This window comes from Nocardia sp. Marseille-Q1738 (assembly GCF_965283145.1).
This window is the reverse complement of the sequence record NZ_CBDIMS010000009.1, coordinates 170,473-285,815: the sequence shown is the minus strand read 5'-3', so window position 1 is coordinate 285,815 and position 115,343 is coordinate 170,473. Positions and strand designations below refer to the sequence as shown.

The 115,343-nt window shown below is 69.7% G+C and carries 100 protein-coding genes, 1 pseudogene and 1 riboswitch (2 of these 102 only partly in view); of the genes and pseudogenes, 51 read left to right on the top strand and 50 right to left on the bottom strand.

Annotated elements, in window-relative coordinates; genetic code table 11:
• A protein-coding gene (qcrB, locus tag ACWPXK_RS28005; RefSeq protein WP_454199143.1) for a cytochrome bc1 complex cytochrome b subunit crosses the window boundary here: on the top strand, positions 1–1,277 show its 3' portion. Its footprint begins 343 nt before the window's first position; only the last 1,277 of its 1,620 coding nucleotides appear in the window; its start codon lies beyond the left edge, outside the window; the stop codon is at positions 1,275–1,277.
• Positions 1,278–1,343: 66 nt separating this feature from the next.
• Here the strand turns inward: qcrB and ACWPXK_RS28000 are convergent, their stop codons facing one another.
• A complete protein-coding gene (locus tag ACWPXK_RS28000; protein ID WP_454199164.1) occupies positions 1,344–1,844 on the bottom strand; it encodes a polyadenylate-specific 3'-exoribonuclease AS in 501 nt (166 codons plus the stop codon).
• Between the two features lie 187 nt (positions 1,845–2,031).
• Here ACWPXK_RS28000 and ACWPXK_RS27995 point away from each other — a divergent pair, with 187 nt between their 5' ends.
• The gene (locus ACWPXK_RS27995; RefSeq protein WP_454199142.1) at positions 2,032–3,417 is read left to right on the top strand and encodes a class II 3-deoxy-7-phosphoheptulonate synthase; all 1,386 of its coding nucleotides are present in this window, start codon (positions 2,032–2,034) and stop codon (positions 3,415–3,417) included.
• A gap of 35 nt (positions 3,418–3,452) precedes the next feature.
• Here ACWPXK_RS27995 and pknB read toward each other — a convergent pair whose 3' ends face one another.
• Positions 3,453–5,408, bottom strand: coding sequence for a Stk1 family PASTA domain-containing Ser/Thr kinase (pknB, locus tag ACWPXK_RS27990; RefSeq protein ID WP_454199163.1), 1,956 nt, complete (start codon positions 5,406–5,408; stop codon positions 3,453–3,455).
• Positions 5,409–5,572: 164 nt separating this feature from the next.
• On the opposite strand from pknB, the gene ACWPXK_RS27985 reads away from it, so the two are divergent.
• Positions 5,573–5,941: an Rv2175c family DNA-binding protein gene (locus ACWPXK_RS27985; protein ID WP_454199141.1), complete on the top strand. Its 369-nt coding sequence runs from the start codon at positions 5,573–5,575 to the stop codon at positions 5,939–5,941.
• 369 nt (positions 5,942–6,310) lie between these two features.
• On the opposite strand, the gene ACWPXK_RS27980 is transcribed toward ACWPXK_RS27985, so the two are convergent.
• From ACWPXK_RS27980 to ACWPXK_RS27965, 4 genes and pseudogenes are all read right to left on the bottom strand, one after another.
• The gene (locus ACWPXK_RS27980) at positions 6,311–7,345 is read right to left on the bottom strand and encodes a phytoene/squalene synthase family protein (protein ID WP_454199140.1); all 1,035 of its coding nucleotides are present in this window, start codon (positions 7,343–7,345) and stop codon (positions 6,311–6,313) included.
• A complete protein-coding gene (locus tag ACWPXK_RS27975; protein WP_454199162.1) occupies positions 7,342–8,937 on the bottom strand; it encodes an alpha-(1->6)-mannopyranosyltransferase A in 1,596 nt (531 codons plus the stop codon). The genes ACWPXK_RS27980 and ACWPXK_RS27975 overlap by 4 nt, the downstream gene beginning before the upstream one ends.
• Before the next feature lie 177 nt (positions 8,938–9,114).
• Positions 9,115–10,734, bottom strand: a pseudogene (gene crtI / locus ACWPXK_RS27970) (phytoene desaturase family protein); the annotation flags it as partial.
• A 13-nt stretch (positions 10,735–10,747) separates the two neighbouring features.
• On the bottom strand, positions 10,748–11,881 hold the full coding sequence (locus ACWPXK_RS27965) for a polyprenyl synthetase family protein (protein ID WP_454199139.1): 1,134 nt from the start codon (positions 11,879–11,881) through the stop codon (positions 10,748–10,750).
• A 182-nt stretch (positions 11,882–12,063) separates the two neighbouring features.
• Between ACWPXK_RS27965 and ACWPXK_RS27960 the strand changes: the two genes are divergently transcribed.
• Positions 12,064–13,065, top strand: a complete 1,002-nt coding sequence (locus ACWPXK_RS27960) for a methylenetetrahydrofolate reductase (RefSeq protein WP_454199138.1) — start codon at positions 12,064–12,066, stop codon at positions 13,063–13,065.
• 63 nt (positions 13,066–13,128) lie between these two features.
• Here the strand turns inward: ACWPXK_RS27960 and ACWPXK_RS27955 are convergent, their stop codons facing one another.
• From ACWPXK_RS27955 to ACWPXK_RS27900, 12 genes are all read right to left on the bottom strand, one after another.
• On the bottom strand, positions 13,129–14,280 hold the full coding sequence (locus ACWPXK_RS27955) for an LLM class flavin-dependent oxidoreductase (protein WP_454199161.1): 1,152 nt from the start codon (positions 14,278–14,280) through the stop codon (positions 13,129–13,131).
• 2 nt (positions 14,281–14,282) lie between these two features.
• Complete coding sequence (locus ACWPXK_RS27950) at positions 14,283–15,089, bottom strand: DUF1684 domain-containing protein (RefSeq protein ID WP_454199137.1); 807 nt, start codon at positions 15,087–15,089, stop codon at positions 14,283–14,285.
• Positions 15,090–15,177: 88 nt separating this feature from the next.
• Positions 15,178–15,693 carry a hypothetical protein gene (locus ACWPXK_RS27945; RefSeq protein ID WP_454199136.1) on the bottom strand — a complete coding sequence of 172 codons (516 nt, stop codon included), beginning with the start codon at positions 15,691–15,693 and terminating at the stop codon, positions 15,178–15,180.
• A complete protein-coding gene (locus ACWPXK_RS27940; RefSeq protein WP_454199135.1) occupies positions 15,693–17,342 on the bottom strand; it encodes a dipeptide ABC transporter ATP-binding protein in 1,650 nt (549 codons plus the stop codon). The genes ACWPXK_RS27945 and ACWPXK_RS27940 overlap by 1 nt, the downstream gene beginning before the upstream one ends.
• Before the next feature lie 130 nt (positions 17,343–17,472).
• Positions 17,473–18,309 carry an ABC transporter permease gene (locus ACWPXK_RS27935; protein WP_454199160.1) on the bottom strand — a complete coding sequence of 279 codons (837 nt, stop codon included), beginning with the start codon at positions 18,307–18,309 and terminating at the stop codon, positions 17,473–17,475.
• Positions 18,310–18,398: 89 nt separating this feature from the next.
• Positions 18,399–19,406, bottom strand: coding sequence for an ABC transporter permease (locus ACWPXK_RS27930; protein ID WP_454199134.1), 1,008 nt, complete (start codon positions 19,404–19,406; stop codon positions 18,399–18,401).
• A gap of 3 nt (positions 19,407–19,409) precedes the next feature.
• Positions 19,410–21,026 (bottom strand): ABC transporter substrate-binding protein, encoded by a 1,617-nt coding sequence (locus tag ACWPXK_RS27925; RefSeq protein WP_454199133.1) that lies wholly within the window; start codon positions 21,024–21,026, stop codon positions 19,410–19,412.
• Positions 21,023–22,135, bottom strand: coding sequence for an LLM class flavin-dependent oxidoreductase (locus ACWPXK_RS27920; RefSeq protein ID WP_454199132.1), 1,113 nt, complete (start codon positions 22,133–22,135; stop codon positions 21,023–21,025). Before ACWPXK_RS27920 ends, ACWPXK_RS27925 begins: the two co-directional genes overlap by 4 nt.
• Complete coding sequence (locus ACWPXK_RS27915; RefSeq protein WP_454199131.1) at positions 22,132–22,653, bottom strand: GNAT family N-acetyltransferase; 522 nt, start codon at positions 22,651–22,653, stop codon at positions 22,132–22,134. The genes ACWPXK_RS27920 and ACWPXK_RS27915 overlap by 4 nt, the downstream gene beginning before the upstream one ends.
• Positions 22,654–22,657: 4 nt before the next feature.
• Positions 22,658–23,617 (bottom strand): ABC transporter substrate-binding protein, encoded by a 960-nt coding sequence (locus ACWPXK_RS27910; protein ID WP_454199130.1) that lies wholly within the window; start codon positions 23,615–23,617, stop codon positions 22,658–22,660.
• A gap of 14 nt (positions 23,618–23,631) precedes the next feature.
• Positions 23,632–24,399 (bottom strand): amino acid ABC transporter ATP-binding protein, encoded by a 768-nt coding sequence (locus ACWPXK_RS27905; RefSeq protein ID WP_454199129.1) that lies wholly within the window; start codon positions 24,397–24,399, stop codon positions 23,632–23,634.
• Complete coding sequence (locus ACWPXK_RS27900) at positions 24,396–25,298, bottom strand: amino acid ABC transporter permease (RefSeq protein WP_454199159.1); 903 nt, start codon at positions 25,296–25,298, stop codon at positions 24,396–24,398. The genes ACWPXK_RS27905 and ACWPXK_RS27900 overlap by 4 nt, the downstream gene beginning before the upstream one ends.
• Positions 25,299–25,377: 79 nt before the next feature.
• Positions 25,378–25,471: riboswitch (SAM riboswitch) on the bottom strand.
• A gap of 381 nt (positions 25,472–25,852) precedes the next feature.
• On the opposite strand from ACWPXK_RS27900, the gene ACWPXK_RS27895 reads away from it, so the two are divergent.
• The gene (locus ACWPXK_RS27895) at positions 25,853–26,554 is read left to right on the top strand and encodes a hypothetical protein (protein ID WP_454199158.1); all 702 of its coding nucleotides are present in this window, start codon (positions 25,853–25,855) and stop codon (positions 26,552–26,554) included.
• A 222-nt stretch (positions 26,555–26,776) separates the two neighbouring features.
• On the opposite strand, the gene ACWPXK_RS27890 is transcribed toward ACWPXK_RS27895, so the two are convergent.
• The 5 genes from ACWPXK_RS27890 to ACWPXK_RS27870 form a co-directional block, all read right to left on the bottom strand.
• Entirely contained in the window at positions 26,777–27,943 is a 1,167-nt protein-coding gene (locus tag ACWPXK_RS27890) for a glycosyltransferase (protein ID WP_454199128.1), read from the bottom strand.
• Positions 27,944–27,978: 35 nt separating this feature from the next.
• Positions 27,979–28,758 (bottom strand): LppM family (lipo)protein, encoded by a 780-nt coding sequence (locus ACWPXK_RS27885; protein WP_454199127.1) that lies wholly within the window; start codon positions 28,756–28,758, stop codon positions 27,979–27,981.
• A 187-nt stretch (positions 28,759–28,945) separates the two neighbouring features.
• Complete coding sequence (locus ACWPXK_RS27880) at positions 28,946–29,710, bottom strand: carotenoid biosynthesis protein (RefSeq protein WP_454199157.1); 765 nt, start codon at positions 29,708–29,710, stop codon at positions 28,946–28,948.
• 305 nt (positions 29,711–30,015) lie between these two features.
• On the bottom strand, positions 30,016–31,581 hold the full coding sequence (locus tag ACWPXK_RS27875; protein ID WP_454199126.1) for a phytoene desaturase family protein: 1,566 nt from the start codon (positions 31,579–31,581) through the stop codon (positions 30,016–30,018).
• A gap of 7 nt (positions 31,582–31,588) precedes the next feature.
• Positions 31,589–32,200, bottom strand: a complete 612-nt coding sequence (locus ACWPXK_RS27870) for a GNAT family N-acetyltransferase (protein WP_454199125.1) — start codon at positions 32,198–32,200, stop codon at positions 31,589–31,591.
• A 168-nt stretch (positions 32,201–32,368) separates the two neighbouring features.
• Between ACWPXK_RS27870 and ACWPXK_RS27865 the strand changes: the two genes are divergently transcribed.
• The 17 genes from ACWPXK_RS27865 (at position 32,369) to ACWPXK_RS27785 (ending at position 52,075) form a co-directional block, all read left to right on the top strand.
• Complete coding sequence (locus tag ACWPXK_RS27865) at positions 32,369–32,809, top strand: SAV_6107 family HEPN domain-containing protein (protein ID WP_364336373.1); 441 nt, start codon at positions 32,369–32,371, stop codon at positions 32,807–32,809.
• 149 nt (positions 32,810–32,958) lie between these two features.
• A complete protein-coding gene (locus ACWPXK_RS27860) occupies positions 32,959–33,378 on the top strand; it encodes a DUF3040 domain-containing protein (protein ID WP_454199124.1) in 420 nt (139 codons plus the stop codon).
• 414 nt (positions 33,379–33,792) lie between these two features.
• Complete coding sequence (gene mraZ / locus ACWPXK_RS27855) at positions 33,793–34,224, top strand: division/cell wall cluster transcriptional repressor MraZ (RefSeq protein WP_040776870.1); 432 nt, start codon at positions 33,793–33,795, stop codon at positions 34,222–34,224.
• Between the two features lie 201 nt (positions 34,225–34,425).
• Complete coding sequence (rsmH, locus tag ACWPXK_RS27850; RefSeq protein ID WP_454199123.1) at positions 34,426–35,400, top strand: 16S rRNA (cytosine(1402)-N(4))-methyltransferase RsmH; 975 nt, start codon at positions 34,426–34,428, stop codon at positions 35,398–35,400.
• 28 nt (positions 35,401–35,428) lie between these two features.
• Positions 35,429–36,223 carry a hypothetical protein gene (locus ACWPXK_RS27845; RefSeq protein ID WP_454199122.1) on the top strand — a complete coding sequence of 265 codons (795 nt, stop codon included), beginning with the start codon at positions 35,429–35,431 and terminating at the stop codon, positions 36,221–36,223.
• A gap of 131 nt (positions 36,224–36,354) precedes the next feature.
• Positions 36,355–38,118: a peptidoglycan D,D-transpeptidase FtsI family protein gene (locus ACWPXK_RS27840; RefSeq protein ID WP_454199156.1), complete on the top strand. Its 1,764-nt coding sequence runs from the start codon at positions 36,355–36,357 to the stop codon at positions 38,116–38,118.
• 302 nt (positions 38,119–38,420) lie between these two features.
• Positions 38,421–40,004 carry a UDP-N-acetylmuramoyl-L-alanyl-D-glutamate--2,6-diaminopimelate ligase gene (locus ACWPXK_RS27835; protein WP_454199121.1) on the top strand — a complete coding sequence of 528 codons (1,584 nt, stop codon included), beginning with the start codon at positions 38,421–38,423 and terminating at the stop codon, positions 40,002–40,004.
• Complete coding sequence (locus tag ACWPXK_RS27830; protein ID WP_454199120.1) at positions 40,001–41,539, top strand: UDP-N-acetylmuramoyl-tripeptide--D-alanyl-D-alanine ligase; 1,539 nt, start codon at positions 40,001–40,003, stop codon at positions 41,537–41,539. Before ACWPXK_RS27835 ends, ACWPXK_RS27830 begins: the two co-directional genes overlap by 4 nt.
• Positions 41,536–42,612 (top strand): phospho-N-acetylmuramoyl-pentapeptide-transferase, encoded by a 1,077-nt coding sequence (mraY, locus tag ACWPXK_RS27825; RefSeq protein ID WP_454199119.1) that lies wholly within the window; start codon positions 41,536–41,538, stop codon positions 42,610–42,612. Before ACWPXK_RS27830 ends, mraY begins: the two co-directional genes overlap by 4 nt.
• A 47-nt stretch (positions 42,613–42,659) precedes the next feature.
• Positions 42,660–44,102, top strand: a complete 1,443-nt coding sequence (gene murD, locus ACWPXK_RS27820; RefSeq protein WP_454199118.1) for a UDP-N-acetylmuramoyl-L-alanine--D-glutamate ligase — start codon at positions 42,660–42,662, stop codon at positions 44,100–44,102.
• The gene (gene ftsW, locus ACWPXK_RS27815; RefSeq protein ID WP_454199117.1) at positions 44,099–45,538 is read left to right on the top strand and encodes a putative lipid II flippase FtsW; all 1,440 of its coding nucleotides are present in this window, start codon (positions 44,099–44,101) and stop codon (positions 45,536–45,538) included. The genes murD and ftsW overlap by 4 nt, the downstream gene beginning before the upstream one ends.
• On the top strand, positions 45,484–46,644 hold the full coding sequence (gene murG / locus ACWPXK_RS27810) for an undecaprenyldiphospho-muramoylpentapeptide beta-N-acetylglucosaminyltransferase (protein WP_454199116.1): 1,161 nt from the start codon (positions 45,484–45,486) through the stop codon (positions 46,642–46,644). The genes ftsW and murG overlap by 55 nt, the downstream gene beginning before the upstream one ends.
• A 41-nt stretch (positions 46,645–46,685) precedes the next feature.
• Positions 46,686–48,125 (top strand): UDP-N-acetylmuramate--L-alanine ligase, encoded by a 1,440-nt coding sequence (murC, locus tag ACWPXK_RS27805; protein WP_454199155.1) that lies wholly within the window; start codon positions 46,686–46,688, stop codon positions 48,123–48,125.
• A gap of 6 nt (positions 48,126–48,131) precedes the next feature.
• A complete protein-coding gene (locus tag ACWPXK_RS27800; RefSeq protein WP_454199115.1) occupies positions 48,132–48,854 on the top strand; it encodes a cell division protein FtsQ/DivIB in 723 nt (240 codons plus the stop codon).
• Positions 48,855–49,209: 355 nt separating this feature from the next.
• Positions 49,210–50,454, top strand: a complete 1,245-nt coding sequence (gene ftsZ, locus ACWPXK_RS27795) for a cell division protein FtsZ (protein WP_454199114.1) — start codon at positions 49,210–49,212, stop codon at positions 50,452–50,454.
• A 119-nt stretch (positions 50,455–50,573) separates the two neighbouring features.
• On the top strand, positions 50,574–51,302 hold the full coding sequence (gene pgeF / locus ACWPXK_RS27790) for a peptidoglycan editing factor PgeF (protein WP_454199113.1): 729 nt from the start codon (positions 50,574–50,576) through the stop codon (positions 51,300–51,302).
• Positions 51,299–52,075 carry a YggS family pyridoxal phosphate-dependent enzyme gene (locus ACWPXK_RS27785; protein WP_454199112.1) on the top strand — a complete coding sequence of 259 codons (777 nt, stop codon included), beginning with the start codon at positions 51,299–51,301 and terminating at the stop codon, positions 52,073–52,075. Before pgeF ends, ACWPXK_RS27785 begins: the two co-directional genes overlap by 4 nt.
• Positions 52,076–52,139: 64 nt before the next feature.
• Here the strand turns inward: ACWPXK_RS27785 and ACWPXK_RS27780 are convergent, their stop codons facing one another.
• Positions 52,140–52,316, bottom strand: coding sequence for a hypothetical protein (locus tag ACWPXK_RS27780; RefSeq protein ID WP_454199111.1), 177 nt, complete (start codon positions 52,314–52,316; stop codon positions 52,140–52,142).
• A 30-nt stretch (positions 52,317–52,346) separates the two neighbouring features.
• On the opposite strand from ACWPXK_RS27780, the gene ACWPXK_RS27775 reads away from it, so the two are divergent.
• The 6 genes from ACWPXK_RS27775 (at position 52,347) to ACWPXK_RS27750 (ending at position 59,083) form a co-directional block, all read left to right on the top strand.
• The gene (locus ACWPXK_RS27775; RefSeq protein WP_454199110.1) at positions 52,347–53,129 is read left to right on the top strand and encodes a cell division protein SepF; all 783 of its coding nucleotides are present in this window, start codon (positions 52,347–52,349) and stop codon (positions 53,127–53,129) included.
• An 89-nt stretch (positions 53,130–53,218) separates the two neighbouring features.
• Positions 53,219–53,521, top strand: a complete 303-nt coding sequence (locus ACWPXK_RS27770; RefSeq protein ID WP_039797136.1) for a YggT family protein — start codon at positions 53,219–53,221, stop codon at positions 53,519–53,521.
• A 69-nt stretch (positions 53,522–53,590) separates the two neighbouring features.
• Positions 53,591–54,445 carry a DivIVA-like cell division protein Wag31 gene (gene wag31, locus ACWPXK_RS27765; protein WP_454199109.1) on the top strand — a complete coding sequence of 285 codons (855 nt, stop codon included), beginning with the start codon at positions 53,591–53,593 and terminating at the stop codon, positions 54,443–54,445.
• A gap of 77 nt (positions 54,446–54,522) precedes the next feature.
• Complete coding sequence (locus ACWPXK_RS27760) at positions 54,523–54,723, top strand: hypothetical protein (RefSeq protein ID WP_364336349.1); 201 nt, start codon at positions 54,523–54,525, stop codon at positions 54,721–54,723.
• A gap of 286 nt (positions 54,724–55,009) precedes the next feature.
• Positions 55,010–58,144 (top strand): isoleucine--tRNA ligase, encoded by a 3,135-nt coding sequence (gene ileS, locus ACWPXK_RS27755; protein WP_454199108.1) that lies wholly within the window; start codon positions 55,010–55,012, stop codon positions 58,142–58,144.
• Between the two features lie 411 nt (positions 58,145–58,555).
• Positions 58,556–59,083 (top strand): C40 family peptidase, encoded by a 528-nt coding sequence (locus tag ACWPXK_RS27750; protein ID WP_454199107.1) that lies wholly within the window; start codon positions 58,556–58,558, stop codon positions 59,081–59,083.
• A 147-nt stretch (positions 59,084–59,230) separates the two neighbouring features.
• Here the strand turns inward: ACWPXK_RS27750 and ACWPXK_RS27745 are convergent, their stop codons facing one another.
• The gene (locus ACWPXK_RS27745; RefSeq protein ID WP_454199106.1) at positions 59,231–60,406 is read right to left on the bottom strand and encodes a UTP--glucose-1-phosphate uridylyltransferase; all 1,176 of its coding nucleotides are present in this window, start codon (positions 60,404–60,406) and stop codon (positions 59,231–59,233) included.
• Between the two features lie 294 nt (positions 60,407–60,700).
• Between ACWPXK_RS27745 and ACWPXK_RS27740 the strand changes: the two genes are divergently transcribed.
• Both ACWPXK_RS27740 and ACWPXK_RS27735 read left to right on the top strand, forming a co-directional pair.
• Positions 60,701–62,014: a DNA polymerase IV gene (locus tag ACWPXK_RS27740; protein ID WP_454199154.1), complete on the top strand. Its 1,314-nt coding sequence runs from the start codon at positions 60,701–60,703 to the stop codon at positions 62,012–62,014.
• A 153-nt stretch (positions 62,015–62,167) separates the two neighbouring features.
• On the top strand, positions 62,168–62,710 hold the full coding sequence (locus ACWPXK_RS27735; protein ID WP_454199105.1) for a hypothetical protein: 543 nt from the start codon (positions 62,168–62,170) through the stop codon (positions 62,708–62,710).
• A 118-nt stretch (positions 62,711–62,828) separates the two neighbouring features.
• Here the strand turns inward: ACWPXK_RS27735 and ACWPXK_RS27730 are convergent, their stop codons facing one another.
• Both ACWPXK_RS27730 and rarD read right to left on the bottom strand, forming a co-directional pair.
• Positions 62,829–63,329 (bottom strand): PaaI family thioesterase, encoded by a 501-nt coding sequence (locus ACWPXK_RS27730; RefSeq protein ID WP_454199104.1) that lies wholly within the window; start codon positions 63,327–63,329, stop codon positions 62,829–62,831.
• A gap of 279 nt (positions 63,330–63,608) precedes the next feature.
• Positions 63,609–64,568 carry an EamA family transporter RarD gene (rarD, locus tag ACWPXK_RS27725; RefSeq protein WP_454199103.1) on the bottom strand — a complete coding sequence of 320 codons (960 nt, stop codon included), beginning with the start codon at positions 64,566–64,568 and terminating at the stop codon, positions 63,609–63,611.
• Here rarD and ACWPXK_RS27720 point away from each other — a divergent pair.
• A complete protein-coding gene (locus ACWPXK_RS27720; RefSeq protein WP_454199102.1) occupies positions 64,567–66,963 on the top strand; it encodes a cation-translocating P-type ATPase in 2,397 nt (798 codons plus the stop codon). The two genes, rarD and ACWPXK_RS27720, sit on opposite strands and share 2 nt — an antisense overlap.
• A 332-nt stretch (positions 66,964–67,295) precedes the next feature.
• Positions 67,296–68,114, top strand: a complete 819-nt coding sequence (locus tag ACWPXK_RS27715; protein ID WP_454199101.1) for a PhzF family phenazine biosynthesis protein — start codon at positions 67,296–67,298, stop codon at positions 68,112–68,114.
• A gap of 133 nt (positions 68,115–68,247) precedes the next feature.
• Here the strand turns inward: ACWPXK_RS27715 and ACWPXK_RS27710 are convergent, their stop codons facing one another.
• From ACWPXK_RS27710 to lspA, 3 genes are read right to left on the bottom strand one after another with little or no spacing between them, the layout of a single operon-like run.
• Positions 68,248–68,913, bottom strand: coding sequence for a hypothetical protein (locus ACWPXK_RS27710; RefSeq protein ID WP_454199100.1), 666 nt, complete (start codon positions 68,911–68,913; stop codon positions 68,248–68,250).
• The gene (locus tag ACWPXK_RS27705) at positions 68,906–69,832 is read right to left on the bottom strand and encodes an RluA family pseudouridine synthase (protein ID WP_454199099.1); all 927 of its coding nucleotides are present in this window, start codon (positions 69,830–69,832) and stop codon (positions 68,906–68,908) included. Before ACWPXK_RS27705 ends, ACWPXK_RS27710 begins: the two co-directional genes overlap by 8 nt.
• Positions 69,829–70,362, bottom strand: a complete 534-nt coding sequence (gene lspA / locus ACWPXK_RS27700; RefSeq protein ID WP_454199153.1) for a signal peptidase II — start codon at positions 70,360–70,362, stop codon at positions 69,829–69,831. Before lspA ends, ACWPXK_RS27705 begins: the two co-directional genes overlap by 4 nt.
• Positions 70,363–70,611: 249 nt before the next feature.
• Here lspA and ACWPXK_RS27695 point away from each other — a divergent pair, with 249 nt between their 5' ends.
• From ACWPXK_RS27695 to ACWPXK_RS27685, 3 genes are all read left to right on the top strand, one after another.
• Positions 70,612–71,502, top strand: coding sequence for a hypothetical protein (locus ACWPXK_RS27695; protein ID WP_454199152.1), 891 nt, complete (start codon positions 70,612–70,614; stop codon positions 71,500–71,502).
• The gene (locus ACWPXK_RS27690; protein ID WP_454199098.1) at positions 71,490–72,215 is read left to right on the top strand and encodes a hypothetical protein; all 726 of its coding nucleotides are present in this window, start codon (positions 71,490–71,492) and stop codon (positions 72,213–72,215) included. Before ACWPXK_RS27695 ends, ACWPXK_RS27690 begins: the two co-directional genes overlap by 13 nt.
• Positions 72,216–72,298: 83 nt before the next feature.
• Positions 72,299–72,763 carry a VOC family protein gene (locus tag ACWPXK_RS27685; protein WP_454199097.1) on the top strand — a complete coding sequence of 155 codons (465 nt, stop codon included), beginning with the start codon at positions 72,299–72,301 and terminating at the stop codon, positions 72,761–72,763.
• 18 nt (positions 72,764–72,781) lie between these two features.
• On the opposite strand, the gene ACWPXK_RS27680 is transcribed toward ACWPXK_RS27685, so the two are convergent.
• The 9 genes from ACWPXK_RS27680 to ACWPXK_RS27640 all read right to left on the bottom strand — a co-directional run bounded on the left by ACWPXK_RS27680 (position 72,782) and on the right by ACWPXK_RS27640 (position 82,907).
• The gene (locus ACWPXK_RS27680; protein ID WP_454199096.1) at positions 72,782–73,213 is read right to left on the bottom strand and encodes a QcrA and Rieske domain-containing protein; all 432 of its coding nucleotides are present in this window, start codon (positions 73,211–73,213) and stop codon (positions 72,782–72,784) included.
• Between the two features lie 301 nt (positions 73,214–73,514).
• Positions 73,515–75,467 carry an acetate--CoA ligase gene (gene acs / locus ACWPXK_RS27675; RefSeq protein ID WP_454199095.1) on the bottom strand — a complete coding sequence of 651 codons (1,953 nt, stop codon included), beginning with the start codon at positions 75,465–75,467 and terminating at the stop codon, positions 73,515–73,517.
• 51 nt (positions 75,468–75,518) lie between these two features.
• Positions 75,519–77,156 carry a solute symporter family protein gene (locus tag ACWPXK_RS27670; RefSeq protein ID WP_454199094.1) on the bottom strand — a complete coding sequence of 546 codons (1,638 nt, stop codon included), beginning with the start codon at positions 77,154–77,156 and terminating at the stop codon, positions 75,519–75,521.
• Positions 77,153–77,509: a DUF485 domain-containing protein gene (locus ACWPXK_RS27665; RefSeq protein WP_454199093.1), complete on the bottom strand. Its 357-nt coding sequence runs from the start codon at positions 77,507–77,509 to the stop codon at positions 77,153–77,155. The genes ACWPXK_RS27670 and ACWPXK_RS27665 overlap by 4 nt, the downstream gene beginning before the upstream one ends.
• A 193-nt stretch (positions 77,510–77,702) precedes the next feature.
• Entirely contained in the window at positions 77,703–79,451 is a 1,749-nt protein-coding gene (locus tag ACWPXK_RS27660) for a sodium/solute symporter (RefSeq protein WP_454199092.1), read from the bottom strand.
• A 367-nt stretch (positions 79,452–79,818) separates the two neighbouring features.
• The gene (locus ACWPXK_RS27655; protein ID WP_454199091.1) at positions 79,819–80,184 is read right to left on the bottom strand and encodes a hypothetical protein; all 366 of its coding nucleotides are present in this window, start codon (positions 80,182–80,184) and stop codon (positions 79,819–79,821) included.
• A complete protein-coding gene (locus ACWPXK_RS27650; protein ID WP_454199090.1) occupies positions 80,181–80,969 on the bottom strand; it encodes a LytR/AlgR family response regulator transcription factor in 789 nt (262 codons plus the stop codon). Before ACWPXK_RS27650 ends, ACWPXK_RS27655 begins: the two co-directional genes overlap by 4 nt.
• A gap of 201 nt (positions 80,970–81,170) precedes the next feature.
• Positions 81,171–82,358, bottom strand: a complete 1,188-nt coding sequence (locus ACWPXK_RS27645) for a sensor histidine kinase (protein ID WP_454199089.1) — start codon at positions 82,356–82,358, stop codon at positions 81,171–81,173.
• A gap of 108 nt (positions 82,359–82,466) precedes the next feature.
• Complete coding sequence (locus ACWPXK_RS27640; protein ID WP_454199088.1) at positions 82,467–82,907, bottom strand: hypothetical protein; 441 nt, start codon at positions 82,905–82,907, stop codon at positions 82,467–82,469.
• Between the two features lie 320 nt (positions 82,908–83,227).
• Between ACWPXK_RS27640 and dnaE the strand changes: the two genes are divergently transcribed.
• Entirely contained in the window at positions 83,228–86,776 is a 3,549-nt protein-coding gene (gene dnaE, locus ACWPXK_RS27635) for a DNA polymerase III subunit alpha (protein WP_454199087.1), read from the top strand.
• 126 nt (positions 86,777–86,902) lie between these two features.
• On the opposite strand, the gene ACWPXK_RS27630 is transcribed toward dnaE, so the two are convergent.
• From ACWPXK_RS27630 to ACWPXK_RS27620, 3 genes are all read right to left on the bottom strand, one after another.
• On the bottom strand, positions 86,903–88,102 hold the full coding sequence (locus tag ACWPXK_RS27630) for a Cmx/CmrA family chloramphenicol efflux MFS transporter (RefSeq protein WP_454199086.1): 1,200 nt from the start codon (positions 88,100–88,102) through the stop codon (positions 86,903–86,905).
• Between the two features lie 90 nt (positions 88,103–88,192).
• Positions 88,193–88,765, bottom strand: coding sequence for a TetR/AcrR family transcriptional regulator (locus ACWPXK_RS27625; RefSeq protein WP_454199085.1), 573 nt, complete (start codon positions 88,763–88,765; stop codon positions 88,193–88,195).
• Between the two features lie 62 nt (positions 88,766–88,827).
• Entirely contained in the window at positions 88,828–89,445 is a 618-nt protein-coding gene (locus ACWPXK_RS27620) for a class I SAM-dependent methyltransferase (RefSeq protein WP_454199084.1), read from the bottom strand.
• 209 nt (positions 89,446–89,654) lie between these two features.
• Here ACWPXK_RS27620 and treZ point away from each other — a divergent pair, with 209 nt between their 5' ends.
• Entirely contained in the window at positions 89,655–91,394 is a 1,740-nt protein-coding gene (gene treZ, locus ACWPXK_RS27615; RefSeq protein ID WP_454199083.1) for a malto-oligosyltrehalose trehalohydrolase, read from the top strand.
• A 113-nt stretch (positions 91,395–91,507) separates the two neighbouring features.
• A complete protein-coding gene (locus tag ACWPXK_RS27610) occupies positions 91,508–92,755 on the top strand; it encodes a serine hydrolase domain-containing protein (protein WP_454199082.1) in 1,248 nt (415 codons plus the stop codon).
• 54 nt (positions 92,756–92,809) lie between these two features.
• Here the strand turns inward: ACWPXK_RS27610 and ilvA are convergent, their stop codons facing one another.
• Entirely contained in the window at positions 92,810–94,165 is a 1,356-nt protein-coding gene (gene ilvA, locus ACWPXK_RS27605; RefSeq protein WP_454199081.1) for a threonine ammonia-lyase IlvA, read from the bottom strand.
• 74 nt (positions 94,166–94,239) lie between these two features.
• On the bottom strand, positions 94,240–94,674 hold the full coding sequence (locus ACWPXK_RS27600; RefSeq protein WP_454199080.1) for a nitroreductase family deazaflavin-dependent oxidoreductase: 435 nt from the start codon (positions 94,672–94,674) through the stop codon (positions 94,240–94,242).
• 85 nt (positions 94,675–94,759) lie between these two features.
• Here ACWPXK_RS27600 and ACWPXK_RS27595 point away from each other — a divergent pair, with 85 nt between their 5' ends.
• The 3 genes from ACWPXK_RS27595 to ACWPXK_RS27585 all read left to right on the top strand — a co-directional run bounded on the left by ACWPXK_RS27595 (position 94,760) and on the right by ACWPXK_RS27585 (position 97,094).
• On the top strand, positions 94,760–94,993 hold the full coding sequence (locus ACWPXK_RS27595) for a hypothetical protein (RefSeq protein WP_454199079.1): 234 nt from the start codon (positions 94,760–94,762) through the stop codon (positions 94,991–94,993).
• Between the two features lie 216 nt (positions 94,994–95,209).
• Positions 95,210–95,815, top strand: coding sequence for an MspA family porin (locus ACWPXK_RS27590; protein ID WP_454199078.1), 606 nt, complete (start codon positions 95,210–95,212; stop codon positions 95,813–95,815).
• A gap of 106 nt (positions 95,816–95,921) precedes the next feature.
• Positions 95,922–97,094, top strand: coding sequence for a DUF2235 domain-containing protein (locus ACWPXK_RS27585; RefSeq protein ID WP_454199077.1), 1,173 nt, complete (start codon positions 95,922–95,924; stop codon positions 97,092–97,094).
• Here ACWPXK_RS27585 and treY read toward each other — a convergent pair.
• From treY to ACWPXK_RS27570, 3 genes are read right to left on the bottom strand one after another with little or no spacing between them, the layout of a single operon-like run.
• Positions 97,080–99,488, bottom strand: coding sequence for a malto-oligosyltrehalose synthase (gene treY, locus ACWPXK_RS27580; protein WP_454199151.1), 2,409 nt, complete (start codon positions 99,486–99,488; stop codon positions 97,080–97,082). The two genes, ACWPXK_RS27585 and treY, sit on opposite strands and share 15 nt — an antisense overlap.
• A 34-nt stretch (positions 99,489–99,522) precedes the next feature.
• On the bottom strand, positions 99,523–101,643 hold the full coding sequence (gene glgX / locus ACWPXK_RS27575; protein WP_454199076.1) for a glycogen debranching protein GlgX: 2,121 nt from the start codon (positions 101,641–101,643) through the stop codon (positions 99,523–99,525).
• Positions 101,644–101,702: 59 nt separating this feature from the next.
• Entirely contained in the window at positions 101,703–102,251 is a 549-nt protein-coding gene (locus ACWPXK_RS27570) for a cupin domain-containing protein (protein ID WP_454199075.1), read from the bottom strand.
• 30 nt (positions 102,252–102,281) lie between these two features.
• Between ACWPXK_RS27570 and ACWPXK_RS27565 the strand changes: the two genes are divergently transcribed.
• On the top strand, positions 102,282–102,722 hold the full coding sequence (locus ACWPXK_RS27565; protein ID WP_454199074.1) for a MarR family winged helix-turn-helix transcriptional regulator: 441 nt from the start codon (positions 102,282–102,284) through the stop codon (positions 102,720–102,722).
• Positions 102,723–102,896: 174 nt separating this feature from the next.
• On the opposite strand, the gene ACWPXK_RS27560 is transcribed toward ACWPXK_RS27565, so the two are convergent.
• The gene (locus ACWPXK_RS27560; protein ID WP_454199073.1) at positions 102,897–103,832 is read right to left on the bottom strand and encodes a bifunctional helix-turn-helix transcriptional regulator/GNAT family N-acetyltransferase; all 936 of its coding nucleotides are present in this window, start codon (positions 103,830–103,832) and stop codon (positions 102,897–102,899) included.
• Between the two features lie 132 nt (positions 103,833–103,964).
• On the opposite strand from ACWPXK_RS27560, the gene ACWPXK_RS27555 reads away from it, so the two are divergent.
• The gene (locus ACWPXK_RS27555) at positions 103,965–105,245 is read left to right on the top strand and encodes an adenosylmethionine--8-amino-7-oxononanoate transaminase (RefSeq protein WP_454199072.1); all 1,281 of its coding nucleotides are present in this window, start codon (positions 103,965–103,967) and stop codon (positions 105,243–105,245) included.
• A gap of 16 nt (positions 105,246–105,261) precedes the next feature.
• Here ACWPXK_RS27555 and ACWPXK_RS27550 read toward each other — a convergent pair whose 3' ends face one another.
• A complete protein-coding gene (locus tag ACWPXK_RS27550) occupies positions 105,262–105,591 on the bottom strand; it encodes a hypothetical protein (RefSeq protein WP_454199071.1) in 330 nt (109 codons plus the stop codon).
• A 126-nt stretch (positions 105,592–105,717) separates the two neighbouring features.
• Here ACWPXK_RS27550 and ACWPXK_RS27545 point away from each other — a divergent pair, with 126 nt between their 5' ends.
• From ACWPXK_RS27545 to ACWPXK_RS27510, 8 genes are all read left to right on the top strand, one after another.
• Positions 105,718–106,866 carry an 8-amino-7-oxononanoate synthase gene (locus ACWPXK_RS27545; RefSeq protein ID WP_454199070.1) on the top strand — a complete coding sequence of 383 codons (1,149 nt, stop codon included), beginning with the start codon at positions 105,718–105,720 and terminating at the stop codon, positions 106,864–106,866.
• On the top strand, positions 106,863–107,537 hold the full coding sequence (gene bioD / locus ACWPXK_RS27540) for a dethiobiotin synthase (RefSeq protein ID WP_454199069.1): 675 nt from the start codon (positions 106,863–106,865) through the stop codon (positions 107,535–107,537). Before ACWPXK_RS27545 ends, bioD begins: the two co-directional genes overlap by 4 nt.
• Before the next feature lie 268 nt (positions 107,538–107,805).
• On the top strand, positions 107,806–108,969 hold the full coding sequence (locus ACWPXK_RS27535; protein WP_454199068.1) for an esterase/lipase family protein: 1,164 nt from the start codon (positions 107,806–107,808) through the stop codon (positions 108,967–108,969).
• Positions 108,970–109,034: 65 nt separating this feature from the next.
• Entirely contained in the window at positions 109,035–110,126 is a 1,092-nt protein-coding gene (locus tag ACWPXK_RS27530; protein ID WP_454199067.1) for an ABC transporter substrate-binding protein, read from the top strand.
• Complete coding sequence (locus tag ACWPXK_RS27525) at positions 110,126–110,989, top strand: ABC transporter permease (protein ID WP_454199066.1); 864 nt, start codon at positions 110,126–110,128, stop codon at positions 110,987–110,989. Before ACWPXK_RS27530 ends, ACWPXK_RS27525 begins: the two co-directional genes overlap by 1 nt.
• Positions 110,965–111,720: an ABC transporter ATP-binding protein gene (locus ACWPXK_RS27520; RefSeq protein WP_454199065.1), complete on the top strand. Its 756-nt coding sequence runs from the start codon at positions 110,965–110,967 to the stop codon at positions 111,718–111,720. Before ACWPXK_RS27525 ends, ACWPXK_RS27520 begins: the two co-directional genes overlap by 25 nt.
• Positions 111,717–113,066, top strand: coding sequence for an LLM class flavin-dependent oxidoreductase (locus tag ACWPXK_RS27515; RefSeq protein WP_454199064.1), 1,350 nt, complete (start codon positions 111,717–111,719; stop codon positions 113,064–113,066). The genes ACWPXK_RS27520 and ACWPXK_RS27515 overlap by 4 nt, the downstream gene beginning before the upstream one ends.
• A 401-nt stretch (positions 113,067–113,467) precedes the next feature.
• Positions 113,468–114,700, top strand: a complete 1,233-nt coding sequence (locus ACWPXK_RS27510; RefSeq protein WP_454199063.1) for an MFS transporter — start codon at positions 113,468–113,470, stop codon at positions 114,698–114,700.
• A gap of 246 nt (positions 114,701–114,946) precedes the next feature.
• On the opposite strand, the gene ACWPXK_RS27505 is transcribed toward ACWPXK_RS27510, so the two are convergent.
• Positions 114,947–115,343, bottom strand: the 3' portion of a protein-coding gene (locus ACWPXK_RS27505) for a TetR/AcrR family transcriptional regulator C-terminal domain-containing protein (RefSeq protein WP_454199062.1). The gene runs 188 nt beyond the window's last position; 397 of the gene's 585 nt are visible here — the last part of the coding sequence; its start codon lies off the right edge, out of view; it ends in the stop codon at positions 114,947–114,949.

Genomic DNA, 115,343 nt, shown 5'->3' with positions numbered 1-115,343 from the left:
CGATCATCATCCATTTGTTCCGGATCTTCTTCACCGGCGCGTTCCGCAAGCCGCGTGAGGCGAACTGGGTGATCGGTTCGCTGCTGCTGATCCTGGCGATGTTCGAGGGGTTCTTCGGCTACTCGCTGCCGGACGACCTGCTCTCGGGCACCGGTCTGCGGGCCGCTTTCTCCGGCATCACCATCTCGATCCCGATCATCGGCACCTGGCTGCACTGGTTGATGTTCGGCGGCGACTTCCCCGGTGACATCATCATCCCGCGCCTGTACATCGCGCACGTGCTGCTGTTCCCGGGCATCATCCTGGCGCTGATCGCCGCGCACGTGGCGTTGGTGTGGTACCAGAAGCACACCCAGTTCCCCGGCCCCGGCCGCACCGAGAACAATGTGGTCGGCGCCCGGATCGTGCCGGTGTTCGCCGCGGATCAGGGCGCGTTCTTCGCCTTCACCCTCGGCATCGTCGGCATCATGGGCGGCGTCTTCCAGATCAACCCGATCTGGAACCTGGGGCCGTACAACCCCTCACAGGTGTCGGCGGGCTCGCAGCCGGACTTCTACATGATGTGGACCGACGGCATGGCGCGGTTGATGCCGCCGTGGGAGCTGTACATCGGCAACTACACCGTGCCCGCGGTGTTCTGGGTCGCGCTGATCATGGGCCTCGTATTCACCGTGCTCATCGCCTACCCGTGGATCGAGAAGCGGCTCACCGGCGACAGGGCCGCGCACCACAACCTGCTGCAGCGTCCGCGTGACGTGCCGGTCCGCACCGCGATCGGCGCGATGGCCATCGCCTTCTACGTGGTGCTGACGCTGTCCTGCGTCAACGACATCATCGCGCTGAAGTTCGACATCTCGCTGAACGCGACGACGTGGATCGGCCGCATCGGCCTGCTCGTCGCACCGCCGATCGCGTACTTCCTCACATACCGGTTCTGCCTGGGCCTGCAGCGCAGTGACCGTGCGGTGCTGGAGCACGGCATCGAGACCGGTGTGATCAAGCGTCTGCCGCACGGTGAGTACATCGAGGTGCATCAGCCGCTGGGCCCGGTGGACGAGCACGGTCACCCGATTCCGCTGGAGTACCAGGGCGCACCGGTCCCGAAGAGGATGAACCAGCTGGGTTCGGCCGGTCAGCCGGGCACCGGTAGCTTCCTGCGGCCGGACCCGCAGGAGGAGAGCGACCGGCACTTCGAGATCGAGCACGAGGAAGAGCACAAGCAGTTGAAGGTGCTGCAGAGGGCTCAGGAGGCGTCGAACGGCAAGCACGGCCACTGACCGACCCCCTTCACGCGGCGGCCCCGAGTCGAATCCGACTCGGGGCCGTCGTGCGTCATGCCGCGGTTACCGGTGCGGCGCCGCGCGGCGGGCGGCTTCGATTGCTTCGAATTTGGCCAGGTTGTGCCGGGCGTCGGCGAGCGCGTCGTGGGCGTCGGGTGGGATCGGCGGCAGCTCGGGACGGCCATGCGCCTCCCAGTGCTGGCGCAGTTCGTTGGTGTAGCGGGGCAGCGCGTTGGGGAGGTCGACCATGGACCCCCAGAGCTGGCACAGCGCCACATGGTCGTAGGCGGCGACCCAGGCCCACAGCTCCGGCTGCACGCTGGGCCGCGGCACCAGGAAGGCATACAGCTCGTCGCGGATCCGCGCACGGCTGCGCCACAGCGGTGAGGACGGCGGCGGCAGCTGCGGCAACACGAATTTGCGCACCCACGGTCCCGCACGGTCGGGATCGAATTCGGTGGACACCGCGTAGTACTCCCTGCCGTCCTCGCAGACGACGCCAATCGAGACCAAATCGATGGTCACGCCGTCTTCGATGAATTCGCAGTCGTAAAAATATCTCAGCGAGATCGGTCTCTCCTCGGCTTCCAGGTGCCGTTGCGGCAGGTGACGGGTTCCCAGCAAACCCTATGGTGACGGCTGACGGCCGCGCGCAAGGGCCCATACGGGGGAGATTTCCGACACCTTGGTGCGACCTTCCACCACTGGCACCGGGTATCCCCGGAGGGCGAACGGTCCGTATTCTGAACTGGTGAACTGGACCGTCGACGTACCCATCGATCGCCTGCCGGAACTGCCGCCGCTGCCCGCCGAGCTGCGCAGACGGCTGGACGACGCGCTGGCGCGCCCCGCGCTGCAGCAACCGTCCTGGGATCCGGAACAGGCGGCCATGATGCGCACCGTACTGGAGAGCGTGCCGCCGATCTGCGTGCCCGCCGAAGTGGAGGAGCTCCGGTCCCAGCTGGCCGAGGTCGCCCGCGGCGAGGCTTTCCTCATGCAGGGCGGCGACTGCGCGGAAACCTTCGCCGACAACACCGAGCCGCACATTCGTGGCAACATCCGCACCTTGCTGCAGATGGCGGTCGTGCTCACCTACGGCGCGAGCCTGCCGGTGGTCAAGGTGGCGCGGATCGCGGGGCAGTACGCCAAACCGCGCTCCTCGGATCTCGATTCGCTCGGCCTCAAGTCCTACCGCGGCGACATGGTGAACGCGCTGGCCGCCGACGCGGCGCTGCGCGAGCACGACCCGTCGCGCCTGGTCCGCGCCTACGCCAACGCCAGCGCCGCGATGAATCTCGTGCGGGCGCTCACCGGCGCGGGCATGGCCGATCTGCACAAGGTGCACGACTGGAACCGCGACTTCGTCGCCCAGTCGCCCGCAGGCGCCCGGTACGAGGCGCTGGCCGAGGAGATCGACCGCGGCCTCGCGTTCATGACGGCGTGCCGGGTGAACGATCCCAGCCTGAAATCGGCGCGCATCTACGCCAGCCACGAGGCGCTGGTGCTGGACTACGAGCGCGCCATGCTGCGACTGAGCGAGAACGCGATCGGCGAGCCGGTGCTCTACGACCTGTCCGCGCACTTCCTCTGGATCGGCGAGCGCACCCGCCAGCTCGACGGCGCGCACATCGCGTTCGCGGAGCTGATCGCCAACCCGATCGGCCTGAAGATCGGCCCCTCCACCACGCCCGAGCAGGCCGTGGAATACGTCGAGCGGCTGGACCCGAACAACGAGCCGGGCAGGCTGACCATCGTGTCCAGGATGGGCCACGGCAAGGTCCGCGACGTGCTGCCGCCCATCATCGAAAAGGTGCAGGCCACCGGCCACCAAGTGATCTGGCAGTGCGACCCGATGCACGGCAACACGCACGAGGCGTCCACCGGGTTCAAGACCCGCCACTTCGACCGCATCGTCGACGAGGTGCAGGGCTTCTTCGAGGTGCACCACGCGCTCGGCACCCACCCCGGCGGCATGCACATCGAACTGACCGGCGAGGACGTCACCGAATGCCTCGGCGGCGCCCAGGACATCTCCGATCTGGATCTGTCCGGCCGTTACGAGACCGCCTGCGATCCCCGGCTGAACACCCAGCAGTCGCTGGAGCTGGCCTTCCTGGTCGCGGAGATGCTGCGCTGAGTTCCGGCGCACCGTCGGCATGCGGTGCGCCGAGATCACGGGAGCGCGACCAGTGACACGGTGCTACCGGGCTCGACGTTGGCGCCGATGGCGGGTGTCTGCGAAATGATCACCGACGAATCCGACCGGGTGAGTTGGCTGACCTGGACCTGCAAACCCAGGCTCGCCAGCCGCGTCCGGGCGTCACCGACGGTGGCGCCGAGCAGACTCGGCATCTTCAACGCGTTGGAGACCAGCAACACGACGCCATCACCGGACTGAATGGTCGCTCCCGCACCGGGTTCGGTGCCGATGGCATGGTCGGCCTCGACACCGCGATCGAACTGACTCCGGTTCTCCCGCACCGTGATCCCGGCCGCGGTGAGGATCTTCACCGCCTCCGCGGCGGGACGGCCACGCACGTCGGGCACCCGCACGGGTTGAGATCCCTTGCTGCGGAAGACCTTCACCTGCGCTCCGAGCGGCAGCACGGTCCCGGGCCTCGGTTCCACCCTGGCGACGGTGCCTTTGGGTGCGGTGCTGGATTCCTCCCCGGCGTCGACCGGCTGCAACCCGCCATCCCGGATCAACTGATTGACCTTCGACACCTGGTCACCGGGTTTGACGTCGGGCACCTTGGGTTTGCCGTTGGAGACCAGCACGGCGACCGTCGACCCTTTGGTGACCTTGGACCCGGCCGACGGGTCGCTGCCGACCACACCGCCCACCGGGATCGTGTCCGACGCCTTCTGCCGGACCTCGGTCGCGAACCCGGCCTCCTGGAGCGTGGCGATCGCCTTGTCGGTGCTCAACCCTGCGATCGGCGGGACCGGCGTATAGCGGCCGAAGCCGAGCCACCAACCGCCGATGCCGACCAACAGGGTAAGGACCGCGACGATGGCCACCCACATCCACACGGTGCGCCGGGACCGGTTGAGTTCGTCGGCGTAGGGCGAATATGGCGGCGCGGGGTGGGCCTGGCGAACCGGCGGTTGGTCGTAGCCGCCCGTGGGACCGTAGTCGACGCGGGGGCGCTGTGCGGTCACCACTTTGGTGTGCTGCACCGGTTGTGGTGGGTGCGGCTCACGCACCGACGCACCGGCGAGACCCTGGCGGCCATCGTGCTCCGGCGTGACGGCCCGGTAGCTGGCGCTGAGATGTTCGGCGGACTCCTGGGGCGCGGGCACCCGGTAGGCGGGCAGTTGCAGCGCCGCGGCGATCTGCCGCAGCGCGCCGGCCATCTCGTTCGCGTCCGCGAACCGGTGCGCGGGCTCGCGCGCGGTGGCCTTCGCGACCAACTCGTCGAATTCCGGCGGCACCCCGGAGATGAAACCGCTCGGGCTCGGCACGTCGTTCTCGATGCGCTGGTAGGCCACCGACAGCGACGTGTCGCCGGTGAACGGCACCCGACCGGTGAGCATTTCGAAGATCAGCAGGCCGAAGGAGTACACGTCGCTGCGCGAGTCGGCGGTGCCGCTGGTGACCTGCTCGGGAGAGAGGTAGGCGGCGGTGCCGAGAATGACGCTCGCCGAGGTGGTGTTCGCCGCGGCGACCGCGCGGACCAGGCCGAAATCGGCGATCTTCACCTCGCCCGCATCGGAGATCAGCACGTTCTCCGGCTTGATGTCGCGGTGCACCAGCCCCGCCGCGTGCGCGACGCCGATCGCCGCGAGCACCGGCTCGGCAACCGCGCGCACCGCGTGCGGCGGCATCGGGCCGCGCTCGCGCAGCAGTTCGCGCAGGGTGCCGCCCTCGACCAGCTCCATGATCAGGAACGGGTGGTCGCCGTCGACGCCTTGGTCGTACACCGCGACCAGCGACGGATGCTTGAGCTTGGCGACCGCGCGCGCCTCGAACTCGAACCGGGACAGGAACTGCGGGTCACCGGCGAACTTCGGATCCATCACCTTGATGGCGACCGGCCGGTCCAGGCGGGTGTCGACCCCCCGGAAGACCATCGACATGCCGCCGCGGGCGATCGGCGCATCGATCCGATAGCGCCCTTCCAGCATCTGGCCGATCAAGTGACGTCCTCCGGCTTTCACAAAGCTCTCACCCCTCGCGCGATACCTGCGCCAAGTGATCAGCCGCTCCTTGCGGCCCTCACGATGGTATCGACTCCGACCACACCGGGTGTCTCACGACCTGCGAGGCCGGACGGTCTACCGTTGTGCGGGTGAGTGCATTTCCCTGCAGTGAGGACGTCCTTTCCCAGTCGGTGACCCTGGTGCCGCTGCCGGAGGTGGCCGACCGACTCGGGCTGGTGGTGACCCGGGTGCATCAGATGCTGCGCGATCACCAACTGATCGCCGTGCGCAGAAACGGCGTGGCGGGCATCCCCGAGCGCTTCTTCGACGACACCGGTGCGGTGGTGAAGCCGCTGCCCGGCCTGATCACGGTGATGCGCGACGCCAAGTACACCGACGAAGAGATCCTGGAATGGATCTTCACCGAGGACGACAGCCTGCCCGGCAAACCGATCGACGCCCTGCACGGCCCGCTCGCCCGTGAGGTACTGCGCCGGGCCGCGGCGGATCCGTTTTGATTTGCAGCGCCTGCGGCTGTGTTGTGTTTGTTTTGCCAGCGCCTGCGGCGCTGGGTGTTCGCGGCCCCTTTGTGGCTCGCGTCCGAGCGACCGCCGCTTGCGACTTCGTCGCTTGCGCGTCGGCCGCTCGGACGCGAGCCGGGCCGCGAACGGGGAATGCTCGTTCTCGCTGCGCTCGAAAGCGGTGGTTGGGCCATGTGGTTGCGTTGGGGAAGTAGCGGGGGATTTGGGTGTTCGCTGCTTGATGGTGGTGTTCGGTGGTCGTTTGGGGCGAGTTCGTCTGCGGACGTGTTTGCCACTTGGATGTGAGTCGGGCCGCGAACGGGTCGTGCCCGGTCTCGCTTCGCGCGAAAGCGGTGGTTGGGCCGGTCAGCGCCCGAATCGGGCGCGGAGGGTGGCGGTGGTGAATTCGGTGGCGGCGACGCGGAGGCGGTGGTGGCGGGGGACGACGGCGCGGTGATCGAAGACGGCGTAATCGCCGCGTTCGATGTGGCGCAGGATGTCGGCGTAGAGGGTGGTCGCGGTGTTGATGGCGGGGCGGACGCGCGGCTCGAGCAGGGCTATGCCGGGCTCGGCGCGGCGGTAGAGATCGCGGTTGACCGCGATGAGGTGGGCCAGGGCGCGGCGGACGCGCGGGTCGGTGCGTCCGGTGCGGCGGCACTCGAAGAGCAGGCCGTCATCCACGCCGAATGCGGCCAGCGCGTCGGCGGGCAGGTAGACGCGGTCGCGATCGAGGTCCTCGGCGACATCGCGCAGAAAGTTGGTGAGCTGGAACGCCTCGCCGAGCGCGGCCGCGGCCGGTTCGGCCTCGGCTACCGGGGCGATCGTGCCGAGTACCGGGAGCAGTTGCAATCCGATCGCGGCCGCGGAGCCGCGCATGTACTCGTGTAGTTCGGCCATGGTGGCGTACCGGTTCCGGAAGGCCGGGGTGCCGGGCACATCCATCCGCATGGACTCCAGGAACGTCCAGAAGTGCTGCGGGGCAATGTCGTAGCGCCGGATGGTGTCGGTGACGGCGGCCAGGATGAGCGTGCGTGGCCGCGCACCGGCCTGCCAGATGCGCGTGGATACCGGGTTCGGGGTCCGCGGGACCGAGGCCGGATCATTGATCGGCGGCAGGCCCGGTTCGAGCGCGCCGCTCAGCTCCCGCTCGATCAGGTCGAGCGCATCGGCCGGTCCGTGACCGAGCGCTCCTCCGTCTGCTCCGTCTGGCTGACCGGCGCGGTCGACGATGTCGTCCACCATTCGCGCGAACGCGTACAGTGCGTGCACCGCGGGCCGTCGCTCGGCCGACAACAGTCGGGTGGCCAGGAAATAGGTGCGGCCGTGGGTGGCGGCGATCTGTCGGCATTCCCGGTAGGCGAGTGCGAGCAGGGCGTCAGCGGGTAGGTGATCGTCGGTCATGGAGCGGAGGGCGAGGCGGTGACGCTGGTTCGTGCGGTGCTCGGCGGGCTGGCGCGCAAGCGCAGCGGGTCCACGGTGCGCAGCGACAGGGCCGCCACCACGGCGGCGAAGGTGGCGGCGGCGACATGCCAGAAGTTGTACAGGCCGATCGAACCGTCCGGCTGGAAGACCAGCATGAGCCAGGTACACACGCCCACCAGCGCCATCAGCGTCGTGGTGGACAGCGCGAACCCGGCGGCCAGCGCCAGCGGCCACGAGTAGTACCAGGGCAGTGCGGCGGGCGAGAGGATGACGATCGCGACGAACGCGATCAGGATGCCGAGCACCGCCTCCCGCTCGCTGTGCCGGAACCGCCACCACGTCCAGGCCAGCACCGCGACCAGGGTCAGCGCGCACATCGCGCGGGTCACCTCGAGCACCGACTCCAGCCGCAGCGGGGTCACCCAGGTGACGGCGTGCGCCATGACGGTGGGCAACGAAAGCCAGTTGATGATCTTCTTCGAGCCGGACAGTGCGGTCAGCCAGCCGATGCCGACACCGGCGATGGCCGAGGCGGCGACGAACACGACCGCGAACACGCTGAGGCCGAGACCCGCGATCTTCGCGAACATCAGCGCGGGATGCGGCATGTCCTCGGTGCGCTCGGCGGCGTCGCCGGGTTGCTCGCTGGCGGGCAGGTGCGCCGGGTCGCGCCCGACGCGCTGCGCCGCGCGGCGCTCGCGTTCGTGCAGCATCCAGATCCACACCAGGAACGGCAGCGCCACGCCCGCGGTCGCCTTGATGGCCACGCCGATCGCGACCACCACGATGCCCGCCACATGGTGGCGCTCCAGCACCAGCGCGATGCCCGCGCACATCAGCCCGACCATCAGCATCTCGTTGTGCACGCCGCCGATGAGGTGGATCAGCACCAGCGGGTTGAGCACCGCCAGCCACAACGCCACGGTGGGCTTGCCGCCGAGATGCTTGGTCAGATATGGCACCGCCCACATCATCAGCGCCAGGCCGGGCAGCATGACCAATCGCATCGCGATGGTGCCCGCCACCACGTTGTCGCCGGTGACGGCGGTGATCGCGCGTCCGAGCAGCAGGAACACCGGGCCGTAGGGTGCGGTGGTCGTGGTCCAGACCGGGCTCACGTTGTCCAGCAGCACACCGGGATTGGCCACCGGGCCGACCTGGTAGGGGTCGAAGCCGTCGCGCAGCAGCGCGCCCTGCGCCAGGTAGGAGTAGGCGTCGCGGCTGAACATCGGCACGGCGAACAGCAGCGGGGCGATCCAGATGCCGACGATCGCCCGCAGCTCGTTCAGCGTCACCCCGGCGCCGACCCGGTCGGCGGTGCCGATCGTGGCGCGCCCGAGCCGGACCCAGGCGGTGACCATCAGCAGCACGCCGATCCAGATGCAGATGGTGGACAGCGCGTAACCGTGCCCGAACCGCAGCCAGGACAGGTGCATGGCCTCCAGCAGCGGGTCGCGCTTGCGGACGCTGCCCGCCCCGAACCCGCCGAAGGTGATCATGATGGCGCCGAAGAATCCGAGCAGGGCGGCGTGGCCCTCGGGGCTTCTGGCGAAGTCGGCGTAGGCGCGCATCCACCACAGGAAACCACGGGGGGCGGCCGATTCGCGACGGGCGGAGGTGGGTGGTGCGTGGTCGGTGATGCCGGGAGAGGCGGCCTCTGCGGTGCGCGTTTCGGGGGATGCCATCTGGTGTCGGTCCCCCCGAATGGTCGGCGGTCGCAACCGCGAGCGAATAGGTCGGCGCTTAGTTTACGGCGTCGCCTCGAACACTATCCGGCTGGTGCGCGGGGTTCCACGCCGATCGTGCCGGATATGTCCGGAAATGCGGGTTGCCGCCAGTTTTCCGGAAAGCAGTGCGGTCGGCACGCCGACACCGGGGGTCGTGCCGCAACCCGCGATAACCACGTTGTCGCTGGAGCGGGGGAAATTGCTCGGTCGAAACGGACCGGTTTGCCGGAAAAGGTGCGCCGCGGAGAATGGTGTGCCCGCCAGCATTCCGGCGTCGAGCCATGTTTGCGGCGTGTCGAGCCGATCGACGGCGAAGTGCTCGGCGATGCCGCGGTACCCGCGCGCTTCCAGAACCGTGAGCAGCTCGCGCAGGTAAGCGGGTCCCAGCCGTTGCCAGTTCAGCGGCGCCGCCACCAGATTCGGGCACGGCGCGAGCACGGAGAACGGTTCGTACCGTCCGTCGCGCCGGTCGATGAACAGGCTCGGGTCGGTGAGCGCGGGCCGGGTCAGCAGCAGCGAGGGGTCGCTCATCAGCGCGCCACGGCCGGGGCGCGCGGTGATCTCGGCGAACGTGGCGTCCCAGGCGTGCCCGAACTCGATGGTGTGGTGTGCCTGCACCGGCCAGCTCGCCGCGATCGCGGCGGGGACGGTGCCGTGCGCGACGACCGCAGAAGGTGAGGCGCGCAGTCCGCGCCTGGGCCGCACGCCGAAACGGTCGAGCGACCCGAGGTCGGCGGTGAGCACGAGCGCGTCGCAGTCGAATGAGCGTCCGTCGGCGGTGCGGGCGCTGCGGGCCCTGCGGCCCGCGTAGTCGATCCCGATCACCTCGGCGCCGAGTTCCAGCCTGCCGCCCGCGTCGGTGAACGCCTGCGCCAGCGCCACGGCGATCGCGCGCATGCCGCCCTCGGGGAAGTAGACGCCCAACGAGGTGTCCATATGCGGGATCGCGCCGTACACGGCGAGCGCCCGGGCGGGCGGCATGCCCGCGTAGAGGGCCTGGAAGGTGAACAGGCGGGCCAGGCGCGGATCGCGCAGGAACCGGCGCACCCGGGGCCCGAGTCGTCCGAAGCCGCCGAGCCGCACCAATTCGACCAGCGCGCGGCGCTTTTCGGCGATCCGCACCATATCCAGCGGCGAGTCGAAGTTGGTGTCCATGAACTCGGTGAACTCGGCCGCGTAGACGCGGGACAGCCAGTCACGCAGGCGCCGGTATCCACGCGCCTCAGCGGGGCCACAGGTCCGCTCGACCTCCGCTTCCATCGCGTCCGCGTCGGCGAATACCCTGATCTCGGCGCCGTCGGCGAACCGAGCGTGATAGCCGGGCGCCAGCCGGTGGATGCGCAGCGGGGGCACGCAGGTTTCCGGGGAGCTGCCGACGGCGGCGAGCGCGTCGGTGATCAGCTCGGGCAGCGTCAGCACGGTGGCGCCGGAATCGATGTCGTAGTCCGCGCCCCGATAGCGCCCGACCCGGCCGCCGGGGTGGTCGGCGCGCTCGAGCAGCGTGACCGTGTGGCCCGCGCCGGTCAGGTACAGCGCGGCCGACAGCCCGGCCAGGCCCGCGCCGACGACGACCACGCGATCGGTCGGTCCCGCAACGGTTCTCACCTGGTCCGCCTCCTCGCCGGGCCGTGCGTAGTCGAAGCCGCCGGGGCGATCACGCGGCGCGCTTGGTCGCGGCCAGCGCCATCGCGCGCAGCCGTTCCTTCGCGACGGGCGTCGCCGAACTGGCTTCGATGGCGGCCAAGCCGCTGTCGGTGAGTTCGGTGATCCGGCGTTCCACCTCGTCGACCGCGCCGAGCTCGACGAGCAGCGCGCGGAGCCGTTGCACCGCGTCCGCGCTCAGATCGGTGCCGATACTGCTGCGCAGCAGGGCGCCCGCGGCGGGGTCGCTCGCGTCGGCGCGGCGCAGCGCCTCGGCCAGCAGCACGGTGCGCTTGCCTTCGCGCAGGTCGTCGCCGGAGGGCTTGCCGGTCACCGCCGGATCGCCGAACACGCCGAGCAGGTCGTCGCGCAGTTGGAAGGCGATGCCGATGGCGGTGCCGAACGTGCGGTACGCCTCGATCAGCCTCGGTTCGGCTTCGGCGATGGCCGCGCCCAGGTGCAGCGGGCGTTCGACGGTGTAGGCGGCGGTCTTGTACCGGTTGATCCGCAGCGCGGCCTCCACCGATTCGTCGGCGCCCGCCTCACCGTTGATGTCGAGCAGTTGGCCGCCGAGCACCTCGGTGCGCATATCGGCCCACACCGGCGCGAACCTGGCGATCGCCGCTGGTGCGAGACCGGACGTGTGCACCATGTCATCGGCCCAGGACAGCGCCAGATCACCGATCAGGATGGCCACGCTGGTGCCGAAGTGGACCGCGTCACCCGGCCAGCCGCGGTCGCGGTGGCGCTGCTCGAAGTCGACGTGCACGGTGGGGAAGCGGCGGCGGGTGCGGGAGGAATCGATGATGTCGTCGTGGATCAGCGCGCAGGCCTGGACCAGTTCCAGCGCCGAGCAGGCGGTGAGCACCGCGGCGGCCTCCGGTCCACGCGGATCGCCGCCCGCGCCGAGCCACCCGGTCCACGCGAACGCGGGCCTGGTGCGTTTTCCGCCGCGCAGCACGAACTGCTCCAGTGCGTCCGCGGCCTCGACGAAGACCGGGCCGAGGCGCTCCACGGTGCCGCGGCGGGTGGCGAAGAAGCTGGTCAGCGCGTCTTCCACGGCGGTGACGAAGGCGGGGGTGCCCGGCCGCGGCACTGCGGTCTGCGGCGTCTGAGTACCGGTTCCGGCGGACAGGGGAGCCTCCAAGGTCGTGCGGATGGTGGACGCACTCCGTGCGGGGTGCCCGAGCGCTGCGGGTGATTCGCGGCCGAGCGAGATCGGTCGCGCGTGTCATCCGGCGTGGCGAACATGCCACCTCGGTCCGAAGAATACGCGGGCCGTCCGAGCGACTCGACGGCGCTGCCACCGGTCACCTTTACACTGAACCGGTGACTTTCGACAACGTGCGGGGAAGCTCGACCCCTGGCCGGCCCTCCCGGACGCAACCGAACGTCTCTGCCACACCCTCGGTCGTCCAGAGCCTGCGGGCCCACGCGGGGCGCGCGGTGCCGTTCTCCGTGGAGTTCAATCCGCCCCGGGACGCCGCCGCCGAGGCGCGGCTGTGGCGCGCCGTGCGGCAGTTCGAGCGCATGCACCCGGCGTTCGTGTCGATGACCTACGGTGCGGGCGGTTCCACCCGCGACCGCACCGTGCGCGTCACCGGCCAGCTCGCGCAGGAGACCACGCTGCTGCCGGTGGCGCACCTGACCGCGGTGGAGCACAGCGTCGGCGAGCTGCGCTCGCTGGTCGGCGCCTACGCCGACTCCGGCATCCGCAATATCCTGGTGCTGCGCGGCGACCCGCCGGGCGATCCGCTCGGCGAGTGGCACAAGCACCCCGAGGGCGTCTCCTACGCCGAGGAACTGGTGCGCATCGTGCGCGATCTCGGCGATTTCCATGTCGGCGTGGCCTCGTTCCCGCAGGGGCACCACCGCTCGCCGGACCTGGCGACCGACACCGCGTTCCTGGCCGCGAAACTGCGCGCGGGCGCGGAGTATTCGATCACCCAGATGTTCTTCGACGTCGAGCACTATCTGCGCCTGCGCGATCGCCTCGCGGCGTTCGACCCGATCGAGGCCGCCAAGCCGATCATCCCGGAGCTGATGCCGATCACCTCGCTGCGCACCGTCCAGCGCGCCGAGGAACTGTGCGGCAGGCCGCTGCCCGCCGCCGTGATGGACCGGCTACGGACGGCGGCGGGCGACGGCCCCGAGGAGAACGCGGCCGCGGTGCGTGCGGCGGGCATCGAGATCGCCACCGAGATGGCCCAGCGTCTGATCGACGAGGGCGCGCCCTGCCTGCACTTCATCACGCTCAACTTCGCCAAGGCGACCAGCGAGGTGCTCACCAACCTCGGCTACGGCGTCACCGCCGCACCGATCAGCGCCTGAACGCCGCCCGGATCATGTGACGAAACGCTCTGTGGCGCAGTGTGTGGGACAGGGCGGCGGCGTTCAGGCCGCGCGCGCCGCGCGCAACCCCCACGCCTCGGCGAGCAGCCGGTGTGATTCGAGCCGGTCGGCGTGCCGATGGGTGACGCTGGTGACCAGCAGTTCGTCAGCCCCGCCGACCTGTTGCAGCGCGGCGAGCCGCTCCACGACGGTGCTCGGTGAGCCCACGAACTGGGTGGCCAGGCGGTCGTCGACCAGCCGTCGCTGCTCCGCGGTGAGTGGTGCGATGGTCGCCGGGTCCAGGTAGGGGGCCGCGCCCGCGCCGCTGCGGATGCTGTGGACCCAGTGGCCGTAGCTGGCGGCCAGCTGCTGGGCGGTCGCGTCGTCGTTCGCCACGACGACGTCCGCGGAGATCACCGCGTACGGCTCGGCCAGGATCGCCGAGGGGCGGAATGCCGCACGGTAGGCCTCGATCGCGTCCAGGGCGGTTCCGGGTGAGACGTGATACGCCGCGGCGAACGGAAGACCCAGTCGGCCGGCCAGTTCCGCGCTCTCGCCCGCACTGCTGCCGAACACCCACAGCTGCACCTGCGCGCCCTCGCCGGGAACCGCGTGCAGCGCAACGCCTTCGGGGCTGACGAAGGTGCCGTCCAGCAGCGCCCGTACCTCGTCGACCTGCTCGGCGAAGTCCAGTGGCTGCGCGCCGCGCTGCTGTAGCGCGCTCAGCGAGGCGATGAACCTCGACCGGTCCACGATGCGCCCCGGATCGAACGGCGGTGGAACCACGACACCATCGCGGATCGCGGTGCGTCCGGTCACGGAATCGCCCACGGGTTTGCCGCCCTTGGGCCGCGCGGCTTCCGCACCGAACTGGCTGCGCCGATGCCCCGAGCGTCCGAGCCCGAGGTCGAGCCGGCCCGGGTGCAGCGCGTCGATCGTGCCGAACGCCTCCACGATCGACGCCGACGTGTGGTGGCCGACCTGCACGGCCGCCGAACCCACCCGGATGCGCGTCGTCGCCGCCGCGACCAGCCCGATGAGCGTGATCGATGACGAGCTCGCCACCGAGACGAAATGGTGTTCGGCCAGCCAATACCGGTGGTAGCCCCACTGTTCGGCGTGCTGGGCCAGATCGATGGTGTTGCGCAACGCCTGCTGCGGGGTCGAGCCCGCGCTGATCGGGGAGAGGTCGAGGATCGAGAGTGGAATGGGAATGCTCACGCCGCCCGCCCCTGCCGGGGATCCTGTTCGCCCGCCTCGATGGCCACGCGCAGCCGGTTCTGTGCGGGCGCCACCGGGCAGGTCGCGAAATCGGTGAAGGCGCAGGGCAGGTTGGCGGCCCGGTTGAAGTCCAGCACCACGGTGCCGTCCGCGCCGGGTGCGCCGACCGCGAGCGAGCGCGCCGCGGGATAGGTCGTGACACCGCTGGTCGCGTCGGTGAACAGCACGCGCAGGTGGTCCGGATCGCCGAACGCGACGACGCGTTCGGTCACCTCGCCGATGTGGAATTCGATGGTGCCGGAGGCGTTGTGGTGGTGCTCGAGGCCGTCGACCACCGCGCCGGTGGTCACGGTCCGCTGGTTGTCGAATGGCGTGAACCGGCCGTGCACGACCCACCGTGGGTCCGGCGCGTAGGCCGGGATTCCGTCGAAGTTCAGCAGGCCGGGTGCGGCCGGATCGTGTACCCGGACGGCGTAGCGGCCGGTGCGGCGGATCACCTCGAGGACCCGGTTCTCCTGCCGCACCCGGAGTCCAGGGGCGCCTTCGGCGGGCGTGACGATCTGCACGCCCGCGATGCCGAGGCCGTCGTACTCCAGCCGGTCGCCGGGCTGCGCGGTGATGAACACCTTGTCGTCGGTGACCCACCAGGTGCCCGGCACGTCCGGCAGCCGCTCGGGGCGGTCGGTGAGCCAGTGCAGCGCGGTCAGGCCGAGGAAGCCGAGCGGGTCGCGCAACTGGTCTTCGCGCGCGTGGTGCCAGCGTGCCCACTCGGTCTCGAAAACGCTGGTGATGCTGGTGGTCATGAGGCTGTCGCTCCTTCGGGGGCGGTGCTGTGGTGGTGGAGATCGCGCAGGCCGAGATGGTCACGCGGGCTGATTGCGAGGCGCGGCATCAGGCTGTGCCGTCGGCGTCGATCTGCCGGTGCAGTGCCGGGTGGACGCCCGCACCGGCCACGTCGGGAGCCAGGAACAGCGCCTGCTGCCACAGTTCGGCGCGCCGCCGGTGCGCTGGCCGGCCGACGCGGCGATCCCGTTCGGCGCGCAGCGGCGCGGTGGGGTGCACGCGCCCACCGTCGGGCGTCTCGGTGACGCGCGGCGCGCGCAGGTGGGTGCGCCACCACCGTGCCGGGCCGGTATCGGACTCGGCACGGTCGGCGGGAACGTTCGGCCCAGGGCGCGGCTCGATGCCGGAGTCGGCCGGTTTCCGATGGGAGAAGGCGGAATACACCATCAGCGCGATCCTTTTCGGTGAGTGCCACCACGTGCTCGGCTCGTGGCCGGTGGTGGGCTCCGGTGTGCGGATACGGGTGGTCGGGGCGGGCGCGGCCGGTTCGGGTCGGCTGCGGCATGGCGCCCGGCGTTCGTGCCGGTTCAGCACCCGGCTGTGGCGGTAGGTCGGATTCGGCATCAGCAAGCGCCTTTCGCGACGGGTGCGGGAATGGCCGACAGCAGCTCGCGCGTGTATGCGTGCCGCGGGTTGCCGAAAATGTCGGCGGTGCGGCCGCTTTCGACGACGCGGCCGTTCCGCAGCACCGCGACGTGATCGCTGATGCGGCGGACCACCGCCAGATCGTGCGAGATGAACAGGTAGCTCAGCGACAGCTCGGCCTGCAGGCGGTCCAGCAGCTCGAGGATCTGCGCCTGCACCGACGCGTCCAGCGCCGAGACCGGTTCGTCGAGCACGAGCAGCTCGGGATGCAGGGCCAGGGCCCGGGCGATGGCGACGCGCTGGCGTTGTCCGCCGGACAGTTCGGCGGGACGGCGCTGCGCGAACTCCGCGGGCAACGCGACCTGCTCGAGCAATTCGGCCACCCGTTCCCGGCGCGCCGCGCGAGCACCGATTCCGAACGCGCGCAAAGGTTCCTCGATGATCGAGCCCACCCGCCAGCGCGGGTCCAAGGAGGCGTACGGGTTCTGGTACACCACCTGGAAGCGCTTGCGCAGCGCACGCAGTCGCGCGCCGCGCACCGTCGACAACTCCTGGCCGTCGAAGATGACCTCGCCGCGATCGGGTTCGGTGAGCCGCAACGCGATTCGCGCCGTGGTGGACTTGCCCGAGCCGGACTCGCCGACCAGTGACAGGGTTTCCCCGCGGCCGAGCTCGAATCCGACTCCGGCCACTGCGGTCACCGTATCGCCGCCCCGCGCCCGGAAGGTCTTGTGCACCTCGCGCAGGACCAGCAGCGGCTCGCCGTCCCGGGGTTCGGCGGCGCGGTAGGCACCCGGCGGAGCGAGGCTCGGCGAGGCGGCGAGCAGCCGCTTGGTGTACGGGTGGCGCGGCGCGGCCAGCAGCTCGGCGGTCGGGCCGCTCTCCACCACCTCGCCGCCGCTGAGCACGACGAGCCGGTCCGCGCGTTCGGCGGCCACGGCCAGATCGTGGGTGATCAGCAGTACCGCCGTGCCGCGTGCCGCGATCTGCTCCGCGAGCCGGTCCAGTACCCGGCGGGCGACGGTGGCGTCCAGCGCGCTGGTCGGCTCGTCGGCGATGACCAGGTCCGGTGCGCAGGCCAGGGCGGCCGCGATCAGCACCCGTTGGCGCTGCCCGCCGGATAGCTCGTGCGGGTACTGCGCCGCGCGCAGCTGCGGCCGGTCCAGCCCGGCGTCGGCGAGCAGCTCGATCGCTCGAGCTCGCGCTGATCTGCGGTCGGCCGGCCCGTGCACGAGCAGCGCTTCGGCCACTTGGTCGCCGACGCGCCGCACGGGGTTCAGCGACAACCCCGGGTCCTGCGGGACGAAACCGATCCGGGCTCCGCGTAGCCGCCGCAGCGCACGTTCGGAGCCGATATCGACCACCGAGCCGTCGAACGTGATGGTGCCACCGGTGATCTCGGCGTTGACCCCGTGCAGCCCGATCACGGCTCGGGCGAGTGTGGACTTGCCGGACCCGGACTCGCCGACCAGCGCAACCACCTCGCCGCGGGCCACGGTGAGCGAGACACCGGCCAGCGCGATGACCGGTCCCATGTCAGACCGATAGCGAACCCGCAGGTCGTCGACGCGGAGCAGCGGGGCTGCCTCCTGCGCTCGGTTCTCCGCCGGAGAAGTAGTGGCGCTCATGCTGTGTCCTCCTCGGCATTCGCGTGCTCCACGCGGTCGAACAGGCTGCCGCTTCCAGGCCGGACGCTCATGTCCGCGCCTCGCCGGCGTCCGGCGCCGTCCCGAGCGAGGGGTCGGTTGTATCGCTCGCTCACGCGTGTTCCCCCTTCGCGATGGCGCGCCCGAGGCGCTGAGCGGCGAGGACGACGGCGATGATGACGAATCCGGGCAGGGTGGTCATCCACCAGGCGGTCGCGAGATAGTTACGGCCTTCGGAGATCAGGGTGCCCCACTCGGGGGTGGGTGGTTTCGCGCCGTAGCCGAGGAAGCTCAGCGCCGACACCGACAGCACCGCCATGCCGAACTCGACCGCGGCCAGCGCGAGGACCGGCTGGTAGGCGTTGGGCAGCACGTGCCCGGCCAGCACCGTGTACCAGCGGACGCCCGCGGCGTGGGCGGCCTCCACATAGACCGCCTGACGCACCCGCAGCACCTCCGAACGCATCACGCGCGCGAAATTGGCCACCAGCGAAATACCCACCGCGACGGCCACATTGCCGGTGCCGAAGCCGAGCGCGGTCACCAGCGCGAGAGAAAGCAGCAGCGAAGGGATGGACAGCAACACGTCGACCAACCGCATGACGATCGCGTCGATCACACCGCCGATCGCACCCGACAGCAGGCCGAGAACCGACCCGGCGACGAGCGCGATGCCGACCGCGGCGAGGGTGGCGGTCAGCGAGAGCCCCGCGCCGTGCACCATCCGGGTATAGAGGTCGCGCCCGAGATTGTCGGTGCCGAACCAGTGTTCGGCGCTGGGTGCCTGGAACTTCTGCGCGGGGACCCCGGTCAGCGGGTCGCCGCTCGCGAAGACCGACGGCGCAAGCGCCCACCCTACGGCGAGCAGCGCGACGGCGCCCGCCACCAGCAGTCCGGCGTTGTCCCGCAACCACTTCCAGCTTCCGGCCGGTCGCCGCAGGCCGGGCAGGACCGCACCGCGGCGTTCCTCGGTCGCGTCAACCACGAGTCGTCACCTCCTCGGCACGCGGCGCCGCCAGGACGAACGACGGGCAAGTGTCAGGCACGGATGATCGCCTCCTCGGCGGCGTCGACGGCGGTGGGCTCGGACTCGAGGTCGGCGCCGCCGCGCGACCGCGTCGCGATGCGAGGGTCGAGCAGCGGATAGATCAGGTCCACGGCGAGGTTCACGCTGACGAACACCACCGAGGTGAGCAGCACGATGCCCTGCACCACCGGGATGTCCTGGGCCAGCACGGCGGTCTGGGTCAGCCGCCCGACGCCCTGACGGGCGAAGACCGTCTCCACCACCACCGACCCGGCCAGCATGTTGCCGACCAGGACGCCCGCGATGGTGAACGCGGGCACACTCGCCGGGCGCAGCACATGGGTGCGCTGCACCCACCAGCGCGACCCGCCCTTGGCCAGCGCCACGTCGACGAACGGCTGACGCCACGTGGTTTCCAGCCCGGCGGTGAGCACCTGCGCGATCACCGCGCCGATCGGCAGGGCAAGGGTGAGCGCGGGCAGCACCGTGCCTGCGACGCCGTGCCCGCCGAACGCGGGCGCCAGCCGCCAATGGAACGAGAACAGTTGCAGCAACAGCAGTCCGGTCCAGAAGGTCGGCACCGACACCCCGAGCGACGGCAGCGCGGCCAGGGCGTTGCGCAGCCACGGACGGCGGGTGTAGGTGGCCGCGAACGCGACCGAGACGCCGCCGAGGACGGCGAAGAGCAAGGCTGTGCCGGTCAGTGCGAGGGTGGCGGGCAGCGCGTCACCGATCGCGTCGGTGACGGGCTGCCCCGTGGCGATGGAGCGCCCGAGATCGCCGCGGACGGCGTGCCCGAGCGCGCCCAGATACTGGTCCCACAGCGGCCGATCCAGCCCGTAGCGCGCTTGCAGCTCGGCGATGGCGGCCTTGTCCACCGGCGTGCCCGCGCCGCCACCGTCGGCCGCGATCGAGACCGGGTCGGCGGGCAGCAGGTACAACACCACGAACGACAGCGTGAACGCCGCCCACAGCACCCAGATCGCCTGCAGCGCCCGCAGGACCAGATAGCGCGCCATGGGCTACCGCCCGCTCAGCCAGGTGTCGAAGAACTGCAGCCGCGCCGAGGCTTCGAACTTCAGATCGTGCGTGTTCGCCCCGGCCCCGATCGCCTGGGACAGCTCGACGGTCGGGATCCACAAGCCCGCGTCGAGTATCTGCTGTTGCGCGGTGCGGATCAGCGCGTTGCGCGCCGCGGTGTCCACGGTGCTCAGTTGCCCGGTCAGCGCGTCGTCCAGCGCGGGAATCGGCTCGCGGGCATTGAGGTTGCGGCCGTCGACCGCGAACGAGGTGCGCAGGATGTCGCCGTCGGCGCGGGTGCTGTTGTAATAGGCGGTGTCGAAGTTCTTGGCGTTCTGCCGCGCCGTGGTCTCCGCGGCCGACACCAGATCCAGCTTCAGCTCGACGCCGACCTGCCGCAGCTGCTGCTGCACCAGCTCGATGATCGCCTGGTTGCCGGCGAAGACCTGGCTGAAGAGCACCGAGAACGACAGGCGCTCACCGTTCTTCGCCCGGATGCCGTCCGCGCCGGGTACCCAACCCGCTTGGTCGAGGATGCCGCGCGCCTTGCCCGGATCGTAGGCCAGGCGCGCCGAGAGATCGGTATAGCCGGGGGTCTTACTGGCCAGCGTGCTGGTCGCGGGCTTGAACTGGGGACCGAGCACGGTGTCCACCAGTTGTTTGCGGTCGATGGCGGGCAGCAGCGCCTGGCGCACCGCCGGATCGCGCAGCGGTCCGCGAGTGACGTTGGGCTGGAACCCGAACGGCACGCCGGGATTGGCGGTGCTGAGCACCCGTCCGCCCCCGGCTTCGATCTGTGGCGCGTCCTGCGGCAGCGCGTCGCTGATCGCGTCCAGCTGCCCGGAGGCGAGACTGCCGGTGCGCACGCCGGATTCCGGCACCACGGTGAACTCGATCTTGTCGAGGTAGGCCTCGCCGCGGTGCGCGAACACCGCCGATCCCCAGCCGTAGCCGGTGCGCTTGGCCAGCGTCACCGCCGCGTCCTGGCGGTAGGACGCATAGGTGAACGGACCGCTGCCCACGTTGTCGCCGAGGCAGCGCTGCTCGGCGGGCTTGGCCGTGGTGACATCGGCCAGGATGCCGAGCTGCGTGGTCGAGGACGCCTGCAGGAACTGCGCGTTGGGCTTACTGAACTCCACCCGCGCGGTGCGCCGGTCGACGGCGGTGGTACCGACGTAGTTGGTGAGGTAGCTGCTGCCCAGCGGTGCTTTGCCGGAACCGAGCTCGATGATCGAGTCGAACGTATTGCGCACCGAGTCCGCGGTGAGCGGCGTGCCGTCGCTGAAAGTGACGCCGTCGGCCAGGTGGAAGGTGAACACCTTCGCGTCCGGGCTCACCTCCCAGCGTTGTGCCAGCCACGGCTTCAGCTCGCCGGTGGCCGGATCCTGGTCGGTCAGCGAATCGACGATCTGCCGGGCCACGTAGATGGTCTGGTTGGTACCAGCCTGCGCCGGGTCCGAGCAGGTCGGCGCCTGGGACAAGCCGTAGCGCATGGTGCCGCCGGGCTGGGGCGGGCCCGCGTCGCCGGGCGCGGCCGAATCACTGCCGCAGGCGGCCACCGTGGTGGCCGCGGCGAGCGCGCCTGCCAGCGCGAGGATTCGGTGACGGGATCGGTTCACGGGGCAACTCCAGATACTTCGGTGTGGGCGAGCTCCTCGCCCGGTTCGGGATCGGCGTCGGCGATGCCGGTCGCCAACGGCCGGCTGGGAATGCGGCGGCGCAGTTCGGGCGCCACCTCGGCCTGGAACAGCTCCAGGCCGTCCAGGTACTGCCGTTCGGGGCGCCCGTCGCGTTCGGCGGACAGATGGATCACCTCGTGGCCGAGCCGCTCGTGCTGGCGGCCGACCTTGTCGATCACCTGCTCGGGGCTGCCGATCAACGCCGAGCTGCGCGTCACGAAGTCGTCCAGGGTCTCGAACACGACGGGCAGCCCGAGCTTGCGCGCCAAGGCCAGTCGCGCCTGGAAGATCGGCGCGAAAGCCGTCCGCGCCTCCTGCGAGGTGCGGGCCACCTGGAATCCGGCGGTGCCCGCTCCGACGAGCGCGTCGGCTGGGTCGTTGCCGTAGAACGCCCAGCGCTCCCGGTAGTGGCGCACCAGCTCGGCGTAGGGCTCGATCGGATTGGTGACGTTCGCCGAGAACAGCGGATCACCGTGGCGCGCGGCCAGTTCCACCGACTCGCGGCTGGTCGCGCTGCCGTGCCAGATCCGGATCTTCGGCTGCAACGGCCGCGGCAGCGCCTTGGCCTCGCGTAGCGGCGGACGGAACCGACCGGACCAGGTGACGCTGTCGCTGTCCCACAGTGCCCGCAGCAGCTCGTAGCCTTCGCGATTGCGATCCCACTGGTCGTCGGGGGTGACGTGGAACAGCTGCGCCTGCGCGGCGCCGTTGCCCTTGCCGATGATCAGCTCCAGCCGGCCGCCGGCGAGGTTGTCCAGCGTCGAGTAGTCCTCGAAGGCGCGCACCGGGTCGAGCAGGCTCAGCGTGGTCACCGCGGTGAACAGCGTGATCCGCGAGGTCACGGCGGCCAGATGGGCGAGGAGCACCGGCGGCGCGGCGGACAGGAACGGGTCCTCGTGCCGCTCGCCGACGGCGAACCCGTCGTAGCCCAGCTCTTCGGCCAGTCGCGCCTGGCCGACGACATCACGCAGGCGCTCGCGGGTACCGGGCAGGCGGCCGGTCCGTGGGTCCGGTACCCGGGTGACGAGGGTGAACAGCAGGAACTTCATGCGGTCGCTCCGAAACTGGCGGCGGGCAGGTGTTTTTCGAACGGGTGCGGCCCGATCTGTTCCGCGGGCAGGTCCGGGTCGTAGAGCGGGAGGTAGCCCGCCGCGAGGTAGAGACCGACGGCTTCGGGCTGGCGCGGTCCGGTGGTCAGGTAGACGCGCCGGTAGCCGCGGCGGGTGATCTCGGCCTCCAGCTGGTCGAGCACGAACCGCCCGAGCCCCTGCCTGCGGTGCTCGCGGGAGGTCCAGATCCGTTTCAGCTCCGCGGTCCGCGCGTCGAAGCGCTGAAACGCGCCGCCCGCCACCGCCTCCCCGTCCCGGGTGACGACCAGCAGGGCGCCGTGCGGCGGCGCGAACGCCGTGGCCGGGTGCTCGCGCAGCGAGGCGTGCACTTCGCCGGGCGTACCGCCGTAGCGGCTGCTGTATTCGAGCGCGAGTTCGGCCAGCAGGGGTGCGGCCAGCGGGTCGTCCTGGGCCACCCGGTGTACGCGCAGTGTCGCGGTCGAAAGCTGCTTGGTCACCGGCTCACCGCTTCTTCGGCAGGCCGGGCGGGTTGATCCGCGACTCGGCGACCGTCTCGCTGTGCAACCCCCAGCGGTCGATCACCTGCTGGTAGGTGCCGTGCTCGATGGCGTGGGCCAGCGCGTGCTGCACCGCCCTGATCAGGCCGTTGTCCTTCTTGGTGAGCACCGCGATCTCGCCTTGCAGCGCCTCGCCCGCGCCGGAGAAGGTGCCCACGATCTTGGTCTGCTTCGCGGTGGCCGCGTGGTAGATCGCGGTCGGGTTGGGGCCGAGATAGCCGTCCAACCGCTGCGAGGCCAGCGCCAGGTAGTAGTCGGTGGTCTGCTGGAAGTAGGCGATGTCGATCGGCGGAAGGCCCTCGGCCCGGTTCTGCTCGTTCCACTTGACCAGCAACTGTTCCTGGTTGGTGCCGCTGCCCACGCCGATCCGCTTGCCCGCCAAGCTGGTACGGCCGGAGTACTCCAGCGTGCTCTGGATCGGCACCTCCAGAGCGACGTTGTCCTTGCGGTAGGTCGCGAAGTCGTACTTCTCCTTGCGCTCCTCCGTGACGGTCACGTTGGAGACGAACGCGTCCACCTCGCCCGAGTCCACCCGCACGAAGTTCTGCGACCAATCCGCCACCTGCGCGTCGAGTCGCAGGCCGAGGATGTCGGCGATCAGCGAGGCGAAGTCGACTTCGGAGCCGACCACGGTCTTGTCGTCGGTGGCGTAGAACCGCAGCGGCGGCGCGGCGCCGGCCGCGCCGGTCACGATCAGCGTGCCGCGATCGCGGATCGCCTGCGGCACTTCCGCGGCGATGGCGTCGACCTTCGCGGCCCGGACGCGACCGGGCTGGGCGGGGGACAGATCGAAGGTGATCGACCCTGCGGGCTGCGCGGCGGAATCCGCCTCGGGTTCGGTGCAGCCGGTCGCCAGCAGCACGACCGCGGTCGCGGCGGCGGTGACCAGGGTGGAAAGCTTCATCGGATACCTGTTCATCAGCGGACTCGGGAAAGGAAGGCGCGGGTGCGCGGGTGTTCGGGCTGGACGAGGACCACCGAGGGCGGGCCCTGCTCGACGATGACGCCCTCGTCGAGGAACACCACGGTGTCGGCGACTTCACGAGCGAAACCGATTTCGTGCGTGACGATCACGAGGGCGGTGCCGCCGTGCGCGAGGTCGCGGATCACGTCGAGCACCTCGCCGACCAGCTCCGGGTCCAGCGCGGAGGTCGGCTCGTCGAACAGGATCACGCGCGGCCGCAGCGCCAGCGCCCTGGCGATGGCCACGCGTTGCTGCTGCCCGCCGGACAGCCTTCGTGGATAGGCATCGGCGAGCTGTCCGATGCCGACGCGCTCGAGCAGGTCCATGGCCTCCCGCTCGACTTCGGCGCGGTCACGTCGCTGCGCGGAAAGCGGCGCGAGCGTCACGTTGCCGAGCACCGTCAGGTGCGGGAACAGATTGAACTGCTGGAAGACGAATCCGATCCGGGAGCGCTGCTCGCGCACCTCCCGATCCGGCAGCGCGTGCAGCCGGTTGCGGCGCAGGCGGTATCCGATCAGCTCGCCGTCGATACGCACGGTGCCCGCGTCCAGCGATTCCAGGTGATTCACCACGCGCAGCAGGGTCGACTTACCGGAGCCGGACGGGCCGATCACCGCGACGACCTCGCCGGAGCGCACGGTCAGATCGATGCCGCGCAGAACCTGATGCATGCCATAGGATTTCCGGACGCCGCGAACCTCGACGGCGGGCGTGACGGTCATCGGGTCGCTCCGCGCGGTGCGGCGGAGCCGATCTCGGCGACTTCCCGCAGCTTCCGCCACGTGCGCTGGAGCGGCGTCGGCGGCGGGGTGCGGTGCGCGCCTTTGGCGTAGTGGCGCTCGATGTAGTACTGCGCCACCGAGAGCACGGTGGTGAGCACGATGTACCAGACCGTCGCGACCATCAGCAGCGGCACCACTCGCCCGTTGCGCCCGTAGATCACCTGGACCTGGTAGAACAGCTCCGCGATCGCCATCACCGACACGATCGAGGTGCCCTTGAACAGGCTGATCACCTCGTTGGTCGCGTTCGGCAGGATCGAGCGCATCGCCTGCGGGACCACCACGGTGCGGAACTGCCGCAGCCGGGGGATCCCCAGCGCGGCGGCGGCTTCCAGCTGGCCCGCGTCTACCGAGATGAATCCGGCGCGAATGATTTCGGCGGAATACGCCGCCTGGTGCAGAGCCAGGCCGATCACGGCGGCGGTGAAGCCGCTGATCACGCCGTTCACCTCGAAGGTGAACAGCGCCGGGCCGAACGGGATGCCCACCGAGAGCGTCTGGTACAGGTAGGCGATGTTGAACCAGAACAGCAGCTGCACGATCAACGGGATGGAACGGAACGCCCAGATGTAGACCCACGAGATCACCCGCAGCACCGGATTGTTCGACAGCCGGGCGACCGCGAGCGCGGTACCGAGCAGGAACCCCAGCGCGGTGCCCCACACGGTGAGCTCCAAGGTCACCCGCAATGCCGCCAGCACCGATTTCGCCGTGATGTACCGCGCGAACGTCGGCCAGTCCCAGCCGGGATTGGTGGCGAGGCCGTGCGCGAACTGGGCCAGCAGGATCAGGGCGACAGCACTGACCACCCATCGCCAGGGATGGCGGGTCTTGGCCACGGTGGGCGTTTCACCCCCGCGAGCGAGGGCGGGTGTGCTGCGCTCACGCCATGGCGGGTCGTCGATGATCACTTCGGTTCCTCCATCGGTCCCGGCGGAAGCACCCGCACCCGGTGACCGGGGGGTTGCTGCGACGTCGACGAGCCAGGTCTCTCGGTCGCTCTGGATGGTTGGTGCCGGCCCCCGTCAGCCGATGTCGGGGTCGAGCCGAATCATGATGCCCAGCAAGCGAACCCCTGGACAAGAGAAGTAATCACCGTGAGCGGAGATCTTGTAGCGCCCGGATTCATCGGATATTTGTAGTAGCCAGGCGTGCGCTGCCGGATCGATCCGGCAGCGGTTGGCGTCGCGTCATCGCCGGACGGGTGCGTGGCGCCGAACAGTGGCGGCCCGGTGCAGCATACGGCTCGCCCGCCGGGTCGAATCAGCGCCGTCGATCCGATCCGGGCAAACTGGACTGCTCCGAAATTGCTGTTCGCAATATCGGCTGTTGACTGCGTTTGCCGGAGTACTGTGCCCCTCGATCGTTCCGCCGATGAGGAGGTTTCGTGATCATGTTGCGCCGTCTGACCATGTTGTCCGTTGTCGCGACCGGCTCGGTCGCTCTCGCGCTCGCGGGACCGGGCGCCGCGCTCGCGGCCCCGGACGTCCCGGCTCCCGCATTCTCCGACCACACCACGCAGACCGCCGCGCCCGGTGACCTGTGGGGCATCTACAATTCCGCGGTCAACGCGCTCCGCACGCTCGGCATCGAGCCGTTCCTGTATCCGGCCGCGGCGGCGTTGTGCCTCGACAACACGACCCTCGGCCTTGCGCCCGCGGTGGCCGGCTCCATTCCGGGTCCGTGGCCGAAGAACACCGTGCAGATTCCCGGCCTCGACCTCAACGCCGTCAAGGCGGGGCAGGCCATGTTCACCTTCGTGCCCTACGGGCTCGGGGCGGACGGTTCGAACACCGCGGGCATGCAGGTCGCCTGGGTCAACCTGAACACCGGGCGCAGCGGCACGGCCAGCATGGGGCCGCTGTCGGAGGTCGCCCGCGCGATGATCCCCGCCGCCGTTCCGCCGGAGCTGCGGCCCGCCGCGGAGCAGGCGATCCGGGACTTCCTCTTCGCGTCGCTTCCGATGGGCGGCGTGCGCGCGGTCCCGGTGGACACCGGCCGTGGCACCGTGCTCGCCGCGGTGTTCGGCACGGTCCAGAACGGCGCCAAGTCCTGCCACTTCCTGCCGACGGTCGGAATAACCACCGTGCCATGACATTCGGTCGGCAACCCTCGCGCTGACCATGGCGTCGGTCGCCGGGGCACGGTCGTCAGGGAGCGTCAGCGAGCGAACAGATGGATACAGCCGAGCTCTCGCTCGTGCCGGAGCTGAGCGTCAGGGAGGCGCGGCATGAGCGAGCGTCGGCGAGTGAGCCGATAACATAGCGTGCACTCGCGCACGACGGAGTCGAGCGCCAGTAAGACGCAGTCGTGAGCGCTATTCCAGAGGGCGACCTTTCCAGCGCACCGTGCCCCGGCGGCGGGCACGGTGCGAACGCGCCCACAGCAGCAGGTACGCGCCCACCGACAGCGGATGTGTCAGGGCGGCAAGGACATCCGTGTACCGGAGCGGTCCCCCGGTTTCCGTCGAGCGGGCCAGCAGCCGGCCCGCGACGGCGGCGAGATAGCCGAGCAGGCCGCTCCGCCGGACCGGGCCGCTGCCGAGCACGGCGGCGGCGGGCGGCAGCCAATAGACAAGGGCAGCAAGCGCTCCCACCGCGGCCCCGCCCGTTATCGTGCCGTCGTAGGCCGACCAGAGCCAGCGGGTGTAGCCCGCGTCCAGCTCGCTCGCGCCGCGGTACATCCTGGTTCGCGCGAGCGGCCCCGCCGCCGCCAAAGCCGTGAAGTGACCGGCCCGGCGCAGCGTGCGTGCGATCTCGAGGTCCTCGGTGACGCTCCCGGCCACCGCGGCGTGGCCACCCACCGCGCGGTACGCGGCGTTGTCGAACACGAGGAATTGGCCGCAGGCCACCGCCGTGGACGGGCGCAGGCTCCGATCGGCGGCGTTGATCGGCAGCGTCGAGGCCCACGACCAGCACAGCAGGGGCTGCACCACTGCCTCGGCCGCCGACCCGGCCAGCTGGTGCGGCCACGGCGAGACCAACGCGACGCCACCTGTGCGCAGAGCGCCCACCGCCGCCGCGAGAGCCGTCGGGGCCAAGCGCACATCGGCGTCCAGGAAGACCAGCACCGGCGTCGCCACACCCTCGGCCAGCCGCACGCAGGCCGCCGCCTTGCCGGTCCAGCCGGGGTCGGGGTCGGACTCGGTGCGCAGCAAGCTGAATCGGGGATCGCCATCGATCGCCGCGCGTGCGGCGGCGGAGGTGTCGTCGGTGGACCCGTCGTCGAGGATGCGCACCGCCAACCGCGGAACGCCCAGCTGGGCGCGCAGATCGGCGATCAGATCAGGTAGCCGGTCCGCCTCGTCGCGCGCCGGGACGCAGACGGTGACCGGTTCGATCACCGTGGTCGGCGTGTTCGCCAGCCGCGGCACGGTGAACCGGTTGTATAGCGCGACACCGGCGCCCAGCACCGCAAGCGCCGTGGCGCAGGTGGGCAGGATGGAGTTCGCGCGCAACGTTTTCGGCCTATCGGCACTCACCATGGGCGCCACGCTATCCCGGCGCACCGACCGTCCGCTCAGCGATTCTGCGTTACCGAGCGCCACCAGCGGTTCAGGGAGAACCCTTCCGGCGCGCCGGGCGGGGCGGGGTTGCGGTCCAGGTACGCCAAGGCGGCGATGATGGCGGCCACCGCGAGGGTGATGCCGCCGACGATGCCGGCCCAGCCCGCGAACGAGCGTGTATTCGGGTCGGCGTAGCTGACCTCGGCCCGGAGCGTGGAGACGTCGCCGGGCGGCAGCTTCCAGGAGACGACGTTGTCGCCCTCGCGGCTGCCATTGGTCTTCGCGACCCGGGCCGGGAACGCGATGGTGAACTGCACGTCGGAGCCGTGCGGCGGAACGGATTTCAGGTCGACCCGGCCGGTCAGGCTGACCAGGTCGCCGGTGCGCTGGAACTGCAACTGGAACATGCCCTGGGTCTGCTCGGACAGCTGCCCCAGCTGTTGCACCTCGCCGAACGACAAGTCCTCGAAGAACACCTGGCTGCCCGAGTATCCGTCTTGCGCGTACGGCTCCACCCGCACCTTCGCCGCCAGCGATTCGGGCGCCTTGAGCTGCGGACCCTTGTCGTCGGAGCCGGTGGGCACCACGGCGGCGACGATCCGTCCGGACACCCGGTCGTTGGACGACAGGCCCATCGACACCTGCACCCGCAGGCAACTCGCGAGCACCGGGACCAGCAACGCCGCCAGCAGGACGGCCGCCGCGACCCGCACGCCGCGGCGTGGGCGGCCGCGTTGCGGGCGATCCGGGGCATCGGGCATCGTGGTGACGGGACTCGGCTGCACGGGTGACATCGTGCCAGGCCATCGGTCCGGAATGAAACGCGCCAGTCGGGACGCGCGTCGGCCGGACAGTGGCCCGAGGACGGGCGTGTGTCGCCGCAAGCCGTGCTCCGTCCGGCCCGGCGTTCTGCTTGCTCGCTCGGCGGCGCTGCGGTCATGGGCGGGGATCCACCTGCCGCAGCGAGCGGGCCGGGCCTGGTCAGCGCCGCGCGCGAGTCGAGACGGCCAGCAGGGGCACGCCGAGCACACCCATCCCGACCAGGCCGTAACCCGCGGACGACGGCAGGCCGAGGAACGCGGCATGGGCCAGCGCCGACCCCAGCCAGGTCCACAGGAACAGCGCGACCGGCACGGCGAGCTCGCCCGCGCGGCCGCTGGGCCGCCGCGACGGAACAGGATCGGGCGCCGCGTGTTCCCAGACCGCCAGCAATGCCGCCATCACGAGCGCGACACCGAACCAACCCAGATAGTTCGTGTACGGAATCTGCGTCAGCCCGGGCAGGCCGGAGCCGGTGTCGCACCAGGTCCACTGCCCGTCGGCGACCATCTGCGGATCCAGGAACAGATCCCAGCCCACCGCGCCGATCGCGGTCAGCGCGATCCGCGACGACGTGCGTCGCGACACCATCCCGGCCACCACCCACACCGGATACATCCCGCCGGTCCAGGCCAGCGCGACGATCAACGGCACGTCCAGCAGCGCGGGACCGAGCCGATCGGCCGCGTAGGCGTAGCAGCCGAACGGCACGCCCGTCGCCGTGCCGATCACCTCGGCCAGCAGCCCGATGCCGGAGACGAGCGCCAGAAAGCCGAGGGCATACCGGATTCCCCTGGTCGCGGTCGCATGCGCCAGCGCGGCACCGGCGGAAAGCAGCACGACCACGGCGGTGATCCGGTCGCGCGCGCCGCCCACGGTGAGCGGATAACCGATCTGGGCGACAACCGTCAGCGCGACTAGGAACACCGGTAGGAGAAACCGCCCGGAGCGGAACCAGCCTGCGGGATGCTCGGCGGTTTGTGCGGGGCGTTCGTGTGTCGGTTCGGTCCGGCCTGCCGCTGCGTGCGGTGGGTCATCCTGGTGCGTCGCCCGAACCGTGGACGTCGGCAGCGATGGTGTGAGGTGTTCGTGTGTCGGTTCGGTCCGGCCTGCCGCTGCGTGCGGTGGGTCATCCTGGTGCGTCATCGCCGAACCACCGCGGACGTCGGCGTCGATGGTGCGGGGGTGTTCGCGCGTCGCTGCGGTGTGGTGCGGCGAGTCGCCCGAGCCGGTCATCGCCCGAACCACCGCGGACGCCGGTGCCGGCGCAGGTCGCGCAGCGCGAGCCGGGCGGCGGTGCGGCCGCTCGCCCCGGAGACGCCGCCACCGGGATGAGTGGACGCGCCGGTCAGATACAGTCCCGGCGCGCCGGGCACCCGCTGCCGGGACAGTTCCGGCAGCGGACGCCACAGCATCATCTGGTCCAGTGACATCTCCACGTGCATGACGTTGCCGCCGACGAGCCCGAGTTCGCGCTCCAGGTCCACCGGCGTCTGCACGTGCCTGCGCAGCACCGCGTCGGCGAAACCGGGTGCGTAGGAATCGACTTCGGCGATGATCCGATCGCCCTCCCGCTCCGCGAGCGCGGCCCAGTCGCGGCCGTCCGCCAGCCGGTACGGATGCCACTGCGCCCACAGCGACAGCTGGTGCTCGCCCGGCGGCGCGATGGTCGGATCCAGCGCGGTGAAGCTCATCGCCAGCACCACCGGCCGTGGTGGCAGCTCCCCCGCCAGCGCCGCGCCATGCGCGCGGCGCAGGTGCGCTCGATCGGACACCAGGAATTGCAGGCCGTGAGCGGAGTCCTCGATCGGGCTGCCCGGGTAGCGCGGCAGCGCCTCGGCGGCGACCCGCACCACCATCCCGATACCGGGACCGACCCGGATGCGCCGCCGCCAGTCGTCCAGCCGGGCTGCGTCGAACCCGCCGTCGCGCAGCAGATCCAGCGTGGTGAGCACGTGGGTGCCCGCGATCACGATGTCGGCGCGCAGTTCTCGGCCCGACGCGGTGCGCACGCGCCAGCCGTCGTCTACGCGCTGCAGAGCGGTCACCGCGTCGTTCGCGTGCACCACCCCGCCGTCGGATCGCAGCCGCGCGACCAGGGCCTCGGTCAGTGCACCACTGCCGCCAACGGCGCGGCCCGGTGGCAGCGTGTGCAGAAGCGCGGCGAAGCCGACCATCGGCGCCGTGCCCGGCTCCGACATCGGCGGACCGGATTGCGCGCCGAACCAGGCCAGCGACGCTTTCAGCCGTTCGTCCTCGAAGAAGGTGTCCAGCAACGCGTCTCCGGATTGCAGGAACTCACGCGACAGCGCGCTCCCGCCGCCTTTCGCGTCCAGCCCCCAGAACGACCGCACCAGCCTGCCCGGCGTGGGCCCGCCACCGAACGCACGCATGACGCGGGCGCTGCGCGGACCCCATACCTGGACGAACCGGCGATACGCCGCCGCGTCCCGCGGGCCGCAGGCCGCCGCGATCGACGCGCACGTCGCGTCCAGGTCACGGTGGAACACGATGGCCGGGTGGCCTGCCCACGCGGGTGTGAATCCCCATGGGTCGCAGTCGATGTAGCGCAGCCCGAAGCGGTCGAGCTCCAGCTCCTCGATGATGCCGGTGTGGCGGATCATGATGTGCGCCGAGGAGCCGCGATCGACCCGATGGCCGGGGAACCGCTCGACCGTCGACACCGCGCCGCCGAGCACGTCGTCGCGTTCGAGCACGTCGACCGCGTGCCCGGCGCGGGCCAGGTAGCACGCGGCGACCAGAGCGTTGTGCCCCGAGCCGACGACGACTACCGACACGTCACCCTCATAGCGGCAGCCGCCGGCCGAGGATCGCGAACGGCCGGTTGTCGCCGGCGAACACGAAGTTGCGGACCACGTCGGTGAATCCTTCCCTGCGGTACAGCCGCCAGGCGCGGTTGTCCTCGCCGTCGACCTCGGGGGTCGACAGCAGCACGGCGCGCTCGGTCCGGTCGCGCAGCAATCGTTCCAGCAGCGTGGCGCCGATGCCGCGGCCCTGCGCGGTGGGATGCACATGCAGTTCGGTCAGCTCGAAATAGTCCGAGAGCAGTTCGCGCGCGGAGTGCTCCGGCCAGCCCGAGCGTCGCATTCCGCTGTGCACCTGCTGGTGCCACCACTGGTGGGCGGCGCCGCGGTAGCCGTAGGCGATTGCCACGATGGGCGCGCTGCGCAGATCGATCCGGCCCGAGTCGTCGGGCACCATCGCGGCGACGGCCTGCCAGCCGGGCCGGGTGGTGTGCTCGGTCCACATCGGAGCGCGATGGTGCTCGGTGCCGCGCGGATAGTCCATCGCCGCGACGTAGACCGCCAGCGCGTCGTGCAGCCGGGAGCGCAGCGCCGCCACCGAGAGGTCGACGACGGCGGGTGCGGGAGTGTGATTGGGCTTGACGGCGGTCATGGCTCTCGTCGGTCGCGCGGACGCGGAAGTTTGTCGGTGGGCGTCTCTATATTCAAGCTCAATTCAAACGTTCGAATACCTGTTCGGTCCGAGCGGTGCTGGAATGCGGTGTGGCACGCCGTCTCCAGTGCGAACGCGGACCAGGGTGCGCGAAGTGGAGGGACGGCGATGTCTGGTCGAGTGGAACACCCGGGGCAGCCCGGCCGGGCCGGCAAGCTGCTGGAGCGGGCGGACGGTTTGCTCATGCAAGCGGCGGGGGAACGAGATCCGCGGGAGCGGTTCCGCACCGCCTACCTGGCCGCGCTGCGTGGTGCGGGCGCGGTGCTCGCGCTCACGGGCGCCGACGCGGCGCCCCGGGCGCGCTCGCGCAACGCGTGGGTACTCCTGCAGCGCGCCGCGCCCGAGTTCGTGATGTGGGCCGACTACTTCAGCGCGCGCTCGGAGATCCGGGCCGCGCTGGAGGCGGGTCTGGACCGGAATGTCGACGATCACGAGGCCGACGAGTTCGCTTCCCGGGTGGGGGCATTCCTCCATGACGTGGAAGATCTCCTCTCGGCGTCGGCCCGGCTGCGACCCGCGCCGGGCTGGACCGGCGGCATGACCGCTTGAGTTATCGTCGACGGACTACGTCCGACTGCGCCCATAAGGTGGTCTGGCCCTGATCGAACTCGTATCATTGGTGTCAGATAGCCGCCAAGGTCGGCTATCTGTCGCCTACCCGGAGGCGACAGCCACGTCCTAGTGCCGGGGGAGGTACCGTGCCACTCTCCGAGCACGAGCAGCGCATGCTCGAACAGATCGAGAGCGCTCTCTATGCTGAGGATCCCAAATTCGCCTCGTCCGTCCGCGGCGGACGGCTACGTTCGACCTCGAGTCGTCGCAGACTCCAGGCCGCGGCGTTGTTCGTCCTCGGCCTCTTTCTCCTCGTCGCGGGAATCGCAGCGCCCGTGAAGCCCGGCGGCTTCCCGATCATCAGCCTGATCGGGTTCATCGTCATGTTCGGTGCGGGCGTGCTCCTGCTACTGGGCACTTCCAAGAATGCCGCCAAGAACGACCGGTCCGGCGGTGGCGACACCTCCTCGGGCGGCGGCTCGGGCGGACGTGGACGCCAGCGCAAGTCCGGTGGCTTCTCCGAGCGCATGGAAGACCGCTTCCGGCGACGGTTCGAGCAAGAATAGCTCGCCCGTAGCCTGACAACTTCAGCACAGACGGCGACGCCGCACCGCGATGGTGCGGCGTCGCCGTCTCATGCGTGTGGAAACCGGCCGCGCGGATGATCTTCGGGCGGGACTTCCCGCTTCCCCACACCTCCCCACAAACTTCCCCCACCAGGCCGCCCGTAGCGGTCCGCGCCCGGCGGATCAGGGCGTTTGCTGGGTGTTTTCGGGCGTTTGTCCCAGGGGGCGGCGCGTGTCGGCAGAACTCGTGAAAAGTTCTCCACGGCGGTGATAGCTGGGATGACCTGGGGAATCGTCTGGGTCGGGAGCCAGATCACCGCCTGTTTCGATTGAAAGTGGGGGAAAGTGGGGTAATGTGGAGCGCGCAGTACGGAAGGGCCGACCAGCGAGGTGATCGACTAGGGAGGTATCGAGATGTTTCTCGGTACCTACACACCTCGCTTGGACGACAAAGGGCGACTCACGTTGCCTGCGAAGTTTCGAGACGATCTGGCGGGAGGGTTGATGGTCACGAAGGGTCAGGACCACAGCCTTGCCGTGTACCCGAAGGAAGAGTTCACCGCGCTCGCCCGGCGGGCCGCGGCCGCGTCTCGAAGCAACCCGCAGGCTCGGGCGTTCGTCCGGGCACTCGCGGCCGGAACGGACGAACAGCGTCCGGACGCGCAGGGCCGGATCGTGTTGTCGGCCGACCACCGTCGCTACGCCAACCTGAAACGGGATTGCGTGGTGATCGGCTCGGTCGACTTCCTGGAGATATGGGATAAGCAGGCGTGGGAGTCCTACCTCGCCGAGCACGAGGAGGACTTCTCGCAAGCCAGAGACGAGTCGCTGGGCGGAATCTTCTAGCCGCGGGCGAACGAGTGCCGCGCGGTCTCTGCCCGGACGCGGACCCTGACGTACTTCCCCGACGCCAGGTGCCGAAGTTCGGTCAGAGACCACGGGGCATTCGTATCCGTATCGAAAGCCGTATCCGTATCGAAAGCACTGTGTATCAAGGCGACCCGTGTGCGGTGCGCGACGACGCGAGGCAGACTCCGGGAGGTCGAGGTGAACCGTGAACAGCGCGGCCCCCGCCATGTTCCGGTTCTGCTCGAACGGGCCGACGCGTTGCTCGGTCCGGCTCTGTCCGAGCCCGGCGCGGTCTACGTCGACGCCACTCTCGGCCTCGGCGGTCACGCCGAGCACTTCCTGCGCACCTACCCGCACATCCGTCTGGTCGGGCTGGACCGCGACACCACCGCGTTGAAACTGGCCGGCGAACGGCTCGAGCCATTCGCGGACCGTATCACGTTGGTGCACACCCGCTATGACGGCATCGCCGACGCGCTGACCGAAGCGGGACTGCCCGCCACCGGATCGGTCTCGGCGATCCTCATGGACTTGGGTGTCTCGTCGATGCAGTTGGACGAGGCCGACCGCGGCTTCGCCTACTCGGTCGACGCCCCGCTGGACATGCGGATGGATCCGACCAGCGGACCCACCGCCGCCGACGTGCTCAACACCTACAGCCACGGCGATCTGGCCCGGGTGCTGAAGACCTACGGCGAGGAGCGTTTCGCGAGCCGGATCGCCGCCGAGGTGGTCCGGCGTCGCCAGATCAAGCCGTTCACCACCAGCGCCGAACTGGTGGAACTGCTGTACGCCACGATCCCCGCGGCCACCCGCCGCACCGGTGGGCATCCGGCCAAGCGCACCTTCCAGGCGCTGCGGGTGGAGGTCAACCGAGAACTCGATTCGCTGCGGGCCGCGCTGCCCGCGGCGCTCGACGCGCTGCGTGTCGGCGGACGCATCGTCGTGATGTCCTACCAATCGCTGGAGGACAAAGTGGTCAAGCAGGAGTTCGCCGCGCGCACCACGTCCAGGACTCCGATCGACCTGCCGGTCGAACTGCCCGGCATGGGACCGGAGTTCCGGCTGCTGACCCGCGGCGCCGAGAAGGCGACCGAACAGGAGATCGAGGAGAACCCGCGGGCGACGCCGGTCCGGATGCGTGCCGCGGAGCGGATCCAGGAGGCGCGATGACGAATCATCGCGCAGAGGAGGGGAACCGATGAGCGTGCGGACACGGACCGTCGAAGCGCCGGGCCGGGTCGCCCGGCGGGTCCAGGATGCCGAGCGGGTGAAATCCGGTGCGGCGCAGCGTGCCTACGCGCGGCGGCGGATGCGCGCCGAGAACGGCTCGGAAAGCGCCTTTCTGCCTGCCGTGCGGCGCTCGGCGATGGCGGCGCGCATCCCCTTCGTCACCGCGCTCATCGCGCTGCTCGGCTGCGGTCTGGCGCTCACCCTGCTGCTGACCACCCGCGCCGCCGAGGACAGCTACCAGCTCGGCGACGCACGGGCCACCAACCGGCGACTGGCCGACGAGCGCGCCGCGCTGCAGCGCGAGGTGGAGGCCGCCGATTCGGCGCCCGAGCTGGCCGCGCGAGCGCGGGAACTCGGCATGATCCCGGCCAAGGACCCGGCCCGCCTGCTCGTCGGCCCGGACGGCTCGGTCACGGTGATCGGCAAGCCGACCCCGGCCCAGGGCGCCCCGGTGCCGCCGCTGAACGCGTCGCCTACGCCGTCGCGCGCGGCCACGGGCGAACGGGTGATCCCGGTGACCACCACGCCCGGCGCCCCGGCGCAGGGACGACCGAACACCGGGCCGCAGAACAGCGCTCAGGCGAACGCGGCGCCCGTACCGGGGAACCCGGCACCGGCATCTCCTTCGGCGGTCAACCCGCCGCAGGCCGGTCCGTCCGCCGAACCGGCGGCGCCACCGGCCGGCGCATCGCAGCCACAGACGGACGCGGCTGTGCCGCAGGCGTCACAGCCGCAGGACGTACCCGGCGGAGTGCCGCGGTGACGCACCCGAGGCAAGCGCAGCGCAGGCGCCGCGGACCCTCCGCACCCAGGGCCGCGGGCAGGCCCCGCCAGGTCCCGGTGTCCGTCCCGGACGGTCCGCTCCGGCTGCGCCTCGGCGTCGGACGGGTGGTCATGCTGGTCGCGCTCGCCGTGGTCGCGCTGCAACTGCTGTGGGTGCAGAGCGTCGCGGCGCCGGGACTGTCGGCGCAGGCCGCCAGCCAGCGCACCACCCATCAACCGGACCCGGCGATCCGCGGACCGATCACCGACCGCAATGGCAAGTCGCTGGCGTTCACCATCTCCGCGAAAGCCTTGACCTTCCAACCGGTCCGGGTGCGCCAGGAGCTGGCGGACGCCAAGGCAAAGAACGACAAGGCGCCGGACCCGGACGAACGGCTGCGCGCCATCGCGCGCACCATCCACGAAAAGGTGGGCAAGGACGCGCCCGGGGAGGCGGACCTGCTGGCGAAGCTGCGCAGCGACGAGCCGTTCGTGTACTTGGCGCGCAATGTCGATCCGCGAATCGCGGGTGAGATCACCGAGCAGTTCTCCCAAGTCGGCTCGGAGCAGCAGAGCATCCGGGTGTATCCCGGCGGCTCGCTGGCGGCGAACGTTGTCGGCGCCACCGGCTGGGACGGCCACGGACAGGTCGGGATGGAATCGTCGCTGGACTCGGTGCTGGCCGGTACCGACGGGTCGCACACCTACGATCGCGGTTCCGACGGCGCGGTCATCCCGGGCAGCTGGCGGGACGAACAGCCCGCGGTCAACGGGTCCGCCGTCGAACTCACCTTGGATTCGGACCTGCAGTACTACGTGCAACAACAGGTCCAGCAGGCCAAGGACGTCTCCGGTGCGGGCTCCGCTTCGGCCGTCGTCCTGGACGCCAAGACCGGACAGGTCCTGGCGATGGCCAACGACAACACCTTCAACCCCGCGCTGGGACCGCAGAAGTGGGCGGGCGCCGATCTGAGCAATCCGTCCGTCACGGACGTGTTCGAGCCGGGTTCGGTGAACAAGATCGTCACGGCGGCCGCGGCCATCGAGTACGGCTTGACCGACCCCGACGAGGTCGTGCAGGTTCCCAGCGCGATCCAGATGTCGGGCGTGACCGTGCACGACGCGTGGTCCCACGACGTCGAGCCGTACACCACCACAGGGATCTTCGGCCGATCCTCGAACGTGGGCACACTCCTGCTGGCACAGCGGGTGGGGGAGAATCGCTTCGCCGACATGGCGCACCGGTTCGGGCTCGGCCAGCGCACGGGCATCGGCCTGCCGGGGGAGAGCGCGGGACTGATGCCCGACCGCGATCAATGGTCCGGCGGTACGTTCGCGAATCTCCCCATTGGGCAAGGACTTTCGATGACCACCTTGCAGATGGCCAGTATGTACCAGGCGATCGCCAATGACGGTGTCCGTATCCCGCCCCGTATCGTCCGCGCCGAGGTCGCGCCGGACGGCACCCGTACCGAGGAGACCCAGCCGGACGGGGTGCGGGTGGTGAGCCCGCAGACCGCGGCCACGTTGCGGACGATGTTCCAGGCGGTCGTGCAGCGCGACCCGATGAACGCGAACCAGAACGGCACCGGATGGCCCGCGGCCATCACGGGCTACCAGGTGGCGGGCAAGACCGGTACCGCGCAGAAGGTGGATCCGAACTGCCGGTGCTATTCCACGTCGTCGTTCTGGATCACGTTCGCCGGCATGGTTCCCGCGGACAATCCGCGTTACGTGATCGGGCTCATGCTGGATGCCCCGATCCGCAGTTCGGACGGCAGCGGTGGCGGGTCGGTGGCTCCGCTGTTCCACAACATCGCCTCCTGGGCGCTGCAGCGGGACCGCGTTCCGCCGTCGGCGCAGCCGTCCCGGCGATTCGTGCTGCAGGCAGGGTGATCCGACCGCTGCCGCGGTGTGAGACCTGCGTGATCGGGTAGGAAGGCATCAGCACTGTGCACAGGAAACCGCAGGTGGGCGACGTGTTCGAGCAGCGGAGGGGATCGGCGATCCGCCGTACCCGGCGCGGTCTCGCGCGGCGGCGTCCGACCGGCGCGTGGCGTGCTCCGGACCGGGCGAGTGAACCCGTAGGGTGCGGTGGGCGAGGTACCCGACTTTGCGGTGGGGCGCATGGTCCCGCTGTGACCGGTCGCCGGTAACCTGACACGTCGATCGATGCCCCCGAAAGGAGCCTGGTTTCTGTGCAGTCCGGTCAACCGCGCGCATTGCGGCCAGAGCATTCGCCGTCGACGCCGCTGGCGTCGCTGGCCGCCGCCATCAGGGCGGCGACGAGCCCCGCGACGGCTGCGCACGGCGTCTCGGTTACCGGCATCGAGCAGCGTTCCCATGCCGTGCTGCCCGGCGATCTGTTCGCCGCGCTGCCCGGCGCCCGCTCGCACGGCGCGCGTTTCGCGGCGGACGCCGTGGCGCGGGGCGCGGTCGCGGTGCTGACCGACGCGGCGGGTGCGGAGCTGGCGGGCCCCCTCGAGGTGCCGGTCCTGATCCGGGAGAACCCGAGGGCGGTACTCGGCGAGCTGTCCGCGGCGATCTACGGCAACCCGTCCGAGCGGCTGCGCATCGTCGGGATCACCGGAACCTCCGGCAAGACGACGACCTCCTATCTGGTCGAGGCCGGACTGGCCGCCGCGGGGCTGTCCACCGCGCTGATCGGCACCATCGAGACCAGGATCGGCGGCAGGCGGGTGCCGAGCGCGCTGACCACCCCGGAGGCGCCACAGCTGCACGCGATGTTCGCGCTCATGGTCGAGCAGGGCGTGGACGCGGTGGTGATGGAGGTTTCCAGCCACGCGCTGGCGCTGGGCCGGGTGGACGGGGTGCGGTTCGCGGTCGGCGCGTTCACCAATCTGTCGCAGGACCATCTGGATTTCCACGCCGACTTCGAGGACTACTTCGCCGCCAAACGCAAACTGTTCGAGCCGGATTCGCCTGTGGCGGCGCGCACCGCAGTGATCTGCGTGGACGACGAGTGGGGACGACGGCTGGCCGCCGGGCTCGCACGCCCGGTCACCGTGTCGACCACCCGTTCCGCCGCGTGGAGCGTCACCGGCGCGGTGTCGGCGCACGGCGGCGAACAGGACTTCATCGCGTCCGGTCCGCAGGGGGATGTCGCTGTGCGACTGCGACTTCCCGGCCACTACAACATCGCCAACGGCTTGCTCGCCGTCGCCGTGTGCGCCGCAGCGGGAGTCGAGCCGTCGGTCGCCGCGCCCGCGCTGGCGACCGTGGACGTGCCCGGCCGGATGCAGCGGGTGGAACGCGGACAGGACTTCCTGGCGATCGTCGACTACGCGCACAAGCCGGCCGCGCTGGAATCCGTGATCGCCACGCTGCGTGGGCATCTCGCGGCGGACACCGGGGGACGGCTCGCGGTGGTCGTCGGCGCGGGCGGCGACCGCGACGCGGCCAAGCGGCCGCTGATGGGCGCGGCGGGCGCACGGGGGGCCGATCTGCTGATCATCACCGATGACAACCCGCGCACCGAGGACCCGGCGGCCATCCGCGCCGCCGTGCGCTGGGGTGCGCTCGAGGTGCCCGAGGCCGAGCGCGGCGAAGTGCGCGAGATCGGCGATCGGGCGGAAGCGATCGCGGCCGCGGTGGACTGGGCGCGCCCCGGTGACGTGGTGCTGGTCGCGGGCAAGGGACATGAGGCAGGGCAGGAGATCCAGGGCGTGAAGCATCCGTTCGACGACCGCGACGTCCTCGCGGCCGCATTGGAAAGACGCAGTCCGCAAGGTAACCACGCGGAGGACTTGACGGTTTCATGATCGAGATGACACTGCGGGAGATCGCGGACGTCGTCGGCGGCACGCTGCACGACGTCGCCGACCCGGAGGTGCGAGTGACCGGCGCGGCCGAATTCGATTCGCGCCGCATCGATTCCGGCGATCTGTTCCTGGCGTTGCCGGGCGAGCGCGCCGACGGGCACGACTACGCCGGCGCGGCCGTCGCCGCGGGCGCGGTGGCGGTACTGGCGGCGCGGCCGGTGGGCGTTCCCGCCATCGTGGTCACGCCGGACCGTGCCGCCATGCCGTCGACTTCGGTTGCCCTGACGCACGATTCGGACGGTTCCGGCGCCGCCGTGCTCACCGCGCTGGCGGCGCTGGCGCGCGAGAGCGTGTCGCGCCTGGCCGACGGTGGGCTGACCGTCGTCGGCGTCACCGGCTCGTCCGGCAAGACCTCGACCAAGGATCTGCTGGCCGCCGTGCTGGCTCCGCTGGGCCCGGTGGTGGCGCCGCCGGGTTCGTTCAACAACGAACTCGGTCATCCGTGGACCGCGCTGCGCGCCGACGCGAGCACCCGTTTCCTCGTGCTCGAGCTGTCCGCGCGCGGGCCGGGTCATATCGCCGCCCTGGCCGAGGTCGCGCCACCGAGCATCGGCGTGGTGCTCAATGTCGGCACCGCGCATCTGGGCGAGTTCGGTAGCCGCGAGGCCATCGCGAAAACCAAAGGCGAACTGGTCGAGGCGCTGCCGCCGACCGGGCTCGCCGTGCTCAATGCCGACGATCTCCAGGTCGCCGCCATGGCCGCGCGCACGTCCGCGCGCGTGGTGACGGTCGGGCAGTCCACTACCGCCGACATCCGTGCCACCGACATCCGCCTCGACGATCAGGCCCGCGCCGCGTTCACCGTGCACACGCCCGCGGGCAGCGCGCCGGTGCGTCTGGCCGTCCACGGCGAGCACCAGGTGGGCAACGCGCTGTCGGCGATCGCGGTCGCGCTGGAATGCGGCGCGGATCTCGACGCCACGGTGACGGCGTTGTCCGGTGCGCGCGCGGCTTCGGCCCGCCGGATGGACGTGCGCACCACCGCCGACGGGATCACCGTCGTCAACGACTCCTACAACGCCAACCCGGATTCGGTCCGCGCCGCGCTCAAGGCATTGGTGAGCATGGCACGCGCGGGCGAGACGCCGCGGCGCAGCTGGGCGGTGCTGGGCGAGATGGCCGAACTCGGCGAGGAATCGGTCATCGAGCACGACGCCATCGGCCGGCTCGCCGTGCGGCTGGACGTCAGCCGGGTGGTCGTCGTCGGAACCGGAAGGCCCTCCCGCGCGCTGCACCAGGGAGCGGTGATGGAAGGGTCATGGGGCGAGGAATCGGTCCTCGTACCGGACATCGAGGCGGCGATCGCACTGCTCGACGAGGAAGTCGCGGCGGGCGACGTGGTGCTGGTCAAGGCATCGAAGTCGGTCGGCCTGTGGGAGGTCGCCGAGCATCTGACCGACCCGGGCGCCGTGGCCGCACGCCGTGGCGCCCCGGCGAACAGCGGGGCGGGACAGAACACGGAGGCAGCAGGATGAGACAGATTCTCTTTGCCGCGGCGATTGCGCTGACGGTCTCGATCCTGCTCACGCCGCTGTTGATCCGGTTGTTCGCCAAGCAGGGTTTCGGGCAGGAGATCCGGGTCGACGGTCCCGCCAGCCACCAGGCCAAGCGCGGCACCCCGACCATGGGCGGCGTGGCGATCCTGGTGGGCATGTGGGCCGGGTATCTGGGATCCCATCTGATCGGCATCGGCTACAACGCCGACGGGCCGTCGGCGTCGGCCATGCTGGTGCTCGGACTGGCCACGGCGCTCGGCGCGGTGGGCTTCATCGACGACTTCATCAAGATCCGCAAGCAGCGCAACCTGGGCCTGACCGCGGCGGGCAAGTACCTCGGCCAGCTGTCCGCGGCGGTGCTGTTCGGCGTGCTCGCGTTGCAGTTCAAGGGCGCAAGCGGGCTCACACCGGCCAGCAGGCATCTGTCCTACGTGCGCGACATCAGCACGGTGACCATGGGCGTGGTCGTCTTCCTGGTGTTCGTGTGCTTCGTGGTGGTCGCCTGGTCGAACGCGGTGAACCTCACCGACGGCCTGGACGGTCTCGCCGCCGGATCGATGAGCCTGGTGCTCGGCGGATACGTGATCATCACCTTCTGGCAGTACTACCACGCCTGCGAGACCAAGCCGGAGACCGGTTGTTACAACGTGCGCGATCCGCTGGACCTCGCCCTGGTCTGCGCCGCGGGCGCCGCGGCGTGCGTCGGGTTCCTCTGGTGGAACGCCGCCCCGGCCAAGATCTTCATGGGTGACACCGGTTCGCTGGCACTCGGCGGCCTGTTGGCCGGCCTGTCCATCACCACCAGGACCGAGCTGCTGATGATCGTCATCGGCGCGCTGTTCGTCGCCGAGACGGCGTCGGTGGTGCTGCAGGTCGCGGTCTTCCGCACGACGCGCAACCGGCTGTTCAAGATGGCGCCGTTCCACCATCACTTCGAGCTCAGCAAATGGGCCGAGACGACGGTGATCATCAGATTCTGGCTGCTGGCCGCGATGGCCTCCGCCGTCGGGCTCGGTCTGTTCTACAGCGAATACCTCTCCGCGGTCGGGTGAACGAGATGGTCGAACATTCTCCGCGGGCCCTGCGTACACCGGGGCCCATGCTGGAATTCCTGCGCGGCCGGGACGTCCTGGTCGCCGGCTGGGGCGTGTCCGGGCGCTCGCTGGTCGAGCCGCTGCGCGATATCGGCGCGCGTCCGGTGGTCACCGATGCCGGCGCGGCCGCGCTGGCCGAGGCCGCCGGGCTCGGCTTGGACGTGGCCACCTGTACCGAGCTGGAGTCGGCGGACTGGAGCCGGTTCGCGCTGGTGATCACCAGCCCGGGCTGGCGACCGGACTCGCCGGTGCTCGCGTCCGCGGTGGCCGAGGGCACGCCGGTGTGGGGTGACGTCGAGTTCGCCTGGTGGGTCGATCAGGCCAGGATCTACGGGCCGGTCCGCAAGTGGCTGGTCATCACCGGCACCAATGGCAAAACCACGACCACGCAGATGACCCACTCGATCCTGCGCGCCGCGGGTGTCGCCAGCGTGGCCTGCGGCAACATCGGCCTTCCGATCCTGGACGCGTTGCGGCGCAATCCCGGTCCGCAGGTGCTCGCGGTCGAGCTCTCGTCGTTCCAGCTGCACTGGGCGCCGTCGGTGCGACCGGAGGCGGGCGTGGTGCTCAACGTGGCCGAGGATCACCTGGATTGGCACGGCGGCTTGGACGCCTACGCCGCGGCGAAGGCGCGAGCGCTGGTCGGCCGGGTCGGCGTGGTGGGTTTGGACGATCCCGTCGCTGCGTCGCTTGCGCGCAAGTCCAAGGCCCGCCGGACCGTGGGTTTCCGGGTCGGGGTGCCCGCGGACGGCGAACTCGGCGTGGTCGACGGAAAGCTGCTCGACCGTGCGTTCACCAAGGCCGCGATCCTGGCCGAGGTCGCCGACATCAGCCCGCCCGGCCCCGCAGGTGTCGCCGACGCGCTCGCCGCCTCGGCGCTGACCAGGGCGATCGACGTCGCGCCGCAGTTCGTCCGGGAGGGGTTGATCGAGCACAAGGTCGGCCCGCACCGCTCCGCCTTCGTGCGCGAGCTGGCCGGGGTCGAGTTCGTCGACGACTCCAAGGCCACCAACCCGCATGCTGCGCGCTCGTCGATCCTCGCGCATCCGCAGGTGATCTGGATGGCCGGTGGCCAGCTCAAGGGCGCGCACGTCGAGGACCTGATCGAGGAGGTCGCCGACCGCTTGGTCGCGGCCGTGCTGATCGGCGCCGACGCGCCGGTGATCGCGGCCGCGCTGGCGCGACACGCGCCCGAGGTCCCGGTCGTCGAGCTGGTCACGGGAGACGATGCAGGGATGGGTGACGAAGCGTCGCGGAACGCCGCGGCCGACGCCGTGATGGCGCGTGCCGTGCGCGCGGCGGCCGGATTCGCCCGGCCCGGCGACACCGTGCTGCTGGCTCCCGCCGCCGCCTCGCTGGACATGTTCGCCGATTACACGCACCGGGGCCGCAGCTTCGCCGCGGCGGTGCACGCCCTGGAAGACGGTGACATCGGAAGGCGGCTATGACCGAAGCGGCGCGGCGCAAGCGCGAGTCGGTCCCACGATTCTGGGCCTGGCTGGCGCGGCCGCTCGCGTCGTTCCACCTGGTGGTCACCATCGCCACCCTGCTCACCGTGCTCGGGCTGGTGATGGTGCTGTCGGCCTCCAGCGTCGAGGCCTACGCCGACGGCGGATCGGCCTACTCGCTGTTCATCCAGCAGGCCATGTTCGCCGCGGTCGGTACGGTGCTGTTCTATCTGGCGCTGCGCATCCCGCTGCGCAGGTTGCGGCAGTGGTCGTTCCCGTTGTTCGCGCTCTCGGTGCTCGCGCTGCTGCTGGTGCTCATTCCCGGCATCGGCTCACAGGTGCAGGGCGCGCGCCGCTGGCTGGTGCTCGGGCCGGTCTCGGTGCAGCCGTCGGAGGTCGTGAAGGTGACGCTGGTGGTATGGGGCGCGCACCTGCTGGCCTCACGCCGCGCCGAGCACGCGAGCCTCAAGGACGTCCTGGTTCCGCTGGTGCCAGCCGGTCTGCTGGTGTGCCTGCTCGTCGTGCTGCAACCGAACCTGTCCACCACGATCGCGCTGGGTGTGGTGCTCGGGGCGCTGCTGTGGTTCGGCGGTCTGCCGGTGCGCCTGTTCGTGACGATCGCGCTGTCCGGTGTGATCGCCGCCGGTGTGCTCGCGCTGTCGGCGGGCTATCGCTCCGATCGCATGCGCGCGTTCTTCAACCCGGGCGACGACCCGCAGGGCATCAACTACCAGGCGCGTCAGGCGCTGTACTCGCTGGCCGACGGCGGCATCTGGGGCCGCGGGCTAGGCCAGAGCCGGGCCAAATGGAGCTACCTGCCCAACTCGCACAACGACTTCATCTTCGCGATCATCGGCGAAGAACTCGGCTATCTCGGCTGCGCGCTGGTGCTCGGCCTGTTCGCGCTGTTCGTCTACACCGGCCTGCGGATCGCGGCCCGCTCGGTGGACCCGTTCCTGCGGCTGCTCACCGCCACCGCGACGACCTGGATCACCGCGCAGGCACTGATCAACATCGGATACGTCGTCGGCCTGCTCCCGGTGACCGGCCTGCAGCTGCCACTGGTCTCCGCGGGTGGATCGTCGCTGGCCATCACGCTGTTCATGTTCGGCATCATCGCCAACGCGGCCAGGCACGAGCCGGAGGCGGTGGCGGCGCTGCACGCCGGGCAGGACGGTCGCTTCAGTAGGCTGTTGCGGTTGCCCAAACCCGAGGTGTACGCACCGGCACGAGCCGCGGCGCGGCGCGGCCGAGCGCCGAGACCGGCCGACCGCGGACCGTCGGCGCTGCCGCCGGGCAGGCGCGGACGGTACGGTAGCGAACCGCCGCGGCGCCGGTCGCCGGAGAGCCGCGGCACCAGTTCGGCGCGCGCCACCAGGGCATGGGAACCCAGCTATCCGGTCAATCACGCAAGGGAACGAGGAAGATCCAGGTGATCTCGGTAATCGTCGCGGGCGGCGGTACGGCGGGCCACATCGAACCGGCACTGGCGGTGGCCGACGCGTTGCGACGGCTCGACGATTCGATCCGGGTGACGGCGCTGGGAACCGAACGCGGGTTGGAGACCCGCCTGATTCCCGACCGCGGCTATCCGCTCGAACTGATCCCGCCGGTTCCGTTGCCGCGTAAGCCGACGACCGATCTGTTGCGGTTGCCCGGACGGGTGCGCGCCTCGGTGGCCGCCACCAGGGCGGTGATCGACGCCGTCGAGGCCGACGTGATCATCGGTTTCGGCGGATACGTGGCGCTGCCCGCGTACTTGGCCGCGGGCCCTGGCGTGCTGCGCCGCCGGCGCGCGGTTCCGGTGGTGGTGCACGAGGCGAACGCCAAGGCGGGTATCGCGAACAAGGTCGGCGCGCGCCGCGCCGCACGCGTGCTGGCCGCCGTTCCGGATTCCGGCTTGCCGAACGCTCAGGTCGTTGGCATTCCGGTGCGCGCATCGATCACGGAACTGGACCGCGCCGCGCTGCGCACCGAGGCACGCGCCCACTTCGGCCTGCCCGCCGAGGGGCCGGTGCTGCTGGTCTTCGGCGGTTCCCAGGGTGCGCGGACCCTGAACGAGGCCGTGTCCGCGGCCGCGCCGCAGCTGGCCGCCGCGGGTATCTCGGTGTTGCACGCGCACGGCCCGAAGAACACGCTCGAGCTGGACGCCGCCGCTTCCGGTCCGGACGGCGCCCGCTACGTGGCGGTGCCCTACCTCTCCCGGATGGATCTCGCCTACGCGGCCGCCGACGCGGTGGTCTGCCGGTCGGGCGCGATGACCGTCGCGGAGGTCTCCGCGGTGGGTCTGCCCGCGTTCTACGTGCCGCTGCCGCACGGCAACGGGGAGCAAGAACTCAACGCCCGCCCGGTGGTGGGCAAGGGCGGTGGCAGAATTGTCCCCGATTCCGAGCTGACCCCGAAGTATGTGATCGATGAGGTGATTCCGCTGCTCATGGACCCCGTACGGCTGATCGAGATGGGCCGGGCCGCCGCAGGCGCGGGGCACCGCGACGCCGCCGACGAGGTTGCGCGGATCGCGAGGGAGGTGGCGGGCCAGTGAACGAGCGGACGGCTCTGCCGCCGGAGCTGGCGCGCGTGCACATGGTCGGCATCGGCGGGGCCGGAATGTCGGGTATCGCCCGGATTCTGCTCGCCCGGGGTGGTGCTGTGTCGGGGTCGGACGCCAAGGAGAGCCGCGGCGTGCTCGCGCTGCGGGCGCGGGGCGCGCAGGTGCGGATCGGGCACGACGCCACCGCGCTCGACCTGCTGCCCGGCGGCCCTACCGCGGTGGTCACCACCTATGCGGCCATTCCGAAGACCAATCCGGAACTGGTCGAGGCCAACCGCCGCGAGATCCCGGTGCTGCTGCGCCCCACCGTGCTCGCCGCGCTGATGCAGGGGCATCGCACCCTGCTCGTCTCCGGCACGCACGGCAAGACTTCGACCACCTCGATGCTCATCGTGTCGTTACAGCACTGCGGTTTCGACCCGTCCTTCGCGGTGGGTGGCGAGCTGAACGAGGCGGGCACCAATGCCCACCACGGCACCGGCGACATCTTCGTGGCCGAGGCGGACGAGAGCGACGGGTCGCTGCTGCAGTACGAGCCGGACGTCGCCGTGGTCACCAACATCGAGTCCGACCACTTGGATTTCTTCGGCTCCGACGAAGCCTACGTCCAGGTCTTCGACGATTTCGCCGACCGGCTCGCCGCGGGTGGCCTGCTCGTGGTGTGCCTGGACGATCCGGGCTCGCGGGCGCTGGCCGAGCGGGTCGGCACTCGTTTGGCGGAGAAGAACGTCCAGGTCCTCGGGTACGGATCCGGCGACCTCGCCGACGCGCCGGTCCCGGTGGGCGCCCGGCTGCACAGCTGGGAGCCGCGTGACGTCGGCGGGATCGCGCAGTTCCAGCTCGCCGACGAGGCCGCGCCGCGCACCGTGCGACTCGCGGTGCCCGGCAGGCACATGGCGCTCAACGCGCTCGGCGCTCTGCTCGCCGCCCGCGCCACCGGCGCCGACGTGGGCGAAATCATCCAGGGCCTGGAGGGTTTCGGCGGCGTGCACCGCCGATTCCAGTTCGCCGGACGGGAAAACGGCGTGCGGGTCTTCGACGACTACGCCCACCACCCGACCGAGGTGCGCGCCGTGCTCGGCGCCGCCGCGGAACTGGTTCAGCAGGAGGCCCGCGACGGCGCCCGGTCCAGGCAGGGGCGGGTCATCGTGGTCTTCCAGCCGCATCTCTACAGCCGTACCGCGACCTTCGCGGAGGACTTCGGCGCCGCGCTGAGCCTGGCCGACGAGGTCGTGGTGCTCGACGTCTACGGCGCGCGGGAGAAGCCGCTGCCCGGCGTGAACGGTGCGCTGGTCGCGCAGGCGGTCACGAAACCGGTGCACTACCAGCCGGATATGTCCCGGGTCGGCCGTCAGGTCGCGGGGTTGGCGCTGCCGGGCGACGTGGTGATCACCATGGGCGCCGGTGACGTGACGATGCTCGGCGGTCAGATTCTCGACGGACTTCGGGCGCGGCCCCAGCACGGACGGTGACCCGGCGTGCGCGGGGTCGGGTCGGCGCGCGAGGCCGGGCGCCGCGCGGGTGATCGATTCGGCGCGGTGGACTGGCGCCGGATTCGGTTGTGGGGCTTGCTGTCCGTGTGCGTCCTTGCGGCGGTCGGGGTCAGCGCGTGGTACACGCCGGTGCTGTCGGTGCGCACCGTGCGGATCGAGGGAACGGTAGCGGTGCCCGAGCAGCAGGTGCGCGATCTGCTCGAAATCCCATCGGGCCGCTCCATACTGCGCGTCGACACCACGGCGATCGCGCGGCGGGTGGTGACCATTCCGAAGGTGCGCATGGCGCGTGTGCAGCGGGTTTTCCCGTCCACGGTGCGGGTTACGGTTGTCGAGCGCGTTCCGGTGTTGTTCTATGACAGCCCCGAGGGCGCGCATCTGGTCGACGCGGAGGGCGTGGAGTTCGCGGTGGAGCCCGCACCGATCGGTGTGCCGAAGTTGATCACCGATCATCCCGGCGGCGCGGATCCGGCGACCGGCGCCGCCGTGTCGGTCCTCGCCATCGTCCCGCCCGCGCTGGCCATTCAGGTGGACGAGGTTGTGGCACGGTCCATTTCGGACATCTCGCTGAATCTGAAGGACGGCCGCACGGTACTGTGGGGCGGGACGGGCGACGGCGAACGGAAGTCGGCGGTGGTGTTGCCGCTGCTGACGCGCCCCGGAACGGTGTTCGATGTTTCGAGTCCCAATCTGGTCACGGTAAAGTGATCCACACCCATTGCGCCCAGGGAATTTTCGACGGCCCGGCAGCGGTTCCGGCGTCGAGGAGGGGGCGGCCGGGGTGCAACCGTTCACCATACGACGTGTGGAGCGGCGAGACGAGCGGGATCACGCAAGATTCTGGCTCTCGTGTCGGCGCGCCTGCGCGCGTATCGCGGCGGCTGCGAATAGCGTTCCGCACCAGTCGGATACTTGACATAATGCTAACCCTATGGTTGAGCTTTAGGGTTTGCCCCGCGCCGCGGTTCGCTCCCTGCAGCGACCCGACCCCGGACGGGTCGAAAAGGCGGCGTGCCGAGAATCCGGAAACGACAGGCTTTAGATCGAAGGAAGGCGAGAGCCCATGACGCCCCCGCACAACTACCTTGCTGTGATCAAGGTCGTCGGTATCGGCGGCGGCGGTGTGAATGCCGTCAACCGGATGATCGAGCAGGGACTCAAAGGTGTCGAGTTCATCGCGGTCAACACCGACGCCCAGGCGCTGCTGATGAGCGACGCCGACGTCAAGCTCGACGTCGGTCGTGAGCTGACCCGCGGTCTCGGTGCCGGCGCGGACCCCGAAGTCGGCCGCAAAGCGGCCGAAGACCACAAGGACGAGATCGAAGAGGTGCTCAAGGGCGCCGACATGGTCTTCGTGACCGCGGGCGAGGGCGGTGGCACCGGAACCGGTGGCGCCCCGGTCGTCGCGCAGATCGCGCGCAAGCTCGGCGCGCTCACCATCGGCGTGGTCACCCGCCCGTTCTCGTTCGAGGGCAAGCGGCGCGGCAATCAGGCCGAAGTGGGCATCAACCTGCTGCGCGAGTCCTGCGACACGCTGATCGTCATTCCGAACGACCGGCTGCTGCAACTCGGCGACGCGGCGGTGAGCCTGATGGACGCGTTCCGTTCCGCCGACGAGGTGCTGCTCAACGGTGTGCAGGGCATCACCGACCTGATCACCACCCCCGGTCTGATCAACGTCGACTTCGCCGACGTCAAGAGCGTGATGTCCGGCGCGGGTAGCGCGCTGATGGGTATCGGTTCGTCGCGCGGCGAGGGCCGCTCGGTGAAGGCGGCCGAGGCGGCGATCAATTCGCCCCTGCTGGAGGCGTCCATGGACGGCGCGCACGGGGTGCTGCTGTCCATCGCGGGCGGTTCGGACCTGGGTCTGTTCGAGATCAACGAGGCGGCGTCGCTGGTGCAGGAGGCCGCGCACATCGAGGCCAACATCATCTTCGGCACGGTGATCGACGACTCGCTCGGCGACGAGGTGCGGGTCACCGTGATCGCGGCGGGCTTCGACGGCGGCGGACCCGCCCGGCGCACCTTCGACGCCGCGAGCCGGGGCACCATCGGTTCGGCACGCTCGGGTGAGATCGGCCATCGAAGCGTGGGCGAGATCTCGTCGCGCGGCGCCGACAGCTCGGCGAGCACGTCGGGCACCAGCACCTCCAGCCGCGGGGCGGTCCCGAGTTATCGGGACACCGAACGGCCGCGCACCTCGGCCGAGCCGACAGCCACGACCACTCCGCGGTCGCCCGTCACGCCCCCGGGCGGCGATGACGATGACGACGACGTGGACGTGCCGTCGTTCATGCGCAGGGGCTAGGCAGCTCTCCTCCGGCGGGCGTGGGCTATAGACGGCCTTCGTCCGGCGGCGCCGGCAGCGTTTTCCGCTCTACCTGGGCATTTCGATGGTGTTCGCCGAGCGCCGTTAGGCTCGTCGCCATGACTATCGCGCCGACAACGACTGTCCGACGGGTCACCACGACCAGGGCCGGTGGCTACTCGGCGCCACCGTACGACTCGTTCAATCTCGGCGATCATGTCGGCGACGATCCCGCGGCGGTGCGGCGCAACCGCGATCGGCTGGCGGCGGGAATCGGCCTGCTGCCCGAGCGCCTGGTCTGGATGGAACAGATCCACGGCCGCAATGTCGAAATCGTCGACGGCCCGCGAGCCGAGCCGGTCCCCGCCACCGATGCTCTCGTGACCACGGTGCCCGGCCTCGCGCTGGTCGCGCTCTCCGCCGACTGCGTGCCGATTCTGCTGTCCGACGACGAGGCGGGCGTGATCGCCGCGGTGCACGCCGGGCGCGTCGGCGCCCGTATCGGCATCGTGCCGCGCGTGCTGGAGGCGATGGTCTCGGTCGGCGCGCGCCTGGATCGCGTCGGCGCCTTTCTCGGGCCCGCCGCCTCCGGCCGGCAATACGAGGTCCCCGCCGCGATGCGCGCCGACGTCGAAGCACATCTGCCGGGCAGCGCGACCACGACGGTCCGTGGAACCCCGGGGCTCGATCTGCGTGCGGGCATATCGCGGCAGCTCAGGGAGGCCGGGGTCGCCGGGATCGCCGTGGACCCCCGTTGCACCATCGAGGACCGCACCCTGTTCAGCCATCGTCGCGGCGCGCCGACCGGCCGGATCGCCGGGGTGATCTGGATGGAGGCCACCGCATGAGGGAACCGGCCATTGTCGCGGCCGAAGCACAGACTCTTGGGGAGCAGCGCGCGGCCAGAACCGCCGAGCTGTCCGGCAACCTGACCGGCCTGCTGGCACGGATCGACGCGGCCTGTCGCGCGAAGGGACGCGCACCCGAGGCGGTGCGGCTGCTGCCGGTGACGAAGTTCTTCCCCGCCTCCGACGTGGCGATCCTGCATCGGCTCGGGCGGCGCGAGTTCGGCGAGTCCCGGGAACAGGAGGCGTCGGCCAAGGTGGCGGCACTGCGTGAGCAAGACCTCACCGGCATCCACTGGCACATGATCGGGCGGCTGCAGCGGAACAAAGCGCGGGCCGTGGCCCGCTGGGCGCACACCGTCCACTCGATCGACAGCGAACGCCTGGCAACCGCACTGGACGCCGGTGCGCAAGCCGCGCTGGAGGCCGGGGAGCGCACCGAACCGGTCCGGGTGTTGCTCCAGGTGAGCCTGGATGACGACCCCGCGCGCGGCGGTGTGGCGGCGGCCGATCTCGCCGCGCTCGCCGAACGGGTAGCGGCCGCGCCGGGATTGTGTTTGTCGGGTCTGATGGCGATTCCGCCCTTGGGGGCTGAGTCTGATGCGGCATTTGCACGACTTGCGACATTGCACACTCGATTGCTCGCCGATCATCCGGACGCGACAGAACTTTCCGCGGGAATGTCCGGCGATCTGGAATCCGCGATCGAACACGGTTCGACGGTTGTGCGTGTCGGTACTGCCTTGATGGGTGCGCGACCGATAACCTCGGCGTAGCAAAGAAACCTCATCAGTCACATTCGACACATATGCTGGGAACTGACGAGGGCTGAGCAAGACTTCAACACCCGGCCGCCACCGGGGCCGAAGGAAGGTCGACCAGAATGAGCGAGCGCAGCGAGCGAGTAATCGACGCAGCCACCATCGTGGTCATGACGGAGCCGAGCGACAGCGAGGCGGTGTCCGGAATGAGCGAGCGTAGCGAGCGAATCATCGACACAGCCACGAACGTGGTCATGAGCGCGCCGAGCGTCAGCGAGGAGCGGTCATGAGCACGCTGCACAAGTTCAAGGCGTACTTCGGCATGGTTCCGCTCGAGGATTACGAAGACGACTACGTCGACGATCGCGCCCCCCGGGGTGTGGACGAGCGCGGCGCTCGACGACCCCGTCCCCGTGACTACTCCGAGCGCGACGGCTATGTCGACCGCTACGGCGAAGATCGATACGGCGCAGACCGTTTCGACGACGCCGACTACCCCGAGCCCGCCTACAAGTCGCCGTACAAGGCGGGATACTCGGTGTCCCGGCGCGACGACTACGCCGACGAGCCCTACGGTGACGACCGGTACGAGGCCCCGCGGCGCCCTACCCGGATCGACTCCGGCCCCTCCGGCCGGTTCCGGGCGGGCGGGAGCGCGCCGACACTGCGCGGCGCCACCCGTGGCGCACTCGCCGTCGATCCCGACGCCGAGGCGCGCAGGCTGGAGGAGCGCGTGCGTCCCGAGCCCGCCCCGGTGCGGCGGCCCGGGATCTTCGAGGACGGAGGCCCCTTGTCCAAGATCACGACGCTGCGCCCGCGCGACTACAGCGAGGCTCGGATCATCGGCGAACGCTTCCGTGAGGGCAATCCGGTGATCATGGACCTGGTGGATCTGAGCAACGCCGACGCCAAGCGGCTGGTCGACTTCGCCGCCGGTCTGGCCTTCGCGCTGCGCGGCTCGTTCGACAAGGTGGCGACGAAAGTGTTCCTGCTCTCACCGGCGGATGTCGACGTATCAGCCGAAGAACGCAGGCGGATCGCGGAAACCGGCTTCTACAACCAGAAATAAGCTCGTGATCTGGGGGGTGGAGCAGACCGGTCGCATGTCCTGGGGCGCGGTCATTTTGCGCGACGCGATTTTTACGGCAGAGTGAAGTCGTGGCCTTGTTCGCGGTGCTGTACTTCGTACTGTTCATCTTCTGGCTGTTGCTGATCAGCCGGGTGATCGTCGAGTTCATCCGTAGCTTTGCCCGAGACTGGCGTCCTACCGGTGTCGTGGTCGTCGTCCTGGAGGTGATCTTCACGATCACCGACCCTCCGGTGAAACTCCTGAGGCGGTTGATCCCCCCGGTGTCATTGGGGGGAATTCGCCTGGATCTGTCGATAATGGTCCTGCTTTTCATCGTGTTCATCCTGATGTCGATCGTGGGCAGGCTCGGGCAACCGGTAGCTCCGGTGTGACAGAATGGGCCGTGTAGACAGCTTGCTAGATCTGCTAGATCTCCAAAAGACGCGTGAAGGGATCCTTCCATGCCGCTGACCCCAGCCGATGTGCACAACGTCGCGTTCAGCAAACCGCCGATCGGGAAGCGCGGCTACAACGAGGATGAAGTCGACGCGTTCCTGGATCTCGTGGAGCAGGAGCTCTCGCGTCTGATCGAGGAGAACGCCGACCTGCGCCAGCGGGTCGCCGAACTCGACGCGGAACTGGCCGACGCCAAGAAGAATCGCGGCCCCGCCATGGCGAACGCGGTGAAAGCGCCGGTGCCGCAGGCTCCTCCGCCGCAGCCGGAACCCATCAAGCCACCGGTTCCCGCCGCGCCGCCCGCTCCGATGCCTGCCGCGCCGATGGCGAAGGACGCCAGCGCCGACGCGAATCTGCAGGCCGCCAAGGTGCTCAGCCTCGCCCAGGAGATGGCGGATCGGCTGACCAGTGACGCCAAGACCGAAGCGGAAAGTTTGCTGTCGAATGCCAGGGCGAATTCCGAGCGACTGGTCGGTGACGCGCGGACGCGGTCGGAGGCCATGATCGCCGACGCCCGCCAGAAGTCCGACGCGATGCTGACGGACGCGCAGACCCGCTCGGACAACCAGCTGCGCCAGGCCAAGGAGAAGGCCGACGCGTTGCAGGCCGACGCCGAGCGCAAGCACACCGAGATCATGGCGACCATCACCCAGCAGCGCACCGTGCTGGAGAGCCGGATCGAGCAGCTCAAGACGTTCGAGCGGGAATACCGGGTGCGGTTGAAGTCGTACCTGGAGTCGCAGCTCGAGGAGCTGGAGAACCGCGGGTCGGCCGTACCGGTCGACGGCGGCGAAGCGTTCGCCGATGCCAACACGGCGAACAACCTCGCGCCCGCCTCGTTCGCCAAGGGCGGCAAGTAGCACGACGCACCCCAGCGCAGCGGTCCATCCACCGCTAGGGGATCGGTCGAGCCGCCCGGCATGCTTTGGGGGTCATCATGCTCGTCTTGACACTCGTCCTTGCCGCGATCGGCTTCGCCCTGCTCGTGGCCGCGCTCACCACGGGATCGGTGATCTGGGCGTGGGGGTGCATCGTGGTGTGCGTCATCGGTGCTGTGCTCTTACTGGTGAGTGCCCTGTCCATGCGGAGGCCGGATGGTGATATTCCACCGCCCCCTGGTCGTCATGCCAAAAGGTGAAGCAGGCCGAACTCTGACCCGCCTCGCAAACTGAGTTGACCGCGCTGGCTAGAATCAAACATGAATACGGCGTAGATCCGGCTATCACCGGGGAGCCTTCGGAAGAACGGCGGCACGGTCCTCGGGCCGGACGCTCAGTAGAACCGAACGGGTGAGCCCGTCACAGCTCGCGAATGAGAGGTCCGGCGTACTGCCGGACAAGCGGGGTGGTACCGCGGTTTCGGCGCACCGGGCGCCGTCATCGTCCCCGTGCCAATGAGACACGGCACGAGGAGACGCATCCGCCATGGCGGACCACACTTCCAGCAACAGCGCGTACCCGCGCGTCGACCTTGGCGTCGGCAACGGGACGTCGTTCCCCGAGATGGAGCGCCGCGTGCTCGACGTGTGGGCGGCCGCCGACACCTTCCGCGCCAGCATCGAAAACCGTTCCGGCGCAGCGGAATTCGTCTTCTACGACGGCCCGCCCTTTGCCAACGGTCTGCCGCATTACGGACATTTGCTCACCGGATACGTCAAGGACGTCGTCCCACGTTTCCAGACCATGCGCGGTAAGCGGGTGGACCGGCGATTCGGCTGGGACTGTCACGGATTGCCCGCGGAAATCGAAGCCGAAAAGCAGCTCGGTATCACGGACAAATCACAGATCGACCAGATGGGCCTCGCGGAATTCAACGCGGCCTGCAAATCGTCGGTACTGCGCTACACCGGGGAATGGCGCGATTACGTGACGCGTCAGGCCCGCTGGGTCGACTTCGACAACGACTACAAGACGCTGGATACCGACTTCATGGAGTCGGTGATGTGGGCATTCAAGTCGCTCTACGACAAAGGCCTGATCTATCAGGGCTTCCGGGTACTGCCCTACAGCTGGTATGAGCAGACGCCGCTGTCGAATCAGGAGACCCGCCTCGACGACGCGTACAAGATGCGCCAGGATCCGGCGGTCACCGTCGACATGGCGCTGCGGGTGCCCGCCGAGCATCCGCTGCACGACCTCGACGGGGCCAACGCGCTGATCTGGACCACCACGCCGTGGACGCTGCCGTCGAACCTGGCGATCGCGGTGCACCCGGACATCCGCTACACGCATCTGCGCGCGGCCGACGGCAAGCGCTATCTGCTTGCCACCGAGCGTGTCTCGCACTACGCGCGCGAGTTCGGCGAGGCGCCGGAGGTGCTCGGCGAGTACGACGGCGCCGCGCTGGCCGACCTGTCCTACGCTCCGCCGTTCGACTTCTTCGTCGGCCACCCGAACGCGCACCGGGTGCTCACCGCCGAGTACGTCACCACCGACTCCGGCACAGGAATCGTGCACATGGCGCCTGCCTTCGGTGAGGAGGACATGGAGTTCTGCACGGCCAACGGCATCGAGCTGGTGCAGCCGCTGGATGCGGGCGGCAAGTTCACCTCGATGGTTCCGCCGTACGAGGGCCTGATGGTGTTCGATGCCAACCCGGTGATCATCAAGGACCTGAAGGCCGCGGGAAAGCTCTTGCGGCACGAGACGATCGAACACTCCTACCCGCACAGCTGGCGTTCCGGGCAACCGCTGATCTATATGGCCGTGCCGTCCTGGTTCGTCGCGGTCACCAAGTTCCGCGAACGGATGGTCGAGCTGAACCAGCAGATCACCTGGGTGCCCGAGCACATCAGGGACGGCCAGTTCGGCAAGTGGCTGGAGGGCGCGCGGGACTGGAACATCAGCCGCAACCGCTACTGGGGCAGCCCGATCCCGGTGTGGGTGTCCGACGATCCGGCCTACCCGCGCGTGGACGTGTACGGCTCGCTGGACGAGCTGGAACGCGACTTCGGCGTGCGCCCGGCCGATCTGCACCGTCCGATGATCGACGAGCTCACCCGGCCGAACCCCGACGATCCGACCGGCAAGTCGACCATGCGCCGGGTGCCGGAGGTGCTGGACTGCTGGTTCGAGTCCGGTTCGATGCCCTATGCCCAGGTGCACTACCCGTTCGAGAACAAGGAGTGGTTCGACAGTCACTTCCCCGGCGACTTCATCGTCGAGTACAACGGGCAGACCCGGGGCTGGTTCTACACGCTGCACGTGCTGGCGACGGCTCTCTTCGATTCCCCCGCGTTCAAAACCGTTGCCGCGCACGGCATCGTGCTCGGTGACGACGGGCTGAAGATGAGCAAGTCCAAGGGCAACTACCCGGACGTGAACGAGGTGTTCGACCGGGACGGCTCCGACGCCATGCGCTGGTTCCTGATGAGCTCGCCGATCCTGCGCGGCGGCAACCTCATCGTCACCGAGCGCGGCATCCGCGAGGGCGTCGGCCACGCGTTGCGACCGCTGTGGAACGCCTGGACCTTCCTGCAGCTCTACGCGCCGAAGGCGGGGACGTGGCGGACGGACTCGCCGCATGTGCTGGACCGCTACATCCTGGCCAAGCTGGCGCGAACCAGGGACGTCATCACCGAGGCGCTGGAGGTCTACGACATCGCGGGCGCCTGCGAGGAGCTGCGCTCGTTCGCCGACGCGCTGACCAACTGGTACGTGCGCCGGTCGCGGTCGCGGTTCTGGAGCGAGGACCGTGACGCGGTGGATACCCTGCACACGGTGCTGGAGGTGGTCACTCGGCTGGCCGCGCCGCTGCTGCCGCTGATCACCGAGGTGATCTGGCGCGGGCTGACCGGCGGCGATTCGGTGCACCTGGCCGACTGGCCGAAGGAAGGCGAGCTGCCGGAGGATCCGGAGCTGGTCGCCGCCATGGACGAGGTGCGGGTGGTGTGCTCGACGGTGCTGAGCCTTCGCAAGGCGCAGAACCTGCGGGTGCGGCTGCCGCTGGCCGAGGTCACCATCGCCGCGGCCGACGCCGAGCGGCTGGCGCCGTTCACCGACATCATCGCCGACGAGGTCAACGTCAAGAAGGTGGACCTGACCACCGACGTGGACGTGCACGGCCGTTTCGAGCTGGTGGTCAACGCCCGCGCCGCGGGTCCGCGCCTCGGCAAGGATGTGCAGACGGTGATCAAGGCGGTCAAGGCAGGCGAGTGGTCCGAGGGTGCCGACGGCGTGGTCAAGGCCGCCGGAATCGCTCTGCTGCCCGAGGAATACACCCAGCGCTTGGTCGCCGCCGAGCCGGAGTCGACCGCCGCGCTTCCCGGCAACGCGGGTCTGGTGGTGCTGAATTCCGTGGTCACCGAGGAGCTGGAGGCCGAGGGCTGGGCACGCGACCTGATCCGCGACCTCCAGGAGACCAGGAAGTCCTCCGGTCTCGACGTCTCCGACCGCATCACCGTGGTCCTGGAGGTTCCCGCCGACCGGGCCGCGTGGGCCGAGGCCCACCGCGACCTGATCGCGGGCGAGATCCTCGCCACCACACTGACCTTCGGGGACGCGGGCCCGGAGGCCGCCGATCTCGTCGGTGGTGTGCGAGCGAAGGTCACCAAGGCCTGAGCGCCGGATTCCGAGCGAGTCGGGGCGGGGACGCACCTCCCGCCCCGACTGCTGTCCGGAGGGATACCCGGACGCGAAACATCGTTGAGTTCCCCTTCTGCACAGGTCCGAATCGCCTGAAATGAGTGATATGTATCACATGCTGAGAGTTTGCTGATTTCTCCCATTTGACCGAACCGCGGGAGAGAATCGGCCATGTTGCTGCTGTTACTGAGGTGACTCCTGGGACAGCGGTTTCGACCATGGTCCTGCTCTACCTGTACCTGCATCGTGTCCGGCGCGCATGCGCCAGGCGCGGTCACCGCCGCCATCTTTCGACAACGCGGCGGGTGCCGTGCGTTAGCCAGGGTCGCCGAACGGCGCCCCCGTCGATCGGGCTATGGAAGGGACGAGCACGTGCCGAGGAGACCGTTGCGCCGTATCGCATTCGGATTCTTGCTATCGATCATCGCGACTCTCATGCTCACCGGCACCGCGTGGGGTGACACCGGCAGCGCCTCCGGCATCGAGCTGGGCTATGGAGACGGGTTGGTCTCGGGCCTCGATCCCGGCAGTGCCAGCGGCTCGGCCGGGATACCGCTGCCGATGCCGAGTGCGACCGGGCTCTTGGCGCTGGCGGCGGCGACGACACAGCTCGGCAAACCCTACGAGTGGGGCGGTACCGGGCCGTTGAGCTGGGACTGCTCGGGTCTGGTGCAGTGGGCGTTCCGGCAGGCCGGGGTGCGCCTTCCGCGCACGACCTGGCAGCAAGCCAAGGTCGGCACCCCGGTCCCGCGGGCAATTCTCATGCCCGGCGATGTGGTGGTGCTGAACCGGGACGGTTCGCACGTCGGCATCTACGCGGGTATGGGCCAGGTGCTGAATGCCTACGGCTCGGGCGTGCCGGTCGGGTTCACCCCGCTCAACCAGTTCGACATCTACGCCATTCGCCGCTTCTGACCACGCCGCGCTCGGCGTCGCCGCATGGCGCGCTGGGTTGCCGGTTCGCTCGCTCGAACGGCGAGGCCCCGGACCGGCGACGAAGGTTCGCGTGGCAGCGCCATCGATCGAACTGAGCCGACCGGAGTTGTGGGCCGGCGCCGCTCGTCAGTTGTCGAGGCCGTCGGCGAGGGTGCGCAACAGTGGTCCGTACTGCGGATGCGCGAGCGCCGAGGCGAATTGCGCGACCAGGTAGTCGGCCGGATTGCCGGTGTCGTACCAGCGCCCGCGGATCACCTGGCCGAACACCGGATTGTTCGCTGCGTGCACGTTGATCGCGTCGGTGAGGTACACCTCCCCGGTGCGGTGCTCGTACCACGCGTCGGTCTGTCTGCGCAGTTCCTCGATGATTCCGGGCGTGACCACGTAGCCGCCGATCGCGGCGAAGGACGACGGCGCGTCCTTCGGCTTCGGCTTCTCGCGCAGCCCGGTGATGCGCAGCAGGCCGTTGCCCTGGTCGTCGGCCACGACCGGCACGCCGTAGCGCTGCGAGTCGGCCGGGTCCATCGGCATCAGCGCGAGGACGGGCGCTCCGGTGGCCTCGTAGGCATCGATGAGCTGCTGGGCGCGGGGCACCTCGGCCACGAACACGTCGTCGGGCCACAGCACCAGCATCGGCTCGTCACCGAGATTGCGCGCGGCGTTGAGCACCGGGGTGCCGTTGCCGTACGGGCCGTGCTGGTCGAGGTAGGTGATGTGGCCGAGCCGGGACAGCTCGCCGACCTCCTCGACCGCGTCGGCGAAGGCGGTCTTTCCGTCCGCGCGCAGCTGGGCGACCAGCGCCGGGTTGGGTCGGAAGTGATCCTGGATCAATGATTTTCCGCCGCTGACCACGATGGTGATGTCGGTGATGCCCGAGGCGACCAGCTCGCGGACCGTGTGCTCGATCACCGGCTTGTCGCCGACCGGCAGCATCTCCTTGGGGATCGCCTTGGTCAGCGGGAGCAGCCGAGAGCCGATACCGGCGGCCGGGATGACGGCCTTGCGGATATTCATGGCTTCGATCATCACATATCGAAGGCTGCATCTAATTGCAGCGCTGTGTTTGTTTTGCAGCGCCTGCGGCGCTGCGTGTTCGCGGCCCCCTTGTGGCTCGCGTCCGAGCGACCGCCGCTTGCGACTTCGTCGCTTGCGCGTCGGCCACTCGGACGCGAGCCGGGCCGCGAACAGGTAATGCTCGGTCTCGCTGCGCTCGAAAGCGTGAGTTGGGCCGACGGGTTGCGTCGGGCGGCAACCGCAGCGCTCCCGTGCGCCACTGAAAAGCTTCGCTCGAGCGATCAGCATGCTGGCCGTATTCCGCAGCCCGGGTCTGCTCGTGCCCGGCGTGCAGCGTCACCACATGCGAGGACATGTCGGTGGCCGGGCGTACATTGCTGCCGTGTGTACCGGAGAGGCGACCGTCGCCGGGATAGTTGAGCGCGTGGCCACGCCTGCGATCCGGAGGGCTACGTCCGGCGAGCATGTCACCGGTGATCCATGGTCCAGACAATGTACGGCGCGACAGCGGTGAACGGAGGGCATCCGCCCGTGCTCGCCGACGCGGAGAGCACCGCACGGCGCTGGGTTCTGCACATCGATATGGACGCGTTCTTCGCCTCGGTCGAGCAGCTGACCAGGCCGACGCTGCGCGGGCGGCCGGTGCTGGTCGGCGGGACCGGCGGGCGCGGCGTGGTGGCCGGGGCCAGTTACGAGGCGCGGGTGTTCGGCGCGCGCTCGGCGATGCCGATGCATCAGGCGCGCAGGCTGGTCGGCGTCACCGCGGTGGTGGTGCCACCGCGCGGCGCCGTTTACGGGGTGGTCAGCGGACAGGTCTTCGACGTGCTGCGCAGCCGGATCCCGGTGCTGGAGACGCTGTCGTTCGACGAGGCGTTCGGCGAGCCCGCCGAGCTGGCCGGTGCGACGGTGGCGCGGGTGCACGCGTTCTGCGAAGAACTGCGCGCGCTGGTGCGCGAAGGCACCGGGCTGACCGCGTCGGTGGGCGCCGGCACCGGAAAGCAGCTGGCCAAGATCGCCTCCAATCTGGCCAAACCCGATGGGGTCCGGGTGATTTCGCCGGTCGAGCAACCGGGGCTGCTCGCCGGGCTCCCGGTCCGCAAACTGTGGGGGATCGGACCGGTCGCGGAGAGCAGGTTGCGCACGCTCGGCATCGAGACCGTCGGCGCCTTCGCGGCCCTGCCGGAATCCGAGGCGATATCGATCCTCGGCGGCAGCGTGGGCGCCGCGCTGCACCGGCTGGCGCGCGGCATCGACGACCGCCCGGTCGCCGAGCGCGCCGAGGCCAAGCAGATCAGCGCCGAGACCACCTATGAAACCGACATCGTCACCCTCGCCCAGCTGCGTCCGGCCATCGAGGACATGGCCGCGGCGGCGCACCGGCGCCTGATCGGGGACGGGCGCGCCGCCCGCACCGTGGTGCTCAAGCTGAAGAAGTCCGATATGAGCATCGTCACCCGCTCCTTCACCCTGCCCTATGCGACCGAGGACCTGGCCACCCTTGCCGCCGCCGCGCAGCGCTCGGCGCTCGACCCGCGCGACCTCGGGCCGATTCGGCTGGTCGGCGTGAGTTACGGCGGTTTGTCCACGGTCCGCCAGGAGTCGCTGTTTCCCGAACTCGATCGCGCCCCGGTCGCCGAGATCCCCACGGCGGAACCGGAGCCCGAACCGGTGCTGCCGGACAACGGCGCCGCGCAGCCCACCCTGCCCGTCACGGTCTGGCATCCCGGCATGGATGTCACCCATCCCGAGCACGGTCACGGCTGGGTGCAGGGCGCGGGGTTGGGTGTGGTGACCGTTCGCTTCGAAACCCGTTCCACCGGCCCGGGTCCCGCGCGCACCTTCGCGGCCGGCGACGCCGCGCTCACACGGGCCGATCCGCTGGGCAGTCTGCTCTGACGGACCCGGGCGACGGCTCGACATCGCCCGGTCGGACGCGTACTTTCGCTGCCGACGACATCCGTCGGTCCCGTGTGCATCCGGGCGGCAGTGCCCGGTGCCGGTAGCCTGGGGCCTCGTGCACCGCCGCCGATTCGGGTGGCGGTTGCCAAGGTGGAACACGACACGGACCTCTCGAACGCAAAGGACGAGCAGTTGAAGCTTCGTAAGACTGGACGCATCGCGATCGCCGGCCTGGCCATCGTCGCCGCGCTCGGCATGACCGCGTGCGGCAGCGACGACAAGGACAGCAAGCCCGCCGCCAAGACGGCGACCAGCGCCAAGGCGACGGCGACCCAGAGCGCGAACCTGCCGCCGGTCCCGACCGTCGCGGAGCTGAACACCGCGCTCTCGCGTGCGCTCGACCCGACGGTTCCGGCCTCGGAGAAGCTGGACAACGTCCAAGGCGCCGAAGCCGATCCGACGCTGCCGGAACGCCTGTCCCAGGCCGCGTCGGGCGCCGACGTGAAGATCGAGGTCACCGACGTGACCTCGTTCGGCGACAGCGTGAACGCGAAGGCCAAGTTCACCCTGAACGGCCAGGAGAACATCGTCGACGTGCCGTTCGTCGCCGACAACGGCAAGTGGAAGATCCAGAAGGCCTGGGCCTGCACCATGCTCACCAACCTGGGCCAGCAGTCGGCGGCCTGCGCATAGTCCGCGCGATCGATCGGGTCGGCCACCGGAGTGCATCCGGTGGCCGACCGGTCTTCGCGAATAACTTCGCGCCACTGGGTGATTCGAGTGGTCGCGAAAGCCGTCGGCTCGCAAGCGGTCAGATCATCCGCAGGACCGCGCAGGTCGCGGTGGCGTGCGCATAGAGGTCGCCGTCCTCGACGCCTACCAGGCGCGCCTCCGCGCTGGCGGTGGTGGGTCCGACGTGGATCGCGGTGCCCTCGCAGCGCAGCGTCCTGGTGTCGGTGCGCACGGAGCGGTGCACGTGGATGCCGATCTGGACCGAGGTGGACCGCGTCCCGCCGGGCAACCGCGTCATCACGGCGGCGCCGAGGGCCGCTTCCAACAGGGTGGTCACGAAGCCGCCGTGCACTCCGGCCATCGGGTCGAGCAGATGATCACCCGGCTCGCCCTCGAACACCACCGTGCCGTCGCCGACCTGCACCAAGCGGAAACCGAGCGCGCTCAGGATCAGGGCATCCGGGAATCGTCCGTCGAGCGCTTCCTGCAGGATCTCCCGGCCGGTCATGCCCCGGATGTCGGGCATTGTCGCGGGACGTGGCCCCCAGGTCCGGGGGGGAAGAGGGTGGGGCGCTGTCATGCGTCGACGCTACGAGGGCCGCGCGCCCCGCAACAGTGTCGGATCCGACACGTTCGCCACTATTTCCGACACTGCAACGTCTGGCGTCTCGGGTTGATCATGCCTTGACGCGCCTGGTCCGCAATCTGCTTCGGAACGATCTGTGCGGCATGTCGAATATTGACGTGTCTGCGAACACACGTTTGGTGCTCAGCGTTGCAGGTCGTCCGTGGTCTCGGTCAGTGTCTCGCGCAGCTGGTCCCGCTGACCCGTGGTTTCCGGGCTAGCTCGCCGCAGGGATTACGTGCCGCTCGTGTGCGGGGCTGGTTCGGCATCGCGCGGCAGGTGCCGGACGCGGCGGGAACGCAGCAGCGCTTCGGTGGTGAAGATCGCCAGCGCGGCCCAGATCAGCGCGAAACCGGCCCAGCGGGAGGCGGGCATCGGCTCGTGCGCGACGGCGACGCCCCAGGTCATCTGTAGTGCGGGGGTGAGGTATTGCAGCAGGCCCATGGTGGACAGCGCGACCCGTTGGGCCGCGACCGCGAACAGCAGCAGGGGAACGAGGGTGACCGGTCCTGTCGCCATCATCAGCGCGAAATGTCCTGGGCTGGAAGCGAATTCGCTACGCCCGGTGACCGCGAGCCCGATCGCGAACGCCAGCGCGAACGGCGCGGAGACGATGCCCTCGGCGGCTATCCCGCGCAGCGCGTCCAGTGGGATCACCTTCTTCACCAGACCGTAGGTGGCGAAAGAACAGGCCAGCGTCAGGGCGATGATCGGCGGCCTGCCGTAGTCGACGGTGAGCACCGCCACCGCCGCCGCGCCGAGGGCAAGCGCGGCCCACTGTGGGCGGGTCAGCCGTTCGCGGAAGATCACCACGCCGAACGCGACGGTGACCAGCGGGTTGATGAAGTATCCGAGCGCGCACTCCACGATGTGGCCCGAGGTGACGCCGTAGACGTACACACCCCAGTTGAGCGCGATCGCGGCCGAGGCGACGGCCGCCAGCCGCCAGGTCCGTCCGCCGATGCCGCGCAGCTCGCGCAGCCGCCCGCTCGCCGCGAGTACCGCGAGCACCACCACGAGCGTCCAGACGATCCGCTGTGCCACCACCTCGCTCGCGTCGGCGAACGCCAGCAACCCGAAGAAGGCGGGGAACAGTCCCCAGAGGAAGAACGCGCTGGTGCCGAACACCGCACCGGGGATGGACCTGCTTCGCCGCACATGACGAAGGTAGTTGTCCCGTAGCCTTGCGGTCATGTCGATTACCGTGCAGGCAGTGGCGGCCACCGGACTCAGCAGCGCGGAAGTCGAGCAACGCCATCGCGACGGCCTGACCAACGACATACCGGATCGTGCCAGCCGCTCGGTGCGCGACATCGTCCGCGCGAACGTCTTCACCAGGATCAACGCGATTCTCGGCGTCCTGTTCGTCCTGGTCTTGGCCACCGGATCGATCATCGACGGCATGTTCGGCCTGCTGATCGTCGCCAACAGCGCGGTCGGCATCATTCAGGAGATCCGCGCCAAACGCACCCTGGACCGGCTGGCCATCGTCGGGCAGGCCAAGCCGACCGTGCGCCGGGACGGCGTGTCCCGCGAGATCGCGCCGCGCGAGGTGGTGCTCGACGACCTGATCGAGCTCGGCCCCGGCGACCAGATCGTCGTGGACGGCACGGTGGAGGAGTCCGAGCAGCTGGAGGTGGACGAATCGCTGCTCACCGGCGAGGCCGACCCGATCGACAAGGCGGTCGATGCCCCGGTGATGTCCGGCAGCTTCGTGGTCTCCGGGTCCGGCGCCTATCGCGCCACCAAGGTCGGCCGGGACGCCTACGCGGCGCGGCTGGCCGAGGAAGCGAGCAAATTCACACTGGTGCACTCGGAGCTGCGCAGCGGCATCGACAAGATCCTGAAGTTCATCACCTACCTGCTCATCCCCGCGGGCCTGCTGAGCATCTACAACCAACTGGTCTCCAGCAAGGAGTCGTGGCGGCCCGCGGTTACCGGCATGGTCGCCGCGCTGGTGCCCATGGTGCCCGAGGGGCTGGTGCTGATGACCTCGATCGCGTTCGCGGTCGGCGTGGTGCGCCTGGGCCGGCGCAAGTGCCTGGTGCAGGAGCTGCCCGCCATCGAGGGGCTGGCCCGCGTCGATGTGGTGTGCGCGGACAAGACCGGCACGCTGACCGAGAACGGCATGCGGCTGTCGGACCTGAAGACGCTGAACACTTTCGACGACGCGGAGGTGCGCACCGCCTTGGCCGCGCTGGCCGCCGACGATCCGCGCCCGAACGCGAGCGTGCAGGCGATCGCCGAGGCCCTCCCGGACGGGCCCGGCTGGCAACGCACCGCCGTCGCGCCGTTCTCCTCGGCCAAGAAGTGGAGCGGCTGCTCCTACGGCGAGCACGGCGACTGGCTGCTCGGCGCGCCGGACGTGCTGCTGAACCCGGGCTCCGCGGACGCGCGCGTCGCCGAGGAACTCGGCGCCTCCGGCCTGCGCGTCCTGCTGCTGGCGCGCAGCGACCGTCCCGTCGACGCGCCGGACGCCCCTGGTCTCGTGCGGCCCGCCGCCCTGGTCGTGCTGGAGCAAAAGATCCGGCCCGACGCCCGCGACACACTCGATTACTTCGCCGGCCAGAATGTTTCGATCAAGGTGATCTCCGGCGACAACGCCGTGTCGGTCGGTGCGGTGGCCTCCTCGCTCGACCTGCCGGGCGGCGACCACCCGATCGACGCGCGGGAGCTGCCGGAGGACCGCGACGGACTGGCCGACGTGCTGGACCGCAACACCACTTTCGGCCGGGTACGCCCGGATCAGAAGCGCGCCATGGTGGCGGCCCTGCAGTCGCGCGGGCACACCGTGGCGATGACCGGCGATGGAGTGAACGACGTCCTCGCGCTGAAGGATTCGGATATCGGCGTGGCCATGGGCTCGGGCAGCCCGGCCACCAGGGCGGTGGCGCAGATCGTGCTGCTGGACAACAAGTTCGCCACCCTGCCCTACGTGGTCGGCGAGGGACGCCGGGTGATCGGCAATATCGAGCGGGTCTCGAACCTGTTCCTCACCAAGACCGTCTATTCGGTGCTGCTCGCGTTCCTGATCGGCGTGGCCGGGGTGGGCTCGCAGATCTTCGGCTACGAGCCGATCGGCTATCCGTTCCTGCCGCGGCACGTTACGATCGCGGCCTGGTTCACCATCGGCATCCCGGCGTTCATCCTCTCGCTCGCGCCCAACAACGAGCGTGCCCGCACCGGCTTCGTCCGGCGGGTCATGCGGTTGGCCATCCCGTCGGGCGTGGTGATCGGCGTGGCCACCTTCGTCGCCTACCTGATCGCCTACGCGGGGCCGCAGGCGAGCGAAGACCAGAAGGTCCAGGCGGGTACCACCGCGCTCATCACGCTGATCATGATCGCGGTGTGGGTGCTCGCCATCGTGGCGCGGCCGTACGTGTGGTGGAAGGTCGTGCTGATCGCGGTGTCGGTGGCGGCGTATGTCTTCCTGTTCACCGTTCCGTTCACCCGTGAGTTCTTCAAACTCGACCCATCCAACCTCGCGCTCACCGGCGCGGCGGTGGTGTGCGGCGTGGTCGGTATCGTGCTCGTCGAGGCGGCTTGGTGGGTGAGTGCGACGATACTCGGAGACAAACGCTCTGTCTGATTTGCAGCGCCTGCGGCGCTGCGTGTTCGCGGCCCCGGGAAGTCTCGCGTCCGAGCGACCGAGACTCGCGCCTGCGGCACATGCGCTTCGGTCACTCGGACGCGAGACGGGCCGCGAACGGCGCTCGTAAGACTCGCGCCCGGCGGGGCTGGGGGCGTGCATCGGCTGAACTGTGTTTGTTTTGCCAGCGCTGCGGCGCTCGTGGCGGTGTTCGGAGCTCGGCCGGAGCGGCGTCGTCCATGGTGGGCGGCGTTAGTGAGGCGCCTACGGTTCAGTTTTGCGAGATGCCTTGTGCGAGGGGGGCATTCAGGGTTGGAGTACCTTCTCCGAATATGGAGGTACTGCTGCACCAGATCGACGCGTTCGCCGACGCACCGTTCTCGGGCAACCCGGCCGCGGTGATGCCGCTCCCGTCGTGGCTGCCGGATGCGTTGCTGCAACAGCTGGCCGAGGAGAACAACCTCGCTGAAACCGCGTTCTACACCCCGCACTTACCTCCCGAGGCGGGTATGCCGCCGGGCGACTGGCCGGCCTTCCACCTCCGCTGGTTCACGCCGAAGGTGGAGGTGGCACTGTGCGGGCACGCCACCTTGGCCAGCGCCGCGCAGATCCTGGTGGATATGCACCCCGGCGAGGACCGGGTGAGCTTCTACACCCGCAGCGGCTGGCTGCACGTCGACCGCACCGACGACGACGAGTTCGTCCTCGACCTGCCGATCGTGCCGAGCATTCCGGTGCGGGCCGATCCGGCGCTCGTCGCCGCGCTCGGGGTGCGTCCCGTGCGCGCCTACTCCGGCACCGACGAGGTGATCGTGGTGGCCACCGAGCAAGAGGTGCGCGACGCCGCGCCGGTGCTCTCCGCGTTCCCCGCGCTGCCGCGCGCCGCGATCGTCACCGCGCCCGGTGACTCGGTCGACTTCGTCTCCCGGGTCTTCGCTCCTGGCGTGGGCGTCCCGGAAGATCCGGTGACCGGCTCCGCGCATGCCCAACTGGTTCCGCTGTGGAGCGAGGAACTCGGCCGCACCGAAATGCACGCCAGGCAGCTGTCGCGCCGCGGCGGAAGCCTGCGCTGCGAGCTGGCCGACGACCGCGTGCTGCTGTTCGGCCGGTGTCACCGGTACCTCGACGGGGTTGTCACGCTGCCGGACTGAACGGCACGGGGCCCGGCGCGACGACGTCGTGGTAGTCGGCGGCGCTGCCGCTGTACCGAGGCTCGCCGCGGTGAGTATGGACGTCGTGTCGGCTGGCGCCCAGCTTCCGGGGCGGTGCGGAAGCGTGAATCGTTTACGGGGCAGGGACCGGTCCATCGTCGGGCCCGGGCAGGACGACGTCGCGGTATTCGGGCAGCAGCGGGATGACCGCGAAGCTGCCTGCCACCGCGTCCGCGGGGAGCGCTTGGACGGCGCGGATTCCCTTCTGGCCGGCCAGGTCTCGCAATGACACCAGCGGACCGCGCACGACGAGTCCCACCACGCACGCGCAGCCGTCCCGCAGGCGCTCGGCGGAGAGGGCGACGATACGGGCGGACCGGTCGTCGACGGGGCGGGGCAGCAGCCAAGCCGCGTACTGCGCGGAATCCACCGCCGCACCAGCGCCTTCCGGGACCGGCACGGCGACCAGCGGGGTTTGCACGCGCAGCAGCGATATCCGGTACAGCACCTGGGCGATGCGCATCCCACCGCTGTGCGCCGGAATCTGTTCCGGCGCCAGTGGTTCGGTGAACGAGACCAGCGCCCAATGCTGGTCGGCGTCGCCTTCGGTGAGCGAATCCCGCGCACGCGCAAGGTAATCCGCGACCTGTTCGCCATGATCCGGCCCGAGCCGGTCGGTGGACACCCCGTCCTGGCGCGGCGGATTCAGCACGCCGAGCGCGACGATCAACGCGACCAGCGCGACGGCGGCCCCGGCGAGGGCGGCCCCACGCCATGCCGGTGCGCGCCGGTCAGGCATTGCGCAAGACGTCCAAGGCGTGTTTCAGGTCGTCCGGGTACTCGCTGGTGATCTCCAGGTAGCGGCCGTCGGCGGGATGCTGGAAACCCAGCGACCGGGCGTGCAGCCACTGGCGTTGCAGCCCGAGCCGCTCGGCCAGGCGCGGGTCCGCGCCGTAGGTGAGATCGCCGCAGCAGGGGTGGCGGATCGCCGAGAAATGCACCCGGATCTGGTGGGTACGGCCGGTTTCCAAATGGATGTCCAGCAGGCTGGCCGACGGGAACGCCTCGACGGTGTCGTAGTGGGTGATGCTCGGGCGTCCGTCGGCGGTGACGGCGAACTTCCAGTCGTTGCCGCGGGCCCGGCCGATCGGGGCATCGATGGTGCCGCTGCTGGGATCCGGATGTCCTTGGACCACGGCGTGATACCGCTTGTCGACGGTGCGCTGCTTGAACGCGCGTTTGAGCACCGTGTACGCGTGCTCGGACTGGGCGACCACCATCACCCCGGAGGTCCCGACATCGAGGCGGTGCACGATGCCCTGGCGTTCGTGGGCGCCCGAGGTGGAGATGCGGTAGCCCGCCGCGGCCAGCCCGCCCACCACGGTGGGCCCGCTCCAGCCGACGCCGGTGTGCGCGGCCACGCCGACCGGCTTGTCCACCGCGACGATGTCGTCGTCGGCGTAGAGGATCTTCATGCCCTCCACGGGTTCGGCCTCGATGGTCAGCTCGCGCCTGGGTTCCGGGAACACCACCTCGAGCCACGCTCCCGCGGTGAGCCGATCGGACTTGCCCGCTGCGATGCCGTCGAGCTGCACCGAGCCTTCCTCGGCCAGCGCGGCCACGGCGGTGCGGGACAGACCGAGCAAACGGGACAGTCCCGCGTCCACGCGCATGCCGTCGAGCCCGTCGGGGACGGGCATGGTCCTGGTCTCCCTCATGCCGCGCTGCCCTCGCTCGCGCCGTCCGCTTTGCCCGGACCGACACGCGTGCCGTTGGGCTCGAAGCCGAACACGGTGAGCACCACGAGCAGGATCGCCCCGCACACGATTGCGGAGTCCGCCACGTTGAACACCGGCCACCAGCCGATCGCGACGAAATCGACCACGTGACCCTGCAGCGGGCCCGGCGCGCGGAACAGCCGGTCCACCAGGTTGCCGAGCGCGCCGCCGAGCACCATGCCCAGGCCGATCGCCCACCACAGCGAGCGCAGGGTGCGGCCGATGCGCACCACGCCGATCACGACGGCGGCGGCGACCAGGGTCAGCAACCAAGTCATGCCGGTGGCCATGGAGAACGCCGCGCCCGGATTGCGCACCAGGGTCAGGCGTGCGAAGTCGCCGATGATCGGCACCGGGTCACCCGGCGTCAGGTTCGCGACCGCGAGGGTCTTGGTGAGCAGATCCAGGCCGAGTAGAACCGCGGCGATGACGAGAAGGGTCCGCAGCCGCTGCGGCGGGATCTCCGTCATCGGATCGGCGATGTTCGTCTGGCTTTCCTCGGGCGGCCGGTCGTCACTCACGCCGACCATCATCTCTCGAGCGGAATCACGACCTGTGCGCGCGTCCGATTGCCTCGGCACGGCCACCCGGTTCGGGTTCGTACGGCGCGCCCGGTTCGCTGTCCCAGCTTGCACTCAGGAAGCGGTCGTACGCTGTTGCTCGTGACGGTGTTGTCTTATCCCCACCATCGCCGGATCGCGCGCTCGGGTGTGCTGCTCATGGTGCTCGCGGTCGGGCTTTCCGCCTTCGGCGCCGGTTGCGCCGACGGCGTCGAATCGCGCGGCGAGACCGACGGCACCGAGCCCCTCGGCCTCCGCAAGGAAGTGACCGTTCCCATTCCGGCTGCGGTGACCACGGTCGTCTCGGCCGGTGCCGAGCCGCGTTCGCTGCTGCGGCCGGATTACCCGGCGGGCACGGTGCAGCGGGTCACGCTCTACACCGCGCACCACATCGAACAGCAGCTCGACGAGCAGCCGAAGCGCGATTTCTCCACCCCCGCGATGACCATTCCGATGACCGCGCAGACCACCACCGAGGGCATCGATCTGACCCTCGGCTCGGTCACCTCCCCGGACCCGACGCTGGCCAAGGCGCTCACCAAGATCGGCGGCTCGCACGCCGGCTTCGACCTCAGCGATCTCGGCGCGATCACCGCGTTGCGGCTCGAGCCTGCGCCGGATGTGTCCAACACCGCGCGCGCCGCCCTGGAGCAGGCGTTCTACCAGGCCGTCTACCGTTCGATCGCGTTCCCGGACCAGCCCGTCGGCGAGGGCGCGGTGTGGACGGTGCGGCAGGAGGTGAACGGCGGCGTCCTGCTCGACCAGGTGACCACCGCGACGCTGACCGAGCGCGAGGGCGACCGGCTCACCATCGAACTGCACGTCACGCAGAAGCCGAAGTCGCTGGTGTGGAACCTGCCGAACAACGCGGGCACCTTGGACATCCGCGACTACGTCATGCAGGGCGCGGGCACCATCACGGTGGATCTCGGCTTGCCGCTGCCGGTGGCCGGGTCCATCACCGTCGGCGGGCACCAGTCCTACCGCGATCCGCGCAGCGCCAGCACGCTGCGGCAGACGATCGATACGCAGGTGTCGTGGACCGAGTGATCCGCGCGTGCGGCCTGCTGACCGCGGCCGCGTCCGTCGTGCTCGGCGCGGGCTGTGGTTCGCCGGAACCCGCCGCCGAATCGCCCGGGCTGCCGCCGCTGGGCCCCGTGGTCGCCGCCGCCGCGGTAACGGGCTCGCCCGAGACCGATTCCGATCGGTTGCGCGATCGGTTGCTCGGCGACGCCGACCTGCCGTCGGGCTTCACCGCCCTGCCGCCGCGCGCCGAGGCGGGAATGGCAACCACCGACGCGTCGCCCACGAACCCGGCGGAATGCGCGAAGGTTCTCACACCGCTCGGCGCGCAACAGTCCGGCGCGCTCGCGCAGGCGTCCACGCACTATGCCGGGCCGAATTTCTCCAGTATCGATATCGACGCGGCCAGTTATCAGCAAGACACGGTCGCGGGGGCATTCTCGGCCGTGCAGGAAACGCTGCGCCGCTGTGCCCACTACTCGGGTGCCGACGCCACCGACATCGCGGTGGAGTACCGGATCGGCGGGCTCACCCAGCCACCCGCGGGCGATGCCGCCGCCGCCTTCCAGGTGCGCACCACCAGCGAAGGTCTGACGCTCGGCTCGTCGGTGGCGATCGTGCAGGTCGGCAGCACGCTGGTGCAGGTCGCGGTGACCGCACCGGAGGCGGTGGACCCCGGCGTGCTGAGTGCGCTGACGGCTGCGCAGGTGCGCAGGCTGAAGGGTGTCGCGGGCCCTTGATTTCCGGCGATACGGCTTGGCGCGGCGGTCGGCGGGAATAGGCTCGACATGGTCCGACACCATGCCTCGACCGGAGGTCAACCATGTCTGATGTCAAACCTATTCCCGAGGGATATCCGGTGGTCTCGCCCGGGCTGGCCATCGAAGGAGCGGCGGCGGCGATCGAGTTCTACAAGAACGTTTTCGGCGCCACCGAGCGAATGCGCATGCCCGGGCCGGGCGGCAAGATCGCGCATTGCGAACTGATGTTCGGCAATTCCGTCGTCATGCTCGGCGACCCGGCGCCCGATATGGACTTCCTCGACCCGAAGACGGTCGGCGGCACCCCGGTCAACCTCTACGTGTACGTCGAGGACGCCGACGCCGCCTTCGCGGCCGCGCTGAATGCGGGCGCCAAGGAACTCACGCCCATGACCACACAGTTCTACGGCGATCGCAGCGGTTCCTTCGAGGACCCGTGGGGACACCGCTGGACCGTCGCCACCCACGTCGAGGACGTGCCGCCCGAGGAGATGGACCGGCGGATGGCCGAGCAGTTCGGCGGATGACGAGCCGAATCGGCGAGCTCACCCGGCGATAATCGAATCACCGTCGACCCGAATGCTTTTCGGGGCGAGTGGGCTGGTGGCCGGTCCGTTCGCGACCGAGCCGTCCAGGCCGAACTTGCTGCCGTGACAGGCGCAGTCGACGGTGCCGCCGGACACCCTGACGACCTTGCATCCCGCGTGCGTGCAGATCGAGGACAGTCCGACGAAGGTGCCCGCGCTGGGTTGGGTCACCACGGTGTCGCCGACGATCACGCCGCCGCCGACCGGGATGTCGGTCGTCTTGGCGAGCACCTTCGCGGCGGGTCGGCCATCCGGGGCGGGATTCGCTGCGGGCGACGCATCGTCCTTCGCGTCGGTGGTGCACGCGGCGAGCGCCGCCGCGGCCGCGACGGCGCCGGCTCCCGCGATGACCACGGTGCGCCGGGTGTGGACCTGTTCGTCGAGTGTCATGTGTCACGCTCCTCGCCAACCGCGGCGGGCGGGATGCCTGCCGTCGAGCGATCGCGGTATCGACGTTGCGTCGGTACCGCTTTCGTCTTGTCCACGGAAAAGGCGACCGCGCGGTTCAATTGGTCAGGTCCCAGCCATGTCGGCGCGGCGTGGCGGTGCCGGTGTGTGGCTGAAACACCGTGCAGCCAAGGATGTTCCGTCCTGGCCACTACCCGCAGCTCGACAGGGATCGGCACAAGGCGCGAACGGCGGACCCGGACCCCCTCATCTGTTTGTGGCCGGGTCCGCCGCTCTCTGGTGGTTACCCGCGGGTGATGGCTTCGAACACCTTCGGGTCGACGAGGGTGGAGGTGTCGCCGAGTTGGCGTCCTTCGGCGATGTCGCGTAGCAGGCGGCGCATGATTTTGCCGCTGCGGGTTTTCGGCAGTTCGGGCACCACGTGGATCTCCCGCGGCCGGGCGATGGGGCTGATTTCGCGGGAGACCTCGGCCTTCAGCTCGTCCACCAGGTCCTGCCCGGTGTCGGTGGCCTCGGCGGTGAGGATGACGAAGGCGACGATGCCTTGGCCGGTGGTGGCGTCACTCGCGCCGACCACGGCTGCTTCGGCGACGCCGGCGTGACCGACGAGGGCGGATTCGACTTCGGCGGTGGAGATGCGGTGGCCGGAGACGTTCATGACGTCGTCGACGCGGCCCAGCACCCACAGATCCCCGTCGGTGTCGAGTTTGGCGCCGTCACCGGCGAAGTAGAAGCCCTGTGCCGCGAAGCGTTCCCAGTAGGTGGCCCGGTAGCGGTCCATGTCGCCCCAGATGCCGCGCAGCATCGACGGCCACGGCTGGTCCAGGACGAGGTAGCCGTTGGCTTCGGTCTCGCCGAGTTGGACCGGCTCGCCTTCCTCGTCGACGACTTTCGCCGAGATACCCGGCAGCGGGGTCATGGCCGCGCCCGGCTTGGCGGCGGTGACGCCCGGCAGGGGCGAGACCATGATCGCGCCGGTCTCGGTCTGCCACCAGGTGTCCACGATGGGAGTCTTGTTGCCGCCGATCACTTCTCGGTACCAGCGCCAGGCTTCGGGATTGATCGGCTCACCGACCGAGCCGAGCAGTCGCAGCGACGACAGGTTGTGCGATTCCGGGATCTCGCGGCCCCACTTCATAAAGGTGCGCACCAGCGTCGGGGCGGTGTAGTAGATGCTGACACCGTACTTTTCGATGATTTCGAAGTGCCGGTGCTCAGTGGGGAAGTTCGGCGTTCCCTCGTACACAACCTGTGTCGCCCGGTTGGTGAGGGGTCCGTAGACGATGTAGCTGTGGCCGGTGACCCAGCCGATGTCGGCGGTGCACCAGTAGACGTCCTGGCCCGGTTTGTGGTCGAAGACGTAGTGGTGGGTGTAGGCGGTTTGGGTGAGGTAGCCGCCGGTGGTGTGCAGGATGCCTTTGGGTTTTCCGGTGGTGCCGGAGGTGTAGAGGATGAACAGGGGGTGTTCGGCGTCGAAGGCCTGCGCTTGGTGTTGCGGGGAGGCGGTGGTGACGGTGTCGTGCCACCACAGGTCGCGGCCGTCGGTCCAGGGGACTTCGATTCCGGTGCGGCGTACCACCAGTACGTGCTCGACGCTGGAGGGTGCATCACCGTGGGAGAGGGCTTCGTCCACGGATGCCTTGAGCGGTGCCGCGGTGCCGCGGCGCCATTGGCCGTCGGTGGTGATGACCAGTCGAGCGGCCGCGTCGTCGACGCGTTGGCGTAGCGCGGTGGGGGAGAATCCGGCGAACACCACCGAGTGGGTCAGCCCGAGGCGGGCGCAGGCGAGCATGGCGACGATCGCTTCGGGGATCATCGGCATGTAGATCGCGACCCGGTCCCCGGCCTGCAGGCCCAGTTCGGTGAGGTAGTTGGCGGCGCGGGACACCTCGGCCAGCAGTTCGGCGTAGGTGAGGTCGCGGGAGTCGCCGGGCTCGCCTTCGAAGTGGATGGCGACCTGGTCGCCGTGCCCGGCCAGCACGTGGCGGTCCACGCAGTTGTCGGCGACGTTGAGTGTGCCGCCGGCGAACCACCGCGCCACCGGCGCGGCGGTCCAGTCCAGCACCTGCTCGAACGGTTGATGCCAATGCAACCGCCCGGCCTGCTCCGCCCAGAACTCCAGCCGATCAGCCCGCGCCCGGTCGTACAACTCCGCATCCGCGTTCGCCTGGGCGGCGAACTCCTGGGTGGGCGGGTAGGCGGTGTCGTCGCGGTTGTCGGTGGTAGCGCTGGTCACGCGAAATCTCCTAACGAAAGAACAAGAGGGACAAGGAAGACCGGGCACCGATCAGTGCACCACCGCCTTTTCGGCGCCGACGCCGGTGAGCGAGCGGACCTCCATCTCGGCGGCCTTGGCGGGGTTCTCGGATTTGCCGCCGAGGAAGGTGCCGGCAATGCCGAGCACGAAGGCCAACGGGATGGAGACGATGCCCGGGTTGGACAGCGGGAACCAGTCGAAATCCGATCCCGGCAGCATGGCGGACTTACTGCCCGAGACCGCGGGGGAGAACACGATCAGCACGATCGTCGAAATCAGCCCGCCGTACATGCTCCAGAGCGCGCCGGTGGTGTTGAACCGCCGCCAGAACAGCGAATACAGGATGGTCGGCAGGTTCGCCGACGCGGCGACCGCGAACGCCAGCGCCACCAGGAAGGCCACGTTCTGTCCGTTGGCCAGGATGCCCAGCGCGATGGCTAGCACGCCGATCACCACCGCCGTGATCCGGGAGACCCGAACCTGTTCGCGCTCACCGGCTTTCCCGCGCTTGATGACGTTGGCGTAGATGTCGTGCGCGAACGAGGCCGACGCGGTGATGGTCAGGCCGGCGACCACCGCGAGGATGGTGGCGAAGGCGACCGCGGAGATGACGCCGAGCAGCACCACGCCGCCGAGTTCGAAGGCAAGCAGCGGCGCCGCCGAATTCTGCCCGCCCGCGGCGGCCAGGATGCGGTCCGGCCCCACGATCGCGGCCGCGCCATAGCCCAGCACCAGTGTGAACAGGTAGAACGCGCCGATCAGGCCGATCGCCCAGACCACCGAGCGCCGCGCCTCTTTGGCGGTGGGCACCGTGTAGAAGCGCATCAGCACGTGCGGCAGACCCGCGGTGCCGAGCACCAGGGCGAGACCAAGGGACAGGAAGTTCAGCTTCGAGGTCTCGCTGCCGCCGTACTGCGCTCCCGGCGCGAGCACGTCGCGCGCGGCGACGGCTTTGCTCGCCGAATCGGAGACCGCGTCCTGCGCCGAGCCGAGGATGCTGGAGAAGTCGAATCCGTACTTGGCGAACACCATGACGGTCATCAGCGCCGCGCCCGCGATCAGCAGCACCGCCTTGATGATCTGCACCCACGTGGTGCCCTTCATGCCGCCGACCAGCACGTACACGATCATCAACAGGCCGACCACGGCGATCACGACCGACTGCCCGGTCTTGTCGGAGATGTCCAGCAGCAGCGCGACGAGCCCGCCGGCGCCCGCCATCTGCGCGAGCAGATAGAACAGCGACACCGTCAGCGTGGACAGCGCGGCCGCGGTGCGCACCGGTCCTTCCTTCAGCCGGAAGCTGAGCACGTCGGCCATGGTGAATTTGCCGGTGTTGCGGAGCATCTCGGCGACGAGCAGCAGCGCGACCAGCCAGGCGACCAGGAATCCGATGGAGTAGAGGAATCCGTCGTAGCCGTAGACCGCGATGGCGCCTGCGATGCCGAGAAAGCTCGCGGCCGAGAGGTAGTCGCCCGCGATGGCGATGCCGTTCTGCGGGCCGGAGAAGCCGCGCCCGCCGGTGAAGTAGTCGGCGGCGCTGGCGTTGTTGCGGCTGGCCCGGATCACCACGACCATCGTGATCACGACGAAGACGCCGAAGATGGCGATATTGGCGATCGGGTTGCCGACCGTCGCGGCGGCGGCGTAGGTGTGCACGGCGTTCATGCTCGGTCTCCCTCGAGGTAGCCGCGGATGGCCGCCGCGCGCGGATCCAGTTCCCGGTTGGCGAACCGGACGTACAGCGCGGTGATGGCGAAGGTGGAGACGAATTGGCCGAGGCCGAACAGCAATCCGACGTTGATGTTGCCGAATACCGGGCGGCTCATGAAGTCGTGCGCGTAGGCGCCGAGCAGCACGTAACCGAGGTACCAGAGCAGGAACAGTGCGGTCATCGGAAAGACGAAGCGCCGCAGGCGGTTTCGCAGTTCCTGGAATTGCGGGCTCGCCTGGGCGTCAGCGAATTCCGCTGCGCTCGGCGCTCGCCTCGGTGCGAGGTCGTCGAGATCGGTACTGGTCATGATGGTCCTACCAAGTGACGTGGCTTACTTCTCGAGGACGGTAAGCCAGGCAGGCGGGCCGACAGTAGGCTGTGGTGCAGGTCACTCCGTGAAGGTTGCCGAATATGCGGTGAGCGGTCGTTGCGGCGCGACGAACGGTCACCCCACGCAACCCTTCCCGCGCGGCGCCGGGCAGGTCGCGTGGCGCGGCGGGTCAGTCGGAGCGCAGGCTGCGTTCCCGGTCCGCGCCCATCCCCAGGCGTTCCGGCGCGTGCATCCGCACGAAGATCCGGCCGACCACTCTGCCGCCGAGCCCGCGGGTGAACGCGCTGACCAGCACCATGCTGGCGAACGCCAACGGCACACTGATCGCCGCGGGATAGCCGAGCAGTGCCGCGGGCCAGCCATCGGCCACCTCGCCGGAGAACCCGCCGGTGACCGAGACGACCGTCGCCCCGCCTGCCGTGAGACCACCCGCCACCAGGCCCGCCGCCGCGCCCGCCGCGGTGAGCCCGCGCCACCAGATCCCCAGCACCAGCAGCGGGCACAGCGTGGAGGCGGCCACCGCGAACGCCAATCCCACGGTGCGGGACAGATCCAGCGACGCGACGGTCAGCGAGAGCGCCAGCGGCACCGCACCGGCGGCGAGCGCCGCGGTGCGGAAATCGCGGATCCGGCCGCGCAGCATGTCGGTGCTGAGCACGCCCGCGATGCTCACCAGCAGGCCCGACGAGGTGGACAGGAACGCGGCGATCGCGCCCGCCGCGGCCAGCGCCGCGAGCAGTTGCCCCGGCAGTCCGGCGACCACCGCCGCGGGCAGCAGCACGACCGCGGCATCGGAGGTGCCCGTGATCAGTAGTTGCGGCACGTACAGGCGCGCGAAAACGCCCAGCAGCACCGGGAACAGGTAGAACACCCCGACCAGGCCGATCACCGCCAGCGCTGTCGCCCGGGCCGCCCGCCCGTCCGGGTTGGTGTAGAAGCGCACCAGCACGTGCGGCAGACCCATGGTGCCGAGAAAGGTCGCGAGGATCAGCGAGTAGACCTGATAAGTCGGATGCGGTCCGCCCAGTCCACCGCCCGGCGCCAGCCAGTCCGTCCCGTCCGCGGGCGCGCCCGCGACCACCGGCACCGCGGAGCCCGCCTCCAGCACCAGCCGGGTGCCCGCGGCCAGCTCGTGGGTGCCCGGTGTCAGCGGCACCGAGCCGTCGACCACGCGGTCGTCGAGGGTGCCGGTGATCGAAACCTGCTCCTGGACGGCGACCCGCACCAGCACGTCGGTGCGCACGTCGACCGTGGTGCGTTCGGACACCACCGGCGGCGCGGGCTCGCCCAGCTCACGCTCGTCGGCGAGGAAGTGCCCGAGCAGAACCAGCGCCGGGATCGCCACGGCGGTCAGCTTCAACCAGTACTGGAACGCCTGGACCAGGGTGATCGAGCGCATCCCGCCGCCGACCACGTTGGCGATCACGATCGCGCCCACGGCGACCGCGCCCACCCAGTCCGGCACGCCGAGCAGCAGGTGCAGCGTCAATCCCGCTCCCTGGAACTGCGGGATCAGATACACCGCGCAGACGAGTACCACGACGGTGGCCGCCAGCCTGCGCAAACGCGGCGAGCCCAGCCGGAATTCGGCGAAATCGGGCACCGTGTACGCGCCGGACCGGCGCAGCGGGGCGGCGACGAACAACAGCAGCGCGAGATACCCCGCGGTGAAGCCCACCGGATACCACAGCGCGTCCGCCCCGTACTTGGCGATCAGTCCGGCGACGCCGAGAAACGAAGCGGCCGACAGATATTCGCCGGAGATGGCGGCGGCATTCCAGCGTGGTCCGACGCTGCGCGAGGCGACCAGGAAGTCGGAGGTGGTGCGTGCGAGGCGCACGCCGTACGCACCGATCGCCACCGTGGCCAGCGCCGCGAGGACCAGCGCGGCCACGGTCAGCGCGGAGCCCGCGATCACGGCGCACCCGGGCGCGAGCGAAAGTGGCTGGCACGTGCCGAACCGCCTTCGAGAGTGCGCGCCCCAGCCGTATCGCCGCGGTGGCCGGTGGCCCGGACCGCGCGTGAGCGTCCGGCACGTGCCGGGTTTCCGGCGGGTGTTCGGGTCGCATTGCCGTGGTAGTCGGTGGTCCGGATTGCGTGTGAGTGTTCGGTGCGTGCCGGGTTTCCGGCGGGTGTTCGGGTCGCGTTGCCGTGGTAGCTGGTGGCCTGCACCGCGTGCGAGAGCTGGGCTCGCGCCGAAGTTCCTTCGGGGGGACGCGTCTCAGCCGCATCGCCGCGGTAGGCGGTGGCCCGCTCCGCGCGGGTGGGTCGAGTCGAGTGCACCGTCAATCCTCGGCCAGTTCGAGGAAATCCTGTTCGTTGCGCTCGGCCAGCCGCACATAGATCCGGCCGATCAGGAACAGCAGCGGGTACACCGCGCCGCCGAGCAGCAACCACGGCAACCGGATCCCCAGCACCTCCAGCGATCCGATCGGCCCGAACCCGAACAGCACGGGCAGTGCGCACAGCACGGCTATCGCCACCAGACCCAATCGCAGCGCGAGCCCGAGTTGGGCGCGGATCAGCCCACCGATGAGCGCCTCGCCGAACTCGGTCTGCTCGGCCACCTCCACCCGTGTGCGTATTCGCCGCGCTCCGCGTCGCTGTGAGAGCACGACGCGCTGGCGCACCGGACGTTGCGGCCCGGTCACGGGGTGCCCCGGTGCCGGTGGCGGTGCACCAACCGCTGTTTCAGCTCGCGCACCTGCCTGCGGCTGACCGGTAGTTCCACGGCCTGCGCCGCCCCCTCGGCGCGCAGGCACACCACGGTCCCGGTGCCCACTGTGCGCAGCCCCGTGACCAGCCGCAGCGCGACCAGATACGACCGGTGCACCCGCAGGAATCCCGCATCCTGCCAGCGGGATTCCAACGCGGACAATGGAATCCGCACCAAATGTGATCCGCCGCTGGTGTGCAGCCGGGCATAGTCTCCGTCGGCCTCCACCCAGCTGACGCTCGAGCGCGGCACCAGCGTGGTCACCCCGCCCAGCTCCACGGGGATGACCTCGCTCGGGTCGGTGCGCGTATCGGAGGCGGGCTGGTGTGGCGCGCTCCGCGCGGCGGCGATGCGCCGCACCGCCTCGGCGAGACGCGCTTCGCGCAGCGGTTTGAGCAGATAGTCCACCGCGCCCAGGTCGAATGCCGCGATCGCCCGGTCGTCGTGCGCGGTCACGAAGACCACCGCGGGCGGGCTGGCGAACTCCGAGAGGATTCCGGCCAGCTCCATCCCGTCCAGGCCCGGCATGTTGATGTCCAGGAACACCGCGTCGACCGGATGCGCCCGCAGCATCCGCAGCGCGTCGGTGGCGTCGCCCGCCGCGTGAATCTCGCCGATCTCACTCCGCGCGCGCAGCAGATACACCAGCTCGTCCAGAGCGGGTTTCTCATCGTCCACGGCGAGCACGCGCAGCGCCGACTTGCTGGTAACGCGGGTCACAACCGCTCCATCGTAAGGGGGCGCCTGGACCGACCGGGGCGGGATACCGGCGGCGGCGCATCGTCACCGCCCCGGTCTCGCGCACGCGCTGCGATTGCGGGCGAAGCTGTGCGGCGCAGCATCGACGTAAGCCGCATCATCGCCGTCGATCATGACAAGCGGCGGGGAGGTGAGACGCTTTCGGCGCCCGGCCTCGCCCCCTCAGGCTCGGATGCCCGCGCGGAACTTGGGGACGCGCAAGCTGACCTTCGTGCCCGCGCCGGGCGCGGTCTCCACGACCAAGCCGTAGTCGTCGCCGAAGGCCGCGCGCAGCCGGTCGTCGACGTTGGCCAGTCCGATATGGGCGGACTCACCGGAGCCCGCCCCGGCGTCGACGGCATCGAGCGCTCCGGAGCGCAACAGGTCCGGCTCCATGCCGACGCCGTCGTCCTCCACGCTGATCACGCAGTCGGTGCCCGCATCGGTGGCGACGATGCTGACGGTGCCGCCGTGCGCGGTGCCCGCCAGCCCGTGCCGCACGGCGTTCTCCACCAGCGGCTGCAGCGCGAGAAAAGGCAGGACCACGCCGAGCACCTCGGGCGCGATGCGGAGCCGGACCTGCAACGCGTCGCCGAAACGCGCCCGCTCGAGTGCCAGGTACCGCTCGATGTTGCGCAGTTCGTCGGCCAGCACCGTGAACTCGCCTGCGGCGCGGAAGGAGTACCTGGTGAAGTCGGCGAACTCGAGGATGAGCTCGCGGGCGCGCGCCGGGTCGGTGCGGACGAACGAGGCGATCGTGTTGAGGGCGTTGTAGATGAAATGCGGGCTGATCTGCGCACGCAGTGCGCGCACCTCGGCGCGGTCCAACCGGGCCCGCGACGCATCCAGCTCGGCCAATTCCAACTGACCGCAGGCATAGCGCGCCACCTCCGCGACCGCGCCGAGCCGTCCAGGGCCGGGTGGCCCGGTGCTCACCACGCCGAGTACCCCGGCCACGCCGGTGGATTCGATCAGTAGTGGCTGCGCGATCAAGGTTCGCCCGGCATGCTCGCCGCGCCCGGGACCGGCGACGAGCACCGGGCGCTCGCCCGCGACGGCGCGCCCGGCCGCCTCGGTGAAGTGTTCGGCGAGTTCGGCGTGCGGCCCCTCCCAGGCCAACAGCGTCCCGTCGGGATCGGCAAGCGCGAGCGCCTCGGCGCCGGTAAGCGCGCGCAGGTGCGGCGCCGCCTCCCGTGCGGACCGCTCGGTCAGCCCCCGGCGCAAGGGGACCGCCGCCAGCGACGCGGTGTGCAGCGCCGAGTGCACCGCCCGCTCGGCGGGGGTGGTCACCACCCTGCGAGTGCGCGACCAGATCAGCAGCGCACCCGCGATCAGCGCCGCCGCGGCCACGACGGCGAGTGCGGTGGTCATGGCAGGCTTCGGCGCGGGGAGCTCATGCGCCGATTATCGCCTCGACCGGATTCCGCGGAGCGCGGCGTTGGATCCGGCCGCGGCGCGCGGACCACGCGGCGCGGGTGATCAGCCCTGGTACTGCGGCACCGTGAACTCGACCGTGCCCGGCTCCGGAAAGTGCGGGGCACCGATGGTGACCGTCGCGGTGAACTGGCCGATACCGGGTGCGAACAGAGTGGAGTGCCCGCTGTTGGCCCAGTAGCCGGGCCCGTGGGCGGTCACCTGGAAGGCGCCCGTCTGGCCGGTGGCCACGTTGCGCCAGTTCAGCGTGACCGGCAGGGTGCACGGCCCGGCGCCGACCAGAGTGGAACTCACCGTGAACGCCGCTTGGTTGGGGTAGGCGTTGCCGTTGACCGACATGTGCACCTGGCCCACGCACGGCCCCTGCGCGAGGGTGTACACGGTGGCGAACTCGACGGCCGGAGCCGCCGCGGCGGGTGCGGCCGTCGCGACCAGGGTTGCCGCCGCCACGGCGGGAAGGGCCAACAGCGCTGTCGTCGAATTCATCGACACCTCCACAGGTTCACCGAACATCCGTGTCCGTCATGCCGCGCATCCGTCCCCGAGACGCCCGCTGGCGCCGTGGGAGGAAGGCCGAGACTACTGCCGCCCAGCGGCCACGGTGCGGGAGTTCGGGTATTCGGCGCGACCCGACACTCGCGGAAATCGGACGCTCACACGGCGAGTCGCCAGGACGCGCCGCTGGTCGTTTCCACCGACACGCCGGGCGCGGACCGGACGCCAGCGCGCCGTGGAAAACCCGTCGGTGGGCACCCCTAGAATCGGTCCAGCCAACCCCCGTCGAGACTTTGGGAGGAAGGACCATCTTGGCCCCCTCGTCCGGATCGTTCGTTCATCTGCACAACCACACCGAGTACTCCATGCTCGACGGTGCGGCCAAGATCTCGCCCCTGTTCAGCGAGGCGAAACGGCTGGGGATGAACGCGGTCGGGATGACCGACCACGGCAACATGTACGGGGCGTCGGAGTTCTACAACTCCGCCAAGAAACACGACATCAAGCCGATCATCGGCATCGAGGCCTATATCGCGCCCGCCTCCCGGTTCGACAACAAGCGCGTGCAGTGGGGCGACCCGAGCCAGAAGGGCGACGACGTCTCCGGCTCGGGCGCCTACACGCACATGACCATGGTCGCCGAGAACGCGACCGGTCTGCGCAACCTGTTCAAGCTGTCCTCGCTGGCCTCCATCGAGGGCCAGCTCGGCAAGTGGGCGCGCATGGACGCGGAGATCATCGCCCAGTACGCCGAAGGCATCATCGCGACCACCGGCTGCCCTTCCGGTGAGGTGCAGACCCGGTTGCGCCTCGGCCACGACCGCGAGGCGCTGGAGGCGGCGGCCAAATGGCAGGAGATCTTCGGCAAGGACAATTTCTTCCTCGAGGTGATGGACCACGGATTGTCCATCGAGCGCCGGGTCCGTGAGGGATTGCTGAATGTCGGTAAGCAACTGGGCATTCCGGCGCTGGCCACGAACGACTGCCACTACGTCACCAAGGACCAGTCCGCCAACCACGAGGCGCTGCTGTGTGTGCAAACCGGCAAGACGCTGTCCGACCCCACCCGTTTCAAGTTCGACGGTGACGGCTACTACCTGAAGTCCGCCGAGGAGATGCGCGCGCTGTGGGATGCCGAGGTGCCCGGCGCGTGCGACAACACGGTGCTGATCGGCGAGCGGGTCCAGTCCTACGACGAGGTGTGGGCCTTCAAGGACCGCATGCCGGTCTTCCCGGTGCCCGAGGGCGAGGACCAGGATTCCTGGCTGCGCAAAGAGGTCGAGCGCGGCCTGCGGCGCCGGTTCCCCGGCGGGGTGCCCGAGGAGTACTACACCCGCGCCTACTACGAACTCGACGTCATCAAGCAGAAGGGCTTCCCGGCTTACTTCCTCGTCGTCGGCGACCTCGTGTCGCACGCGCGGGAAGTCGGCATCCGCGTCGGACCCGGCCGTGGTTCGGCGGCCGGGTCGCTGGTGGCCTACGCGCTCGGCATCACCAACATCGATCCGCTGCCGCACGGCCTGCTGTTCGAGCGGTTCCTCAACCCGGAGCGCCCGTCCGCGCCCGATATCGATATCGACTTCGACGATCGCCGCCGCGGTGAGATGGTCCGCTACGCCACCGATAAATGGGGCAGCGACCGGGTCGCCCAGGTGATCACCTTCGGCACCATCAAGACCAAGGCCGCGATCAAGGACTCCGCCCGAGTCCAGTTCGGCCAGCCCGGCTTCGCCATCGCCGACCAGATCTCCAAGGCGCTGCCGCCGCCGATCATGGCCAAGGACATTCCGCTGTCGGGCATCATGGACCCCGACCACGAGCGGTACAAGGAGGCCGCCGAGGTCCGCGAGCTCATCGGCAGCAACCCCGACGTCGCCAAGATCTACGAGACCGCGCGCGGGCTCGAGGGCCTGATCCGCAACGCGGGCGTGCACGCCTGCGCGGTGATCATGTCCTCCGAGCCGCTGATGGACGCCATCCCGGTGTGGAAGCGGCCCCAGGACGGGGCCATCATCACCGGCTGGGACTACCCGTCCTGCGAGGCCATCGGCCTGCTGAAGATGGACTTCCTCGGCCTGCGCAACCTCACCGTGATCGGTGACGCGCTGGACAACATCAAGGCCAATCGCGGCATCGACCTGGACATGGACAATCTGCCGCTGGACGATCCCGCGACCTACGAATTGCTTTCGCGCGGCGACACTCTCGGCGTCTTCCAGCTCGACGGCGGCCCCATGCGTGACCTGCTGCGCCGCATGCAGCCCACCGGCTTCAACGACATCGTCGCCGTGCTCGCGCTCTACCGTCCCGGCCCGATGGGCATGAACGCGCACAACGATTACGCCGACCGCAAGAACGGGCGGCAGCCGATCACGCCGATCCATCCCGAGCTGGAAGAGCCCCTGAAGGACATTCTCGCCGAGACCTACGGCCTGATCGTCTACCAAGAGCAGATCATGTTCATCGCGCAGAAGGTCGCCTCCTACTCGATGGGCAAGGCCGACGCGCTGCGCAAGGCGATGGGTAAGAAGAAGCTCGAAGTCCTCGAAGCCGAGTACAAGGGCTTCCACGAGGGCATGACCGCGAACGGATTCTCCGAGGGCGCGGTGAAGGCGCTGTGGGACACCATCCTTCCGTTCGCCGGCTACGCGTTCAACAAGTCGCACGCCGCGGGCTACGGCCTCGTCTCGTTCTGGACCGCCTACCTCAAGGCCAACTATCCGGCCGAGTACATGGCGGGCCTGCTCACCTCCGTCGGCGACGACAAGGACAAGGCCGCGGTCTACCTCGCGGACTGCCGCCGACTCGGCATCACCGTGCTGCCGCCGGACGTCAACGAGTCCGAGCAGAACTTCGCCTCCGTCGGCAAGGACATCCGCTTCGGTCTCGGCGCGGTGCGCAACGTCGGCGCGAACGTGGTGGCCTCGATCATCCAGGCGCGCAAGGAGAAATCGAAGTTCACCGACTTCTCCGACTACCTGAACAAGATCGACGCGATCGCGGCGAGCAAGAAGGTCACCGAATCGCTCATCAAGGCGGGCGGGTTCGACTCGCTCGGGCACCCCCGCAAGGGCTTGATGCTGATCCATTCCGACGCCATCGACGCCGTGATGGCCACCAAGAAGGCCGAGGCGATCGGTCAATTCGACCTGTTCGGCGGCTTGGACGCGGACGAGTCGGTGACCTCGGTGTTCAACGTGAAGGTTCCCGACGAGGAGTGGGAGGCCAAACACCGGCTGGCGCTGGAGCGGGAGATGCTCGGGTTGTACGTGTCCGGGCATCCGCTCAACGGCGTCGAGCATGTCCTCGCGGCCCAAGCGGATACGCAGATCCCGGCCATCCTGGAAGGGGACATCAAGGACGGCACGCAGGTGACCGTCGGCGGCATCCTGGCCTCGGTGAACCGGCGCATCAACAAGAACGGTCTGGCCTGGGCGTCGGCGCAGCTGGAGGACCTCACCGGTGGCATCGAGGTGCTGTTCTTCCCGCAGTCGTACTCGGTCTACGGCATGGACGTCGTCGAGGACGCCGTGGTGCTGGTGAAGGCGCGCGTCTCGGTCCGCGACGACCGGATCTCGTTGATCGCCAACGATCTCGCGGTGCCCGATCTTTCCACGGTCGGCGTGGCCAAGCCGCTCTCGGTCACCATCACCACCCGCATGTGCACCCCGGACAAGATCGGCGAACTCAAGCGGGTCTTGTCCAGGCACCCCGGCACCTCGGATGTCCATATCCGCCATGTCGGCGCCCGAGACAAGACCACGCTGTGGAAACTGGACGAGCGTCTGCGTGTTTCGCCGTCATCAGCCCTGATGGGCGACCTGAAGGCGCTGCTCGGCCCCGGCTGCCTGACCGCCTGACCGTGTGTGCCTGCCTGCGCCTGCGGCGCTGGGTGTTCACGGCCCCCTGATGGCTCGCGTCCGAGCGACCGCCGCTCGCGACTTCGTCGCTTGCGGGTCGGCCGCTCGGACGGTTCGTGTGCAGGGCTATCGGCCCACGTCGGCCAGCGCCGGTTCGGGCGTGCCGACCGAAGCCTGCGCTGTCCGGTCACGGTGCAGGGCATGGCTCCACGCGACCGTGCCGAGTGCGGCGATGCCGAGCACCGCGCCGATCCAGCCCACCGCGGCGTAGCCGAAACCGGCGCCGATGGCGAGGCCGCCGAGCCAGGGCCCCGCCGTGATGCCGATGTTGAACGAGGAGATGTTCGCCGCTGCGGCCAGGGTCGGTGCCTCGCCCGCGAGGGCGAAGACGCGACTGTTCAGGGTCGGGTTGATGCCGAAACCGAAGGCGCCCAACAAGAACGACAGCAGCACGACGGGAATGGCGTACCGGGCGGTCAGGGCGAGCAGGGCCGAGGTGAGCACCACCCCGGTGATGCCGACGTACAGGCTGCTGAGCGGATGAGCGTCGGCGGTACGGCCGCCGATCACGATGCCGAGGAACGCCCCGAGTCCGTAGATGGCCAGCACCACGGGAATCCAGCCGTCGGCCAGTTTCGTGGTGTCCGACAGCAACGCGCCCAGGTAGGCGAAGCTCACCAGCAACGCACCGGTGGCGAGGGCGGTGATGCCGTAGGACAGCCACAGCAACGGCCGCAGCATGGTGCGTAGCTCGACGCGCACCCGCGGCGCCGCGGCCGGACGTCCACCGGGGATCTTCACCAGCACACCGAGCATCGCGGCCGCGCACAGGAGCGCGACCGCCCAGAACGCGGCGCGCCAGCCCAAGTGCTGCCCGATGACGGTGCCCGCGGGAAGCCCGAGGATGGTCGCCACGGTCAACCCGCCCGCGACGATGCTCATGGCTTTGCCGCGCGCGGTGGCGGGGACCAGGCTGATCGCCGTGGTCGCGGCCACGGCCCAGAACCCGGCGTAGACGAACGCGCCCACCACCCTGGTCGCGAATAGCACCCAGTAGTCCGAGGTCAGCGCGCCCATGACGTGGGCGACGACGAACACCGCGAGAAAGGCCAGCAGCGCGGTGCGCCGCGACCAGCGCAGCGTCGCGACCGCCAGCACCGGTGCGCCCACCAGCATGCCCAGGGCGAACGCCGAGATGAGCAGGCCCGCGTGTGGCACGGAAACGCCCAGGTCACCGGCCATCTCGGTGAGCAGGCCCGCGAGCATCAGCTCCGAGGTGCCCTGGGCGAAGATCGACAGACCCAGGACGTATATCGCCACGGGCATCGGTACCTCCTTGTTTTGTACTGAACTATCCAAAATGAGGACGCGGCGACGCTGCCGCTGGTGCGGAGAGTGGTTGCTACGCGGCGGGGTTCAGAGTGCGCCGAGCGCGGTGGTCGCGATGGCGGTCAGCGTCTCCCGGTCCGCGCCGCCGCGGGCGGCGAGCCGCATGCCGCTGATCGTGGCGATCACGAAATGGGCCAATGCGCGCGGGTCCTTGTCCGGGGCGATCTCGCCTGCGCGCCTCGCGTTTTCGAATGCCTCCGCGAGCGCGGCGAGCCGCCGTTCGTGGTCGGCGCGCAGGATCGCGGCCACCTCGGGGTCACGCGGGGCCAGTTCGATTGTCGAGTTGAGCACCAAGCAGCCCAGCGGGTCGTCTGCCGGTGCCTCGACGATCTTCCACAAGAGTGCGCGGATCTTCGCCAGTACGTCGCCCTCGCTGTCGAGCAGCTCGAACGTCTCGGCGTTCTTGGTCGCCATGTAGCGGCGCAGGGCGCGCTGGAACAGGTCCCGCTTGCTGGTGAAGGTGTTGTAGATGCTGCTGCGGCCCAGTCCCGTCGCGGCGCAGAGGTCCTCGGTGGAGGTCGCCTCGTATCCCGTGTGCCAGAACGCCCGCATCGCCGCGTCCACCGCGCGGTCCTCGTCGAACAACCTGGGTCGTGCCATGGGTCCACGCTAACACGGTTTTGAACAGATCGTTCCAATATTGATTCCGGCGCTCTGACCGCTCACGGTGAGACCGCGACGCCGAGCGTCTGGGCGGCCTCGAAGCGAGGGGCGCCCTCGCCGTAGAACGACTCGGCCTCGCGGATCTCGAAACCGGCGGCCGTCAGCAGAGCGCGGATGTCGCGGTTCAGGTGGCAGCCGCCGAACAGCCTTTTCTGCACCGGGTTCAGCCGGTTCTGCCAGACCTGCACCTTGTGGTCCGGTGCGAGCCCGTGCTCGACGAAGTGCAGGGTTCCGCCGGGAACGAGCACCCGGCGCAGCTCGGCCAGCGCGGTCGCGATGTCGGGAATGGTGCACATCGTCCAGGTCGACAACGCGCAGTCGAAGGTGTTGTCCGCGAAGGGGAGGGCTTGCCCATCCAGCCCCGAGCGCTCGATCGGCACGGTCGTCGCGGCGATCCGCTTGCTCGCCAGTCGCCACCCGAGATCGGCGGGTTCCACCGCGCTGACCGACTCCACCGCCGCCGGATAGAACGGCACGTTGAGCCCCGAGCCGAACCCGATCTCCACGACCCGTCCGTGCAGCCTGGCGCACACGCGCTCACGCAGCGGTTTGTTGACCCGCATGCCGCAGGCGACGTTCACGATCCGAGGGACGACCTGCTCGCCATAGATGCCCACACCCCTACTCTCGCAGGGATCGCGCGCCCAGACCAGAGCATGCGGACGCTGTCTGGACTTGCACGTCGCCGTACGGCAGGAAGACGAGGCCGGGTACTGCCGGGCGAACTGATCCGGATTTGCCAGGCGGGCTGTCCGCAAGGCGCTCGGGCTGTCGGATCGGGTGTTCGTACCCGGCGGACCGGTGACGCTCATGGGATGCTGGCGCGGTGACTGTGTTCGAGGTGTGGGCGCCGCGGCCGGAGTCGGTGCGGTTGGATCTGGACGGCGTCGTCCATCCGATGACGCGGTCACCGGACGGCTGGTGGCGCGCCGACGTCCCCGCCGCGAGCGGAGCCAGGTATGGGTTCGTGCTCGACGACGACCCGACCGTGCTGCCCGACCCTCGCTCGCCGCGTCAGCCCGACGGGGTGCACGCCCGTTCGGCCCTGCACACCCTCGATCCGGCGGCGTGGACCGACGCGGGCTGGACCGGACGGCCGCTGGCCGGAGCGGTCTACTACGAACTGCACATCGGGACCTTCACGGCGGCGGGCACCTTCGACGCCGCGATCGAGCGGCTCGACCACCTGGTCGACCTGGGTGTCACCGTGGTCGAGGTGATGCCGGTGAACGCCTTCGACGGCACGCACAACTGGGGCTACGACGGTGTGCTCTGGTACGCGGTGCAGGAAAGCTACGGCGGCCCCGACGGCCTGCAGCGGTTCGTGAACGCCTGCCATGCCCGCGGACTGGCGGTCTGCCTCGACGTCGTCTACAACCACCTCGGCCCGTCCGGCAACTACCTGCCGCGCTTCGCGCCCTACCTCACGGAGGGCCGCAACACTTGGGGGCAGAGCCTCAACCTGGACGGCCCGCAGTCCGATCACGTGCGCGCGCACATCATCGACAACGCGCTGCGCTGGCTGCGTGATTTCCACATCGACGCCTTGCGCCTGGATGCGGTGCACGCCTTGGTCGACCGGACCGCCACGCACCTGCTCGCCGAACTCGCCGTGGCCACCGAACGCCTCGCCGCCCATGTGCGCAGGCCGCTGACGCTGATCGCGGAGAGCGATCTGAACGATCCGAAACTGGTCACCCCGCGTGCGGCCGGTGGCTACGGGCTGACCGCGCAGTGGAACGACGACTTGCATCACGCCGTCCACAGCGCCGTTTCCGGCGAACGGCAGGGCTACTATGCCGACTTCGGCTCGCTGCGCTGCTTGGCCCAGACGTTGACGCACGGGTTCTTCCACGCCGGAACCTATTCGAGCTTCCGCGGTCGCACGCACGGCCGCCCAATCGACCCCGGCCTGGTCCCGGGCAGTGCACTGCTGGCCTACACGTGCAGTCACGATCAGATCGGCAACCGGGCGCTCGGCGACCGGCCGAGCGCCTACCTGACCGACGGCCAGTTGGCGATCAAAGCCGCACTCGTGCTGTGCTCCCCGTTCACGCCGATGCTGTTCATGGGAGAGGAGTGGGGCGCCCGCACACCGTTCCAGTTCTTCACCTCGCACACCGATCCGGTGATCGCCGCCGCGACCGCGTCCGGGCGCAAGGACGAGTTCGCCGAGCACGGCTGGCCCACCGACGAAGTGTCCGACCCGCAGGACCTGCGGACCTTCCAGCGCTCGAAGCTGGACTGGGACGAACTCGGGAAACCGGCCTGCGCCCGGCTGCTGTCCTGCTACCGCGCTCTGCTGGCGGTGCGCCGGGAGCGCGCGGAGCTCAGTGACCCGTGGCTGACCCATGTTTCGGTGGATTACGACGAGGTCGCGCGCTGGGTCGTCGTGCATCGCGGCACGCTGGCCTTGGTGTGCAACGTGGGCGAGGACCAGGTCGCCGTGCCCGTTGCGGGTCTGCCGCTGCTGTACTGGGAATCTCCGACCGTAGGCCCGTCTACGACAACCGTTCCCGGTCACTCGTTCGCCCTGCTGGAAACGGCGCCGCCGGGTGCGCGCTGAGCGGGCCGTAAGCGCAAGCACCGGCCCCTTTCTGGACATTTGTTAAATAACGTACTCACAACTGTCCGAGACAGAACTTTGCCGGACGTGATCCACGCCACTACCGTGGAGGGATGAGCAACGTCGCTTCCGGGGACCTCGCGGTTCTTCCCCCGGGAATGGGTGGCAGCGCTGCCGCCGAATTCGCACCGTTCGTGCGTGCTTTCGCGCGGGCATTCGGCAACCGCCGCGGTGCGGGCGCGGCGTTCGCGCTGCACCGGCACGGTGAGCCGCTGGTGGACATCTGGATCGGCTCCGCCGGCGACGCGCCGTGGACCAGGGACACCGGCACGATCATCTTCTCCGCCACCAAGGGCATCTCCGCCACGGTCGTGCACCGTCTCGCCGACCGCGGATTGCTCGACTATTCCGCCCCGGTCGCCGAGTACTGGCCGGAGTTCCGGGCCAACGGCAAACACAAGATCACCGTCCGCCAATTGCTGACACATCGAGCAGGCTTGTCCTCGCTGGCTCCGATCGCGACCGGCCTGGCCGAGGTGCTGGATCACCGGCTCATGGAGCAGCGCCTCGCCGCCGCGAAACCGGACCGTCTGCTCGGCGTTCCCACCTACCACGCACTCACCTTCGGCTGGCTGGTCGCGGGGCTGGCCCGCGCGATCACCGGCACCAGCCTGGCGGAGCTGTTCCGCACCGAGGTCGCCGAGCCGCTCGGCATCGATGGCCTGCACCTGGGCCGGCCGCCCGCGGACGCGGCGATCAGCTACGCGCCGCTGGCGGGCACCCAGCTGAGGATGGCCGGGAAGCCGCTCGGCGCGGCGGTTCTCAGCCAGAGCCATCGGATTCCCGGCGCACTCGGCGCCGCAACGCGCTGCCTGTTCCTGCCTGGCTTGGAAACCATCCTGGAGGGCGTGCATCCGCCGATCCTGGACACCGAACTGGGCTCGGGCAACGGCGTCTGCACCGCGCCCGCGCTGGCCATGATGTACAGCGCGCTCGCCAACGACGGTGTTCTGGCCGGCCGCAGGTACCTAGGCGGCCACACCATGAAGGCAGTGCGCCGCATCCAGACCTACCAGCCCGACCGCGCGCTGTTCTACGCGCCGATGCTGTGGCGCCTCGGCTACCACTCGCTGCCGATGCCGGGCGCGCACGCCGGGTTCGGGCACATCGGTCTCGGCGGCTCGTTCGGCTGGGCCGAACCGCGGCTGGGTCTGTCGGTCGGGTTCGTGCACAACCGGCTCTCCGCCGCCCAGCTGCATTACGACCAGTCGGCGGCCTTCTGGATGCTGCCGCTCATGCTGAACTGCTTGCGCGCGACGCGCCGCCGGGTACCAGCAACAGAAACGCCGAAGGCAGCCTGACGCCCGGCGCGGCGTGTCCCGACCAGCCGGTAAGAACCAACCGGTCCAGACAGCTCAGGTCAGGTAGCGGTAGGCGGGCGTATCCGGCTCGAGGCGCTCGCACTGGATCGGGGACTGGCGCATCCGTTCCAGCAGCGGCCCGAGCCCGTCCGGCGCGCCCAGTTCGATGCCGACCAGCGCCGCGCCCGTCTCGCGGTTGTTGCGCTTGACGTACTCGAACAGCGTGATGTCGTCGTCGGGGCCGAGCACCTCGTCGAGGAAGCGGCGCAGCGCGCCGGGCTCCTGCGGGAAGTCCACCAGGAAGTAGTGCTTGAGGCCGCGATGCACCAGCGAGCGCTCGATGATCTCGCCATAGCGGGACACGTCGTTGTTGCCACCGGACACCAGGCATACCACCGTTGACTCCGGTTCGACGGTGATCTGGGTCAGTGCCGTCACGGTGAGCGCCCCCGCGGGTTCGGCGATGATGCCCTCGTTCTGGTACAGGTCGAGCATGGTCGTGCAGATCGCGCCCTCGTCGACGTGCATCATCTGGAACGCGCCCGCGCCCTTGGGGTAGTCGGTGGTGGTCAGCAACGGCAGCGAGGCGTGCGAGACCACCCGCCCGCCGAAGCCGGACACCGCGGCGAACGGCACCGAGCCGACGCGCCGCACCGCGGCGCCGTCCACGAACGGATCGATCTCCGGCAGCGTCACCGGGCCGCCCGCCACCAGCGCGGCCGTCATCGAGGCCGCGCCCGCGGGCTCTACGCCGAGGATGCCGGTGCGCGGGGACCGTTCGCGCAGGTAGGTGCCGATACCGGCGAGGCAGCCGCCGCCGCCCACCGGAACGATCACCAGGTCGGGGGAGCTGCCGAGCTGGTCCAGGATCTCCGCGGCGATGGTGCCCTGACCGGCCGCGGTGCGCGCGTCGTCGAAGGGCGGCACCATGGTCGCGCCGGTGCGCGCCACGTCGTCGGCGGCGGCCGCGGCGGCCGCGTCGTAGGTCTCGCCGATGGCTATCAGCTCGACGAACTCGCCGCCGTGCGCCCGGATGCGGTCGCGCTTCTGCTTCGGCGTCGTGGTCGGCACGTAGATGCGGCCGGTGATCCCCATCGTCTGGCACGCGAACGCGACGCCCTGCGCGTGGTTACCCGCGCTGGCCGCCACCACGCCCGCGGCGCGCTCGTCCTCGGTCAGCTGAATGACGAGGTTGTAGGCGCCACGCAGCTTGTAGGAGCGGACCGGGCCGAGGTCTTCCCGCTTGAGGTAGACGTTCGCCCCGGTCAGCTTCGAGAGCCGGTCGCTGCGCTGCAACGGGGTCGGATCGATGACGTGGGCAATTCGCTTGGCGGCAGCATCGATCTCGTCCGCGGTGAGCGCGGGACCAGTGGCGGATAGTGCGTCGAGGACCTCGAGCGGATTGGACACCCGAAATATGCTGCCACCCGCCGCGGCGGCGAGCTGCGGCGGGTGCCGGTGACACGGTGGCTACGTTCGCCGGACTACCTGGGAGTGAGGACGAACACCGGGATCTGGCGGTCGGTCTTGGTCTGATAGTTCGCGTAGTCCGGCCACACCGCGACCGCGCGCTCCCACCACAGCGCCTTCTCGTCGCCGAATACCTCGCGCGCGGTGTAGTCCTTGGTCACCGTTCCGTCGCGCAGCTCGACGTGTGGTTCGGCTTTGATGTTGTGGTACCAGACCGGGTGTTTCGGCGCGCCACCCAGCGAGGCGACCACGGCGTATTCGCCGTTGTGCTCCACCCGCATCAGCGGGGTCTTGCGCAGCTTGCCGCTCTTGGCGCCCTTGCTGGTCATCAGGACGACGGGCTTGCCCTGCAAGGTCGTGGCCTTGGTGCCGCCGGAGTTCTCGTAGCTCTCGGCTTGCTGGCGTGCCCAGTCGGAGGTACTCGGTTCGTATTCACCTGTCAATGGCATATCTGCGGGAACGCGGTGGCGATCTGGAGTGTTCCCGCGTCGAAGTTCGCTCGCCCGAACATTCATTTCCGACTACCCTGAGGACATGGCAGTGGTGCACCCTCCGGCATGCGGCGCGACGATCGACATCGCCGGTAGCGCGTGGCCGGTGTACAAGCTCGACGCGGTGGTCGTCGGGTTGGTGAGCTGCCTGTTGCTGGCGCTGATCACCGCATCGCTGCAAGTCGCGGTGCTGGCCGGGGCCGCGGTCGGTGCGGCGCAGTGGGTCGGCGGGACGATGGCCGCCCGCCGCGGCTCATCGACCGGCAAGGCGTCGTAACGGGCAATCCGGGCGACTGGCGAACTCTGCCGGTCGGCTCCTTCGATCGGCGCGTACAGTTCACGCCTGTTCTCAGGGTGATGATCGCGCGGCAGCGGTTTGCTCCGGTCGTGCGATACAACGCAGCGGCGTGTCGCGCCGGACATCACGACTGGATCACTTCCTCGCCGTGTCGCACGCCACAGTGATAGCCATCTGCTACTACAGTGCTCCCTCATGCCGTCGAATGTCAGGAAAGCGCTGCTCGTAGCAGCGGGAGCTGTCGTGGCCTGTGTTCCTTCCACCGTGCTCGCCCCGTCGGGCGGGGCGGAGATCATCACCATGCCGGCGCACGAAAAGCAATTCACCTCACCGAATGGGATGACCTTCTCGGTCGGAAGCCGGGACGAGACGATCAACCGCATCCCACCGTTGAACATGATGGGCACGACGAGAGAGGCCTTCGTCAGCGGTACCGCCTACGCCCGGCTGGAAGGTGACGCCGCGGGCAAGCTCCGGATCGGCTACCACGTCGGCTGCGCCGTGAACATCGGCACCGGCACCATAGGTTTCCAGCCCGAGATCGTCATCGCCCCGCAGGCATTTCTCAACATCGGCCCGGTCGCCGTTCTCGACCTCGGCCCCGGCGAGGTCGTCGAGGTGCCGATCCGGGAGAAGGAGCTGATCCCCGGCAAGCTCGTCCAGGTCGTCATGCGCGACTTCCACCTCCGGGTCAACGCGTGCAGCGGCCCGGTGACGCTGCGCCAGTATGCATACGTCGATCTCGAGACGCCCGAGGTGGACGATTCCGGCGCGGTGTTCGGGGATCCCAGCTGGCTCTGACGCGCGGATACGGCCTCGTCCATTAACGCTGCCCCCTTGCGCCCGCGATGAATTCGAGTAGTCGATTACGCGGGTCACGGCAAGGTTGCCAGCGGAGGATGAGGCCATGAAGCGCTTGGTTGTGTGTTGCGACGGCACCTGGAAGGCCGAGTCGAGCAGCACGGTATCGAACATCATCAAAATCGCGCAGACGGTGCGGTTCGACGCGCCGGGGCCCGAAGGGGAGACGATCCAGCAATGGGTCACCTACGTGTCCGGCCCCGGCGCACGCGGCTTCCTCTCCGACCGCCTGATGGGCGGGGCCTTCGGGCTCGGACTCGAGGCGAACCTCTCCTCCGCATACTGGCATCTCGCCCTGAACTGGGAAAAGGGCGACGAGATCTACATTTTCGGCTTCAGCCGCGGCGCCTACACCGCACGCAGCCTGGCCGGGCTGATCAGCCGCATCGGCATCATGACCCCGGAAGCGATGATCAACGGCAAGTACCCGGACGCGTTGCGGATCTATCGGCAGCGCCCGCCCGCCAAGACCCCGGACAACCCGGATCCGCCGGAGCCCGCCCACTGGAAGGAGTTCCGCCGGAAGTACGCCAGGAAGGCCAAGATCGACTTTCTCGGCGTGTTCGACACCGTCGGCGCATTGGGCGTGCCGGGGCTCACTTCGCTTCGGCACCGGTTCCACGACGTCAAGCTCTCGCGCGACGTGCACTGTGCCCGCCAAGCCCTGGCCATCGACGAGCGGCGGCGCAACTTCGAACCGTCGCTGTGGGAGGTGCCGGTCGAGCCGACCGTGAAGTACCGGCGCGGGTTCGAGCGGGTCAAGCAGGTGTGGTTCCCCGGCGTGCACAGCGATATCGGCGGCGGCTACGCCGAATGCGGCCTGTCCGACGCCACGTTGCAGTGGATGGTCAGCGAGGCGGAATCGGTCGGTCTGGCGTTCGACCGCGACCGGCTGGCGGAGCTGTCGAAACGCTGTCAGGCCGCGGGCGGGGACCACATGCGGCTGCACGACTCTCTCGGCATGGGCTACCGCGTCCTGAACGTGGTCCGCACGCTGCGCCGCCCGCGTAGCCGCCGCTTTCACTGGGATTCCTGGCGCCGGATGTCCATGCCGACCGATCAGGGCGTCCGGCTGGCCTCCAGCACCCAGGACGCGCTGGACTACCGTCCGGCGAACCTGCGGCGGTGGCGCGAGGAACTCGGCGGCCTGTTCCCGGAGGAGTTGTTCGAAAAGGTCGACGCGGTGACCACCGAGTCGGCGCCCTCAGCGGACCAGTAACGCGACCGGCAGCCGGGCGAAGACCTTCTCCAGCCGCGCCCGGCCCTGGAACGTGTGGCCGGTCAGCCGGTCGGTCCAGTTGCCCGAGGGCAGGTCGAGAAATGTGTCGCTCCATCCGCTTTCGGCCAGGCCCACGCTGTGGCGGGTGGCGGCGACGATCACCTCCGGCGCTTCGCCCACGCGGCCGCGCGCGTAGGACACCAGCTTGCTCGCGTGGTCTCCGGTGGCGAACAGCGGCCGATAGCTGCCGCCGACGAAGCAGTCGGGACGTTCGCGGCGCAGCCACAGCGCGTAGGCCACGATCCACATCTTGGCCGCGCCGGTGGTGTCCAATGCCGGTGTGCCGGTGAGTGATTGCAGCATGCCCGCGCGGGCGGCGAAGTCCACCGGACGGCGGTTGTCCGGGTCGACGAGGGAGTCCTCCCACAGCTCGCAGCCCTGGTAGACATCCGGGATGCCGGGGCCGCACAGCTGCAGCAACTTCTGCGCCAACGAGTCCGACCAAGCGTGCGGCGCCAGCTCGTACACCAGGTCGCCGAGTTCCGAGCCGACCGGCCCGTCGATCACCGCGTCCACCCAGGCGTGCACGGCGGCCTCGAATTCGGCGTCCGGCTCCTCCCAGGAGGTCTTGATGTTCGCCTCCCGGATCGCCTTCTCGGCGAACACGTGCAGGCGTTCCCGCAGGCCCGGCACCGACCCGGCGGGCCGGCCGTCCGCGGGCCACACGCCGAACATGTTCTGCAACAAGAACAGCGCGGTCGCCCCGTCTGGGGCCGGTGTGGTCTCCAGCCAGGATTCGACGTTGCGCGCCCAGGTCTCCGCGGCCTGGGACAGCACGCCGATACGGGCGCGCACGTCCTCCCCGCGTTTGGTGTCGTGGGTCGACAACGTCGTCATGGTCGCGGGCCAGCGCTGCGCGCGTTGACTGTTGGACAGGTGGAATTCGTTGAGTGAGTGGCCGAACCGGGCCGGATTGCCGCCCACTTCCTGCAACGAGACCAGCCGACCGGCCTGATAGAACATGGTGTCCTCGACCGCCTTGGCGGTCACCGCCCCGCACACCTGGCTGAAGCGCACCGCCGCGTCCGAGTCGGCGGCCAGCGCCGCGACCAGCACCGCCAGCGGCGCGGTGAGCTCGCTGTTGCGTTTCTCCACCTCGGCGATCACCGCGCCGACCATCCCGGCCAGCGGCGCGTAGTCGGCCCGGTACACCGGCATGAACGCCAGCACCTCGATGGTGGCGTTGGTCAGTGCCATCGTGTCGAAGCTCTCGGCATGGGCGTCCTGCTTGATCGCGGCGACCAGCCGCCGGATCTCCGGCGCCAGAATGCTTTCCGCGACCGCCCGCTTGATCCGGTGCTCGGTCTCGCCGATCCACGCGCGATCGCTGCCGTGCCCGGCGACGCGCCGTGACAGTTCGGTGAGGGCCGGTTCGCCGCGCGGGTCGATCAGCACGCCGCCGAAGTCGGCCAGCGCCTCGTAGCCGGTGGTGCCGTCCACCGGCAGCGTCTCGTCCAGCGGCTCGCGGTTGGCCAGGATCTTCTCCACCAGCAGCAGCCGGTGCGGACCGATGAGCCTGCGCAGCCGGGTGAGGTAGCCGACCGGGTCGGACAACCCGTCCGGATGGTCGACCCGCACGCCGTCGATCAGATCGTGCTCGCACCAGGCGGCGAGTTCACGGTGGGTGACGTCGAAGACCTCGGGGTTCTCCTGGCGGAGCGCGGCCAGGCTGCTGACCGCGAAGAACCTCCGGTAGGTGCACAACCCGGCCTTCCAGCTCACCAACCGGTAGTGCTGTTTGTCGTGGATGCGCAGCGCGTTGTCACCGTCGGTGCCGGGCGCGATCGGGAAACGCAGATCGTGCAGCGCCAGCATGGGTTCGGCGCCGGTACGGTCCACGGTCAACGCGGCGGGGTCGTTCTCGCTCTGCAACACCGGCAGCGCCAGCCGTCCGCCCGCGCCGTTGCCCGGGCTCCAGTCGATGTCGAAATACTGCGCGAACCTGGACTCCTGGCCGTTCCGCAGCACGTCCCACCACCAGGCGTTCTGCCGTGGGTCGGCGACCCCGACGTGATTGGGCACCAAGTCCACGATCAGGCCCATGCCGCGGCTGCGCACTTCGTCGGCGAGGGCCTTGAGGCCGGTCGGCCCGCCGAGGGCAGCGGAGACCGTGGTCGGGTCGGTGACGTCGTAGCCGTGCGTCGAACCGTGCGCCGCGGTCAGGATCGGCGACAGGTAGAGGTGCGAAATGCCCAGCTGCTGAAGATATTCCGCGATAGCGCGGGCTTCGGCGAAAGTCAGCGCGTCCGGTCGCAGCTGGAGCCGGTAGGCGCTGCGGATCGTCGTCTGGCGGGCGGGCTTGCGGTGCAGGGATACCGGGTCGGTCACGTGCATCTCGGAGGAATCGGGTGCGGTCATCGGCATTGGGTCAGGCGGCCTGGCGGAGGACGAGGAGACAGCGGGCTTCGACGGTGACGGTGGCGCCCCCGGCGTAATCGGCGTCGGCCAGGCCGGTCGGCGTCGAGCAGTCCAGTGCCACCGACCATTCCGCGCCGTCGCCGGTGACGGGTAGCGCGAAGTCGATGGCCTCGTCGTGGGCGTTGAAGCAGAGCAGGAACGAGTCGTCGGTGATCCGCTCGCCGCGCGGGCCCGGCTCGGGAATGCCCGCTCCGTTGAGGTAGACCGCCAGCGACTTGCCGAAGCCGCTGTCCCAGTCCGCGGCGGTCATCTCCTCGCCCGAGGGGGTGAGCCAGGCGATGTCGCGGGCGTGGCCGCTGGACCGGAGCGGGCCGCCCGCGAGAAACCGCCTGCGCCGGAAGACGGGATGCTCGGTGCGCAACGCGATCACGGCGCGGGTGAACGCGAGCAGGCCGGCATTCGTCTCGCGCAGCGACCAGTCCATCCACGCCAGCGGCGAGTCCTGGCAGTACACGTTGTTGTTGCCGGACTGGGTGCGGCCCATCTCGTCACCGTGCGCGAGCATCGGCACACCCTGGCTGAGCACCAGTGTCGCCAGCAGGTTGCGGCTCTGCCGCTCGCGCAGCGCGAGAATCTCCGGATCGTCGGTCGGTCCTTCGACGCCGCAGTTCCACGACCGGTTCCAGCTCTCGCCGTCACGGTTGTCCTCGCCGTTGGCCTCGTTGTGCTTTTCGTTGTAGGACACCAGGTCCCGCAAGGTGAACCCGTCGTGCGCGGTGACGAAGTTGATGCTCGCGCTGGGCCTGCGCCCGGTGGCCTCGTACAGGTCGGAGGAGCCGGTGAGCCGAGCGGCGAACTCGCCCAGCGTCGCGGGCTGGCCGCGCCAGTAGTCGCGGACGGTGTCGCGGTATTTGCCGTTCCACTCCGTCCAGAGGCCGGGAAAATTGCCGACCTGATAGCCGCCCTCGCCCACGTCCCACGGCTCGGCGATGAGCTTGACCTGGCTCACCACCGGGTCCTGCTGCACCAGATCGAAGAACGTCGACAGCCGGTCCACGTCGTGCAGTTCCCGCGCCAGCGTCGCGGCCAGGTCGAAACGGAATCCGTCGACGTGCATCTCCAGGATCCAGTAGCGCAGCGAGTCCATGATCAGTTGCAGGGTGTGCGGGTGGCGGACGTTGAGGCTGTTTCCGGTGCCGGTGTAATCCATGTAGTGCGACGGGTCGTCGTCGACCAGGCGGTAGTAGGCGGCGTTGTCGATGCCGCGGAAGCCGATCGTCGGGCCGCGGTGGTCGCCCTCGGCGGTGTGGTTGTAGACCACGTCGAGGATCACCTCGATGCCCTCGGTGTGCAGCGCCCGCACCATCGCCTTGAACTCGGTGACCGCCGAACCGGCGCGGTCCAGCGCCGCGTACTCGTTGTGCGGCGCCAGGTAACCGAAGCTGTTGTAACCCCAGTAGTTCCGCAGACCCTGGTCCAGCAGCACCCGGTCGTGCAGGAACTGGTGCACCGGCATCAGCTCGATCGCGGTGATGCCCAACCCCTTCAGATGGTCGATGACCGCGGGGTGTGCGATGCCGGCGTAGGTGCCACGCAGTTCCTCGGGCACATCGGGGTGCGTCATCGTCATACCTTTGACGTGCGCCTCGTAGATCACCGTCTCGTGGTACGGCCGGTTCGGCGCGCGGTCGGCGCCCCAGTCGAAGTACGGATTGATCACCACGCCGGTCATGGTGTGGCCGAGCGAGTCCAGCCCATAGGTATAGAGCGACGGGTGATTGCCGAAGTTTCCGTCGAAAGCTTTGCCGTACGGATCGAGTAGCAGTTTGCTCGGATCGCAGCGTAATCCGCGATCGGGGTCGTAGGGGCCGTGCACCCGGAATCCGTAGCGTTGGCCGGGCTCGATCGCGGGGAGGTAGGCATGCCAGACATAGCCGTCGACCTCGTCCAGCGCGATCCGGGTTTCGGCGCCGTCCGCGGCGATGAGGCAGAGTTCGACCAAGTCGGCAACCTCGGAGAAGACCGAGAAGTTGGTGCCCGCGCCGTCGTAGGTGGCCCCGAGCGGATAGGCGGTGCCGGGCCAGACACCCAGTGGTGTCGCGTCGCTGGGCGCTGCGTCGGGCTGAGCCATGGCAACGACAGTAGCGGCAGCCGGGCGTTTGCCTGCGCGGGTGGTTCTGGCTGGGGAAGTCAGGGGAGGTCGGAGCCGTTTTCCAGCCAGCGGCGCCGGTAGCCGAGACGCACGGCGAGGCGCGCGAGGCCACCCAGCACGATCCGTTGCAGCCGGGCCGGGATGCCCCCGAGGTAGCCGTCCTGGTACTCCCACAGCAAGGCGAGCGCGAGCGGATCGCGTGGCACCCTGCCCCGGGTGGTCTTGCCCGCGCGGTCCAGGTTGTGCCAGAGCCGGAACATCTCCCAGTGCCGCAGTGGCGGACGGATCTCGTGATCGATCACCGTGTCGGGGACCTCGCTGAAGAACTCGTGCACGACACCGGCTGGTGCCGTAACCGTTTCACCGGGGTGGGCGACGATCTCGGTGCCATCGACCTTGAATCGGAGTCGGCCCTGCCGGACTGTCCACCGCTCGCTGAGCACCGGATGCCAATGCGGGCCCGCTTGGCGTTCCGCTCTCGGCAGCACGTGCTCGAGCCGCAGGTAGGGGCCCTGCTCGTCGGCGCTCTGCGCGACCAAGGTGACACGGTGCCCGTTGCCGAAGGTGAGTGTCCGTGCGTCTCGCATACTCTCAGATATAAAGGTAACCTTCGTAATATGTCAATGGGCGAACCGACGCTGCTGAAGTTGCTCAGTCAGGCCACCGCGGCCTACGAGCGTGCGCTGAACGACCAGTTGCGCGCCCGGCTCGACGATCAGCTGCGCCCCGCGCACTACGCGGTGTTCCGGTACCTGGACCCGGCCGGATCGCGGATCACCGCGCTGGCGGAAGCCGCCGGGATGACCCAGCAGTCGATGGGTGAACTGGTGACCCACCTGGAACGCCGCGGGCTGGTCGTGCGCCAGGTCGACCCGGCCGACCGCCGGGCGCGGGTCGTGCGGGTCACCGAGGAGGGGCGGGTCGCGCTGGAGGTGGCGGCCGAGCGGATTCGCGACATCGAGCGGAGGCTCGCGCGGACGCTGGGGGAGCGCCGCCTCGGTGAGTTGCGCACAGCGCTTGCGCAGGTAGGCGAAACGCTGGCAGAGGATGGTAGGTGAGTGGGTAGGGCATTGGTCGAAGCCTTTTGGAAGAGATGCCCTTGGCGAGGCCCCTAGTTGAGTGCACCCTCCGTGGGCGTACCGGAGCAGTGCTGGGCACGCTGGGTGCGGTACCGGGGTGGGTACTTCTCGTGCGCGCGTGAGGGCCGCCGCCGGGTGTTCGTGTGCCGCTGGTCAGTTCTCCAGGTCGAGTGAGCGCCGCCAGGTCTGGCCCACCAGGTCGTGGCCCCAGCTGTGGTGCGGGCTCTGCTCGACGAGTTCGAATCCCGCCCGCTGGTAGACGTGCCGTGCCGCGGTGAGCACGTCGTTGGTCCACAACACGATCTCGCGGTAGCCCGCCGCGGCGGCGAAGCGCAGGCATTCGCCGACCAGTGCCGACCCGACACCGAGGCCGCGGGCGGCCGGCTCGACCAGCAGCAACCGCAGCCGCGCGGTGGTCTCGTCCTCGCGGACGCAGAAGACGCTGCCCACCGGGCGGCCCTCGGACTCCGCGATCCAGGCGCGCTCGCATCGCTCGTCGTGCGAACCCAGGTAGTCGGCGACGATGCGGACGATCAGTTCCTCATATGTTCCGTCCCACCCGTATTCCTGCGCGTAGAGCTCCGCGTGGCGCTGGATCACCCAGCCGTATTCGCCCGGCCGCGGGGCGCGCAGCACGAACGACGGCGCGTCGGCGGGCCGGTCCAGGATCTGCTGGATGGTGTGCATCGCGTCGAGCAGCCGCGTCCGGGCCGCCGGGGTCTGTGCGTCGAGCAGCGCGCCGACCTCGTCGCTGGAGCGCTGGTCGAGGGTCGCGAAAACCTCCCGGCCCCGGGTGGTCAGCCGCACTTCTTGGCGGCGGCCGTCGCTGCCGGAGCGATTGCGCCGCACCAGACCGGCCTGTTCGAACCGGACCAGGATGCGGCTGAGATAACCCGCGTCGAGGTCGAGCGACCGGCGCAGCGCGACCACCTCCGTCGCGTCGGATGCGGCCAGCTCGAACAGAACACGCGCCTCGGTCAGCGAGTACTGACTGTCGTGCAGTCCTTCGCGCAGCACACCGATCACCCGGGTGTAGCGGCGGTTGAACTCCCGGACGGCGGCGATCTCGGCGGTGGCGGCAGCGGTCACGAACGAGCGGCATCCGGCGCGGAATCGCCGAACTCGGCTGTGCCGGGCTCGCTGAGTGCCCGCCCAGCTCGGGTGCTAACTTGAACAGCGTTCAAGCCTCGGGTGGGCCGGGGCAGCGACGCGAGGATTCCTGTGGCACTGACCCCTGACGAGATCACCGCCCTCGACGCCGAGCATGTCTGGCACCCCTACGGCGGCTTTCCCGCGACCACCGAGCCGCTGGTGGTGGCGAGCGCCGCGGGCACTCGGCTGACCCTGGCCGACGGGCGCGAGCTGGTGGACGGCATGAGTTCCTGGTGGGCCGCCATCCACGGCTACCGGCATCCGGTGCTCGACGCGGCACTGGTCGCCCAGTCGCGGCGGATGAGTCACGTGATGTTCGGCGGGCTCACCCACGAGCCTGCGGCCCGGTTGGCCGAGCTGCTGGTCGAGTCGGCGCCCGCCGGTCTGGACAAGGTGTTCCTGTGCGACTCCGGCTCGGTGTCGGTGGAGGTCGCGGTCAAGATGTGCCTGCAGTACTGGCGTTCGCTGGACAAGCCACGGAAGCGGCGGTTGCTCACCTGGCGCGGCGGCTATCACGGTGACACGTTCACGCCGATGAGCGTGTGCGACCCGGAGGGCGGCATGCACTCGCTGTGGACCGACATCCTGGTGGATCAGATCTTCGCGCCCGCGCCGCCGCGCGAATACCGGCCCGAGTACGTCGCCGAGCTCGAGCGCATGTTCGCCGCGCACGCCGACGAGCTCGCGGCGGTCATCGTGGAGCCGATCGTCCAGGGTGCGGGCGGGATGCGCTGGCATCACCCCGGCTACCTCGCCGACCTGCGCAGGCTCTGCGACGAACACGGCGTGCTGCTGGTCTTCGACGAGATCGCGACCGGATTCGGCCGCACCGGAACACTTTTCGCCGCGGATCGCGCAGGCGTGCGCCCGGACGTGATGTGCGTCGGGAAGGCGCTGACCGGCGGCTACCTGACGTTGGCCGCCGCGCTGTGCACCGCGCGGATCGCCGAGACGATCAGCGCGGCACACGGCGGTCTCATGCACGGGCCTACCTTCATGGGCAACCCGCTGGCCTGCGCGGTCGCGGTCGCGTCGATCGAGTTGCTCCGCTCGCGCGACTGGCGCGGCGAGGTGGCGCGGATCGAGGCCGGGCTGGAGGCCGGGCTCGCCCCGGTGCGGGGCCTGCCGGGCGTGGTCGAGGCGCGGGTGCTCGGCGCGATCGGTGTGATCGAGCTGGACCGTCCGGTGGACATGCGCGCCGCGACCGACGCCGCGGTCGCGGCCGGGGTATGGCTGCGTCCGTTCCGGAACCTGGTGTACACCATGCCGCCGTTCATCAGCACGCCGGACGATGTCGCGACGATCACCGCCGGGATGCGGGCGGCGGTCGCCGCGCAGTCCGATCGGTGACCTGCGTCGAACCGGTTCACCGGTCGGTGAATCCGTCGCGCCCGCTGCGGCGGGTGTCGGCGATGTCGGGACGATCGCTGTCGGACAACACTTCCCAGACCCGGAAGATGCAGTGGTAGTCGTCGGACCAGCCGCGCACCATCAGCAAGTAGGTGTCGCCGTCGCGCAGAACGACGCGGCGGCCGCGCAGTTTGGGATGTTCCGGGGTGTAGGTGGGGAGCACGCCGGCCAGCTTGGCCAGTGCCTGGGCTCGCGTGCCGACCACTTCCGCGAGAATGCGGGGTGACCAGCGTTTGTGATCGCCCGAGCCCGTTGTTTCCTCGACGACTATGGCCCACCGCGGCATCCGGCCGTTTCCTCCGGGGTGAAGCTTCGTCACCGCAGGCCGGTGACGCCACCAACGATGCAACAACGGTACCAGCCGGGTCCGCGACTGGCTCCCCTGAACGGTGTTCAAGTATGCTGCGGAGCTGTGACTACCGATCCGTTGAGCTGGTTGGACGAGCGCGCCGCCGCGCGGGTGGCCGCGGGGCTGCGCCGTGAGCTGCGGCCGCGCGCACAGCGGACGCCATCGATCGACCTCGCCTCCAACGACTACCTCGGGCTGGTCCGTCACCCGGAGGTGATCGACGGCGCGATCGAGGCGGTGCGCCGCTGGGGCGCCGGATCGACCGGGTCTCGGCTCGTCACCGGCACCACCGCCGAGCACGAGCTGCTGGAAACCGAGCTGGCCGAATTCGTCGGCGCCGAAGCCGGACTCGTGTTCGCCTCCGGGTACGCCGCCAATCTCGGCGCGGTCACCGCGCTCGCCGGGCGCGGCTCGCTGGTGGTCTCCGACGCGGGCAGCCACGCGTCGCTGGTGGACGCCTGCCGTCTGTCGCGGGCCAGGGTGGAGATCGCGCCGCACTGCGATGTGACGGCGGTGGACCGGCTGCTGGCGCAGCGCACCGAGGAACGGGCGCTGGTACTCACCGATTCGGTGTTCAGCGCCGACGGTGACCTCGCGCCGCTGGCCGAGTTGCATCGGGTGACCAGGGCAAATGGTGCAGTGCTCGTCGTGGACGAGGCGCACGGCCTCGGCGTGCGCGGCACGGGCGGACGCGGACTGGTGCACGAACTCGGGCTCTCCGGGGCGCCGGATCTGGTGATCACCGCGACGCTGTCGAAATCCCTTGCCGCGCAAGGCGGTGTGGTGCTGGCCAGTGCACGGGTGCGCGCCCACTTGATCGATGCCGCGCGCACGTTCATCTTCGATACCGGTCTCGCGCCCGCTGCCGTCGGTGCGGCGCGGGCCGCGTTGCGCCTGTTGCGCTCCGAACCGGAACTGGCCGGGCAGGTGCTCGAACGCGCCGCCGACATCGCGCGGATCGCCGGTGTGCCCGCCCCGGATTCAGCGGTGGTGTCGGTGGTGCTCGGCCCCGCGCAGGTGGCCTTCGACGCGGCTCAGGCGTGCCGGGCCCGCGGCCTGGACGTGGGCTGTTTCCGTCCGCCGTCCGTTCCGGAGGGCACGTCCCGCTTGCGCCTGACCGCACGGGCCGACCTCACCCCTGCGGAACTCGACACCATCGCAACGGTGCTCGGCGAGGTGCTGGCCGAGGCGCGGGGAGCGGTGCCCGCATGACCATCCTGCTGATCACCGGAACCTCCACCGACGTCGGCAAAACGGTGGTCACGGCCGCCGTCGCCGCCGCCGCTCGGGCGGACGGCCATTCGGTGGCGGTGTGCAAACCAGGCCAAACCGGTGTCGCGGCCGGCGAACCCGGTGACCTCGCGGAGATCCAGCGCCTCTCCGGTATCTCCCGGACGCTGGAACTGGCCCGCTACCCGGACCCGCTGGCGCCCGACACCGCCGCCCGCCGGGCCGGTCTGCCGGAGCTGACGCTCGCCGAAACCGCCGCCGCCATAGACTCCCTCACCGACGCCGACCTCGTCCTCGTCGAAGGCGCGGGCGGATTGCTGGTCCGCCTGGGCGATTTCACGCTGCTCGACCTCGCCCAGAAACTCGGCGCACCCGTCCTGCTGGTCACCGCCGCCGGGCTCGGAACCCTCAACCACACCGAACTGACCACCCGCGCACTGCAGTCGGCGGGGGTGCGCTGCCGCGGCCTGGTCATCGGTTCCTGGCCCGCCGACCCCGACCTGGCTGCGTTGTGCAATCGGACGGACCTACCCCGGATAACCGGCGTCGATCTCGTCGGGGCGATACCCGCGGGCGCGGGCAGGTGGGACCGCGAACGCTTCACGGCCGCCGCACCGGGCTGGTTCGATCCCACCTGGTCGCCATTCGGCTGAACAGCGATCACGCGAGCCGGATGGCGGCACCGATATCGATGCGGTGCGCGACGGCTGCCGGACGCCGATCGTGCCCGAGGACAATGAACTCGGCTGGCGGATGTCGCTCGTCGAACTCGCCGCGATGGCCGGGCTGTGGTTGACCAGCCCAGAGGGGTGGTTCCGAGGCACATGTAGTCGCGTGGCTCGTCTCCGAGCCCCGTTCCCGACACGCGCGCCCGGTCCCTGGTAATGGCAGCGTTCCGCACTCGTGCCTACAGTGGGGTGAATGTCGCCGTTGGACGAGAGGCACCCGTCCACCGTCTCCGACTGGGACGATGCGCGACGCCGAGCTCGGCTGCGGGACACAGGCCTGGGGCACGGGTGGAAGACGTTGCGCCGCACCAGGGTGACGCTGCTGCGGGTGGCCGCACTGCTGCTGACCGGGCTCGTGGTGTTCGCGCAGTACTGGAAGTACGACGTCGTGCCGGAACAGGCGCGGTTGGCGCGCACCGACCCGGCCGTGCTGCCGGTCGCCCCGCCGATGGACCCGAACAACTGGGACACCGTGGTGGTTGACCTCGTCGGGTTGGGCGGCTTGGACGCCAGTGACACCGCCGCCGCGCTGCCCTCGCTGCGCAGGATGGGCATGGTGTGGGCGATCCGCTACGACAACCGAGGTATCGACACCAAGGTGATCGCCGACCTGATCGTCCGCGCCGCGGAACTGTCCGGCTTGAAGAACGTGGTGCTCGTCGGGCACAGCATGGGCGGGGTGATCGCGCTGGAGGTGGCCGAGCACATCCACCGGGACAGCGACCGCAGGCTGGTCGGGGTGATCCTGGACTGCACGCCGATGGACCTGAACGCGGTCCGCCCGGAGAGTCGCGGTCGAGGTGAGGATATGCAGCGCTGGATGCGCTGGTTGCCCGGCGCCCGGGAGAGCCGCATCCTGCGTTTGGCCGTGGAGACCTACGCCCGCCGGGATCGATTCCTCGAGCGCGGCGGCGAACTGCCCGGCATCCGGTTCGGCGACCTGGGCAAGGTGTTGACGGAGGTGCTGCGGGAGAAGATCGTCTCGCGCGACGCCGCGAGCAACGGACTGATCGAGTCCCAGTTCACCGCCATCGTGGCGGGTGGTGCGACGGACAATTTGCGCGCCTTGGCCGAACCCGCGGCCGAGAAGCCGCGGCCCGCCATCGTTTTCCTCCGTCCGCGCGATCCGGGTCGAGACCGCGTGGTCGACGTCGAATACTCCCACCAAGTGCTGATCGAGCGGTCCGGCGGCGTCGACGGCACGCTGCTGGTGGTGCTCGCGCGAAACATCGGGCACGCCAATCCGATGCAGCGTCCGCACGAGTACAACACGGTGATCGAGCAGCAGGTATTGCCGTTCGTCCAGCGCTATCAGCAACAGGTTCGGGGGACGACGGTCGCGGCGCCGCCCCGCTGACCGGGGTTCGAACCAGGCTGCGACAAACCGTTTTCACGCCGGATTCGTCTTGTTTGAATTCGCCTATGTTCCGACCCAGTACGTTCCGGTCCGGCCTCCGCGGCCGCACGACCGCCGCATTGCTCGCCGTGGCAACCGTTGCGACCCTGGGACTCACCGGCTGCGCGAACGACGACAAGCCGGTCGGTCCCACCGCCGACGGACCACTGCCCACCGAGATTCCGGCGGGAACCACCCTGGTGGTCGCCGACCAATCCGAGCGCTTCCAGTCCGTGCTGCGCATCTCCGGGGAACTCGACAAACTTCCGTTCAAGGTGGAGTTCGCCAACTTCGTCGGCGGACCAGCCATTCTCGAGGCGTTCCGCGCGGGCGCCGCCGATGTGGCGCAGGTGGGCGACGTTCCCCCGATTCACGCCTTGGTGGCCGGACAGGACGTTCCGATCATCGCGGCCTACCAGACCAGCACCACCGCCCTGAAACTCGCGGTGGCGCCGGGCAAGCCGGTGTCCACCCTGGCGGATCTGAAGGGCAAGAAGATCGCCTACGCCGAAGGCACCGCCCAGCAGGCCGCGGTGCTGCGCGCCATCGACAAGGCCGGACTGACAACGTCCGACGTGCAGCTGGTGCGGTTGCAGCTGGCCGAGTTCCCGGATGCGGTGCGCACCGGCCAGGTCGACGTCGCCCCGCTGATCGAACCGAACGTCACCCGGTTCCTGCGCACGCCCGGCGCCTCGCTGATCCCCGACTCCGAGACCGCGGGCATCTACGGCGGCCTCGCCTACCTGTACGCCCGCCGCGCCATCGTGCGGGACCCGGCCAAGGCGGCCGCCACCCGTGCCCTGGTCGGCGCGTTCGTGCGCGCCTACCAGTGGGCCAACACCCACCCGGAGGAGTGGGCGCGCCGCTACTACGTGGAGAACCAGAAGGTGAGCGCGGACGACGCGAAGCGCATCGTGGACTCGTTGGGCACCTATGTCTTCCCGCACCTGGACCAGAAGCTCGTGGACCGTCAGCAGGCCACCATCGACGCCATCGCCGAAGCGGGCGAGCTGCCCAAGAAGGTGCAGGCCGCGAGTGGTTTCGATCTGCGTTTCGACGCCGCGATCACCCAGGCGGTCACCGAGAGCGGTGCCGCGTTCGAACCGAAGGCACGCTGATGGCAACCCTGGACGCCGGAGTACTGCACCGCATCGGCCTGGCCCGTTCCGGGCCGGAACCGGTGCTCGCCAAGCGCAAGATTGCCCGCCCGCGACTCGGGCCGGGCCGCCCGATCCCGTTCGGCATCGCGGTAGGACCGGTGTTGCTGGTCGCCGCCTGGGTGGCCGGATCGGCGTCCGGCGCCTTGGATCCGGAGACCCTTCCTGCGCCGTGGACGGTCGCCCGTACCGCCGGCGACCTGCTCGCCGACGGCAGGCTGCAATCCAACCTGCTCACCTCCGTGCAGCGCGCCGTGATCGGGCTCGGGCTCGGCGTCGCCATCGGCTTGGTGCTCGCGCTGCTGGCCGGGCTGAGCCGGATCGGCGAAGCGCTGGTGGACGGGCCGATCCAGATCAAGCGCGCCATCCCGACGCTCGCGCTGATCCCGCTGTTCATCGTGTGGTTCGGCATCGGCGAGGAAATGAAGCTGCTGGTCATCACCACCAGCGTGGCGGTTCCGATCTACCTGAACACGCACGCGCACCTGCGCGGCGTCGACGCCGGATACGTGGAACTCGCCCACACGGTGAAGCTGTCGCGCTGGGGGTTCATCCGCCGTATCGCGTTGCCGGGATCGCTGCCCGGGTTCTTCACCGGCCTTCGGCTCGCGGTCACCATTTCGTGGCTGGCACTCGTCGTGGTGGAACAGGTCAACGCGACCAGCGGTATCGGCTATCTCATGACCCAGGCCCGCACCTACGGCCAGATCGACGTCATCGTGGTCGGCTTGGTGATCTACGGCCTGCTCGGGCTGTTCGGCGACATCCTGGTGCGCGCCGCGGAAAGGAAGGCGCTGTCATGGCGACAGACACTCGCGGACTGAATGTCGTCCGCGCCAGGCAGCTGCGACGCGGCTTCGGCGACCGGGTCGTGCTGCGCGACCTGGACATCGACATCGCCCGCGGCGAGTTCGTCGCGCTGCTCGGCCGCAGCGGTTCCGGCAAGAGCACATTGCTGCGGGCGCTGGCCGAACTGGACTACGACGTGCCGGGATCCGGTGAACTGAGTGTGCCCACCGAACGTTCGGTGGTGTTCCAGGACTCCCGGTTGCTGCCGTGGGCGCGGGTGCTGGACAACGTGACGCTCGGGCTCAGCGGCTCCGACGCGGCCGAGCGGGGACGCTCGGCGCTGGCCGAAGTCGGTCTCGCGGGGCGGGAGAAGGCTTGGCCCAAGGAGCTTTCCGGTGGCGAACAGCAGCGCGTCGCGCTGGCGCGGTCGCTGGTGCGCGAGCCGGAGCTGCTGCTGGCCGACGAACCCTTCGGCGCGCTCGACGCGCTGACCCGCATCAAAATGCACGCACTGCTGCAGGACCTGTGTGCCGAACACCGGCCCGCGGTGCTGCTGGTGACCCACGACGTGGACGAGGCGGTGCTGCTGGCCGACCGCGTGCTGGTGCTCGACGACGGGCGCATCGCGGTGGACCAGCGCATCGACCTGGAACGCCCACGCCGCCACGGTGACCCGGCCTTTACGCGGCACCGATCCCTGCTCCTGGCCGGCCTGGGCGTCGGCGCCCGGACACCCGCCGACGACGACGAGAAGAAAGCCTCATGACTGCACCGCGCCAACTCAGCCTCAACGCGTTCATCTACCCCTCCGGCCATCATGAAGCCGCTTGGCGGCACCCGTGGAGCAGCCCCGAGCGGATCTACGACGTCGCCTACTACCAGGAGATCGGCCGTACCGCCGAGGCGGCGAAGCTGGACGCGGTGTTCTTCGCCGACGGCCCGGCCCTGCGCACCAACGTGCAGCACAACGCGGCCTCCGGCTTGGAGCCGATCACCCTGCTCACCGCGATCGCCACGGCCACGACGCATCTCGGTCTCATCGCCACCGCGTCGACCACGTACTACGAGCCCTACAACCTGGCCAGGTTGTTCTCCACGCTGGACCACATCTCCGGTGGGCGCGCGGGCTGGAACATCGTCACCACCGGCACCGATCTCGCGGCGGCGAACTTCGGTCTGGACAAGCACCCCGACCACGCCGAACGGTACGCGCGGGCACGGGAATTCGTCGATGCCGTGGTGGCGTTGTGGGACAGCTGGGAGGACGACGCCATCGTCCTGGACCAGGCTTCCGGAGTGTACGCCGACCCCGGCAAGATCCACCGGATCGACTTCGCGGGCGAGTATCTGTCGGTTCGCGGGCCGTTCAACGCGCCGCGAACGCCGCAGGGTCACCCGGTGCTGGTGCAGGCGGGCGCCTCGAACGACGGCCGCGCGTTCGCGAGCCGATACGCCGAGGCGATCTTCACCGCACATCAGCGGTTGAGCGACGCGCAGGCGTTCTACGCCGACATCAAGGCGCGCGCCCGCGGTTTCGGCCGCGACCCCGAGCACGTCAAGATCCTGCCCGGGATCAGCCCGTTCATCGCCGACACCGAGGTGGCCGCCAAGCGGCTGGAGCGCGAGTTCAACGAGCTCACCGTGCCGGAATACGGACTGGCCCAGCTGGAGGGCATCGTCGGGATCAGCCTGCGCCACCTGCCGCTGGACGAGCCGATCCCGGTCGAATTGTTCGACGCCGCAGGCGATGTCACCGACAACGGACAGAGCCGATTGCAGGTCGTCTCGGGCATCGTGCAGCGGGAACACCCGACCGTGCGCGGCCTGCTGCACCGCCTCGCCGGTGCGCGCGGCCACCGCGTCTTCGCCGGGACCCCCGAGCAGGTCGCCGACACCATCGAGGAATGGTTCCGGGGCGGCGCCGCGGACGGTTTCAACGTGATGCCGCCGTACTACCCGGGCGGACTGGAGATCTTCGCCGAAACAGTCGTGCCGATCCTGCAGCAACGCGGTCTGTTCCGCACCGAGTACACCGGCACCACCCTCCGCGACCACTTCGGCCTGCCCCGTCCCGACAGCCGCTTCGCCCGCCGGCCCGCGCTGACCCGGTGAGCGGCGCGCGCGAAAGCGACTGTCCTGTGGCGCCATCGGCGCGGCATGATGTCCGAGGTGACCGGGGCCGAACCACGCTCGTGTGCGCCACCGGCCGTGCAGGCGGTACCTGGTCGGGCGGTGCCGCGCGGCGCTCGATCTTCTCGCGCACCGTCTCCAGCCTCGGCGTGGTCCCCGGCCCAGCGGGCTGGTACGGATGACCGGCGGCGTTGCATCGAGTCGAGCTGTCCCCGGCGGTCTCGCCGATCATGCTGTGCCCGGGGCGGATCGAGCGAGTGGACGGCTCCTGTGCACGCCAGGGGCCGAGTCAGTGATATCCGGTTGGCCGTTGTCGCGCTTTCGGGCCTTGATACGGGTGTCCAGTGGCGGCGCGCCTGGCTATGCCGCGCGGTGGCACGGCGATGAATGAGCGGTCTGTCGCGCTCGGCGGTGCCGTGACCCCCGTGCGTCTGCGGTCGCTGACCTGGACGGTATTCGTGCCCATGGTGGTGTACGGCATCGGATCGGGCGCGGCGGCGCCGATGTTCGCGCTGCGAGCGCTGGACTTGGGCGCGTCCGCGGGGCTGGCCGGGGTGGTCGTCGCGCTGTCCGGGCTGGGCATGGTGCTGACCGATCTGCCCGCGGGCCGGATCGTGGCCGTGATCGGCGAACGCGGTGCGATGGCGGTGGGGTCGGTGCTCGGCGCGGTCGGTGTGCTCACGGCGATCCTCGCGCCGGATGTCGGGATGCTCGCGCTGGGCATGCTGCTCAACGGTGCGGCGGGCGCGGTGTGGGGCCTGGCCCGGCAGACCTATCTCGTGGCGGTGGTGCCCGGAGGCGATCTCGGGCGGGCGATGTCGACGCTGGCCGGTTCGATGCGGCTCGGCTTCTTCTGCGGACCGTTCCTCGGCGCCGCGGTGGTGCACGGGCTCGGACCGAACGGCGCGCTGTGGTTGCAGTTGGCGACCACCGTGCTCTCCGGTGCGGCGATGGCGGCTATCCGGTCGCCGGACGCGGCGAGTGATGCCGGTACGCGGCACTCACTGGGCGCGGTGATGGTCGAGCATCGCAGGACCCTCGGCACCCTCGGGCTGGCCGCGCTGCTGACCGGCACCGCTCGGGCGGCGCGGCTGGCGCTGTTGCCATTGTGGGCGGCGCACATCGGCGTCAGCGCGTCGGCCACCAGCCTCGTGTTCGGTGTCGCGGGGGCCGTGGACGTGCTGATGTCCTATCCAGCCGGGGTCTGGCTGGATCGATACGGCAGGCGTGCCACCGGTGTTCCGTCGATGATCCTGTTCGCCGCCGGTTTCGGCGCGCTGCCGTGCACCTCCTCGGTGCTCGGATTGAGCGCGGCCGCCGTACTGCTCGGGCTCGCCAACGGAGTGAGCAACGGGCTGATCATGACGGTCGGCGCGGACGTCGCGCCCGACGTGCAGCGCGCCGAGTTCCTGGGCGCCTGGCGGCTCACCCACGACATCGGCATGTTTGCGGGCCCGGTCGCGGTCGGCGCGATCAGCGCCGTGACCGCGCTCGGTGCCGCCGCCATCGCCCTCGCGCTCGCGGCGGCGACCGGCGCCTACACCATGCACCGCTGGTTTCCCGGCGTGATCCAGCCCCTCCCGCAGCGGCGGTCAGGTCAGGTCGATGCTGAATAGGTCAACTGCCGGTCCGGGCCGTACGGGCGGCGACCGGGTGATCCGCGGACATCGGTGCTGAGCAGCCGGGTCAGGTGCGGCGGAACGATGGGCGATGCCGCGTCAGGGCAGTGGATACGGCGGCCGGGCAGGTGGCGGATGGGCAGGGCCCGGGCGATGTGGCGGCCCCGCGCAGGTCAGCGGTCTCGTTGCCGCGCAGCCAGATCCGGCGGCGAACGTGCCCGCTTCGGACCAGGTCCGGGTGCGTCAGCGGGCGCGGGTGCCGAGCAGGTGGTGCACGCCCGCGACGAACAGTTGCAGGCCGAAGTCGAAACGTGCTGTGGCGTCGGGGGTTTCCTCCAGCGGGGACGGGTCGTCGGGGAGGGCGCCCATCGAGTCCATCTGCATTCTCGACTGCTCGTCCACGGTCTGGCCCAAGACGTAGTAGAGCAGGGTGAATGCCGCGAGCTCGGCCTCGTGCCGCGGCATGCCCGCGCGAATCGCCGCGCTCACCAAGCGTTCCCGGCCCTTGCTCGTGGTGAGGCGGGAAGCGTATGTCGCCGACACCAGTTCGGCGCCGTCGCGATACGCCAGCAGGCAGTCGCGCAGGCGGTGGGCCAATTCGGTGATCTGGCCGGACCAGTCGTCGGCCTCGATCGGGTCC

Bases quoted from the DNA above. Each gene is read 5' to 3' on its own strand.
- ACWPXK_RS27890 (WP_454199128.1), bottom strand. From the start codon at position 27,943: ATGGTGAGTGCCGATAGGCCGAAAACGTTGCGCGCGAACTCCATCCTG.
- ACWPXK_RS27610 (WP_454199082.1), top strand. From the start codon at position 91,508: ATGAGCAACGTCGCTTCCGGGGACCTCGCGGTTCTTCCCCCGGGAATG.
- ACWPXK_RS27670 (WP_454199094.1), bottom strand. From the start codon at position 77,156: ATGAACGCCGTGCACACCTACGCCGCCGCCGCGACGGTCGGCAACCCG.
- mraY (WP_454199119.1), top strand. From the start codon at position 41,536: ATGAGACAGATTCTCTTTGCCGCGGCGATTGCGCTGACGGTCTCGATC.
- ACWPXK_RS27830 (WP_454199120.1), top strand. From the start codon at position 40,001: ATGATCGAGATGACACTGCGGGAGATCGCGGACGTCGTCGGCGGCACG.
- ACWPXK_RS27885 (WP_454199127.1), bottom strand. From the start codon at position 28,758: ATGTCACCCGTGCAGCCGAGTCCCGTCACCACGATGCCCGATGCCCCG.
- bioD (WP_454199069.1), top strand. From the start codon at position 106,863: ATGACCATCCTGCTGATCACCGGAACCTCCACCGACGTCGGCAAAACG.
- ACWPXK_RS27775 (WP_454199110.1), top strand. From the start codon at position 52,347: ATGAGCACGCTGCACAAGTTCAAGGCGTACTTCGGCATGGTTCCGCTC.
- glgX (WP_454199076.1), bottom strand. From the start codon at position 101,643: ATGGCTCAGCCCGACGCAGCGCCCAGCGACGCGACACCACTGGGTGTC.
- ACWPXK_RS27940 (WP_454199135.1), bottom strand. From the start codon at position 17,342: ATGAGCGCCACTACTTCTCCGGCGGAGAACCGAGCGCAGGAGGCAGCC.
- ACWPXK_RS27510 (WP_454199063.1), top strand. From the start codon at position 113,468: ATGAATGAGCGGTCTGTCGCGCTCGGCGGTGCCGTGACCCCCGTGCGT.
- ACWPXK_RS27665 (WP_454199093.1), bottom strand. From the start codon at position 77,509: ATGACCAGTACCGATCTCGACGACCTCGCACCGAGGCGAGCGCCGAGC.
- ACWPXK_RS27515 (WP_454199064.1), top strand. From the start codon at position 111,717: ATGACTGCACCGCGCCAACTCAGCCTCAACGCGTTCATCTACCCCTCC.
- ACWPXK_RS27865 (WP_364336373.1), top strand. From the start codon at position 32,369: ATGTCTGGTCGAGTGGAACACCCGGGGCAGCCCGGCCGGGCCGGCAAG.
- ACWPXK_RS27535 (WP_454199068.1), top strand. From the start codon at position 107,806: ATGTCGCCGTTGGACGAGAGGCACCCGTCCACCGTCTCCGACTGGGAC.
- mraZ (WP_040776870.1), top strand. From the start codon at position 33,793: ATGTTTCTCGGTACCTACACACCTCGCTTGGACGACAAAGGGCGACTC.
- ACWPXK_RS27930 (WP_454199134.1), bottom strand. From the start codon at position 19,406: ATGGCGCGCTATCTGGTCCTGCGGGCGCTGCAGGCGATCTGGGTGCTG.
- ACWPXK_RS27870 (WP_454199125.1), bottom strand. From the start codon at position 32,200: ATGACCGCCGTCAAGCCCAATCACACTCCCGCACCCGCCGTCGTCGAC.
- ACWPXK_RS27740 (WP_454199154.1), top strand. From the start codon at position 60,701: ATGGACGCGTTCTTCGCCTCGGTCGAGCAGCTGACCAGGCCGACGCTG.
- ACWPXK_RS27845 (WP_454199122.1), top strand. From the start codon at position 35,429: ATGAGCGTGCGGACACGGACCGTCGAAGCGCCGGGCCGGGTCGCCCGG.
- ACWPXK_RS27720 (WP_454199102.1), top strand. From the start codon at position 64,567: ATGTCGATTACCGTGCAGGCAGTGGCGGCCACCGGACTCAGCAGCGCG.
- ACWPXK_RS27520 (WP_454199065.1), top strand. From the start codon at position 110,965: ATGGCGACAGACACTCGCGGACTGAATGTCGTCCGCGCCAGGCAGCTG.
- ftsW (WP_454199117.1), top strand. From the start codon at position 44,099: ATGACCGAAGCGGCGCGGCGCAAGCGCGAGTCGGTCCCACGATTCTGG.
- lspA (WP_454199153.1), bottom strand. From the start codon at position 70,362: ATGACGGAGATCCCGCCGCAGCGGCTGCGGACCCTTCTCGTCATCGCC.
- ACWPXK_RS27745 (WP_454199106.1), bottom strand. From the start codon at position 60,406: ATGCTGATCGCTCGAGCGAAGCTTTTCAGTGGCGCACGGGAGCGCTGC.
- ACWPXK_RS27780 (WP_454199111.1), bottom strand. From the start codon at position 52,316: ATGACCACGTTCGTGGCTGTGTCGATGATTCGCTCGCTACGCTCGCTC.
- ACWPXK_RS27645 (WP_454199089.1), bottom strand. From the start codon at position 82,358: ATGACCACCGCACTCGCCGTCGTGGCCGCGGCGGCGCTGATCGCGGGT.
- ACWPXK_RS27715 (WP_454199101.1), top strand. From the start codon at position 67,296: ATGGAGGTACTGCTGCACCAGATCGACGCGTTCGCCGACGCACCGTTC.
- ACWPXK_RS27705 (WP_454199099.1), bottom strand. From the start codon at position 69,832: ATGAGGGAGACCAGGACCATGCCCGTCCCCGACGGGCTCGACGGCATG.
- ACWPXK_RS27550 (WP_454199071.1), bottom strand. From the start codon at position 105,591: ATGCCGCGGTGGGCCATAGTCGTCGAGGAAACAACGGGCTCGGGCGAT.
- ACWPXK_RS27895 (WP_454199158.1), top strand. From the start codon at position 25,853: ATGTTGCGCCGTCTGACCATGTTGTCCGTTGTCGCGACCGGCTCGGTC.
- murG (WP_454199116.1), top strand. From the start codon at position 45,484: ATGGGAACCCAGCTATCCGGTCAATCACGCAAGGGAACGAGGAAGATC.
- ACWPXK_RS27695 (WP_454199152.1), top strand. From the start codon at position 70,612: ATGGTGCTCGCGGTCGGGCTTTCCGCCTTCGGCGCCGGTTGCGCCGAC.
- ACWPXK_RS27785 (WP_454199112.1), top strand. From the start codon at position 51,299: ATGAGGGAACCGGCCATTGTCGCGGCCGAAGCACAGACTCTTGGGGAG.
- ACWPXK_RS27905 (WP_454199129.1), bottom strand. From the start codon at position 24,399: ATGACCGTCACGCCCGCCGTCGAGGTTCGCGGCGTCCGGAAATCCTAT.
- ACWPXK_RS27730 (WP_454199104.1), bottom strand. From the start codon at position 63,329: ATGACAGCGCCCCACCCTCTTCCCCCCCGGACCTGGGGGCCACGTCCC.
- ACWPXK_RS27910 (WP_454199130.1), bottom strand. From the start codon at position 23,617: ATGAAGCTTTCCACCCTGGTCACCGCCGCCGCGACCGCGGTCGTGCTG.
- ACWPXK_RS27625 (WP_454199085.1), bottom strand. From the start codon at position 88,765: ATGGCACGACCCAGGTTGTTCGACGAGGACCGCGCGGTGGACGCGGCG.
- ACWPXK_RS27530 (WP_454199067.1), top strand. From the start codon at position 109,035: ATGTTCCGACCCAGTACGTTCCGGTCCGGCCTCCGCGGCCGCACGACC.
- ACWPXK_RS27590 (WP_454199078.1), top strand. From the start codon at position 95,210: ATGCCGTCGAATGTCAGGAAAGCGCTGCTCGTAGCAGCGGGAGCTGTC.
- ACWPXK_RS27585 (WP_454199077.1), top strand. From the start codon at position 95,922: ATGAAGCGCTTGGTTGTGTGTTGCGACGGCACCTGGAAGGCCGAGTCG.
- ACWPXK_RS27760 (WP_364336349.1), top strand. From the start codon at position 54,523: ATGCTCGTCTTGACACTCGTCCTTGCCGCGATCGGCTTCGCCCTGCTC.
- murC (WP_454199155.1), top strand. From the start codon at position 46,686: ATGGTCGGCATCGGCGGGGCCGGAATGTCGGGTATCGCCCGGATTCTG.
- ACWPXK_RS27570 (WP_454199075.1), bottom strand. From the start codon at position 102,251: ATGCGAGACGCACGGACACTCACCTTCGGCAACGGGCACCGTGTCACC.
- ACWPXK_RS27920 (WP_454199132.1), bottom strand. From the start codon at position 22,135: ATGAAGTTCCTGCTGTTCACCCTCGTCACCCGGGTACCGGACCCACGG.
- pknB (WP_454199163.1), bottom strand. From the start codon at position 5,408: ATGCTGGAAGGGCGCTATCGGATCGATGCGCCGATCGCCCGCGGCGGC.
- wag31 (WP_454199109.1), top strand. From the start codon at position 53,591: ATGCCGCTGACCCCAGCCGATGTGCACAACGTCGCGTTCAGCAAACCG.
- ACWPXK_RS27975 (WP_454199162.1), bottom strand. From the start codon at position 8,937: ATGCGCGCCTACGCCGACTTCGCCAGAAGCCCCGAGGGCCACGCCGCC.
- ACWPXK_RS27685 (WP_454199097.1), top strand. From the start codon at position 72,299: ATGTCTGATGTCAAACCTATTCCCGAGGGATATCCGGTGGTCTCGCCC.
- ileS (WP_454199108.1), top strand. From the start codon at position 55,010: ATGGCGGACCACACTTCCAGCAACAGCGCGTACCCGCGCGTCGACCTT.
- murD (WP_454199118.1), top strand. From the start codon at position 42,660: ATGCTGGAATTCCTGCGCGGCCGGGACGTCCTGGTCGCCGGCTGGGGC.
- ACWPXK_RS27600 (WP_454199080.1), bottom strand. From the start codon at position 94,674: ATGCCATTGACAGGTGAATACGAACCGAGTACCTCCGACTGGGCACGC.
- ACWPXK_RS27710 (WP_454199100.1), bottom strand. From the start codon at position 68,913: ATGCCTGACCGGCGCGCACCGGCATGGCGTGGGGCCGCCCTCGCCGGG.
- ftsZ (WP_454199114.1), top strand. From the start codon at position 49,210: ATGACGCCCCCGCACAACTACCTTGCTGTGATCAAGGTCGTCGGTATC.
- ACWPXK_RS27950 (WP_454199137.1), bottom strand. From the start codon at position 15,089: ATGACCACCAGCATCACCAGCGTTTTCGAGACCGAGTGGGCACGCTGG.
- ACWPXK_RS27840 (WP_454199156.1), top strand. From the start codon at position 36,355: ATGCTGGTCGCGCTCGCCGTGGTCGCGCTGCAACTGCTGTGGGTGCAG.
- ACWPXK_RS27525 (WP_454199066.1), top strand. From the start codon at position 110,126: ATGGCAACCCTGGACGCCGGAGTACTGCACCGCATCGGCCTGGCCCGT.
- treY (WP_454199151.1), bottom strand. From the start codon at position 99,488: ATGCACGTGACCGACCCGGTATCCCTGCACCGCAAGCCCGCCCGCCAG.
- ACWPXK_RS27630 (WP_454199086.1), bottom strand. From the start codon at position 88,102: ATGCCCGTGGCGATATACGTCCTGGGTCTGTCGATCTTCGCCCAGGGC.
- ACWPXK_RS27945 (WP_454199136.1), bottom strand. From the start codon at position 15,693: ATGCCGAATCCGACCTACCGCCACAGCCGGGTGCTGAACCGGCACGAA.
- pgeF (WP_454199113.1), top strand. From the start codon at position 50,574: ATGACTATCGCGCCGACAACGACTGTCCGACGGGTCACCACGACCAGG.
- ACWPXK_RS27565 (WP_454199074.1), top strand. From the start codon at position 102,282: ATGTCAATGGGCGAACCGACGCTGCTGAAGTTGCTCAGTCAGGCCACC.
- ACWPXK_RS27680 (WP_454199096.1), bottom strand. From the start codon at position 73,213: ATGACACTCGACGAACAGGTCCACACCCGGCGCACCGTGGTCATCGCG.
- rarD (WP_454199103.1), bottom strand. From the start codon at position 64,568: ATGACCGCAAGGCTACGGGACAACTACCTTCGTCATGTGCGGCGAAGC.
- ACWPXK_RS27595 (WP_454199079.1), top strand. From the start codon at position 94,760: ATGGCAGTGGTGCACCCTCCGGCATGCGGCGCGACGATCGACATCGCC.
- ACWPXK_RS27640 (WP_454199088.1), bottom strand. From the start codon at position 82,907: ATGAATTCGACGACAGCGCTGTTGGCCCTTCCCGCCGTGGCGGCGGCA.
- ACWPXK_RS27980 (WP_454199140.1), bottom strand. From the start codon at position 7,345: ATGACCGACGATCACCTACCCGCTGACGCCCTGCTCGCACTCGCCTAC.